General features: G+C 46.0%; 77 protein-coding genes (1 of these 77 cut by a window edge). 43 read left to right on the top strand and 34 right to left on the bottom strand.

Going from position 1 to position 86627, the window contains the following annotated elements:
- Window positions 1-457 precede the first annotated feature (457 nt).
- Entirely contained in the window at window positions 458-3244 is a 2787-nt protein-coding gene (gene polA, locus R7P67_RS14845) for a DNA polymerase I (protein WP_053303417.1), read from the top strand.
- 747 nt (window positions 3245-3991) lie between these two features.
- Here the strand turns inward: polA and yihA are convergent.
- Window positions 3992-4651, bottom strand: a complete 660-nt coding sequence (yihA, locus tag R7P67_RS14840; RefSeq protein ID WP_017635019.1) for a ribosome biogenesis GTP-binding protein YihA/YsxC — start codon at window positions 4649-4651, stop codon at window positions 3992-3994.
- Between the two features lie 159 nt (window positions 4652-4810).
- Here yihA and R7P67_RS14835 point away from each other — a divergent pair, with 159 nt between their 5' ends.
- The 5 genes from R7P67_RS14835 (at window position 4811) to hemN (ending at window position 9519) form a co-directional block, all read left to right on the top strand.
- Window positions 4811-5428: a c-type cytochrome gene (locus R7P67_RS14835; RefSeq protein WP_005379248.1), complete on the top strand. Its 618-nt coding sequence runs from the start codon at window positions 4811-4813 to the stop codon at window positions 5426-5428.
- Between the two features lie 838 nt (window positions 5429-6266).
- Window positions 6267-6905 carry a class I SAM-dependent methyltransferase gene (locus tag R7P67_RS14830; protein ID WP_005379250.1) on the top strand — a complete coding sequence of 213 codons (639 nt, stop codon included), beginning with the start codon at window positions 6267-6269 and terminating at the stop codon, window positions 6903-6905.
- A complete protein-coding gene (gene yihI / locus R7P67_RS14825) occupies window positions 6905-7447 on the top strand; it encodes a Der GTPase-activating protein YihI (protein WP_005379252.1) in 543 nt (180 codons plus the stop codon). Before R7P67_RS14830 ends, yihI begins: the two co-directional genes overlap by 1 nt.
- Before the next feature lie 7 nt (window positions 7448-7454).
- The gene (locus tag R7P67_RS14820) at window positions 7455-7943 is read left to right on the top strand and encodes a DUF2489 domain-containing protein (RefSeq protein ID WP_171345950.1); all 489 of its coding nucleotides are present in this window, start codon (window positions 7455-7457) and stop codon (window positions 7941-7943) included.
- A 184-nt stretch (window positions 7944-8127) separates the two neighbouring features.
- Complete coding sequence (gene hemN / locus R7P67_RS14815) at window positions 8128-9519, top strand: oxygen-independent coproporphyrinogen III oxidase (RefSeq protein ID WP_171345951.1); 1392 nt, start codon at window positions 8128-8130, stop codon at window positions 9517-9519.
- Between the two features lie 69 nt (window positions 9520-9588).
- Here the strand turns inward: hemN and add are convergent, their stop codons facing one another.
- From add to glnA, 6 genes are all read right to left on the bottom strand, one after another.
- Window positions 9589-10593, bottom strand: a complete 1005-nt coding sequence (gene add / locus R7P67_RS14810) for an adenosine deaminase (protein WP_005382965.1) — start codon at window positions 10591-10593, stop codon at window positions 9589-9591.
- 147 nt (window positions 10594-10740) lie between these two features.
- The gene (locus R7P67_RS14805) at window positions 10741-13287 is read right to left on the bottom strand and encodes an EAL domain-containing protein (protein ID WP_262652854.1); all 2547 of its coding nucleotides are present in this window, start codon (window positions 13285-13287) and stop codon (window positions 10741-10743) included.
- 102 nt (window positions 13288-13389) lie between these two features.
- Entirely contained in the window at window positions 13390-14793 is a 1404-nt protein-coding gene (gene glnG, locus R7P67_RS14800) for a nitrogen regulation protein NR(I) (RefSeq protein WP_171343032.1), read from the bottom strand.
- 57 nt (window positions 14794-14850) lie between these two features.
- Window positions 14851-15897: a nitrogen regulation protein NR(II) gene (gene glnL, locus R7P67_RS14795; RefSeq protein ID WP_017821940.1), complete on the bottom strand. Its 1047-nt coding sequence runs from the start codon at window positions 15895-15897 to the stop codon at window positions 14851-14853.
- 132 nt (window positions 15898-16029) lie between these two features.
- Window positions 16030-16611 (bottom strand): DUF4124 domain-containing protein, encoded by a 582-nt coding sequence (locus R7P67_RS14790; protein WP_053307274.1) that lies wholly within the window; start codon window positions 16609-16611, stop codon window positions 16030-16032.
- A gap of 195 nt (window positions 16612-16806) precedes the next feature.
- Window positions 16807-18216: a glutamate--ammonia ligase gene (gene glnA / locus R7P67_RS14785; RefSeq protein WP_005379275.1), complete on the bottom strand. Its 1410-nt coding sequence runs from the start codon at window positions 18214-18216 to the stop codon at window positions 16807-16809.
- Window positions 18217-18746: 530 nt separating this feature from the next.
- On the opposite strand from glnA, the gene typA reads away from it, so the two are divergent.
- Window positions 18747-20576, top strand: a complete 1830-nt coding sequence (gene typA / locus R7P67_RS14780; protein WP_262652853.1) for a translational GTPase TypA — start codon at window positions 18747-18749, stop codon at window positions 20574-20576.
- A 72-nt stretch (window positions 20577-20648) separates the two neighbouring features.
- Window positions 20649-21191: an AAA family ATPase gene (locus R7P67_RS14775; protein ID WP_042522598.1), complete on the top strand. Its 543-nt coding sequence runs from the start codon at window positions 20649-20651 to the stop codon at window positions 21189-21191.
- Between the two features lie 31 nt (window positions 21192-21222).
- Here R7P67_RS14775 and R7P67_RS14770 read toward each other — a convergent pair whose 3' ends face one another.
- Window positions 21223-21864: a DUF2959 domain-containing protein gene (locus R7P67_RS14770; protein ID WP_005382972.1), complete on the bottom strand. Its 642-nt coding sequence runs from the start codon at window positions 21862-21864 to the stop codon at window positions 21223-21225.
- 34 nt (window positions 21865-21898) lie between these two features.
- On the opposite strand from R7P67_RS14770, the gene R7P67_RS14765 reads away from it, so the two are divergent.
- The 3 genes from R7P67_RS14765 to R7P67_RS14755 all read left to right on the top strand — a co-directional run bounded on the left by R7P67_RS14765 (window position 21899) and on the right by R7P67_RS14755 (window position 24273).
- A complete protein-coding gene (locus R7P67_RS14765) occupies window positions 21899-22843 on the top strand; it encodes a virulence factor BrkB family protein (RefSeq protein WP_005379281.1) in 945 nt (314 codons plus the stop codon).
- Window positions 22815-23249 carry a D-aminoacyl-tRNA deacylase gene (gene dtd / locus R7P67_RS14760; protein WP_005379282.1) on the top strand — a complete coding sequence of 145 codons (435 nt, stop codon included), beginning with the start codon at window positions 22815-22817 and terminating at the stop codon, window positions 23247-23249. Before R7P67_RS14765 ends, dtd begins: the two co-directional genes overlap by 29 nt.
- A 106-nt stretch (window positions 23250-23355) precedes the next feature.
- Window positions 23356-24273 carry a bifunctional GNAT family N-acetyltransferase/hotdog fold thioesterase gene (locus R7P67_RS14755; RefSeq protein WP_005379283.1) on the top strand — a complete coding sequence of 306 codons (918 nt, stop codon included), beginning with the start codon at window positions 23356-23358 and terminating at the stop codon, window positions 24271-24273.
- On the opposite strand, the gene R7P67_RS14750 is transcribed toward R7P67_RS14755, so the two are convergent.
- From R7P67_RS14750 to hslR, 4 genes are all read right to left on the bottom strand, one after another.
- Window positions 24259-26376: an AsmA family protein gene (locus R7P67_RS14750; RefSeq protein ID WP_262652852.1), complete on the bottom strand. Its 2118-nt coding sequence runs from the start codon at window positions 26374-26376 to the stop codon at window positions 24259-24261. The two genes, R7P67_RS14755 and R7P67_RS14750, sit on opposite strands and share 15 nt — an antisense overlap.
- A gap of 190 nt (window positions 26377-26566) precedes the next feature.
- Window positions 26567-28195 (bottom strand): phosphoenolpyruvate carboxykinase (ATP), encoded by a 1629-nt coding sequence (gene pckA / locus R7P67_RS14745; RefSeq protein WP_005379288.1) that lies wholly within the window; start codon window positions 28193-28195, stop codon window positions 26567-26569.
- Between the two features lie 336 nt (window positions 28196-28531).
- On the bottom strand, window positions 28532-29407 hold the full coding sequence (hslO, locus tag R7P67_RS14740) for an Hsp33 family molecular chaperone HslO (RefSeq protein ID WP_031780788.1): 876 nt from the start codon (window positions 29405-29407) through the stop codon (window positions 28532-28534).
- Window positions 29408-29438: 31 nt separating this feature from the next.
- Window positions 29439-29825 carry a ribosome-associated heat shock protein Hsp15 gene (gene hslR / locus R7P67_RS14735; protein ID WP_005379292.1) on the bottom strand — a complete coding sequence of 129 codons (387 nt, stop codon included), beginning with the start codon at window positions 29823-29825 and terminating at the stop codon, window positions 29439-29441.
- 253 nt (window positions 29826-30078) lie between these two features.
- Between hslR and gspC the strand changes: the two genes are divergently transcribed.
- From gspC to R7P67_RS14675, 12 genes are read left to right on the top strand one after another with little or no spacing between them, the layout of a single operon-like run.
- Complete coding sequence (gene gspC / locus R7P67_RS14730; protein ID WP_005382986.1) at window positions 30079-31005, top strand: type II secretion system protein GspC; 927 nt, start codon at window positions 30079-30081, stop codon at window positions 31003-31005.
- Window positions 31006-31041: 36 nt separating this feature from the next.
- Window positions 31042-33060: a type II secretion system secretin GspD gene (gspD, locus tag R7P67_RS14725; protein ID WP_005379295.1), complete on the top strand. Its 2019-nt coding sequence runs from the start codon at window positions 31042-31044 to the stop codon at window positions 33058-33060.
- The gene (gene gspE, locus R7P67_RS14720; protein WP_005379296.1) at window positions 33060-34562 is read left to right on the top strand and encodes a type II secretion system ATPase GspE; all 1503 of its coding nucleotides are present in this window, start codon (window positions 33060-33062) and stop codon (window positions 34560-34562) included. The genes gspD and gspE overlap by 1 nt, the downstream gene beginning before the upstream one ends.
- Window positions 34562-35779, top strand: a complete 1218-nt coding sequence (gene gspF / locus R7P67_RS14715) for a type II secretion system inner membrane protein GspF (protein ID WP_005382993.1) — start codon at window positions 34562-34564, stop codon at window positions 35777-35779. Before gspE ends, gspF begins: the two co-directional genes overlap by 1 nt.
- Window positions 35780-35838: 59 nt before the next feature.
- Window positions 35839-36282, top strand: coding sequence for a type II secretion system major pseudopilin GspG (gene gspG / locus R7P67_RS14710; RefSeq protein WP_005379298.1), 444 nt, complete (start codon window positions 35839-35841; stop codon window positions 36280-36282).
- A 29-nt stretch (window positions 36283-36311) separates the two neighbouring features.
- Window positions 36312-36911, top strand: a complete 600-nt coding sequence (locus R7P67_RS14705) for a prepilin-type N-terminal cleavage/methylation domain-containing protein (protein ID WP_151514505.1) — start codon at window positions 36312-36314, stop codon at window positions 36909-36911.
- Window positions 36898-37287 (top strand): type II secretion system minor pseudopilin GspI, encoded by a 390-nt coding sequence (gspI, locus tag R7P67_RS14700; RefSeq protein ID WP_017635009.1) that lies wholly within the window; start codon window positions 36898-36900, stop codon window positions 37285-37287. Before R7P67_RS14705 ends, gspI begins: the two co-directional genes overlap by 14 nt.
- On the top strand, window positions 37274-37951 hold the full coding sequence (gene gspJ, locus R7P67_RS14695; protein WP_053349752.1) for a type II secretion system minor pseudopilin GspJ: 678 nt from the start codon (window positions 37274-37276) through the stop codon (window positions 37949-37951). The genes gspI and gspJ overlap by 14 nt, the downstream gene beginning before the upstream one ends.
- Complete coding sequence (gene gspK / locus R7P67_RS14690; protein ID WP_005379302.1) at window positions 37944-38954, top strand: type II secretion system minor pseudopilin GspK; 1011 nt, start codon at window positions 37944-37946, stop codon at window positions 38952-38954. Before gspJ ends, gspK begins: the two co-directional genes overlap by 8 nt.
- On the top strand, window positions 38923-40125 hold the full coding sequence (gspL, locus tag R7P67_RS14685; RefSeq protein ID WP_161444171.1) for a type II secretion system protein GspL: 1203 nt from the start codon (window positions 38923-38925) through the stop codon (window positions 40123-40125). Before gspK ends, gspL begins: the two co-directional genes overlap by 32 nt.
- A 7-nt stretch (window positions 40126-40132) precedes the next feature.
- A complete protein-coding gene (locus tag R7P67_RS14680; protein WP_262652867.1) occupies window positions 40133-40624 on the top strand; it encodes a type II secretion system protein M in 492 nt (163 codons plus the stop codon).
- 1 nt (window position 40625) lies between these two features.
- Entirely contained in the window at window positions 40626-41387 is a 762-nt protein-coding gene (locus tag R7P67_RS14675; protein WP_151514503.1) for a type II secretion system protein N, read from the top strand.
- A gap of 303 nt (window positions 41388-41690) precedes the next feature.
- On the opposite strand, the gene cysQ is transcribed toward R7P67_RS14675, so the two are convergent.
- The 4 genes from cysQ to R7P67_RS14655 form a co-directional block, all read right to left on the bottom strand.
- Complete coding sequence (gene cysQ, locus R7P67_RS14670; protein ID WP_005379308.1) at window positions 41691-42518, bottom strand: 3'(2'),5'-bisphosphate nucleotidase CysQ; 828 nt, start codon at window positions 42516-42518, stop codon at window positions 41691-41693.
- Window positions 42519-42562: 44 nt separating this feature from the next.
- Window positions 42563-43132, bottom strand: a complete 570-nt coding sequence (gene nudE / locus R7P67_RS14665) for an ADP compounds hydrolase NudE (protein WP_005379309.1) — start codon at window positions 43130-43132, stop codon at window positions 42563-42565.
- Between the two features lie 176 nt (window positions 43133-43308).
- The gene (gene nfuA / locus R7P67_RS14660) at window positions 43309-43893 is read right to left on the bottom strand and encodes a Fe-S biogenesis protein NfuA (RefSeq protein ID WP_005379313.1); all 585 of its coding nucleotides are present in this window, start codon (window positions 43891-43893) and stop codon (window positions 43309-43311) included.
- Between the two features lie 97 nt (window positions 43894-43990).
- On the bottom strand, window positions 43991-44716 hold the full coding sequence (locus R7P67_RS14655) for an amidophosphoribosyltransferase (RefSeq protein WP_025998648.1): 726 nt from the start codon (window positions 44714-44716) through the stop codon (window positions 43991-43993).
- A gap of 84 nt (window positions 44717-44800) precedes the next feature.
- On the opposite strand from R7P67_RS14655, the gene bioH reads away from it, so the two are divergent.
- Both bioH and R7P67_RS14645 read left to right on the top strand, forming a co-directional pair.
- A complete protein-coding gene (gene bioH / locus R7P67_RS14650; protein WP_005384724.1) occupies window positions 44801-45568 on the top strand; it encodes a pimeloyl-ACP methyl ester esterase BioH in 768 nt (255 codons plus the stop codon).
- A gap of 124 nt (window positions 45569-45692) precedes the next feature.
- A complete protein-coding gene (locus tag R7P67_RS14645; protein WP_005379316.1) occupies window positions 45693-46157 on the top strand; it encodes a hypothetical protein in 465 nt (154 codons plus the stop codon).
- 104 nt (window positions 46158-46261) lie between these two features.
- Here R7P67_RS14645 and R7P67_RS14640 read toward each other — a convergent pair whose 3' ends face one another.
- The gene (locus tag R7P67_RS14640; RefSeq protein WP_318086016.1) at window positions 46262-48583 is read right to left on the bottom strand and encodes a Tex family protein; all 2322 of its coding nucleotides are present in this window, start codon (window positions 48581-48583) and stop codon (window positions 46262-46264) included.
- Between the two features lie 229 nt (window positions 48584-48812).
- Between R7P67_RS14640 and R7P67_RS14635 the strand changes: the two genes are divergently transcribed.
- The 5 genes from R7P67_RS14635 (at window position 48813) to envZ (ending at window position 54047) form a co-directional block, all read left to right on the top strand.
- Complete coding sequence (locus R7P67_RS14635; protein WP_086013892.1) at window positions 48813-50693, top strand: ATP-dependent zinc protease; 1881 nt, start codon at window positions 48813-48815, stop codon at window positions 50691-50693.
- Between the two features lie 117 nt (window positions 50694-50810).
- Window positions 50811-51302 carry a transcription elongation factor GreB gene (greB, locus tag R7P67_RS14630; protein ID WP_005379321.1) on the top strand — a complete coding sequence of 164 codons (492 nt, stop codon included), beginning with the start codon at window positions 50811-50813 and terminating at the stop codon, window positions 51300-51302.
- 105 nt (window positions 51303-51407) lie between these two features.
- Window positions 51408-51803 carry a DUF1090 domain-containing protein gene (locus R7P67_RS14625; RefSeq protein WP_151514502.1) on the top strand — a complete coding sequence of 132 codons (396 nt, stop codon included), beginning with the start codon at window positions 51408-51410 and terminating at the stop codon, window positions 51801-51803.
- A gap of 129 nt (window positions 51804-51932) precedes the next feature.
- The gene (gene ompR, locus R7P67_RS14620; RefSeq protein WP_005379333.1) at window positions 51933-52652 is read left to right on the top strand and encodes a two-component system response regulator OmpR; all 720 of its coding nucleotides are present in this window, start codon (window positions 51933-51935) and stop codon (window positions 52650-52652) included.
- 102 nt (window positions 52653-52754) lie between these two features.
- The gene (envZ, locus tag R7P67_RS14615; RefSeq protein WP_017820700.1) at window positions 52755-54047 is read left to right on the top strand and encodes a two-component system sensor histidine kinase EnvZ; all 1293 of its coding nucleotides are present in this window, start codon (window positions 52755-52757) and stop codon (window positions 54045-54047) included.
- A gap of 71 nt (window positions 54048-54118) precedes the next feature.
- Here the strand turns inward: envZ and R7P67_RS14610 are convergent, their stop codons facing one another.
- From R7P67_RS14610 to R7P67_RS14550, 13 genes are all read right to left on the bottom strand, one after another.
- Entirely contained in the window at window positions 54119-55507 is a 1389-nt protein-coding gene (locus R7P67_RS14610; protein ID WP_005379335.1) for a uracil-xanthine permease family protein, read from the bottom strand.
- Between the two features lie 232 nt (window positions 55508-55739).
- Entirely contained in the window at window positions 55740-57821 is a 2082-nt protein-coding gene (gene recG / locus R7P67_RS14605; RefSeq protein ID WP_171343038.1) for an ATP-dependent DNA helicase RecG, read from the bottom strand.
- Window positions 57822-58074: 253 nt separating this feature from the next.
- Window positions 58075-58758, bottom strand: a complete 684-nt coding sequence (trmH, locus tag R7P67_RS14600) for a tRNA (guanosine(18)-2'-O)-methyltransferase TrmH (protein ID WP_012841211.1) — start codon at window positions 58756-58758, stop codon at window positions 58075-58077.
- 52 nt (window positions 58759-58810) lie between these two features.
- The gene (spoT, locus tag R7P67_RS14595; protein ID WP_005379340.1) at window positions 58811-60931 is read right to left on the bottom strand and encodes a bifunctional GTP diphosphokinase/guanosine-3',5'-bis pyrophosphate 3'-pyrophosphohydrolase; all 2121 of its coding nucleotides are present in this window, start codon (window positions 60929-60931) and stop codon (window positions 58811-58813) included.
- Between the two features lie 39 nt (window positions 60932-60970).
- Window positions 60971-61243: a DNA-directed RNA polymerase subunit omega gene (rpoZ, locus tag R7P67_RS14590; RefSeq protein WP_005379346.1), complete on the bottom strand. Its 273-nt coding sequence runs from the start codon at window positions 61241-61243 to the stop codon at window positions 60971-60973.
- Between the two features lie 181 nt (window positions 61244-61424).
- Window positions 61425-62048: a guanylate kinase gene (gmk, locus tag R7P67_RS14585; protein WP_005379347.1), complete on the bottom strand. Its 624-nt coding sequence runs from the start codon at window positions 62046-62048 to the stop codon at window positions 61425-61427.
- Window positions 62049-62496: 448 nt separating this feature from the next.
- Window positions 62497-63720, bottom strand: a complete 1224-nt coding sequence (locus tag R7P67_RS14580; protein WP_047103757.1) for a tetratricopeptide repeat protein — start codon at window positions 63718-63720, stop codon at window positions 62497-62499.
- A 9-nt stretch (window positions 63721-63729) separates the two neighbouring features.
- Complete coding sequence (locus R7P67_RS14575) at window positions 63730-64362, bottom strand: energy transducer TonB (RefSeq protein WP_005379353.1); 633 nt, start codon at window positions 64360-64362, stop codon at window positions 63730-63732.
- A 4-nt stretch (window positions 64363-64366) separates the two neighbouring features.
- Entirely contained in the window at window positions 64367-64774 is a 408-nt protein-coding gene (locus R7P67_RS14570; RefSeq protein ID WP_005379359.1) for an ExbD/TolR family protein, read from the bottom strand.
- A gap of 25 nt (window positions 64775-64799) precedes the next feature.
- On the bottom strand, window positions 64800-65327 hold the full coding sequence (locus R7P67_RS14565; RefSeq protein WP_005379363.1) for a MotA/TolQ/ExbB proton channel family protein: 528 nt from the start codon (window positions 65325-65327) through the stop codon (window positions 64800-64802).
- Between the two features lie 9 nt (window positions 65328-65336).
- Window positions 65337-66698, bottom strand: coding sequence for a MotA/TolQ/ExbB proton channel family protein (locus tag R7P67_RS14560; protein ID WP_065275018.1), 1362 nt, complete (start codon window positions 66696-66698; stop codon window positions 65337-65339).
- A 3-nt stretch (window positions 66699-66701) separates the two neighbouring features.
- A complete protein-coding gene (locus tag R7P67_RS14555) occupies window positions 66702-67466 on the bottom strand; it encodes a DUF3450 domain-containing protein (protein WP_005379365.1) in 765 nt (254 codons plus the stop codon).
- Window positions 67467-67531: 65 nt separating this feature from the next.
- Window positions 67532-70132 (bottom strand): TonB-dependent receptor plug domain-containing protein, encoded by a 2601-nt coding sequence (locus tag R7P67_RS14550; RefSeq protein ID WP_151514500.1) that lies wholly within the window; start codon window positions 70130-70132, stop codon window positions 67532-67534.
- A gap of 820 nt (window positions 70133-70952) precedes the next feature.
- On the opposite strand from R7P67_RS14550, the gene R7P67_RS14545 reads away from it, so the two are divergent.
- The 6 genes from R7P67_RS14545 to R7P67_RS14520 all read left to right on the top strand — a co-directional run bounded on the left by R7P67_RS14545 (window position 70953) and on the right by R7P67_RS14520 (window position 77224).
- Window positions 70953-71978 (top strand): ABC transporter permease subunit, encoded by a 1026-nt coding sequence (locus R7P67_RS14545; RefSeq protein WP_137281642.1) that lies wholly within the window; start codon window positions 70953-70955, stop codon window positions 71976-71978.
- 1 nt (window position 71979) lies between these two features.
- Complete coding sequence (locus tag R7P67_RS14540) at window positions 71980-73023, top strand: ABC transporter permease (RefSeq protein WP_005379369.1); 1044 nt, start codon at window positions 71980-71982, stop codon at window positions 73021-73023.
- Between the two features lie 38 nt (window positions 73024-73061).
- Window positions 73062-74888 (top strand): extracellular solute-binding protein, encoded by a 1827-nt coding sequence (locus R7P67_RS14535; RefSeq protein ID WP_262652850.1) that lies wholly within the window; start codon window positions 73062-73064, stop codon window positions 74886-74888.
- A 9-nt stretch (window positions 74889-74897) separates the two neighbouring features.
- The gene (locus R7P67_RS14530; protein WP_080960121.1) at window positions 74898-75755 is read left to right on the top strand and encodes an ABC transporter ATP-binding protein; all 858 of its coding nucleotides are present in this window, start codon (window positions 74898-74900) and stop codon (window positions 75753-75755) included.
- Window positions 75756-75790: 35 nt separating this feature from the next.
- Entirely contained in the window at window positions 75791-76630 is an 840-nt protein-coding gene (locus R7P67_RS14525) for an ABC transporter ATP-binding protein (RefSeq protein WP_005379372.1), read from the top strand.
- Between the two features lie 168 nt (window positions 76631-76798).
- Window positions 76799-77224 carry a phosphate-starvation-inducible protein PsiE gene (locus tag R7P67_RS14520; protein WP_136976541.1) on the top strand — a complete coding sequence of 142 codons (426 nt, stop codon included), beginning with the start codon at window positions 76799-76801 and terminating at the stop codon, window positions 77222-77224.
- Between the two features lie 55 nt (window positions 77225-77279).
- Here the strand turns inward: R7P67_RS14520 and R7P67_RS14515 are convergent, their stop codons facing one another.
- Window positions 77280-78146, bottom strand: a complete 867-nt coding sequence (locus R7P67_RS14515) for a YicC/YloC family endoribonuclease (protein ID WP_005384776.1) — start codon at window positions 78144-78146, stop codon at window positions 77280-77282.
- A gap of 184 nt (window positions 78147-78330) precedes the next feature.
- Here R7P67_RS14515 and rph point away from each other — a divergent pair, with 184 nt between their 5' ends.
- Window positions 78331-79047, top strand: a complete 717-nt coding sequence (gene rph, locus R7P67_RS14510; protein ID WP_031780917.1) for a ribonuclease PH — start codon at window positions 78331-78333, stop codon at window positions 79045-79047.
- Between the two features lie 104 nt (window positions 79048-79151).
- Window positions 79152-79793, top strand: a complete 642-nt coding sequence (gene pyrE / locus R7P67_RS14505) for an orotate phosphoribosyltransferase (protein ID WP_005379384.1) — start codon at window positions 79152-79154, stop codon at window positions 79791-79793.
- Window positions 79794-79877: 84 nt separating this feature from the next.
- Here the strand turns inward: pyrE and R7P67_RS14500 are convergent, their stop codons facing one another.
- The 3 genes from R7P67_RS14500 to coaBC form a co-directional block, all read right to left on the bottom strand.
- Window positions 79878-80828 (bottom strand): Kdo(2)-lipid IV(A) acyltransferase, encoded by a 951-nt coding sequence (locus R7P67_RS14500; RefSeq protein WP_033905948.1) that lies wholly within the window; start codon window positions 80826-80828, stop codon window positions 79878-79880.
- 6 nt (window positions 80829-80834) lie between these two features.
- Window positions 80835-81425, bottom strand: coding sequence for a nucleoid occlusion factor SlmA (gene slmA, locus R7P67_RS14495; RefSeq protein WP_005379386.1), 591 nt, complete (start codon window positions 81423-81425; stop codon window positions 80835-80837).
- Between the two features lie 171 nt (window positions 81426-81596).
- Window positions 81597-82796, bottom strand: a complete 1200-nt coding sequence (gene coaBC / locus R7P67_RS14490) for a bifunctional phosphopantothenoylcysteine decarboxylase/phosphopantothenate--cysteine ligase CoaBC (protein ID WP_262637890.1) — start codon at window positions 82794-82796, stop codon at window positions 81597-81599.
- A 193-nt stretch (window positions 82797-82989) separates the two neighbouring features.
- Between coaBC and R7P67_RS14485 the strand changes: the two genes are divergently transcribed.
- From R7P67_RS14485 to R7P67_RS14465, 5 genes are all read left to right on the top strand, one after another.
- Complete coding sequence (locus R7P67_RS14485; protein WP_017820706.1) at window positions 82990-84663, top strand: methyl-accepting chemotaxis protein; 1674 nt, start codon at window positions 82990-82992, stop codon at window positions 84661-84663.
- 114 nt (window positions 84664-84777) lie between these two features.
- Complete coding sequence (gene radC, locus R7P67_RS14480) at window positions 84778-85452, top strand: RadC family protein (RefSeq protein ID WP_025768320.1); 675 nt, start codon at window positions 84778-84780, stop codon at window positions 85450-85452.
- Between the two features lie 302 nt (window positions 85453-85754).
- Window positions 85755-85991 carry a 50S ribosomal protein L28 gene (gene rpmB / locus R7P67_RS14475; protein ID WP_005384783.1) on the top strand — a complete coding sequence of 79 codons (237 nt, stop codon included), beginning with the start codon at window positions 85755-85757 and terminating at the stop codon, window positions 85989-85991.
- A 13-nt stretch (window positions 85992-86004) separates the two neighbouring features.
- The gene (gene rpmG / locus R7P67_RS14470; protein ID WP_004410866.1) at window positions 86005-86175 is read left to right on the top strand and encodes a 50S ribosomal protein L33; all 171 of its coding nucleotides are present in this window, start codon (window positions 86005-86007) and stop codon (window positions 86173-86175) included.
- Window positions 86176-86451: 276 nt separating this feature from the next.
- Window positions 86452-86627, top strand: the 5' portion of a protein-coding gene (locus R7P67_RS14465; RefSeq protein ID WP_262652849.1) for a hypothetical protein. The gene runs 301 nt beyond the window's last position; 176 of the gene's 477 nt are visible here — the first part of the coding sequence; it begins with the start codon at window positions 86452-86454; its stop codon lies off the right edge, out of view.

Genomic DNA, 86627 nt, shown 5'->3' with positions numbered 1-86627 from the left:
AACTTGCACGAATTCTTTTTGACACGACATTGCTCACATTGCTTCCAGTGTAATTTATAGCTTCTTGGTTAAGCTGCTCTATTTACAGAATTTGCTTTACCACTTCTGCTAGGCGACCCCATTCGGGTCGCTTTTTTCTTTTCTACGATTTCTATTTGACGTCACTATTAATATCTTTTCCACATGCGATGATCATTTTAGGATCGTTGATCTTCTCGCCGTTATGCGAATTTGTTGTTATTAATCAATGGTTTGGGTTGGTGTTTTCTTGTGTTTTTTGTTATTGGATAACCAGTGGATAATTTCTATAAACAGAGTTATCCACAGGAGGTGGTGTTTTCGTGAATAAAGTCGGAAAAATTTACGCGACCTAGATCGAGCGAACAAGATAGATTCAGATCAGCAGTCATGGCATCCTAGGCAGATCTCTCAAGTACTGAATTGGATACAGACAATTATGGCAAGTATTCCTGAAAATCCGTTGATCCTTATCGACGGCTCTTCTTACCTATATCGCGCTTTTCACGCCTACCCGGGCACCATGAGCAATGGTGAAATTCCAACTAATGCTGTTTACGGCGTCGTGAACATGTTACGCAGCATGATGCGTCAGTTTGCGTCTGAGCGCATCGCGGTGGTTTTCGATGCAAAGGGAAAAACCTTTCGTGATGATATGTATGCAGAATACAAAGCGAATCGTCCGCCAATGCCGGATGACCTGCGTTGTCAAATTGAACCATTACACAATGTTATTCGTGCAATGGGTTTGCCGCTGATCTGTGTTCCTGGCGTCGAGGCGGATGACGTCATCGGTACGTTAGCATACCAAGCATCACAAAAGGGCATGCCTGTATTGATCAGTACTGGTGATAAAGACATGGCGCAGCTAGTGGATGATAACATTACCTTGATCAACACCATGACGAACGTCGTAATGGATCGTGAAGGTGTGGTTGAAAAGTTTGGCATTCCACCTGAGTTGATCATCGACTACTTAGCACTGATGGGCGATAAAGTAGATAACATTCCTGGTGTACCGGGTGTCGGTGATAAAACAGCGACCGCACTACTGCAAGGTATTGGTGGTCTGACGAAGTTGTATGAAAACCTCGATGATATTGCAGGGCTTGGTTTCCGTGGTTCTAAAACCATGGCGAAAAAGCTCATCGACAACAAAGAAAATGCCATGCTTTCGTATGAGCTCGCGACCATCAAATTGGATGTTGAGCTTGAGGAAACGCCAGAATCATTGCTGAAAGCGGAACCAAATAAAGACGAATTAGTGAAGCTGTATGGCCAACTGACGTTTAAATCTTGGTTGAATGAACTACTTGAAGGCGGTTCTGGATCTGTGGAGGCCGTAGAGCTTGCAGGATCTTCACAAGCTTCTTCTTCTCAAGCCGAGATGGAAACTTCTGCGGTAACAATCGATCGCAGCCAATATGAAACAATTCTGGATAAAGAAACCTTCAATGCTTGGCTAGATAAACTTCAAACGGCTGAGCTGTTTGCATTTGATACGGAGACCGATAACCTAGATTACATGCTAGCGAATCTAGTTGGTTTGTCATTCGCTGTCGATGAAGGTATTGCGGCTTATGTGCCAGTTGCACATGACTATTTAGATGCGCCTGAACAGCTTGATCGTGATTGGGTACTAGAACAGCTGAAGCCAATTCTTGAAGATGCAGCGAAAGCAAAAGTCGGTCAAAACTTAAAGTATGATGCGTCTGTACTCGCTCGTTACGACATTGAGCTAAAAGGTATTAAGCACGACACGATGTTGGAATCGTATATCTACAACAGTGTCGGCGGTAAACACGATATGGACAGCTTGGCGCTTCGCTTCCTACAGCACAGCTGCATTTCTTTTGAGCAAATTGCAGGTAAAGGCAAAAATCAGCTTACGTTTAACCAAATCGAACTGGAACAAGCATCGCCATACGCGGCAGAAGATGCGGATGTGACCCTTCGTCTGCACAATCGCTTGTTTGCTAATATCGAGCAGGATGAAAGCCTGAAGACAGTTTACGAAGAGATTGAAATGCCGTTGGTGCCAGTTCTTTCGCGCATTGAACGCACTGGGGTCTTTATCGATGAAATGAAGCTGAGTGCGCAGTCGGTCGAGATTACCGCTCGCCTTGATGAGCTTGAAAAGAAAGCGTACGAAATTGCAGAGCAAGAGTTTAACATGAACTCGCCAAAGCAATTACAAGCCATCCTATTTGAAAAAATGGGTTTACCGGTTGTGAAGAAAACGCCATCAGGCACACCATCGACGAATGAAGAAGTTCTGCAAGAACTCGCGCTAGACTACCCACTACCAAAACTGATTTTGGAATACCGTGGTTTGGCGAAGCTAAAATCAACTTACACCGACAAACTGCCGAAGATGATCAACCCATCAACGGGGCGCGTGCATACTTCTTACCACCAAGCAGTGACTGCAACGGGTCGTCTATCTTCTACTGATCCGAACTTACAGAACATTCCAATTCGTAACGAAGCTGGCCGTCGTATTCGTCAAGCGTTTGTCGCGCCATCAGGGCATAAAATCTTAGCGGTCGACTACTCGCAAATCGAACTGCGCATCATGGCGCACCTTTCTGGCGACCAAGCTTTATTGAATGCATTCCGTGATGGCAAAGATATCCACGCGGCAACCGCAGCAGAAATCATGGGTGTTTCTATTGAGGACGTTTCAAGTGAGCAACGTCGTCGTGCGAAAGCGGTTAATTTCGGTCTTATTTACGGCATGAGTGCGTTTGGTTTGGCGAAGCAATTAGGCATTCCTCGTGGTGAGGCTCAAGCGTACATGGATACATACTTTGAACGTTACCCAGGCGTGATGCAGTACATGGAAGACACACGCAGCACAGCAGCAGATAAAGGGTATGTTGAAACGATTTTTGGTCGACGTTTGCATTTGCCAGAAATCAAATCGCGCAACGGGATGCGTCGTAAAGCTGCTGAACGTGCGGCAATCAACGCACCAATGCAAGGTACGGCAGCGGACATCATTAAGAAAGCGATGCTGTTGGTTGATCAGTGGATTCAGGAAGAAGGCAATGGTCGTGTGAAGTTATTAATGCAAGTACACGATGAATTGGTCTTTGAAGTTGAAGAGTCATCATTGTCCGAAATTGAAAGTAAAGTACAGAAATTGATGGAATCTGCAGCAGAGCTAAAAGTACCGTTGGTTGCAGAAGCAGGTCACGGTGATAACTGGGATCAAGCTCATTAGTCACTTTTAGACCAAAATAACCAATTAATTATGAGCCAGCGCACAAACGCTGGCTTTTTTTTGAGATTAAAAAAGCTAGCGCAAAGTTAACTTTGATGTTGCTTAATAAAAATTTCATGAAAAAAAACTACAAAAATTCTTTGCAATTCTGACCAATTGTTGTACATTAATACTCGTAGGGTACAGAGGTAAGATGTTCTATCTTTCAGACCTTTTGTTTCACGTTATTGGATTAGGCTGATTCAGCCGCCCCAGTCAGTTTTTGACTGGGGCGTTTTTTATTGGGCGAAAGAAAATTATTCTTTTGGATCAGCAGCTTAAAGTTAGCCTTCAAAAACCTTCTTTTTTGACCTTTCTAAGTCACTGCAAAATCTCGATTTTTCCTTCAAATTTATTGCGTTATTCATCCTGTAAATTTACGCCAGTCACACTATTATTTTTTCTTGAAAGAAACTAAGTTACATCTTTTTGAAGATTTGCTTGGCTTAACTGTCTGAATTGTAACACTATTGGGTGTTTTTGGAGTGAATGTTTGGTGATACACAGGAAACAAGAGCGCTTTTTAACCTATTGAAATCGAATCTCAGTTCAGCAATGCTTCGTCACATAACAATAATTACCAATTTTTCTCTCCCGTTATCCCTGCCAGGAAGGCGGGGATTTTTATTGCCTGTTATTTAGTTCAGATAAACAAAAGCCCCACCAAATGGCAGGGCCGTGTCGAAGAAATTTAACAAATATTGTTAATTATTCTTCATCGCTCGCTGGTATCTCTTGTTCGTCTTCTTCTATCAGGTGTGCTAGTGCTGGTGCAAACCAGGTATCCAGTTTTGCACGTAGCTGATCGACACCTAATCCTTTCAGTGAAGAGAACACATCAACAGAAACGTCACCACCGAAAGTTTCTACTTGCTTACGAACTTTCAGTAGAGTTTGTTTGCGTGCACCACTTTTTAGTTTATCTGCTTTGGTTAGCAAAACTTGCACAGGAATGTGGCTATCGATGGCCCAGAAAATCATTTGTTGGTCGAGATCTTTCATTGGATGACGAATGTCCATTAGAACCACTAAGCCTTTTAGGCACTCGCGTTTCTGTAGGTATTCACCCAAAGATTTCTGCCATTTGTTTTTCATCTCTACCGGTACTTGAGCAAAACCGTATCCAGGTAGATCGACAATGTGACAACCTTCTTCTACTTTGAAAAGGTTGATTAATTGCGTACGACCAGGTGTCTTTGATGTCTTGGCTAAGCTTTTTTGATTAGTTAGACGGTTAAGTGCACTCGATTTACCAGCGTTTGAGCGTCCTGCAAACGCAATTTCGACACCTTCGTCTTCCGGCAGGTGACGAATATCGGGTGCGCTGGTGATGAAATGCGTATTTTGGTAATGAATTTTTACGCTCACTGTTAACTCCATCTCGACTTTGTGTAGTCGATTGATTACTTTTTTGTGAAAATGTGTAAAATAACCGTGCTCGGCATAAGGTCGCCTATTGTACCATGAGTGTACGCGGTATGTTCACATTCCGTGGTACTGGAAGCTTGATAATTATAATGGAATGTCATGAAGAAATTAGCGCTAATTTTGAGTCTTTTAGCCAGTTGCTCAGTATGGGCCCAAGGTAATATTGAGGCTGGTAAAGCAAAATCACAAACCTGTGTCGCCTGTCACGGAGCAGATGGCAACAGTGCAATAACAACGTACCCGAAACTCGCAGGCCAACACGCTAAGTATCTTGAGAAGCAGTTAAAAGAACTTAAGCTAGGCATGACAAGTGGTGGTAAACAAGGTCGTTACGATCCTGTAATGAGTGGTATGGCAATGCCACTGAGCGATGAAGATATCGCAGACCTATCTGCTTACTACGCTTCGCTACCAGTTTCAGAAAACTCAACACCTGAAGATGTAGTAGCAAAAGGCAAAACGCTTTATACCGCTGGTGATGCCGAGCGTGGCCTAACCGCATGTATTGCATGTCATGGTCCTCGTGGCAATGGTACTGAGCTTTCAGGTTTCCCGAAAATTTCTGGTCAGCATGCTGACTACATCAAAGCTCAGCTAGAAAAATTCCGTGATGGCGACCGTGGTAATGATATGAATGCCATGATGCGCGACATCGCGAAGAAAATGACAGACGAAGATATCGAAGTGCTGTCTAAATACGTTGGCGGTCTGCACTAATATACCTAAATCGCTCAAGATCCTGCATCTTGAGCTGGTTGGGTAGATGTCCCTACGTCGTTCGAGCAACTTGTACAAAAATGCCCTAGTGAATCCACTAGGGCATTTTTGTTCGTGACAGATATCACAGTCGAGTTTGGATGCGAAAGCGATAGTTGGCTCGGCAGTTTGTGAGACATTTGCCATACTTGATGTTGGCTTTTTCTTGTTAGTGTTTTTAAGTTTTTGATTAAATGATAATTTTGATTTTTTAGAAAAATAGGCGGATTATTTTTTCAACCCATTACTTGTGAGCATAACGGGATGGCGTAAAGTAGAAGTCGTTCACAGGGAGTGAATGTAAGGATTTAAGACCACGGTTTAGGTCTCCAAGGATGTAGCTCGGATGCTTGGTGATTTAGAAAGGGATTTAGATAGGTAGGGAGCCTATCAGATAAGGATGGTCATCTCGTCTGACGGTTAAGACAGTGAAACGGATCAGGCACAGGAAGTTGCTCAGTAGACAGGAAGTAAACGGATAGCCAAAACTCATCAGGAAGATGAAAAACAACTCTTTTTGGCAGGGAAAGCTCTAAAAACAAAGGGATCATTGGTGCACCAAATGTGTGCAACACAGTTTCGCCAATTGATGGCACTTAGAAAGCGACAGTCTGACTGTCGCTTTTTTTATATCCGTTGACTTGCTCAGTCGTAACTTGAATTGAGATTACTGCACTTATTTAGCTTTATAGGTTGTAAACAAAGTTTTTTAATAAAAATTGCTGAAAAAATACTCAACAACACTCCAATCCGAGTTCACTTTCTGGTATGTTTCGCATCCCTGTTTGAGGAAGTCAGCATGCATACCTGTCCTTTATGCCAAAATCAGCGCACTCACCATTATTTTGAAGATAAGCGTCGTGAATATCTTCAATGTGAGCAGTGCAGCTTGGTATTCGTAAACCCAGACCAACGTTTGGATGCGGAAAGCGAAAAAGCTCACTATGATTTGCATGAGAACAACCCTGATGATTTGGGTTACCGACGCTTTTTGTCGCGTATTGCTGACCCGATCACAGAGCGAATTTCTCCACAATCAAATGGTATCGACTTTGGTTGTGGTCCTGGCCCAACGCTCTCCTTGATGCTGGAAGAGGCGGGGCACAACATGGCGTTGTACGATCTCTATTACCACCCTGATACGTCGGTTTTAGAAAAAACGTACGACTTCATGACAGCAACAGAGGTGATAGAGCACCTCTACCACCCAGATTTGGTGTGGAAGCAATGGTTGAATTTAGTTAAGCCAGGGGGCTGGATAGGCCTGATGACGAAAATGGTCATCGACGTGGAGGCTTTCAAATCATGGCATTATAAGAACGATCTCACTCACGTAGTGTTCTTTAGTCGTGACACGTTCCAGTTCCTAGCAGAGCGGGATAAGCTCGAACTCGAATTTATTGGTAATGATGTAATTTTACTGAGGAAACCCCAGTAATGAGCCGTAGTAAAAAATCTAGAAAACCGGGTGCCGCTGGTGCACCTGAGTTTGTTGTAACTCGTAACCGTACAGAATCTGATGTGGAAGGCCGCTTACGCAAGCGTGCTAAAAAGCGTAAAGGTCTGAAAACGGGTAACCGTAACTCAGAAGTTAATGAGCAGAAAAAGCAAGCTGCTGCACAAAATCGCGACCCGCGCTTAGGCAGCAAAAAGAAAATACCTCTGATTGTTGAACCTGCGAAGAAAATGACGAAGCAAGAGCGTCGTTTGTCGGCAGAGCAAGAACTAGAGATGCTAGAAAATGACGCGCAATTGAACGTGTTGCTAGACCGTATTGAAGCGGGTGAAAACCTGGGCACAGGTCTACAGAAATTCGTCGATGAGAAACTCGATCGCATTGAGAAGCTAATGGACCAACTAGGTTTGTTGGAACCTGAAGAAGAGGAAGACTTCACTGCACCTGCTGAGAAAAGCACGCGCAACGATGATGACTTGCTGGCAGATTTCGACGACATTAATTTCGACGACTATAAAGGATAATTAAGCTATGAATGTAACCTTATTAGCTATTGCTGGTGTTGTGATTATCATCGCACTCGCTTCTTATGCAGGTTACCTTCTGCTTCAATTGAAAAAGCAAAAGGAATTGCAGCTGAAGCATCAAAAATTGGCGATAGACAAACGTAACGCCAACATTTTTGAGAATGTGCATACCTTGTGTCAGGCGGGCATTCAAGGCCAGTGCGATTTATCTGAAATCAGTATCCGTGTGTATAACATCATGGATTATGTACAAGGTGAAGACCGCGTTGATTTCGATAAAACGTACCCTGCGATTTCTGAGCTTTACCACATCGTGAAAGATATGGCGCGTGGCGAAGAACGCCAACAACTTGCCAAGAAAGAGCGTATGCAACAGAACTTGACGCGTCATAAAGCGGAAAGCCGCCTCACTGATGCGATTATTGAGGAGCTCAAAATGTTGCAGAAAAACGTCCAGCCACTGAATAATCAAATCAATATTCAGATGATTTAAGCGCGACCCCCAATAGTCTCCTTATGGCTAATGGGGGTATCGTGATCACGCTAGCACTTCTTTAGTTTTATACTTAAAAAGCCAGTCGGCGTTGCCACGCTTGTCATCGTCGTATGGCAAAATAGTGGCTCTGAATATCGGGTGACGGCTTTCGTTGCCCTAGCATTTAACGGAAAGTACCACCATGTCGAATCAACACACTGAATCGAAACAGCAAATCGTCTGGGATCAAGCGGTATTGGATAAGTACAACTATTCCGGGCCTCGTTATACGTCGTACCCAACGGCGCTGGAGTTTCATGAAGCGTTCACCATTTCTGATTATGATATGGCATGCACTCAATACCCAGAACGCCCATTATCGCTGTACGTACACATTCCGTTCTGTCACAAGCTTTGTTACTACTGTGGATGTAATAAAGTCATTACGCGCCACTCGCACAAAGCGGATGAATACCTCGACGTGCTTGAACACGAAATTCGTCAACGTGCTGCATTACTTGTGGGTCGCACCGTGACGCAATTGCATTTTGGTGGTGGTACACCGACGTTTCTCTCTGAAAAGCAAATCACGCGTGTAATGAGCCTGCTACGCCAAGAGTTTACTTTTAGCTGCGATGCTGAAATCAGTATCGAGGTTGACCCGCGTGAAATCGAGCTGACCATGCTGGATCATCTGCGTAGTGAAGGCTTCAATCGCTTGAGCATCGGTGTTCAGGACTTCAACAAAGAAGTGCAAAAGCTGGTGAATCGTGAGCAAGATGAAGAGTTCATCGTTGCGATGGTTGCGCGCGCAAAAGAGTTAGGCTTTCGTTCGACGAACCTAGATTTAATTTACGGTTTACCGAAGCAGACCAAAGAATCTTTTGCCAAGACTCTAGAACAAGTGCTAGAGATGCAGCCGGGCCGTCTATCCGTGTTTAACTACGCGCACATGCCACAGCTATTTGCAGCGCAGCGTAAGATTAAAGACGAAGATCTGCCAAAGGCAGAAGAGAAGATGGCGATTCTGCAAGACACCATCGCGACACTGACCGGTGCTGGCTACCAATTTATCGGTATGGACCACTTTGCTTTGCCGGACGATGAACTTGCTGCTGCCCAGCGCGAAGGTATTTTGCATCGCAATTTCCAAGGCTACACCACACAAGGTGAATGTGACTTGGTTGGCTTTGGTGTTTCTGCAATCTCGATGATCGGCGATGCGTACGCGCAAAACCAGAAAGAGCTGAAGAAATACTACGCTCAAGTCAACGAACTTCGTCACGCTCTATGGAAAGGGGTCTCTCTGGACTCCGATGATTTGCTCCGTCGTGAAGTGATTAAGCAGCTGATTTGTAACTTCAAGTTAGACAAGAAAGCCATTGAGTCTGAGTTTAAAGTGAAGTTTGAACAGTACTTTAAAGAAGACTTACAGCTACTTCAGACCTTCATCAACGATGAGCTGGTGGAAGTGGATGACAATGAAATTCGTGTGACGCTGCGAGGTCGTTTGCTGATCCGTAATATTTGTATGAGCTTCGATAAGTACCTGCGAGCAAAGGCACGTCAGCAACAATTCTCTCGTGTTATTTAATCAGAGATACAGATTCAAGATATAAAAAATGCCAGCAGATGCTGGCATTTTTTTATGTTTTCGCTGGATTTAAGCGCGATCTTTTACTTTTTCTCTCAGTTCCGATTTTTCTGCTTCTGAAAGGAACGCAATCTCAAGGCCATTGATTTGCGCTTGGCGAATCTGGTCTTGGCTCAGGCCAGCGGCTGGTGCCGCTACTTCGTATTCGTATGGCAGTTCGATGCCTTCAACCGCTGGATCGTCAGTGTTCAAACACGCAAGAACGCCATGCTCTAGGAACTGCTTGAGAGGGTGGTTTTCTAGCGTTTCTACCGTACTTGTTTGGTAGTTTGACGTCAGGCAAGATTCAATACCAATGCGGTTTTCTGCTAGGTAATCCATCAGTTTTGGATCGTGAATCGCTTTTACGCCGTGACCGATACGAGTTGCGCCCAGCTCATTGATTGCTTGCCACATGCTCTCTGCACCTGCTGCTTCACCAGCATGGACCGTTACCCCAAGGCCAGCATCGCGTACTTGCTTGAAGTGAGACACAAAGCGATCACCCGGTTGGCCTAGCTCGTCACCCGCAAGGTCGACGGCAACGATGTGATCTTTCTGGCTCAGAATGCCGTCCAGTTCTTGTTGACATGCGTCAGTGCCAAATGTACGACTCATGATACCGATCAGGTTGGCTTTCACGCCAAAATCGCGCATACCCGCTTGCACACCGTCCACGACGGCTTCAACAACCCCCGCTACTGGTAGTTTGTGTTTCATCGCCATGTAGTAAGGAGAGAAACGCAGCTCTGCGTAATCGATTTGTGCGTTTAGCGCGTCTTCTACGTTTTCGTACGCGACACGACGACACGCATCTAGATCGCCCAGTACAGCAACACCCCAGTCGAGCTTAGAAAGGAAAGCAACAAGAGAGGGTTCCGCTTCGACAATTTGAACGTGAGGAGTGAGAGACTCAATATCGTACGCTGGTAGGGCAATGCCAAACTTTTGGCCTAGCTCAAGAATCGTTTTAGTACGAATGTTACCGTCGAGGTGACGGTGCAAATCAGTAAGAGGAAGGTTCTTCGTTATCATTTTGTCGATCCGGATAGTTATGAACTGGAACAGGGCCCAAACATCATCTGTGACAATACATGGGTAAGATTTGCAGTTAAGTATAAATAACAGTTGGGTAGATTGTCAGTAGAGGATGACTAGGAAATCAACGATTCTCGCTCTTTTCTACTTCATGTTCACCAAATGTGTTGGCCATTCTTCTAGTGGCATAGGGCGGCTGTAGTAGAAGCCTTGCACCTGATTACAGCCTAAAGAGCGCAGTAATTGTGCTTGATTGCTATCCTCGACACCTTCCGCGACGACATTAGTTTTGAGACCTGCTGTGATATTGATGACGGCAGCGACGACTGAACTGTTTAAGTTTTCTTGTGTGAGTTGATTGATGAAGGTGCGATCAATCTTCAAGCAAGTAAACGGTAGAGAGTGGAGGTAACCCAGTGATGAGTAACCGGTGCCAAAGTCATCTATCGCGATACCAATACCCATTTCACGCAGTTTAGTCATGTTTTCTAGTGTGGTCGGTGCGCTATCAATGATGCGTGATTCTGTGATCTCTAGTGTGAGGTTACTTGCTGGTAATTTCGTGATATCCAATACGCTTGTCACCGTATCAACAAAACTTGGGCAGGATAGTTGATTAACAGAGATATTCACATGCAGTTGGAAGTCCGACGGCCACTGTTTGCTTTCGATCGCTTGGTAAGTGTCGCGACAAGCTTGTAACAGAATCTGTTGGCCGATGGCTTTGATCATGCCGCTTTCTTCCGCGATTGGGATAAAATCTAATGGTGACACCATACCTGAGTCGCTATGCCAACGCGCAAGTGCTTCGGCGCCACACACTGTGCCACTGACGAGATCCACAATCGGTTGGTAATGAGGAATAAACTCTCGGTTTTCAATGCCAGTTTGGATCTTGGTCAGCATTTGTGTACGAAACTTTGAAGCGCTCGCTAGTTCTGGGCTGTAGTGACAAACACCAGTCAGTGAGTCTTGTTTGGCGTAACTTAATGCGATGCTGGCGTTGCGTAACCATAAAGGCATGGTTTCGTTTGGCTGGGTTTGTACAATACCAAGTGAAATCTTCATCACTACATTCTCGCCTTCCACCATAAATGGGGTGGAAAAGAGTTGCTGTAATCGACGCTCGGTTTGTTTAATTTTGGTTTCCGTGTCGACATTTGAGAGAAACACCGCGAATTCGTCACCACCAATCCGAGCCAATAATGCGTTGTCACGAAACTGCTGTTTTAACCTTTTAGCGATGCTGACCAACAACTGGTCGCCGTTGTGATGACCCACACTGTCGTTGATATCTCTAAATTTGTTGATGCCAAGTAAAAATAAACTGCCGTGACAAAGATGAGACTGATTTTCACAGATTTCGACCAAACCCTGACGACTATATAAGCGTGTCAGAGAGTCATAAACCAACTGTTCACGCAATGCTTTGAATGAAGCTCTTAGATTGTTCGCCATTTCATTAAAAGCATGAACCAGTACGGTTGTCTCATACACATAACCAGGCTTTGGCATGCCGCTATCCCAATCCCCATTTGCCAGGTGCTGAGCGGCGGCGGCCGTCGCGTTAATTGGTCTAGTAACTCGGTTGAAAATGATCCAACTGATGGCGATCCCAAATAGGCTTACAATAATGCCAACGAGCCAACTCTCTTGCTGGCTTTTCGGTAACAGGCCGAGAAGCTCGGACTCCGAAATGGAGGTGCCAATAAACCATGTTAAGCCATCTTGGTCTCGATACGGGGTTAGCCGACTGAAAATACGTTGGCCATCATGTTCAAATGAAAAAGTATAAGGTTGCTTGGTGTTGTTGAGATCGAAAGACCGGACGCGGCTCGCACTGATTTTGATGATCGGGTCTGCGTTTTCAGCGGCAAGCAAACGCTGCCCTTTATCCGAAAATTTTGTGCCCCATGAGATGACGCTTCCCGGGCCTGAGTGAGCGATTAAACGATGATCTGGGTCCATGATGTAGACCGACGCTTTAGTGTTGTATTTTAACTCGCGCAGGAACTCGTTGAATGTATTGATACGAATGTCTGTCACCAAAACACCAGCAAATTGGTCGTGTTTGTACACCGGCGTCATGGCTGATAGCGTAATATCCTGGCGTTCATCAGCGTTGGTATAAATTTCAGACCAAGTGGCGTCTTGGCTATCTGCAACGGGCTTATACCATGGGCGAGTGCGAGGATCGTATTGGGAGATAACCGTTCGAATGTTGTTACTCACATGGTTGGTTCCATAAATAACCAGATCACCATCGGTGTGGCGATCTTGCACCATTAAGGTGTAATCGTCGGAAAGCTCGCGGCGAAAGCCTGCAAAGTCGCCGTTTTCTGAACCAAATGCGATTACATCCAACTGCGGTATCGATTGGTAAAGATTTTTGAATGCACTCAGCAGGTAGTTTTGAATGTCTGAGGTATCGTGAGGGCGATAAAGGTTGTGATAGCTGACGTTGTGCGCGAGAGCCATAACCGCAGTAAAAGGCTTACGTAGATAGCTATTGAGGTGGTCGTGGACGCTTTCGGTTAACACGGAAAGTTGCTTGTCACTGATATCCGTGACCACTTCTTCGTAACTTTGTTTTTGGACGTAGACAATGACACCGATCGCCAGTAAGAAGATCATGACAAATGGAATCAGAACAGCAGTACGCAGTGTAATTTGAGTCGTAGCAGTAGACATCGCCTAATCACATAGATGGTGGTGCGCCACAATTGTACTGATGTTTTTATTAATATCGAGTGACAAACGACGCTCGTTGTTAACGCACCACGTAAGTGATTGTCAGTACAATTCTTTTAATTTTCTGGTGAGTGTATTTCGCCCCCAGCCTAATACTTTAGCGGCATCTTGCTTATGACCTTTAGTGTGCTCTAAGGCTGCTTCTAATAAAATGCGTTCAAATTCTGGTAAAGCGTAAGAAAGTAGTTCTTTATCTCCTGCTGCGAGTGAATGCCGCGCCCAATCCGCCAATTGTTCTTGCCAACTACCATGTGCAGCGTCTGAAATGGATTTTTTCTCTTCGAGTAGTTCGCTTGGCAAGTCATTTGGTAACACTTCGCTACCACTGGCCATAACGGTTAGCCAACGGCAAATATTCTCTAATTGACGAACGTTGCCAGGCCAATCAAGGCGGTTAAGAATCTCCACGGTCGATGGGTGGAGAGTTTTTGTTTCCACACCAAGCTCATCAGCCGCACGGATAAGAAAATGCTGTGTAAGCTTTTCAATGTCTTGCTTACGCTCACGCAGTGCCGGGATCTGCACGCGAATCACGTTTAAGCGATGAAAGAGGTCCTCACGGAAGTCACCTTCGTGCACCAGCTTTTCTAAGTTCTGGTGTGTTGCCGCGACAATTCGTACATCGACACTGATCGGAGAGTGACCGCCCACTCGATAAAACTGCCCGTCAGCTAGAACGCGTAGTAAACGAGTTTGAATGTCCAATGGCATGTCGCCGATTTCGTCTAAAAATAGAGTGCCGCCATTGGCTTGTTCGAATCGTCCTTGACGAACATTGTTTGCTCCCGTAAACGCGCCTTTTTCGTGGCCAAACAGTTCTGATTCAATCAAGTCTTTGGGAATCGCCGCCATATTGAGCGCAATGAAAGGTTTGTTAGCACGTGGACTGTGACGGTGCAGTGCATGAGCAACGAGTTCTTTACCCGTGCCCGATTCACCGTTAATCAAGACTGAAATAGAGGAGCGAGAAAGACGACCAATGGCGCGAAACACCTCTTGCATCGCTGGTGCTTCACCGATAATTTCAGGCGTTTCTGCTGGAATGTCTTCTGGAGAGAGCTGCTCGCGTTTGTTTTCGTGGCTGTGTGCAATGGCTCGTTCAACCAGAGTTAAAGTTTCATCAATATCAAAAGGTTTTGGTAAATATTCAAAAGCACCTTTTTGGTACGCATTCACTGCCGCATCTAAATCTGAATGCGCGGTCATGATAATCACGGGAAGGTCTGGGTAATCGCGCTGTACTTGCTTTAGTAGCTCCAACCCATCAATACCTGGCATGCGAATGTCTGATACTAGAACATCCGGCACTTCGCGTTCGAGCGCCATTAACACGCTTTCTCCATCGGCATAGGTTTCACATTTGATGTTGGCAGAGGAGAGCGTTTTCTCCATTACCCAGCGAATTGAACTGTCGTCATCAACGACCCAAACATATCCTTTACTCATGTAGTAATCCTTGCAGCAAACCGAAAAACTGACGCGACTTGAAGTCCATTAGCGCAATCAGATCGGCAGATAAATAGTAAATGTTGTGTGACCAGGCCAGCTTTCTACGTCTATTTTTCCATTGTGCTGGTCGATCAAATTTTGCGAAATAGATAGCCCTAATCCAGTTCCTCCCTCGCGGCCACTGACCATGGGATAGAACAGCGTGTCTTGTAGTTCCGGTGGAATACCTGGGCCGTTGTCTGTGATTTCGACACGAGCAGCGAGTTTACAGCGTTTGCCGTGAATATTGGCTTGATGCACCGTTCTGGTGCGAATGGTTATTTTCCCGTGTTCTTGATGGCTAAGAATTTGTGCGGCGTTGCTGACGATATTAAGCATTGCCTGTTCGATTTGGTCTGTATCCATCAAAATCTCTGGCAAGCTTGGGTCATAATCTCGTTCAATGATGATTGAGCGTTGTGACTCTAATTCAACCAGTTGGCGAACCTTTTCAAGAATTTGGTGCAGATTCTCTTGTGTCTTCTTACCTGGCTTCTGCGGTCCTAGTAATCGATCCACGAGCGCCCTTAAACGGTCTGCTTGCTCAATGATGATGTGTGTATATTCGGTGAGAGAGGGCTCTGGCAGCATTTTTTCTAGCAATTGCGCCGCACCGCGTAAGCCGCCAAGCGGATTTTTAATCTCATGTGCAAGCCCTCGGACTAACAGCTTCGCCGCTTGTTGTTGGGCGTGTTGATTCAGTTCTTGAGAGAGTCGGCGCTGCTGATCAATTTTGCGCATCTCGACCAGAAGCATCAACTGCTTTTGCCAAGTGATAGGGCTAACCGTCACCTCTAGCATTAAAGGGCGGCCATCAACAACGAAAGTGACGTCACTGTCGGTGATGCTTTGGCCACTTTGCAACGGTTGAGTGAGCAGCGCGAGATCCAGCGACGCATGCTGAATCAATTGAGAAAGTGATTGTTCAATAATTCGTTTGGCGCTTTGAGAAAATAGCAACTCGGCAGCCGGATTGGCATAACGGATGGCCAATCCATCATCAAGAATCAGCGTTGCTGTCACCATATTGTTGAGAATGGCACTAGGAAGACTGGTATCCACATTACGTCCTTGTTTTGCTTTAAGATTGTGCGATGCACAATAATGGTGCAATTGAACGTTAAGTATGGCGAATAAATCTTAGAAGAAAAAGTGAAAAGCACCGCTGTGATGTGATTTTTTTCACCAGATATTCTATTTTGCCCCTTTTACGGTCGGCTTAACACTTGCTCTATGTAAATGCACCGTTATAGGGCTAGTAGATGCAATAAGCTTGCCGCTTCTTTTCGCGTGCACAGCAAGTGTGTGAGTGCCTCGGTCAATATTGTTTAACTGCCACACTATATGGCTTTGTGGTGCACCATAAGGTTTTCCATCGAGTAACAATTGCAATTGCTCACCGATACCAAGCTTGCGATTGGTTTCTAATTGAATATTGATGATGCCTCGATTGCTGCGGATGGTCTCGTTGTGCTTGGGAGTCAGCATCGAGAGTTGTAATGGAAGAGGCTTCTCGGTTGTTTTCTCTGGCTTGTTTTGTGATGCAGTAGATGGCGTAGTCTGAGGTGCGAGCGATTCAGTACTTTCTACCTCAGGAGCTGGTGCGCTGGCTTCAAGGTTTGGCAGTGCGATCGCTTTTGCTCCTTTGTTTGGCGTATCACTAAAGTGAACCACGCCATTTTCATCTACCCACGTATACGCGACCTGCGCGAAGGCGATAGAGGCGATTAACAATCCGCTGAGTGCACACAGTGATGGAATAAGCTGAACTTTCATTGCTCACCTTCTCTTGTTCGATGATTTCACGTTTCAATGGCTTAGCTCTTTGACCTGTAAGGAAAAATTCTAAGCGTATTTTTATTATCCCCTCATGTTAAACGTCGAAGCTTGAGTGGCGAATACAAAAAAGGCCCGCCTGCGAGGCGAGCCTAATATTTTATTGCTGTGTTTACATTTTACACAGTGTCGACCTTACACAGAGTAGTAAAGTTCGAACTCAACAGGGTGAGTTGTCATGTTCACACGCTCTACGTCCTGAGACTTAAGGTCGATGTATGAATCGATGAAGTCGTCAGAGAATACGCCGCCCGCTGTTAAGAACTCCCGATCAGCATCTAGCTCTGCTAGCGCGTCTTTTAGTGAGTATGCAACAGTTGGGATTTCTGCTGCTTCTTCAGCTGGAAGATCGTAAAGGTCTTTATCCATCGCTTCGCCTGGGTGGATCTTATTCTTGATACCGTCAAGACCAGCCATAAGCATTGCTGCGAAACATAGGTATGGGTTCGCCGCTGGGTCACCGAAACGAACTTCGATACGACGTGCTTTCGGGCTTGGTACCACTGGGATACGGATTGAAGCAGAGCGGTTACGCGCTGAGTAAGCTAGCATTACTGGTGCTTCGAAGCCTGGTACAAGACGTTTGTACGAGTTTGTTGATGGGTTAGCGAATGCGTTGATTGCACGAGCGTGTTTGATGATACCACCAATGTAGTAAAGCGCCATTTCAGATAGACCGCCGTACTTGTCACCAGCAAATAGGTTTACGCCATCTTTTGCTAGAGACTGGTGAACGTGCATACCGCTGCCGTTGTCGCCAACAAGTGGTTTAGGCATAAACGTCGCTGTTTTACCAAACGCGTGAGCAACGTTGTGTACAACGTACTTGTAGATTTGGATTTCGTCAGCTTTGGTTGTTAGCGTGTTGAAACGAGTTGCGATTTCGTTTTGACCCGCCGTTGCCACTTCGTGGTGGTGCGCTTCAACAACAAGACCCATTTCTTCCATTACTAGACACATAGCAGAACGGATGTCTTGAGATGAATCTACTGGAGCTACTGGGAAGTAACCACCTTTAACGCCTGGACGGTGACCTTTGTTACCTTCTTCGTAGTCAGAACCTGTGTTCCATGCCGCTTCTACGTCGTCGATCTTGAAGAAAGAGCCTGACATGTCCGTCGAGAACTTCACGTCATCAAATAGGAAGAATTCTGGCTCAGGACCGATAAGTACAGTATCTGCAACACCTGTAGAACGCATGAAGTCTTCAGCGCGTTTTGCGATAGAGCGTGGGTCACGGTCATAGCCTTGCATTGTTGCAGGCTCTAAGATGTCACAACGGATATTTAGTGTTGCGTCTTCCGTGAATGGGTCAAGCACAGCAGAAGATGCGTCAGGCATCATTACCATGTCTGATTCGTTGATACCTTTCCAGCCAGCAACTGATGAACCATCGAACATTTTACCTTCTTCGAAGAAGTCTGCGTCGATTTGGTGAGCAGGGATCGAAATGTGCTGCTCTTTACCTTTTGTATCAGTGAAGCGTAGGTCAACAAACTTAACTTCGTTTTCTTGGATCAGCGATAGAACGTTTTCTACTGACATCTTGGATAACCTCCAGTGTTAATAAGCGGTAAAAGCTCGATTTATGAATTATTCATGAAACCTGGCATTGATTAATCAATTTGACTTTTCATTAATCGATGCTGTTTTAACTAAAGCCAAAACCGTGCCAAAAAAAATATTCCATTAATTTCAAGCAATTGTGTTTTTGAATGCTAGTTTGGTGCACTTGCTTGCACCAAAATGATCTTTGCTTGCACCATTATGGTGCCAAAAATCATTGTTGCACCATAATGTGACAGGTACATTGCGTATTCAGCCCAGTTTTTGAGCAAGAGTCAATTTGAATTATGCATCGATTAGAATAAAGTTGCGTTTAATCAATTCGTTCTGAGGAAGAAAATGGGCATTAAGCGTAAAAATTGCAGAAATGCTCGGGAGTAGATCACATATTTCTAGGCTTTTTGCTAAAATCTGGTACATTATGGCCGTTTTTTTAATCAGCAAATGTCGCCAGAGAGCACCCGTTCTCAGCGTGGGGGCATTTCATCTATCTAAGTGAATCAATATCCATGGCTACTCCACAGATTGATAAATTAAGAAATATCGCGATCATCGCGCACGTTGACCACGGTAAAACCACGTTGGTTGACAAGCTGCTACAACAATCAGGCACGCTAGAGTCTCGCGGTGAAGCTGAAGAGCGAGTCATGGACTCGAACGACATCGAGAAAGAGCGCGGTATTACAATCCTTGCTAAAAACACAGCAATTAACTGGAACGATTACCGCATCAACATCGTAGATACTCCGGGACACGCGGACTTCGGTGGTGAAGTAGAACGTATCATGTCGATGGTAGACTCTGTACTACTTATCGTTGACGCGGTTGACGGCCCAATGCCACAAACGCGCTTCGTAACGCAAAAAGCATTTGCGCACGGTCTTAAGCCAATCGTTGTAATCAACAAGATTGACCGCCCAGGCGCTCGTCCTGATTGGGTTATGGACCAAGTGTTCGACCTATTCGACAACCTAGGTGCAACTGATGACCAGCTAGACTTTAAAGTGGTTTACGCATCAGCACTTAACGGTTGGGCTTCTCTAGAAGAAGGCGAAACTGGCGAGAATATGGAACCACTATTCCAAACTATCGTTGATGTTGTTGACGCGCCAAATGTTGACCTTGATGGTCCACTACAGATGCAAGTTTCTCAGCTAGACTACAGCTCTTACGTTGGTGTTATCGGCGTGGCTCGCGTAACTCGTGGTAGCGTTAAACCAAACCAGCAGGTAACCATTATTGGTGCTGACGGTAAAACTCGCAACGGTAAAGTGGGTACAGTAATGGGCTACCTTGGCCTAGAGCGTCACGAAGTGGAACAAGCTAACGCGGGTGATATCATCGCAATCACTGGCCTTGGCGAGCTGAAAATTTCTGACACTATCTGTGCACAAAACGCAGTAGAAGCATTACCACCATTGTCTGTTGATGAACCAACAGTAACAATGACGTTCCAAGTAAACACGTCTCCATTCGCGGGTAAAGAAGGTAAGTTCGTAACGTCACGTAACATCCTTGAGCGTCTTGAGAAGGAACTGGTACACAACGTTGCACTACGCGTTGAGCAAACAGACGATCCAGATAAATTCCGCGTATCAGGTCGTGGTGAACTTCACCTTTCTATCCTGATCGAAAACATGCGTCGTGAAGGCTTTGAGCTTGCGGTATCTCGTCCAGAAGTAATCATCAAAGAAGAAGATGGTCAGTTGATGGAACCGTTCGAAACGGTAACTATCGACGTAATGGAAGAGCACCAAGGCGGCATCATGGAGAACATCGGCCTACGTAAAGGTGAGCTGAAAGACATGTCTCCAGACGGTAAAGGTCGTGTGCGTATGGACTTCGTTATGCCATCACGTGGTCTGATCGGTTTCCAAACGGAATTCATGACACTGACTTCAGGTTCAGGTCTTCTTTACCATACGTTTGATCACTACGGCCCTCACAAAGGCGGTAACATCGGTCAACGTGTAAACGGTGTACTAATCGCGAACGCGATGGGTAAAGCGCTAACTAACGCACTGTTCAACCTTCAAGAGCGTGGTCGTCTATTTATCGGTCACGGTGTTGAAGTTTACGAAGGTATGGTTATCGGTATTCACAGCCGTGACAACGACCTAACGGTAAACGCACTGAAAGGTAAGCAGCTAACCAACGTTCGTGCATCAGGTACAGATGACGCACAGGTTCTTACTCCGCCAATCAAGATGACTCTTGAGCAAGCACTAGAATTCATCGATGACGACGAGCTAGTAGAAGTAACGCCTGAAAGCATCCGTATCCGTAAGAAGTTCCTAACGGAAAGCGACCGTAAGCGTGCTTCTCGTGGCGCGAAATAATTTTCGTTAAGCGATTCAATTAAGAAGAAGCCTCGAGTTATGCTCGGGGCTTTTTGTTTTCTGGAGTTGAATATGAACCCGATTATTATCACCGGTGGGCCAGGTGCGGGAAAAACAACACTGCTGAATGCGCTAGACGCGTGTGGTTACGCCACGTTTCCTGAAGGGTCTCGCGACTTGATTGAGCAGCAAAGCCAGTTAGAAAATGGTATTTTGCCGTGGACGAATTTACCTGAGTTTGCCAAGTTATGCCTTGGGTTGATGGACAAGCAAAAGAGTGATGCGCGTTGTCATGATGTTGCGTTTGTTGATCGCGCCATCCCCGACATCATTGCATACCTGCAAGTGGGCGGCTGTAAGGTTGATCAAGCTTTCTTAACCGAAAGCGCTGGGTATCATAGTCAGGTGTTTACTTGTCGACCTGAAGCATCCATTTACGTACAAGATGAAGTGCGTCCGCACAGCTTTGAAGAAGCATTGGAGATTCATCAGTCGTTATTGAGTGTCTACACTGAGTTGGGTTATGAAGTGGTAGAAGTACCATGGGGAACTGTGCCAGAGAGAGTAGGCTTTGTTCGAAGAGTCATCGGTTTACTCGGTGAGGTCGCCGACTAAAACCTCCTCACTAGGAGGAGGTCTAAATCATTTACTTTTGATTGAGCTTTTGTAGGAATTTATCGGACTCTGCAATCGCTTCGTTCATTTGTTTGATCGCAAACTGAATGTCTTTCTCTAAGCTGGAGAACTCACCTTGCAAAGAACCAATCGCACTGGCGTTAAGGTTGTGTTTTAAGTACAACGTGTTGTCACGCAGCGTGTCCAGTACCGGTGTCATCTTTTTCTCTGCACGCTTCATAGCGCTAAGCATGGTTTTGTACGAGGCTTTGGTTTCACGTAGCTTTTGCTCGCTTGAACGACGCAGTTTCGCACTCGAGTACAGCTCTAGCTCATCTTGCCACTCATCAAACAGTGCGCCGGATACGTCTTCAATCGCAGCAATACGGTCACGTACGTCTTGAGCCGCTTTTTCGCTATCTTCGTATTTGTCATTGATGTTGTTGTAGACATTTTCTAGCTCACCACCATCAAAGTTGGTGATCGCAGATAAGGCTTCAAGTGCACTGGTGAATTCTTCTTGTGCATCTTGTTGAGATTCTTTGGCATCTTCGACGCGGTCGACCATAATATCTCGTTTATGATACCCAACCTGCTCCATTGCTGAGTAATAAGCAGATTGACACCCTGTTAAAGTGAAAATTGATAGTACAATTGCTAATAAATAAGGCATTCTTATGTCCTCGGCGCTAATTATGGGATGAACTATGAACCAGTTATCAGAGAGTTACAAGGCGAGATTAATCAATCTACTGCCAAGTTGCGTCGCGTTTTTTAAGTATCTTCTTAAGCGATTAACGCATGACCGTGTGAATGTGAACGCGGGCTATCTTGCCTACATTACCTTGTTATCCATCGTGCCAATGCTGACGGTATTGTTATCAATATTGTCGAAATTTCCCGTTTTTGCGAACGTTGGTGAGGTGCTGCAAGGCTACATTATTGAGAATTTTGTGCCGGCTTCTGGAGAAGCTGTACATACGGCATTACAGGAATTTGTGGCGAATACGGGCAAAATGAGCGCGGTTGGCGGTGGGTTTTTATTCATCGCAGCGGTCATGCTGATTTCCAACATTGATAAGAACTTAAACTACATTTGGCGAGTTAAAGACAAGCGCCGTTTAGTCTTTTCATTCTCTATGTATTGGATGGTACTCACGTTAGGGCCTATCATGGTCGGTGCGAGTATTGCGGCGACGTCGTACGTGACTTCGCTGCAAATTTTAGAGAACGAGACATTATCTGGTGCGTTTAATTTATTTCTGCGTTGGCTACCGTTGTTGCTGTCCTTTTTTGCTTTTCTTGGTTTGTATATTCTAGTGCCGAATAAAAAAGTACACCTCGCTCATGGTGCCATGGGGGCAGCAGTCGCCGCGATACTGTTCGAGTTAAGTAAAAAAGGCTTTGCACTCTACATCACTCAGTTTCCGTCTTATCAGCTCATCTACGGCGCGTTAGCGGCGATTCCTATCTTATTTGTTTGGGTGTATTTATGCTGGATGATCGTGTTATTGGGGGCGGAAGTTACGGCTGCGCTTGGTGAGCGAGAGCACTGGAGTGAAGATTTAGACATGATACACTCGACCGCTGAATCTCAGTTAACAGATGAAGGAAGCGAGAGTAGTGATAGCGCTAATTCAACGAGTCAGTGAAGCAGCCGTCCGTGTGGATGGTGAAGTCGTAGGAGAAATTGATCGTGGTCTGCTGGTCTTATTGGGCGTAGAGAAGGACGACGATGAAGCTAAAGCAAAGCGTTTAATGGAGCGTGTTACAACCTACCGTGTGTTCGAAGATGACGAAGGCAAGATGAACCTAAACGTTAAACAGGTGGAAGGTAAAGTGCTGGTGGTTTCTCAATTTACGCTGCCTGCGGATACAAAAAAAGGCACGCGAGCTGGCTTTTCTCGCGGTGCGCATCCTGTTGATGCAGAGCGCTTGTATGATTACTTTTCTGACTTGTGTGAAGAAGTCTTACCCACACAGCGTGGCCGCTTCGCTGCCGATATGAAAGTGTCTTTGGTGAATGACGGTCCAGTGACGTTTTGGTTGCAGGTCTAATCTGGTAACACAGGCGCCATAGTCTAAGCTTTAACTCCAAGATCATGGAATTGGCTTGGAGTAATTTTTCCGACACTGATTAGTGTTGTGCTTTCAAAGGATTGATATGTTCAAACTCATTACTCCCAAAACCGATAATCAGATAAACAAGTATTATCAGTTTCGCTGGCAACTGCTTCGTGAGCCATGGCGTATGCCGATCGGCTCTGAGCGCGATGAATACGACGAAATGAGCCATCACCGCATGATTGTTGATGGTCGAGGTCGTCCTATGGCGATTGGCCGTTTATACATTACGCCGGATAATGATGGCCAGATCCGCTACATGGCGGTTAAAAATAATCGCCGTAGCAAAGGAATGGGGTCGCTGGTTTTGGTTGCACTAGAGTCGTTAGCGCGCCAAGAAGGAGCGAAACGCTTGGTGTGTAATGCCCGTGAAGATGCCATCGCCTTTTATGAAAAAAATGGCTTTGAGCGTCGAGGCGAGCTAACCGATGAGCGTGGCCCTGTGCGCCATCAGCAAATGGTGAAGCAACTGGATCCGATGGCCAATGTGTTACGTCGCCCTGAATGGTGTACTGAGCTTCAACAGCGCTGGGAGCAACAAATCCCAATTAGCGACAAAATGGGGATCAAAATTAACCAGTACACGGGTTACCAGTTTGAATGCTGTGCGCAGCTTAATCCTAACCTTAATCCCCATAACACCATGTTCGCCGGGTCAGCTTTTACCTTAGCAACCCTGACAGGGTGGGGGATGACGTGGCTGCTGCTTAAAGAGCGTGGGTTGCACGGGGATATTGTGTTGGCCGACAGCTCGATTCGTTATCGTCAACCAGTCGAACAAAACCCCGTAGCGAGTACTTCGTTGGATGGGATCAGTGGTGACCTAGACCGATTGGAGTCGGGACGCAAAGCACGCATCGTTATTCACGTAGTAATTTATAGTGGTGACACGCCAGCTGTGGATTTTGTCGGTACCTATATGTTGATACCGAACTACTCGCAGTTACTCAGTTGCTGATGGGGTAAGCGCCGACTGATCTGCTGGGCGCTTATCTGTTTCACCTTCTTGCTCTGTCGGTGAGAGGGTTTGTTCTGCTGCGGAATTCGTGTCGGGTACTTCATCTTCTTCGATAACTTCTTCGTAAAGCTCTTCCTCTTGAGTCTCCAAATTGATGTTATCAATCACGATAGGTTGCTCGATGGAAGGCTCATTTTTCTGTGGAGTCTCAATATCAGTAGGCTCGGCCAGTTTTGATGCGTTCACGCACTCATTACGGTGGGTTTCACCACTTAGTAGATCGCCTTCAATGTTTCCGCACGACTCTTCCAATTGATAAGTAATGCCACTTAGCGGGTTGTTGGCCATATCAAATGTTCCCCAAACCTTACCACTTATGGCTTTTCCTGAGATGGTGACCGGCTTTATGGCAACTTCCCCTCGTTGCGCGCTTAAACGCAGTGGACTTAAGGTAATGGCTTTGAGCAAATGATCCGCTTGGGACTTCAAGCGGGTATCTCGGAGGTTGGCTTCCACTTCACCCGACAAGCTGTAGGCCAGCATGTTGCGATCACCTGACAACCCTTGTAGATCGAGGCTGAGATCGGAAAAACCATCAATAGCCAGTGTGTCGGGTAAAAAATAATCGTGGAAGAGCGATAAGGGAATACCATCAGCATTGACGTTGAGCGCCCAAGGTTGGCTCGGGGTACTCAAATCTATCTGTCCGATGCCTTCTACGTAGCCTTGCTCGAGTGGCGCAAAAAGGCGAGTCAATTGCCAAAAGCCATCTTTGCTTTGCATGGCAAGTGCTGCGTGAGACGTGAGTATTTGGTCATAGCTGGCGTTGACAACGCTGACTTCCAATTCGCCTTGCCAAAGGCCCCAACGTTGAGCCGACTGTTTAATATCAAGCTGTTGTCCTTCGATATTTAAACCGGAAAGTTGCCAATAAGGTTCGTGAGATAGCTGGATAATTTGGCTGCGCTCAATGTCGAGTCGTTCGATTGCAACATGCTCTAACTCGCTGGTGGCGGCGTGCCACCAATTTAGGTTGTCTTCTGGCTGTGTTGCCCACTTGAGGCCTTGAATAGAGGCTTCTTTGAGCTTCCATTGTGTTGGCGTGAACAATCCAGAAACTTGCACTCGACCTTGCTGCCAATCTAAACTGAGCTCGTTGAGCTGGATTACTCCTGGCTCGATAGCGGCACTCAAACGTGGCTCTATTGCGGTTTGCTGCTGGAATCGAACGCTATCCGCCTGCAATGACACTTGAGCTTTTGTCTTCCAGAGAGACAGTGGCAGTGTGGCGTTTTCCACAGAAAGATCCAAGTTCTGCCAGTGCCAGTCGCCCCATTCAATATCGGCGTTAAGCAAATCTAAGCTATTAATATGATTAATGTTAAATGGTAGATCGTGCCAAGGTTTTGCAAGCAGTGATTGGCGCTGCGTATTACTCAGTTTCAGCTTGTTGATGGTCACATTTACTAAAGACCAGCCTTGAGGATACTGCTCCCCTTGCCCAGATATTTGACTGTTACGCCAGTTAAAAGAGGTGCCATAAAGCGTACTGTCTTGCGGTTTGTAGTCTATATCGACTAAGACTTGATTAAAGGCTTCGCCATTCCAATAGAGTTGGTCAGCTGCAAGTTGAACTTCGCCATATGGTATTAATTGACCATTCCATTGTGGTGATTGAATTTGAAGGTCAATGCCATTGGCAGAGAACTGCTCGTCGGCGTAATCAATATTTTTGAGCGCGATTTGATGGAATAAAACGTTGTCTAAAGGTGGGAGCTTTGGTGCGCCATACTGCAAGCTCATACCATCAATCAATAAACTATCAACGATCCATTTACCATCGCGATAAACATCGGGATTCATCCATAAATCGACTTGCTCGATGTAAGACGCATCGTCTCCGCTGGTGTTCACGCGTTGTAAAGTTAGGTGATAGGGAAAGCCATAACGCACGCTTCCGGCCCGGAAGGGAAGAGAAAAGGTGTTTGACAGCAAGCGCCAGGTTGCGTCCGCGTAAGATGTTGTTAGCAGCGCAATCGTAGCGGCTGGAATGGCAACTAAGATAACCAGTAACAGAAGTAAAACTCGACGCGCTGTTTTCATCTTTGCTAGAACCTACGTGTGTTATGAAATAAAACTAGATAGGCTTTAGCTTGTATCAATATTCTGTGGTATTCAATAAAAAGCCCCTCAAAAGAGGGGCTTGAAGCAATTTTTGTAACTTGGCCTACGTAAAGGTGATAAGTTAATGCCAACTTTTCACTGCGTTTACGCGACGTCGCTGTTACTCGATTTAATCAATCTGAGGACCAGCCGCAACCAGAGATTTACCTTCAGCGTTGTCTGTGTACTTATCAAAGTTATTGATAAAGCGCGCTGCTAAATCTTTCGCTTTGCTTTCCCACTGAAGTGGGTCAACGTACGTGTCGCGAGGGTCTAGAATGCTAGGATCCACACCTGGTAGTGACGTTGGTACTTCAAGGTTGAAGATTGGAATGTGCTTAGTTGGTGCTTCTTCAATCGAACCATCAAGAATGGCATCAATAATTCCGCGTGTATCTTGAATAGAGATACGTTTGCCAGTGCCGTTCCAACCAGTATTCACTAGGTAAGCCTCAGCGCCTGCTGCTTCCATGCGTTTAACCAGTACTTCTGCGTATTTAGTTGGGTGAAGCGTTAGGAACGCCGCGCCGAAACAAGCAGAGAAAGTTGGTGTTGGCTCAGTAATACCGCGCTCTGTTCCCGCTAGTTTGGCGGTAAAGCCAGACAGGAAGTGGTACTTAGTTTGCTCGGGTGTCAATTTAGATACTGGAGGCAGTACGCCAAATGCATCGGCTGATAGGAAGATCACTTTATTCGCGTGACCGCCTTTTGATACTGGCTTAACGATATTATCGATATGGTAGATAGGGTAAGAAACACGTGTGTTTTCTGTTTTCGAACCATCATCAAAGTCGATAGAACCATCGCCACGTACTGTTACGTTTTCTAGCAGTGCATCACGACGAATTGCGTTGTAGATGTCCGGCTCCGCTTCTTTCGAAAGTTTGATGGTTTTTGCGTAACAACCACCTTCGAAGTTGAAGACACCGTCATCATCCCAGCCGTGCTCATCATCACCAATTAGCGCACGTTTAGGATCAGTCGACAGGGTCGTTTTACCCGTACCAGATAGACCGAAGAATACCGCTACATCGCCATCTTTGCCCATGTTAGCGCTACAGTGCATTGATGCGATGTCTTTTAGTGGAAGGAAGTAGTTCATCATCGCGAACATACCTTTCTTCATTTCACCGCCGTACCAAGTACCACCGATAAGTTGCATGCGCTCAGTTAGGTTAAATACGGTGAAGTTTTCTGAGTTCAGGCCTTGCTCTTCCCATTTTGGATTAGTGCATTTTGCGCCATTCATTACTACGAAGTCTGGTTCAAATGTCGCTAACTCTTCTTCTGTCGGGCGAATAAACATGTTTTTAACGAAGTGCGCTTGCCATGCGACTTCTGTGATAACACGAATGCTCAAACGTGTATCTGGGTTTGCACCACAGTAACCGTCAACAACAAACAAGCGTTTGTTAGAAAGCTGGTTTGTGACCAGTTCTTTTAGCTCGTCCCACACTTCAGGAGTGATTGGCTTGTTATCATTTTTCACTTGATCAGACGTCCACCACATATGTTCTTCTGTCGTAGCGTCTTTGACGATGTATTTATCTTTTGGTGAGCGACCAGTAAAGATGCCAGTGTCAACGGCAACCGCACCTAGTTCAGTAACCACGCCGCGCTCATAACCGGTTAGGTCTTCACGCGTTTCTTCCTCAAACAACATTTCGTAGCTTGGGTTGCGAATAACCTCTTTTACGTTATGCAGTCCGTGCTTGGTTAGATCAAGTGTTGCAGCCTTAGTATGTTCCATAACGGTCATAGGTGCTCCTTATAAGGATTTTGTAGGGATTTTGTAAGAATGTTTTAATTTTAATCTGCTCACCATGCTAGCAACGGGGCGGGGAGAAAACAGGGAGATAGCTCAAAATTTACCCATGATTTCAATAAGGTTTTAGGTAACCCGTCACATATTGGTGGGAATAGTCTATCGTGCACGCAATCCTTTGCGCTAGGGCAAAATCATTATTAATTGTTTAAAATTAAGCAGTTGTTTTATTACGCTTGAGGTTAGTTATTACGAGGGGTTGATCACAAAAAGGCCAGCATTAAGCTGGCCTTTTGTAGGGTAAATTACGTGCTTGATAAGCTATGTAAATTAATGCAGGGTTTTCTTGTCCGTAGAAGCTTGTGCATACAGTTCAGTGACTTCAGATTCGTCGAACGTATAAGTTGTGCCACAGTAATCACAATGTAAAGAAACTGATCCAACTTCTGCCAAAATGTCATAAATTTCAGCTTTCTCAACGGTGATGATTGCGGCACCGCTACGCTCACGAGAACAGCCACAATGGAACTCGACAGGTTGCGGCTCGTACAAACGTACTTTGTCTTGGTTATATAGTCGATACAATAACTCGTTCGCTTCTAAACCAAACAATTCTTCATCTTTTACTGTATCAGTGAGCTGCTCTAGATGTTCGAAATCATCTGGAGAGCCAGTGCCGTCAGGGATCACTTGAATCAACATACCTGCTGCGTGTGCTTTGCCTTCATGCTCACCAGTGCGGATCCATAGGCGCGTTTTTAACTGCTCTGAGTTTGCAAAGTAGCCTTCTAGCACTTCTGCTAAAGTGTCACCTTCTAATCCAACGACACCTTGGTAACGCTCGCCGTTTTTCGGTTCGATAGTGATCACAAGGTAGCCCTTACCCATTAGATCGTGAATGTTTGCGTCATCGGCAATATCGCCTTCCCAGCGAGCTACACCACGAACACGTTGGTTATGGTCACCGTTGATAACGGCAAGAGACACAGGACCGTCGCCTTGTAGCTGGATGGTGATCGAACCTTCGAACTTAAGAGTGGCAGTTAAAAGAGTAGTTGAAACGAGTAGCTCACCCAGCAGTTTCTCTATTGCTGCCGGATATTCCTTGCTGGAGATAACACGTTGGTACGCTTCATCCAATTGTACCAACTCGCCACGTACTGAAAGATCTTCGAATAGGTAGCGGTTTAAAACATTATTTGCCATGGAGTGCTTTCCTCGTTGGTAATTCCGGCTTTTATTGGTGTTTGAACTTAATGATGTCTCGGCGCTGCTTTTTATCTGGGCGGCGTTCCGGACTTGGGTTGTGGGCATTAAGCTTACGTTGAGTCGCGTGTTCCTCACGTTTCGCTATACTTTCATTAGTTTCGCGATATAAGGTTTGTGCGATGGGAGCGCCTCGGCGTTGATCTGAGATTTGTTCGATGATCACGATTTTTTCTTCGTTGCCTTGACGAAGTCTTACTTCAGCGCCCACTTCAACGATTTTACTCGGCTTGCTTCGTTGGCCATTATAGTGGACTTTACCGCCATCGACCATGTTACGCGCGATGGAGCGGGTTTTGTAAAATCTTGCGGCCCATAGCCATTTATCTAGCCTAACGGCTTCATTTAGGGAACTCATAGAACACTACGCTATCTAATCACTGCCCGAATACGGCAATGAGTGATGGATTATTCACCTACAGATGGAGTCAAGGCGTATTTTTTTCAAGGGAGTTGGCAAAAACTGCATAAGAAAAAGGTATGAAAGACAACTTGTGATATAGTTCACTGCTCTTTGTTGAGTAATAATTTTATTGCAAATTTAGCAATTTAAAGTCGATAGCTATCGTTATAGCTTAAATGACGGACGTTAGAATAAAGGAATCCATTCAGTGAAACGTTTAGAGCTAAGTGCAGGATTATCAAGCAGACCGCTACTGGCTCAGATCAAGTCCAATCATTATACCATTCAAGCCAAACTTAGCTTGTTGCTTACCTGTCTGTTTATTGCGATAACCGGATGGATACTTGGCAAAATTGTGTGGTTAGCCATACCTCAATCGTCGGAAGTGCCGCAATGGCGTCCATCGGCGAGTGGCGTTGTCGCGAGCAATAAAGGCGACGCGATAGATTTTAATGCCCTTCAGAATGCCAACCTATTCGGTAAATTCACTGAGCAAAAAGCGGCAGTTGTAGAACAGCCTATTGTTAAAGACGCCCCTAAGACGCGCCTTAACCTCACCCTAGTCGGTGCGGTTGCCAGCAGTGATGCCAATACCAGCCTTGCTGTTATTGCTAACCGAGGTAAGCAAGCTACGTACGGTTTGGGTGAAGAAATCGAAGGGACACGTGCGACGCTAAAAGCGGTATTGGTGGATCGCGTCATCATTGATAACCAAGGTCGAGACGAGACCTTAATGATGCAAGGTATAGAATATAAGAAGCTATCTGAATCGCCGCAGGTAGCTAGGGCGCAAGCTCAGCGAGCAGAAGCAGCGACGTCTGACGTTGGAGAGAAATTAGAGCAAATCCGCGAGGAAATTGCGAAAGATCCACAAAGCGTTTTTAAATACATCACCATTTCACCCGTCAAAAAAGACGGAGACATTGTTGGTTATCGAGTATCACCTGGTCGTGATGCCGCATTATTTAATGATGTAGGGCTACAACCTGGTGATATTGCGGTTCAACTGAACGGGATCGATTTAAGTGATCCGTCTTCTTCAGTACAACTGATGCAAGTGATGAGCGATCCGCAAGAATTAAATTTAACTGTTGAGCGAGATGGCCAACAGTACGATATCTATATCCAATTGTAAGACTTAGGCAACCGGCGTAAGTTCAGGGAGACATACGTGAAACATTGGTTCAGCAAAAGTGCTTGGCTACTAGCAGGAAGTTTACTCTGCGTACCAGGTGCAATGGCAAACGAATTTAGTGCGAGCTTTAAAGGCACTGATATTCAAGAATTCATCAACATAGTGGGTCGTAACCTCGAAAAGACCATCATTGTTGATCCTTCAGTACGCGGTAAGATCGATGTCCGCAGCTATGACGTACTTAACGAAGAGCAATATTACAGCTTTTTCCTTAATGTCCTTGAAGTATACGGTTACGCAGTCGTAGAGATGGACAATGGGGTACTTAAGGTTATCAAAGCAAAAGACTCAAAAACCTCAGCAATCCCTGTGTTAGGTGATGGCAGCGCGCAAGGCGATAGTGTTATCACTCGAGTTGTCGCGGTGCGTAATGTGTCGGTCCGTGAGTTGTCTCCTCTACTTCGTCAGCTGATTGATAACGCCGGTGCCGGTAACGTGGTTCATTATGATCCAGCGAATATTATCTTGATTACTGGTCGTGCGGCAGTAGTGAATCGCTTAGCAGAGATCATCAAGCGTGTTGACCAAGCCGGTGATAAAGAAATTGAATTGGTGGAGCTGCGTAATGCATCTGCTGCTGAAATGGTACGCATTGTCGAAGCACTGAATAAAAGTGCGAATCAGAAAAGCACGCCAGAGTTCCTTGAACCTAAAATTGTGGCCGATGAACGTACTAACGCGATTTTAATTTCTGGTGATCCAAAAGTAAGAGCCCGCTTGAAACGTTTGATTCGTCAACTTGATGTTGAAATGGCGACAAAAGGTAACAACCGAGTTGTGTACCTGAAAAATGCGAAAGCTGAAGACTTGGTGGATGTATTGAAAGGTGTTTCCGATAACCTGCAAGCTGAAAAGCAAGCCGGTCAGAAAACATCAGGTGCATCGCGTGGTGAGGTCGTCATTGCTGCTCACGCTGCAACTAACTCGTTAGTTTTAACAGCGCCACCAGATATTATGATGGCATTACAAGACGTCATTTCTCAACTCGATATTCGTCGTGCTCAGGTTCTTATTGAAGCGTTAATTGTCGAAATGTCTGAAGGTGATGGTATTAACCTAGGTGTTCAGTGGGGGTCGTTAGAAACGGGTGCTGTAATTCAGTACGGTAACTCAGGAGCCCCGATTGGTCAGGTGATGGTTGGTCTAGAAGAAGCAAAAGATCAAACCCGCACTGAATACTATACCAACTCTAATGGCGAACGAACGCCATATGATGTTACTGAATCAGGTGACTACTCTACGCTAGCGTCAGCGCTTAGCGGAGTAAATGGTGCGGCAATGAGTATTGTCATGGGTGACTGGACAGCGCTAATTAGTGCTGTTGCTTCTGACTCCAACTCAAACATTCTATCTTCTCCGAGTATTACCGTAATGGATAATGGCGAAGCATCATTTATTGTGGGTGAAGAGGTTCCGGTTATTACGGGCTCTACGGCTGGCTCAAACAACGACAACCCATTCCAAACGGTTGACCGTAAAGAAGTCGGTATCAAACTCAAAGTAGTGCCACAAATTAACGAAGGTGACTCTGTACAGTTAAACATTGAACAAGAAGTTTCCAACGTATTAGGCGCAAACGGTGCGGTTGACGTTCGCTTTGCTAAACGACAGTTAAACACCTCTGTCATGATCCAAGATGGTCAGATGTTGGTTCTTGGTGGTTTGGTCGATGAACGCGCACTTGAAAGTGAGTCTAAAGTGCCGCTATTGGGTGACATTCCGGTACTGGGTCACCTGTTCAAGTCAACTAGCACGCAAACAGAAAAACGTAACTTGATGGTGTTCATCAAGCCGACGATTATTCGCGATGGTGTGACGGCTGACGGTATTACGCAGCGTAAATACAACTTTATTCGCGCAGAACAGCTTTATAAAGCGGATCAAGGGTTGAAGTTGATGGCAGACGAGAAGATCCCGGTTATGCCAGCCTTTGGCCAGGAGCGTCAGCACCCAACAGAGATTCAAGCGTTTATTGATCAAATGGAAAACAACTAATGGTTGATATGTTAGACACAGCGCCAAGTATGCGTCGTCTGCCATTCAGTTTTGCCAACCGCTTTAAACTGGTGCTGGAGACAGAGCATCCTGAGCGTCCACCTATTCTTTACTATGTCGAGCCGCTTAACCCTGCGGCTCTGGTTGAAGTCCGTCGTGTATTAAAGAAAAGCTTCGTACCGCAACCTATCGATAAAGAAGCCTTTGATAAAAAGCTGACCGAAGCATATCAACGCGACTCGTCTGAAGCGCGTCAGTTGATGGAAGATATTGGTGCTGATAGCGATGATTTCTTCTCTTTGGCTGAAGAACTGCCGCACGATGAAGACTTATTAGAATCGGAAGACGATGCGCCAATCATCAAATTGATCAACGCCATGTTGGGCGAAGCGATCAAAGAAGGGGCGTCGGATATTCATATTGAGACGTTCGAGAAAACCCTTTCGATTCGTTTCCGTGTCGATGGCGTATTGCGTGAAGTCCTGACTCCAAGCCGTAAGCTAGCGCCTTTGCTAGTTTCTCGTGTGAAGGTTATGGCTAAACTAGATATCGCAGAAAAGCGTGTGCCTCAAGATGGCCGTATTTCGTTGCGTATTGGTGGTCGTGCGGTGGACGTGCGTGTATCTACGATGCCGTCCTCACATGGTGAGCGCGTGGTAATGCGTTTGTTGGATAAAAACGCGACTCGTCTTGATTTACATAGTTTGGGCATGACACCTTCAGTGCATGACAACTTCCGTCACTTGATTGGCCGCCCTCACGGTATCATCTTGGTGACGGGCCCGACAGGTTCTGGTAAATCAACCACCTTGTATGCTGGCTTGCAAGAGATCAATAGCAACGAGCGCAACATTCTAACGGTTGAAGACCCGATCGAATTTGATATTGATGGCATCGGTCAAACTCAGGTGAACCCAAAGGTCGATATGACGTTTGCGCGCGGCTTGCGTGCCATTCTGCGTCAGGACCCGGATGTGGTGATGGTCGGTGAGATCCGTGACTTAGAAACCGCACAAATTGCAGTGCAAGCGTCCTTAACGGGTCACTTGGTAATGTCTACTCTCCACACCAACACCGCAGTGGGTGCGATTACGCGTCTACGTGATATGGGTATTGAGCCATTCCTTATTTCTTCTTCGTTATTAGGGGTGCTAGCGCAGCGCTTAGTTCGAACGCTTTGTCCAAGCTGTAAAGAGCCGTATGAAGCCGATGCGGAACAGAAAAAACTGTTTGGTATGGAAGCGCATGAACCGTTAGAACTGCACCGAGCAAAAGGCTGTGAAGCGTGTAACCAAAAAGGCTACCGAGGTCGAACAGGTATCCACGAGCTCATTATGGTTGATGAGCAAGTGCAAGAGTTGATTCATCGAGAGTCTGGTGAACAAGAAATTGAGAGAGCCGTTCGCGCCCATACGCCAAGTATTCGCAGTGATGGTTTAAGCAAAGTACGTCGTGGTATTACGTCACTTGAAGAAGTGATGCGAGTGACGAAGGAAACCTGATGGCGGCATTTGAGTACAAAGCGCTAGATGCAAAAGGCAAGCATAAAAAAGGCACGATAGAAGGGGACAACGCCCGACAAGTGCGCCAGCGACTCAAAGAGCAAGGGATGATCCCGATTGAAGTGGTCGAGACGAAAGCTAAATCGGCTAAGTCTTCAGGTTCAGTCAGCTTTAAGCGCGGCATCTCAACATCTGAGTTAGCACTCATCACACGTCAATTGTCTACGCTAGTCCAATCAGGAATGCCTTTGGAAGAGTGTTTGCGTGCGGTCTCTGAGCAGGCTGAAAAGCCGAGGATTCGTTCTATGTTGGCTGCGGTTCGCTCGAAAGTAACTGAGGGTTATCCGCTCGCCGACAGTTTTGCCGATTACCCACACGTGTTTGATGAACTGTACCGCTCCATGGTTGCGGCGGGCGAAAAATCAGGTCACCTCGATACCGTATTAGAGCGTTTGGCAGACTACGTCGAAAACCGCCAAAAGATGCGATCTAAATTGCTTCAAGCCATGATTTATCCTGTAGTTTTGGTGGTATTCGCGGTTGTCATCGTTTCGTTCTTATTGGCGACAGTGGTTCCTAAAATCATTGAACCCATCATTCAGATGGGCCAAGAGTTACCTCAATCGACGCAATTTTTACTGGCAGCCAGTGAGTTTGTGCAAGATTGGGGGCTGATTATTTTCGTTGTGCTGGTGGCGCTTTTCTATGGCCTCAAACTGGCGTTGCAAAAGCCAGACTTTCGCTTAGCTTGGGACAGAAAAATCTTGAGCTTACCGCTAATAGGTAAGATCTCTCGAGGTTTGAATACCGCACGATTCGCACGAACACTTTCGATCTGTACTTCCAGTGCGATTCCAATTCTCGAGGGTATGCGCGTTGCGGTAGATGTTATGTCTAACCGTTATGTGAAGCAGCAAGTCTTGCTTGCAGCGGATAACGTCCGAGAGGGCGCTAGTTTGCGTAAGGCGTTGGACCAAACTCGCTTGTTTCCACCAATGATGCTACACATGATCGCCAGTGGTGAGCAAAGTGGTGAATTAGAGAGCATGTTGACGCGGGCAGCCGATAACCAAGATCAAAACTTTGAATCAACAGTCAATATTGCTCTGGGTGTGTTTACTCCTGCGCTGATTGCATTAATGGCTGGATTAGTGTTGTTCATTGTGATGGCGACCTTGATGCCAATGCTAGAAATGAATAACTTGATGAGCGGATAATTTCGAATTAAGACGTGTCTACTAACGGCATGGCTTTAATCTAACTTTCGGAGAAAAAAATGAAGTTTAAGCGTAGTAAACAACAGGGTTTTACACTTTTAGAAGTGATGGTTGTTGTAGTTATCCTGGGTATTTTGGCAAGTTTTGTTGTTCCAAACCTATTGGGTAACAAAGAGAAGGCAGACCAACAAAAAGCGATTACGGACATTGTCGCGTTGGAAAATGCCTTAGATATGTACAAGTTGGACAACAGCGTTTACCCAACAACGGACCAAGGTCTAGAAGCATTGGTTAGCAAGCCATCTAACCCAGAGCCACGCAACTACCGTGATGGTGGTTACATCAAACGTCTTCCTAATGACCCTTGGGGCAACCAGTACCAATACTTAAGCCCAGGTGATAACGGTACAATCGATATCTTCACTCTAGGCGCAGATGGCCAAGAGGGTGGAGAAGGTCCAGCTGCAGATATTGGCAACTGGAACATGCAAGACTTCCAATAATTGAGCCTAAGCCAGCACTAATGAAACAAATGCGAAAACATAACGGTTTTACATTGATAGAAATTCTATTAGTGCTGGTTTTGCTATCTCTTACGGCTGTGGCCGTGATCTCGACGTTACCGACTAGCCAAAAAGATCTTTCCAAACAGTATGCTCAAAGCTTTTTTCAGCGTTTACAGCTGCTCAATGAAGAAGCGGTGCTGAGCGGTAAAGATTTTGGCGTTCGAGTGGATGATGCCAAATCGACCTACGCTCTACTGAGTTTAACCTCAGAAGGTTGGCAGCCTCTGAAATTAAAGCAGATTCCGAGCAAAACCAAGCTAGAAGAAGATATTGCGCTACAACTCGAGCTCGGAGGTGGTGCTTGGGATAATGATGAGCGCTTATTCAAACCAGGTTCTCTTTTTGATGAAGACATGTTCGCAGAAGAAGAGGACGAAAAGAAAATTGAGCCACCGCAAGTGTTTATCTTTTCCAGCGCTGAAGTCACGCCATTCACCCTGTCATTTTTTCCGCAAAATGGTGATGCCTTTAATGACGGTTGGCGAGTCATTGGCAAAGAAAGTGGACAAATTTTGTTATTAGCTCCGGGCGAAGAAGTGAAAGAGGATGAGAATGCGCAATTTTAAGCAAGCTCGCCCCAATTTGAGTCATCGCCGGACGAGAGGCATGACCTTACTGGAAGTATTGGTCGCACTGGCAATTTTCGCCACCGCTGCCATCAGTGTCATTCGCTCCGTGAGCCAGCATATTAATACAATCAGTTATTTAGAAGAAAAAATGTTTGCAGCCATGGTTGTGGATAATCAGATGGCAAATGTGATGTTGAATACCGGAGAACTCAAAGCGAAAAACGGCACAGAAGAGCTGGCAGGACGCACTTGGTTCTGGAAAGTCACGCCAGTCGCCACGACGCAGCCATTGCTGAAAGCATTTGATGTGAGCGTCTCGGTAGAGAAAAGCGCGAGCCCTGTAGTAACGGTACGAAGCTATGTGGCGCAATAATCATCCCCGCGCAAACACGCGCCAAAGGGTAAAAGGTTTTACACTTATTGAAGTGTTGGTATCGATTGCCATCTTTGCCAGTTTAAGTGTCGCTGCGTACCAAGTGGTATCGCAAGTACAGCGTAGCAATGCGCTATCACAAGAACGAACCCAACGCTTAAACGAAATTCAGCGTGCCATGGTGATGATGGATAACGATTTTCGTCAAATGGCGATGCGTCAAACACGTACTAATGGTGAAGAGCCTGCTAGCCGGCTAATTTTTTGGTCCGATTACCTGTTGGACTCCGATACTAAAGGGCTGATGTTTGCCCGTTTAGGTTGGCACAACCCTCAGCAGCAGTTCCCTCGTGGAGAAGTAACCAAGGTTGGCTATCGCTTAAAAGAAGAAACACTGCAGCGAGTATGGTGGCGCTATCCTGATACGCCGGTTGGGCAACAAGGTACTGTTACTCCATTGCTAACGCAGGTCGAGTCATTTGATATGCGTTTCTATGATGGTAAGCAATGGAAAAACGAGTGGGCTGAAGAAAAAGCGCTGCCGAAAGCGGTTTCTGTTGTTCTCACTCTCAAAGACTATGGAGAAATTGCCCGCACTTATCTCACTCCTGATGGCACATTGAGTCAGAAAGAGGAAAGTTCAGGAGACAGCAATAATGGTTAACCGTCAGCGCGGTGTTGCTTTGATTATAGTGTTGATGTTGCTGGCGATTATGGCAACGGTTGCTGCCAGTATGTCGGAACGTTTGTTCTTGCAGTTTCAGCGAGGCGCTAATCAAATCAATTACCAGCAAGCGTATTGGTACAGCCTTGGCGTCGAGGCGCTAGCAAAAGTGGGTATCGAGCAAAGTTATAAAGACACCGACACGATTAATATGAGTCAACCGTGGGCGATAAAAGAGCAAGTCTATCCGTTAGATTATGGTCAAGCGGCGGGACGAATTAGAGACAAGCAAGCGTGCTTTAATCTAAATGTATTGAGTCGTGTGCAACCAACGGGTCAGCAAATTACAAGACCATATTTAGTGAATGTATTGCAGCGCCTATTAGAAGAGCTGGATGTCGAGCCATATCAAGCAGAAATCATTGCAGACTCTACTTGGGAATACATTGATGCTGACGACTCTGTCCGTTCGACTACTGGGGTTGAAGACAGCACATATGAAGCGATGAAGCCTTCCTATTTAGCATCAAATGGTTGGATGGCAGATGCTTCCGAGTTACGGGCTGTCTATCAGGTGAGTGGTGAAATTTTCCAAAAATTGGAGCCGCTGGTCTGTGCATTACCAAGTGATGACTGGCGTTTAAACGTGAATACGATTGATGTTGAGCAAGCTCCGATTTTGGTGGCAATGTTCTCACCAAACTTAAGCAGTAGTGATGCGATTCAGCTAATTGAAAAACGCCCATTTGATGGGTGGGATAGCATTGATGAATTTTTAGCAGAGTCAGAAATGGCTGGCTTAAGTGAAGATGTAAAGAAAAACGCCAAAGGCTATTTGGGTGTGGATAGCGCCTTTTTTGAATTGGATGCACAAGTGTTGGTGGATGAATCACGTGTACGTATCCGAAGCCTTTTGCAAAGTACAAATAGAGAAACGGTGACCGTAGTTCGCCGTCGTTTTGGAGGGATCAGTGAGCGAGTTTCTGACCGTTCGGCTGAGTAGCGAACAACAAAGTACCATTCCTTGGGTGGTGTGGTCGACAGATCAACAGGAAGTGATTGCTAGCGGTGAAATCGCCGGGTGGGAACACTTAGATGAATTGGTCTCATATGCTGGTCAGCGCCAAGTTGTGGCGCTGTTGGCGAGTAATGATGTGGTCCTGACGCAAGTGGATATACCGCCTGGTGCAACACGCCAATTCGAGGCGATGTTACCGTACTTAGTGGAAGACGAAGTTGCTCAGGACGTTGATGGCCTGCACTTTAGCGTGTTGGGTAAACAAGCGGATAAAGCGCAGATTTGCGCAGTTGAACGTGCTTGGATTCAGACTGTACTGCAACGTTTCTCAAGCCAAGGTATCGCTATTAAACGCATTTTACCCGATGTGCTTGCGTTACCGGTTCGTGGAGATCACAGCTGTGCTGCAATGATTGGCGAGCAATGGCTAATTCGTCACTCTGCGACAGAGGGCGCGGTTGTCGACGCTTCTTGGTTAGACCTTTACCTCTCTTCTTATCTACAAAATCATGAAGGTTGGAAGCTCGATTGCTATAGCTCGGTCCCGGAATCTGCGTTACCTGAAATATGGGAGCCGCAACCAGAAGAAATGACGATGGCTTTACTGGCGAAGGGGGTGACAGAAAGCAAAGTCAATTTGCTGACCGGGATCTTCAAGCCGAAATCTTCTTGGGGTAAATACTGGAAGCTCTGGCAAAAAGCCACCATTGCTGCGGGGGGGCTTATCGTCGTCATGGTTGCGCAGCAGTTGCTCGTGGTCCACAAGTACGAAGCACAAGCTCAAGCGTATCGTGAGGAGAGTGAGCGTATTTTCCGCCAGGTGTTCCCAAATAAACGACGCATTCCTACCGTTAGTTACCTCAAACGACAAATGAATGATGAAGAGCGCCGCTTATCTGGTGGAAGTGGTCAGCAGGCAATGTTGTCATGGTTGGCGGCATTACCCGCGACGCTTGGTCAGGTCAGTGACTTGGAGATCACTAGCTTTAAATACGACGGACAACGTGGCGAAGTACGTATTCAGGCTCGTAGTTCAGACTTCCAACCTTTTGAGCAGGCTCGTGTGAAATTGGCAGAGAAGTTTAATGTTGAGCAAGGTCAGTTGAACCGTAGCGATAACGTTGTGGTTGGCAGCTTTGTTTTGAAGCGTTTGTGAGGTGATGATGAAAAATTTAATTTCTCAAGCTCAGGTTTGGTGGAGCAGCATCTCGCAGCGTGAGCAGCGTTTGGTCATGGGATGTGGCGCTATTGCCATTATCGGTGTTATTTATTGGGGTTTATTACAGCCAATGAGTCAACGTGCGGAGCTAGCTCAGTCACGTATTCAAAGTGAAAAGCAGTTGCTAGCTTGGGTACAAGATAAAGCGGATGGCATCACTGCACTGCGAAAAAGCAGCGGTGTGAGCTACTCTAGTCAACCGTTGAATCAGTTGGTTTCTTCTTCAGCTCGTCGTTATAAAGTTGAGTTGATTCGAGTACAACCTCGTAATGAGAGCGTTCAAGTGTGGATCAAACCACTCGCGTTTAATCAACTAGTGGATTGGTTACGTTACTTGAAAGAGCAACAGGGTATTGAAGTCGAATTTTTAGATATCGACCGAACAGAGCAAGCGGGCATGATCGATGTAAACCGCCTTCAGTTTAAGCGAGGTTAAGGTGAAGCGAGCAGTACTTTACGTTGTTATCTTTATCGTCTTTTTTTCAGTCAGTCTTTTAATGGGATTACCAGTCTCTTGGGTGTTACAACAAGCACCAACAGTGAGAGGCCTGGACATTCAAGGAGCCAACGGTTCGGTATGGCAAGGTCAAGCTTCTAGTATTCGTTGGCAGCGCCAGAACCTTGGAGAAGTTAATTGGGATTTCCAATGGTCGAGTCTACTGACAGGTAAAGCTGAGTTTGCTGTGCGCTTTGGTCGTGGTAGTGAAATAGACGTCCGTGGGCGCGGTTTTGTCGGCTATAGCTTAAGTGATGGCCCTTATGCCAAAAACTTAGTTGCCTCGATTCCGGCGGTAAAAGTTGTTGAGCAAGCGCGCCTCCCTGTGCCTGTTGGTGTTGATGGGCAGCTTGAGCTGAATATTCGTCATGCGACTTATGCTGCGCCTTGGTGTAAGAACGGTGAAGGCACTTTAGTATGGAATGCCAGTGGTATTCAAAGCCCCGTTGGCAGCTTAGATCTCGGTCCTGTGATTGCCGATATAAACTGTCAGGATAGTGTATTGACGGCAACTGGTGAGCAGAGCAGCAAACAAGTCTCTGCGGCGTTTTCCGCTGAACTGATGCCTAATCAACGGTACTCAACCAAAGCGTGGTTCAAACCTGGTGCAGAGTTCCCATCCAGCATGGGGGAGCAACTGAAATGGTTGGGTAAGCCGAATGCTCAAGGTCAATATGAGTTTAACTACCAAGGGCGCTTCTAACCTATCGTGACAAAATCCAATATCTTAAAAGAGCTGCTATTGTGCAGCTCTTTTTGCTTTTGGATCATCGTAAGCTAAAACCTCTATTCGCTGTACATTCGATCTTGATTGGGAGTGAATGAAAGTTTAAAACCATGATTTTTAATTGATTTGTTTTCTTTCGTTCAGCTTTGCAGGCAATTGGAACATGGTAGGCCAAATACTCCAAGTGCTGTACAGAAGGTCAAAAAGAAAAGGCCACGAAGATATTCGTGGCCTTTCTATTGCTAGAATTTTGTGCTCTAAATTTTACCGATAGGGCGCTTAATCTTTGCGTTGTAAAATCTCATTCCAAGGTAAATCCGCATCACCAAGAACAATAAAATTCGGGTTTTCTAGTGTTTCCCGCTCGTTATATGACAGCGGTTCTAATTGCGTGCTGAGAATACGTCCGCCAGCTTCTTCAACAATGCATTGTGTCGCAGCGGTGTCCCACTCACCTGTTGGACCTAGTCGGAGATAGCAATCTACCGCCCCTTCCGCGACGAGGCATGCTTTCAATGCCGCAGAACCGAGCGGTATTAAGTCGTAATTCCAGGCGCTGCTCATACGGTTAGTAATACGATTGATGTCTTGGCGACGACTAATAGCAATTGCGATGCTTTGCTCTGGCTGTTCGTGTTTGTGTGTATGGATTTTGACGCTGTCCGACATGTCGGGAATTTTCCAGGCGCCTTTGCCATTATAAGCGTAGTAAGTCACGCCAGATACAGGACCGTAAACGACGCCCATGGTTGGTCGATTGTTGTCGACCAACGCAATAATAGTGGCAAAGTCACCACTGCGAGCGATGAATTCTTGAGTACCATCAAGAGGGTCGACTAACCAATAACGTTCCCACTGAGCGCGCTGCTCTAAGCTTATGTCTGCGTCTTCTTCTGACAACACGGGAATGTCAGGCGTCAGATCACTCAAGCGTTCAGTGATGAACTTGTGAGCTGCAATATCCGCACTTGTTACGGGAGTTTCGTCACTTTTGGTGTAGGCCTCGTATTGCTTCTTTTCATATATTTCGAGGATCATTTGCCCAGCACTGCGGGCAATCTCGATGACTTGAGGAAGTAGGTGAGATAGATCTTTTGTCATTGGCATAAGTGATAGTCCTTACTCACAGTGTTATTCGGTTCTAATGACCGTTATTGGTTATGCTTGTGAGTGGTGTTTGGTAAGTGTTTCAGTGCCAACATTAGCGCTGTGATGCTTCGTGCTTCACAGAAATCCATGTGAGTTAATAACTCTTCGGCTTGCGCAAGTGGCCAACGCACAATTTCCAGTGGTTCAGGCTCATCGCCTTCTTGCTTCTCTGGATAAAGCGCCTGTCCTAAAAACAGAGTCATTTTGCTCGAAAAGTAAGATGGCGCGAGGATAACTTGTTTCAACGGGGTTAACTGATTACAGCCAAAGCCGATTTCTTCTTTTAACTCACGATCCGCAGCTTGGTGTGGTGTTTCTCCTGGGTCAATCAGCCCTTTTGGGAAACCTAGCTCGTAACGTTCAGTTCCAGCGGCGTATTCACGCACCAGTAATAAATCGCCTTGTTCTGTTACAGGAACCACCATTACAGCATCTCGTCCACTTGGCTTCATACGCTCATAAGTACGATGCTCACCATTGGAAAAACGAAGGTCGAGCGCTTCCACAGCAAACAGTTTGGATTTTGCAACCGTCTGGCATGAGAGTATCTCTGGTGGGGTTCGTTTCGGCATGACGCTGGCTCCTTGGTGTCGTTGGCGTTTACGAGATGCGTAAGATTCTTAATATATGAGAACTCCGCCTGAGTTTCTAGCGGATTTTACGAGTCGAGCTAAGCATCTCAGCATCACCTCAGTATCGATACAAAAATGGGAGACCGAAGCCTCCCATTTTCTGACAGTGTTTACTCTTAGTAGTAAGAGTGATCACCACGGTCATGTTCTGTAGCATCACGAACTGCGGTTAGTTCACCAATGAACTGGTTTAGCAGCTCTTTCTCGATGCCTTCTTTTAGTGTTACGTCAACCATAGAACAGCCATTACAACCGCCACCAAATGCAACAATCGCAACACCGTCTTCAGTGATCTCAACCAAGTTTACGTGACCACCGTGGCCAGCAAGCTGTGGGTTGACTTGAGTTTGGATAACGTACTCAACGCGCTCAACCAGTGGTGCGTCGTCCGCAACTTTACGCATTTTAGCGTTAGGTGCTTTTAGCGTTAGCTGAGAGCCCATTTTATCGGTAACAAAATCGATTTCAGCGTCTTCAAGGAATGGCAGGCTCAGCTCATCCACGTAAGCTGAAAAACCGCTGTAAGAGAGTTCAGTGTCGGTCGATTCTACTGCTTCTGGTGGGCAGTAAGACACGCCACACTCAGCGTTTTGTGTACCTGGGTTCACAACGAAAATACGAATGTTAGTGCCTTCAGGTTGTTGACCTAAAAGGTTAGCGAAATGCGTTTGCGCAGTTTCTGTAATAGTAATATTTGACACGACGAATACCCGAGTAAATTTGTAGGTTACTGCTGCTATTCTACTCTTGTTGACGTATGGGTCTAGTCTTTTTGATGCTAAGGCATGGCGAAGCGATCTAGAGAGAACGAGGAGCAGGTGTTCTGCAGATGCAGTAAATATCGATGCTTTCTACGCCAACTTCAAGTAGTAAATGACATAATTGTCGGACGGTACTGCCTGTGGTGACTACATCATCGACGATGGCAACATGGGAAGAGTGAGGTTGCTTATTGAGAATAAACGCGCCTTTTAAGTTTTGTTCACGGCTTGTTTTGGTATTACCACGCTGTGATTGGGCGAGCTTTACTCGACGAAAGACCTTCGCATCAAAATTAGTCTGCAATTGCTTGGCGAGGTGTCGTGCTAAAACATCACTTTGATTAAAACCCCGGCGCAGGTAACGCTGCCAGTGCAATGGCACACTGGTAATGATTGGAGCTGGCGTGGTGATGCGCTGTGCCAGTTGCTCGGTTAATGCTTTTACATGCCAAGACTCTCCGTGATCTTTAAAGCGTTGTACTTCCCGTGAAAGGGGAAAGTCGTAATCGCCTAACGTGTATAGCCTTTGCCATGGCGGTGGCTCTGAAAGACATTCACCACAAATACTATCCGTACTCATTTCTTCTTTCTGTAATGATAAACCGCAGCGTTGACATCGTTTTACCGGAGTTAGGTATTTTAAACAGTGCTCGCACCAGCGTAGAGTATTTGTGTGGCTTGGTGTTTGAATAGGGAACCGACACAGGCCGCATTGACTGCTCAATACGCGATGCATGATGTTTTGCCAGTGATGAGATAACATAGCGTTTATTCATGGTGATATTTTACTCAGCCTAACGCTTGGCTGAAGCCGTAGGGAATAAAATAAGTGGGAGAGATTGAGAGCATGAGCACGAAATTACACTGGCAGTCATTTGGTCAGGGACCAGATTTGGTGTTACTTCATGGGTGGGGCATGAATGGTGCGGTATGGCAGCAGACAGTCGAGTCTCTTCAACCTTATTTCCGAGTTCATGTGGTTGACCTTCCGGGGTACGGACATAGCGCCGAATCTCATGCTGAAGATTTAGACCATATTGCTAACTTGGTGGTGCAAGGTGCGCCAGAGAAAGCGATTTGGCTTGGTTGGTCCCTCGGAGGTTTAGTGGCGACGCATGTGGCATTAAATATGCCCGAGCGCGTGGCTAAGTTGATTACGGTTGCCAGCTCACCTAAATTTGCCGCAGAAAAACCGTGGCGTGGCATTCAACCGAATGTACTGAGTGCGTTCACCTCTCAGTTGCTAGAAGATTTCTCACTGACCATTGAGCGCTTTATGGCGTTGCAAGCGATGGGCAGCCCATCAGCGCGTAAAGACGTTAAACAGCTCAAGCAAGCGGTACTATCGCGCCCTCAGCCAAACCCTGAATCGCTGTTGGTTGGGCTAAACATCCTTGCTGATGTGGATCTGCGCGATGCGTTGACGTCTCTTTCTGTTCCAATGTTGCGTCTTTATGGCCGTTTAGATGGGTTGGTGCCAATTAAAGTAGCTAATGATTTAAGTGAACAGTTGCCTCATACCCAACAGTTTGTTTTTAATCAGTCCTCTCATGCGCCTTTTATCACCGAACATGACGAATTTTGTGTTCAAATCCGAGAGTTTGCTCACGATTGAGCAAGTACGAGCGGAAATACCTCAAGTTGTTTAAAAAGTGGTCGATATAAAGTCTGGTGAGGTTTTATTAGCCAATAAAGCTAAGCCATATTGACGAGTTGGGCGACTCTGAGGAGGGTTCGCAATGATTGTGTCACCGACCAACGTAAGTGTGCCACTGATCGCCCCATCCGTGAATGTGCAGACGGAACAAGCAGCTCGCGACAATAAAGTCCGAGAGCCTGTAACGCCAACGGTCGCATTGGCCAAAACCAATGCAGAGCGAAAAGTAAAAGGTGACGACAAGCGCCGACGTCAGTCTTCTTGGGATCCTTCAGAGCATCCTGATTATGATATGGAAACGGAAGTCGACACGCGTTATCAAGAAGAGCCGGAAGATACACTAGAACGGCTTTTTAGTTTGCTTGCGCTCAAATCGTATAGTGAAGACCAGGGGAAAGGCTACGCGATCCGCTTTCGCTTACCAAAGCGCATTTTGGATGCTGCGATCAATGAAGGATTAATGGAAAAGCGCAGGAAGGTGATCAAGTTTCATTATGGTCATGCAGTCGCTCCCCATACCCCGTCAGAAGTGATAGCAGTATTATGACGACTCAATATCCTACTCAAACAAAAACGCTCCAAGCAGGTTGACTGATTGGAGCGTTTTCTTTTTAGTTATGAAAGCTCGTTAGCGGTGAAGCCTAGGTAAGGTTACTTTTTCGCTTTAGCAAACGCTGCAGCAAACGCACCGCCCATCGCGCTGTTCGATGACGAATCATCACGGCGAGGCTGACGACGCTGCGGTTGGTCATTACGACGTGGCGCTGCTGATGAGCGTTGGCTGCGGTTGTCTTGACCCGGTTCGTCGTTCATACGCATCGATAGACCAATACGCTTACGCTGCACGTCAACTTCCATCACTTTCACTTTGACGATGTCGCCCGCTTTCACCACTTCACGTGGGTCAGACACGTAACGATCTGTCAGTGCAGAGATGTGTACGAGACCATCTTGGTGAACGCCAATATCAACGAAGGCACCGAAGTTGGCTACGTTTGATACCACACCTTCTAGAATCATGCCCGGTTCCAAGTCAGATACCGAGTTTACACCTTCTGCAAAGGTCGCCGTTTTGAATTCTGGACGTGGGTCACGACCCGGCTTGTCTAACTCTTTGATGATGTCTGTAATGGTTGGAACGCCGAAGTTATCGTCGGTGTAATCGACCGCATGCAGACCTTTAAGGAAGCTTGAATCACCAATCAGTGCTTTGATGTCTTTGTTGTTCTTCTCAGAAATTGCTTTGACCACCGGGTACGCTTCTGGGTGAACCGCAGACGCATCAAGTGGGTTCTTACCATCCATGATTCGTAGGAAGCCCGCACACTGCTCGAACGCCTTAGGACCTAAACGAGGTACTTTCTTCAAGGTTGTACGTGCTTCAAAGCGACCGTTTTCATCGCGGAAGTCGACAATGTTCTGCGCGATGGTGCTTGATAAGCCTGCTACGCGTGTTAATAGTGCGGCAGAAGCGGTGTTCACATCAACACCAACCGCATTTACACAGTCTTCCACAATCGCATCTAGGCGTTTTGCCAACATAGATTGGCTTACATCGTGCTGGTATTGACCCACACCAATAGATTTCGGATCAATTTTCACGAGTTCAGCCAATGGATCTTGCAAACGACGTGCAATCGACACTGCACCACGCAGTGATACGTCCATATTCGGGAACTCTTTTGCTGCAAGCTCAGACGCTGAGTAAACCGAAGCCCCCGCTTCACTTACTATGATCTTCTGAACTTTCAGGTTGCCACGTTTGATGACGTCTGCGACAAAGCTGTCGGTTTCACGTGAAGCCGTACCGTTACCAATCGCAATCAAATCCACGTTGTACTTACGCACCAACTGCTCAACGATTTGTGCTGACTTGTCGTATTGTTTTTGTGGTGGGTGAGGGTAGATGGTTTCGGTTGCAAGCACTTTACCTGTTGAGTCGACAACCGCGATTTTTGAACCTGTACGCAGACCCGGATCGAGACCAAGTGTTGCACGAGGGCCAGCCGGTGCTGCCATCAACAAGTCTTTTAGGTTAGTGGCGAATACTTCAATCGCTTCGATTTCAGCGCGCTCTTTCATTGCGCCCATTAGCTCGGTTTCCATGTGCATCGATACTTTGATGCGCCATGCCCAGCTGATCACTTGCTTACGCCAGGTATCCGCAGGTGCGCTGCTTAGCGTTACGCCATAATGGTCGGCGATAATCGTTTCGCAGTAAGACTGACGAGCGCCTTCTTCCTGTTCTGGATCAGCGTTCATCGCCAATGTCAGGAAGCCTTCGTTACGGCCACGCAACATCGCCAGTGCTCGGTGCGATGGCACTTTGCTTAGGGGCTCGTTGTGGTTGAAGTAATCTTTAAACTTCTCGCCTTCTTGCTCTTTGCTTTCAACGACTCGTGAGACCAGTTCCGCATTGCGATTTAAGTGGTTGCGAATTTTTTCCAGTAAGTTTGCGTCTTCTGCGATGCGCTCCATGATGATCGCGCGAGCGCCATCCAATGCAGCTTTGGTGTCTGCGATGCCTTTGTCTGCATCAAGGTATTTGCTTGCTTCGCTTTCTGGCTCGGTTTGTGGGTGATTCCAAAGCTGATCTGCGAGCGGCTCAAGACCAGCCTCAATCGCGATCTGACCTTTCGTACGACGCTTGGGTTTGTAAGGTAGGTATAAGTCTTCAAGACGAGTTTTGCTGTCTGCCTGCGCGATCTCTTGTTCTAGCTCTGGCGTCAGTTTGCCTTGCTCTTGGATTGATTTGAGGATGGTTTGACGGCGATCATCCATTTCACGAAGGTAAGACAGACGGCTGTCCAAAGTACGAAGCTGGGTATCATCAAGGCCCCCCGTCACCTCTTTGCGGTAACGTGCAATAAAAGGGACAGTGTTGCCATCATCAATTAGGGTGACAGCGGCGTTGACTTGCTCTGGGCGAACATTCAGTTCTTGAGCAATCATGCGACAGATAGCTTGGCTCATCCGTGTTTTCTCTTTTAATTCGGTTTTGGTTGTATAGAACATTGGGGTCGTTCGAAGAATTTGCAATGTTTTAAATTAACGAGGCAAAAATTTACCGGGCGCTGGTGGACATCAGTCAGATTTATGTCAAAACTGTAATTAAATTGAGAACTTATATCCGCAGTTATCGACTAACCTAATTCCACGGTTGTTGATATCACTAAATGTACCTCGGCTTATACGGATAATCATGATGAAAAAAATGTCTTTGGCGTTAGCGCTTACGAGTGCCTTACTTGTCGCCCCGCTTAGTTGGGCGCAGTCTATCTCAGGAACCACACAAGCTCCCGTTTATCAGCTCGATAACAAATTGGTACTAGGGCGTGTGGAGAGCGTCTACTACAGTGACATTCCGGAACTAAAAGCGGTGCCATTTATTGGCAAGATTGATACTGGTGCAGATACGACATCGATGCATGCGGAGAATATCCATGTCAGTAGCTCACACCCAGATTACCAAGATTTGAAAGATAACGAGTTACTTTGGGCGATTGTCGATGACTTAGGTGGTACGAAGGCAAAGTGGGACGCCGACAGCTTTAAGCCATATCAAGTAAAGGTTAGCTTTACGGTTCCTCACCCTTATACAGGGAAGGAAATACAGATTACCGATGATCTGGAAAGAGTGAGCGCGATTCGCAGTCGAACAAGCAAAAAGCCCATCCTACGCCCGACAATAAAAATGCCGATGACAATCGCTGGTCACACCGTTGATACGGAAGTGAACCTGACCAAGCGTACGCAATTCTCTTCTCCTATCTTGATTGGTAAAACCTATCTCGATGATAACGCATGGGTCTTCGCTGGTTACGATTACCTTCAAGAACAGCCACGCGCAAAAATGATTGGCAAAAAAGAGACGGTTGAAGTCGAAGGTGTGCCATATAAGATCAGCATCTCAACTTCTAGCCGTTATACCAACGTCCATGCACTGGACATCAAGGTAGACAAAAAGCATAACGAAGTCTCTTTTATGTTAGAGGGCGAGAATGGCAAGCGTCATCCAATGACATTACCCTTGGTACGAATGCTGAAAACGACCAAAAGCGAGCGCCCTTTAGTCTATTTACCCGTCAAAGTCGGCGAAAATGAAACTCAACGTTGGTTGGTGTATCTGCGTGATCGCAGTAAGTTCAGTTCGCAAATTCGCTTAGGTCGGGACGTCGCGAGTCAGCACTTTGTTATTGATACGGACAGAGAAAATCTACTGGGTGGCGTAGAAAAAACGTTCAAAAGCGCACTCAAATCAAAACCTCTTGTCGTTTCACCAGAAGAACAGGTCACCATTGATGGTTATACCGTCCCTGCTTACCCCACTTTTACTGTGAAAACGCCATTACTGCGTGTAAATGGGTTTGAAGTAACAGAAAAAGGTAAGGATGAATCCGTCACGTTTTATTTAATGAACGATGAGGGGAAAGAAGAAAAAATCACCAAACCAGTGTTGAAAAAGCTCAAGGTTGGCAGCGCGGTTCGCCCTGTTGTCGAAGGAGACTTTCTTCTCGGTAGAAAAGACACATCAATGAAGTTTGCGCTCGATGTGCTTGATGAGGGTGACACTCAACCCTTTTTCGTCTTTGGTCATGACATAGCCAAGGGTGGTGTGTTGCTGAACACTCGCGCAGACCATCTACTAGATGCAAGGCCACTTTTCAAAGCTGGCCATATCGAAGTGGCTGAAGTTGAGGGGATGTCTTTCCCTGTGAAGTTAGACACGGGTGCAGATGTAAGCTCAATCAATGCTAAGAACATCAAGCAGTTTAAGAAAGACGGCAAAGACATGGTGAGCTTTACCTATGAGAACGATCTTGGCATGAAACAGGCGTTTACCAAGCCTGTTGTTGATGTCATGCGTATTAAAGCTAAGAAAGGCGAGAAAGCGAACGTACGCCCTGTGGTTGAAATGCATGTTAAGCTTGGCGAATTAGAGAAGAAGATCCGAGTCAACTTACAGGACCGAGGTCGCTTCCATTACAGCATGATTTTAGGTAAAAACTTCCTAAAACATGGCGCGGTTGTTTCGAGTGATACGAATTACATCGTGACGCAAAAACCGGATTACGAAAAGTAACACTCTGGCCGCCTTATCACCTTGATACCCAAAGCCTGAAAAACATTGGATCTTTGGGTATATCATCTCCTTAATGCTGCCAAAGAGCAGCATTTTTTAGTTGAGATAGGAGTTAATTTGAAAACTAAGCTGATTACACGAGAAGGTTACAACAAACTCAAACAAGAGCATGATTACCTTTGGAATGAAAAGCGCCCGGAAATCACCAAGATCGTCACTTGGGCGGCGAGCCTGGGCGATCGCTCAGAAAATGCGGATTACACCTTCAATAAACGTTTACTCCGTCAGATCGACCGTCGTGTCCGCTTCCTTCGTAAATTCCTGCCAGAAGTCACGATCGTTGACTATTCTCCGCAACAAGAAGGCAAAGTCTTTTTTGGTGCATGGGTGGAAATAGAAAATGAGGCAGGAGAAGTGAAAAAGTTTCGTATTGTCGGGCCTGAAGAGATTTATGGCGATGCGAAAGACTACATCTCTATCGATTCACCTATGGCGCGAGCGATGTTGAAAAAACAAGTGGATGAAGAGTTCACGGTACGCACCCCAGAAGGTGAAAAAGAGTGGTTCATCAACTCAATTGAATATACTCAACCGGCCTCGGAAGACTGAGGCTTTATCACCGATTCAAGTCTCATGAAGTTCACTAGGAGTGACTTGGGTCTCAATGTCAGAATATTTGGTATAAAGGCATGGTGCCTTTCTCGGAGAAGTAAAATGAACAAAGCAGTCATGTGTAGTGCTGCACTAACAATAGGTTTCTCACTTTCAGTTTTTGCTCAAGATGAAGTGAAAGGCTGTGACGCTAAAGAGTTAGCGGTAGAGCAGCAGCTTGAGTATGCAAAAGCGCAAGGTAATGAGCATCGCATTAAAGGCTTGGAGCAAGCACTTTCCGCTATCCAGAATGAATGCTCGGAAGGTGAGCTGCGGCAAGAGCTGCAAGCAGAAGTGGAAGAAAAGACTAAAGAAGTTGATGAGCGAGAGGAAGAATTAGTTGAAGCTCAGCATTCAGGGAAAGCAGACAAAATTGAGAAAAAACGTCACAAGCTGGCTGAGGCACAGCAAGAGCTGCTTGAGGCCAAACGTGAACTGGAATGGAATTATGGTCAATAGTAGGTGCTGAAAATACCTGCTAGAGAGAGAATAAAGCGCTTAAGATAAAAAGAGTAACAATTTGCTTGAGCACGTTAGGAAAAACAGTGATACATTTTCGACAATAGACGCTTCTGAAAGGATGTTTCAATGCAAGAAAATCATAAAATTTTAGTGGTTGATGACGATGCTCGTTTACGTGCTCTATTGGAGCGTTACCTTTCTGAGCAAGGTTTTCAGGTACGAAGTGTCGCCAATGGCGAACAGATGGATCGCCTACTAACGCGCGAAAACTTTCACTTAATGGTGCTGGACCTAATGTTGCCAGGTGAAGACGGTTTGTCAATTTGTCGTCGTCTACGCCACGCGAACAATATGTTGCCAATCTTAATGCTCACCGCGAAAGGTGATGAAGTGGACCGCATCGTAGGTCTTGAGGTAGGGGCGGATGATTATTTGCCAAAACCGTTTAACCCACGCGAATTATTGGCTCGCATCAAGGCCGTATTACGACGCCAAACCGTAGAGTTGCCGGGTGCACCAAGCACGGAAGAAAAAGTGGTGGAGTTCGGGGAATTCCGACTCAATCTAGGCACTCGCGAGATGTTCCGCGGTGATGAGGCAATGCCACTCACCTCTGGAGAGTTTGCTGTTCTAAAGGCGCTCGTGATGAATGCACGTGAGCCAATGTCACGAGACAAATTGATGAACATGGCGCGTGGCCGTGAATATTCTGCAATGGAACGTTCTATTGACGTACAAATCTCACGTTTACGTCGCATGTTAGAAGACGATCCGAGCAAGCCGCGCTACATTCAAACCGTATGGGGCCTAGGTTATGTTTTCGTCCCAGACGGCAAAGAGGTGTAACCTCTTCACTCCATAGCCAGCACTTGGCTATAGCAACTTCAGCCTTCATTACCTTCCCTTTGAAGGCTGAAATTTCGCGATTAGGACCACTAGGAACGTTCCATGCGCATCCGAAGTTCACTGACACAATCTATTCTGCTGTTCATCTCTTTGCTTCTCGCGAGCCAAGTTTTCTCTTACTACGCCGTTTTTAACTACGCGTTGATGCCGAGTTTGCAGCAGTTCAATAAAATTCTCGCGCATGAGCTCAATTTGGTGCTTGATGATGAAGGACCTTTAAAGTCTGATGCACCGTTAAGGCGTCAATTATTAGAAAGATTAGGGGTGACGGTTCACAGCCTTGACAGCGATAAGGCGATTGAATTTCATCACGCAATGTCGATTGATTTGATGTCTGAAGAAATGAGCCAAGAGCTGGGTTCGCCTACAGAAGTACGCTTATTGCTTGGCGATGAAAGTTACATTTTGTGGATGCACATCGAAAAGTTGCCGAACTCCATCATTCGTATTCCGTTATCTGAGCTGCAAGAAGAAGATTTTGCACCGCTGTTTCGTAACAGTTTGATTATGGCGCTGCTGATCATTGCTGGTGGTTGGTTGTTTATTCGTTTGCAAAACCGTCCACTTTTGGCTTTAGAGAGAGCCGCGAAAGACGTCGGTCGAGGTGAGATCCCGCCCCCCTTAGCAGAGAAAGGCGCATCGGAGATTCGCTCTGTAACTCGAGCCTTTAATCAAATGTCGAAAGGTATTCAAGAGCTAGAAGAAGACCGAGCCTTATTAATGGCGGGGATTAGCCATGACTTACGAACGCCTCTGACGCGTATTCGCCTAGCGACAGAAATGATGTCTCCTGAGGACAGCTATCTTGCGGAGGGGATCATTAGCGATACGGAAGAATGTAATGAGATCATCAGTCAGTTTATGGATTACCTCAAACCGGTGAACCAAGAATCGTTTGAAGCGGTTGATATCAGTACGATTGCCAGTGACGTCGCCAGTTCTGAAGGTGGTTATGAGGTTGAAATTGAAACAGATCTTAATCTTAACTTGCCGCCAGCCAAAGGAAGCGCGATTGCGATTAAGCGGGCGATCAGTAACTTAGTTGTGAATGCGCTACGTTATGGCAATGGCTGGGTCAAAATCAGCACTGGTGTGACAGCAGATAAGCAGCTAGTGTGGATTTCAGTAGAGGACAACGGACCGGGTATCGAGCATTCCCAAATCGCGAGGTTATTTGAACCCTTTACGCGTGGTGACACCGCTCGCGGTAGTGAAGGCACTGGGCTAGGGTTGGCGATTGTGAAGCGTATAATCAGCCAACATTCAGGCTCTGTGGTGATGCGTAATCGCAGTGAAGGCGGTTTAATCGCTCAAATCAGCTTTCCTACCAAGTAAGTCGATGGCCTGCACCCTTTAAACAAAAAGCCCAACCTAAATAGGTTGGGCTTTTCTTATTCTCAATAATCTTAAGACTCTTTCACTTCCTGAGGAAGTTCATCTTCGTCTTCCAGTTTCTCTGGCAGAAGTAAATTTAAAATGATCGCAGTGATGCCACCTGCTGCAACACCAGTTGAGAAAATACTCTTAATAAATTCTGGCATAAATTGCAGGATCTCTGGTTTTTGTGCGATACCAAGTCCCATTGAGAAGGATAAGGCCATGATCAGAATTGCGCGGCGATCGAGCTCAACACGAGAGATAATACGCACACCAGCGGCAGCAATCGTACCAAACATGACAATCGTTGCGCCGCCAAGTACTGGCTCAGGAATCAGCTGAACAAAGCTAGCGACGCCAGGAAACAAGCCAAGAATCACTAACATGCCTGAAATAAAGTAACCCACGTAGCGGCTCGCGACTCCTGTTAGCATGATGATGCCGTTATTCTGGCTAAACGTTGAGTTCGGGAAGCTGTTGAAAACGGCTGCGATTGCAGAGTTTAAGCCGTCTGCTAACACACCGCCCTTAATGCGTTTCATGTACACTGGGCCTTTTACTGGCTCACCAGACACTTCAGATGTTGCGGTAATATCACCGATGGCCTCTAGTGCGGTAATAAAGAAAATCAGTACCAGCGGAATGAACAGAGACCAGTCAAACGATAAGCCATATTGCATTGGTACGGGCAGTGCTACGATCTCGGTTGCGCCTAGCTGAGAAGTATCTACCATCCCCATAAAATACGCCATGATGTAACCCACTAGCATCGCAATCACGATTGAAGCCACACGGATGTATGGGTTTTTCGAGCGGTTTAAAATCACAATTAATCCAAGTACCGTCCCAGCCAGAGCAAGTTTGTCTAAGCTGCCGAAGGTTCCTTCATTTAATGCTGCGTAGCCACCGCCCATTGATACTAAGCCGACTTGAATCAGTGTGAGACCGATAAGAGTGACGACGATGCCTGAAACGAGCGGAGTGATGATTCGGCGGGCATGCTCCAATACGCGAGATAGGAAAATTTCTGCAAATGATGCGACTAAAATCGTACCAAAAATGGCAGCCATCATGGTGCTGATGTCTGCTCCACCGGCTTTCAGCGATAGGCCTGCTCCAATAATAGGACCTAAAAAGTTAAAGCTGGTGCCTTGAACAGAGAGCAAACCAGAGCCAATTGGGCCAACGGTGCGAATTTGAATAAACGAAGACACGCCTGACGCAAATAAAGACATGCTGATGATGGTGTTCGTTTGGTCTGCAGGTACACCCAAAGACTGACAGATGATCAGTGACGGAGTGATAACCGCGACGAACATCGCCAATAAGTGCTGAAGTGCGGCAAAAATGGTTTGAGGCAAAGGTGGTCGATCGTTGAGTTGATAGACCAGTTCCGAAGATCGGTTTGAAGTTGTCATTGTTTGTCTCGCTAGTCGCAATATTTCCCTAGTTCTCGCTGAATGGGAGAGCAGGGTGGAGTTGACGTCGTTACCTGTGATTGCTGTTAATCAGAGTCAACTCAGGTTGGTGGAGTGTGATCTAACACACTTAAAAATTTGTGCGCGATTATAGAGAGATTTACTCAAAAAGCAAACGTTTGCTTTGTTTTTGGCGTATTAAAAAACGAGCCATTTGGCTCGCTTTCAATCATTACGCTTTGGAGTAAATATCCCGCTCACCCAACCAGCGATCGATAATTGCTGTTGCGTTAGTCGGGTAATTGTCATGAATATGACGCGCAATACGCTGAACTTCGGGAATCAGGCGTTGATCTCGAACTAAGTCTGCGATTTTGAAATCAGCAAGACCTGTCTGCTTTGTACCCAATAGTTCTCCAGGGCCACGAATTTCTAGGTCTTTCTGCGCAATGACGAAGCCATCGTTACTTTCACGTAGTACTCCGAGACGTTTTTGCGCGGTTTTTGACAGCGGAGAGTGGTACAGCAGCACACAATGGCTAGCAACGGAACCTCGGCCCACGCGACCTCTTAACTGGTGTAATTGTGCCAAACCAAGACGTTCAGGGTTTTCTATGATCATCAAGCTAGAGTTTGGTACATCCACACCAACTTCAATCACTGTCGTTGCGACCAGCAAATGCAGTTTATTGTCTTTGAAATCTTGCATCACCGCTTGTTTCTCTGCCGGCTTCATTCGTCCGTGTACTAGACCAATTTTTACGTCCGGCAGTTTACGTTGAAGCTCTTCTGCGGTATCTGCCGCGGCTTGCGCTTCTAGTACTTCCGATTCATCAATCAGGGTACACACCCAATATGCCTGCTTGCCTTCGTTTAAGCAGGCATTTCGGACACGCTCGACGATGTCGTCACGTTTTGTATCAGGAATGGCAACGGTTTGAATCGGCGTTCGACCCGGTGGTAGCTCGTCAATCACGGAAGTTTCCAGATCGGCGTAAGCGGTCATCGCTAAGGTTCGAGGAATAGGCGTCGCCGTCATGATCAACTGATGAGGATAAGCGCCTTGTTTTGCGCCTTTTTCACGCAATTCTAATCGCTGATGGACACCGAAGCGGTGCTGTTCATCAATGATGACCAAAGCAAGGTGATGAAATTCAACGTGCTCTTGGAATAGCGCGTGAGTACCCACTACCATTTGCGCTTCACCACTGGCAATACGAGCCAGCTCGGCTTCCTTTGCCTTACCTTTGAGTTTGCCCGCTAACCAACCGACTTGAATGCCCATTCTCTCAAACCAGTTTGCGAAGTTGATAGCGTGTTGCTCGGCCAATAGTTCGGTTGGCGCCATGAGTGCCACCTGATGGCCATGCTCAATGGCTCTAACTGCGGCCAAAGCGGCAACCAACGTTTTCCCCGAACCAACATCGCCTTGCACTAATCGCATCATTGGGTGCGGTTTTTCTAGATCGGCTTCAATCTCTTGTACGACTCGGGTTTGAGCGTTTGTAGGAGAGAAAGGCAGTTGGGCTAAAAGCTGCGTTTTTAGTTTATTACAAGGACCGAGAGGTAACGCTGAATCCTTCTGGCCTTTGCTACGCACCGCCAGCATCGATAAGTTTTGTGCGAGCAACTCTTCCATGATCAAGCGGATTTGAGCAGGATGTTTGCCTTCGTCAAACTCATCTAAATTAATGGTTGGTGGTGGGCGATGAATGGTGTGCAGCGCTTGCGACATCGTGATTTGATGGTTATACAGCCCGGCTGGAAGTAATTCCTGCACTGCGGTTTTATCAAGCAGCGCTAAAGCTTGTTCGGTAAGGTTGCGCAATGTGATTTGGCGTAAACCATCTGTAGTGGGATAAACAGGGGTTAAGCTCTGTTCTACATCGGGCTTTTGATCGCTGACGTAAAACTTGTAGTCAGGATGAACAATTTCCAAGCCCATGCCACCGCGCTTAATTTCACCGTAAGCATGTACTAACTTACCTTGTGTGAAATTGTTCTTCATGGCCGCGGTAAAGTTGAAAAAGCGCAGCGTGATAGTGCCATTACCGTCGCTGATTTTTACCGTTAACATTTTGCGCTTACCGAAGATGGTATCGACTGCCATGACCTTACCTTGCACGGCCGCCCAAAGGCCAGCATGCAGTTTGGCAATAGGGTAAATACGAGTACGATCTTCGTAGCGTAACGGAAGGTGAAACAGCAAATCTTGAACGCTATGTAAGCCAACTTTGGCGAGTTTTTCTGCGACTTTCGCGCCAACTCCAGAAAGGGAGGTTAATGGGACGGCAGATAACATTTGGGCGGACATAGAGGGCTCAAGAAAATGGTTAACATAGCAGTATGTTAACCATGGAGCTGTGTTTTTGTACAGGAAAAAATAGTCATGCTTTAGTTAGTGTCATGATTTGACTGATAACCTATCATTCCGAGGAGCTTTAGCGACATCAGGATTCTATTTCCAACAAGTATGTCGCTGAAGTTAACACTACCAGCATCTGTATACTCGAGAATTAGATCTTGAATCACGCCCCTTCGCCGCCGTTCAGGATGACGAAAGTCTTTTACTTGCTTTGCATCTCTTGCCACCACGCGTCATCGGCGATGATTTGACCTTCTTCATCGAGTGGTGGGTAAACGAGCCCTTTTCGTTTCGCGACCTTTGCCAGCACTGGGTGACCACGTTCAAAGAGAATACGGTTGATTGTCTCTTTAGGCAGAGCGCTTTCTTCTCGGTCGTACATGCCTGCGGCTTCACGTTGACGTTGCGCTTCATACAAAATTACAGCACTGGCAACCGATACGTTTAGTGACTGCACCATGCCTATCATCGGGATAATTATGTCTTGATCGGCAAGTTGTTTGGCTTGATCTGAAGCGCCAACTTTTTCACTGCCTAAAATGATGGCAGTTGGTTTGGTGTAGTCGATTTCGCGAAAATCGACGGCGGTGTCTGAAAGATTGGTCACCAAAACCTGCATACCTTGCGCTTTGAGCTCGGTAATCGCAGTTTCAATTGAATCGTGAGTATCAACTTCAACCCAGTTACGCGCGCCAGCTGAGGTATGGCTCAGCGTACGCATTTTGTCTGGCCAAATTGCGTGAACTTTGTGTAAGCCTGTCGCGTCAGCGGTGCGGATCACGGCAGAGACGTTGTTTGGCTTATGTACTTCTTCGAGACAAAGTGTCAGATCAGTTTGGCGAGTTTTTAGGACTTGGTGAATACGGTTGTAACGTTCTAGGTTCATATTTATTGAGGTATAAAAAATCGCCACCTAACAGAGTAGGTGGCGATAGAGGTTAGTTCTTTCTGCGTCTGACTCGGGTTGCTTGAGGCATTGCCTTAATCTTACGCATGATACCAGCAAGGTGGACGCGATCTTTCGTCGTCAACAGCACAGTCACAGTGTATAGACGACCATCACGTTCTTCCGTTGAAAGGCCATGAATGTTTGATCCTGTTTTCGAGATCACGTTGGTCAGTTCTGCAAGAGCACCTTGGTTGTTCAGCATGTCGACTTTAAGTTCAGCAATGAACTCTTTGTCGTAGTCTTCAGACCAAGCGACAGCCATATAACGGTCTGGCTCTTTCTGATAACCACGAACGTTCGGACATGTTTCTCGGTGAACAACCAAACCACGACCAGGCGATACGTGAGCAATAATGTGATCATCTGGGATAGGATGACAACAATTTGCAAACGTCAGCAATAAGCCTTCTGCGCCACGAATCGGAAGCTTCTTCTTCGAGTCCGTTGGGATTGAACTTGTTGTTGTGAGCTCTTCGGTGTCACCAAGGAGACGACGTGCGATCACAATGCTCATCAACTCACCCAATCCAATAGCAGCCAATAAATCATCGATGCTTTCTAGGCGAAGATCATTCAAGACTTCTTGGATATTTTCTGGATAAATTGAATCAATCGAGTGACGGCCAAGTGCGTGATTAAGTAGGCGACGACCTAAAGTAATCGACTCTTCACGACGCATCGTTTTCAGTACTTGTCGAATCTTAGTGCGGGCACGAGAAGTCACGACATAGTTTAGCCATGCCGCATTCGGACGCGCACCAGGGGCACTGATAATTTCCACCGTCTGACCGTTTTTCAATGCCTTACTCAATGGGTAAGGGTTACGGTCAACACGAGCACCAACACAAGAGTTGCCTACATCGGTATGTACGGCATAGGCAAAGTCGACAGCCGTTGCGCCTAAAGGCAATTCAACGATACGACCTTTTGGTGTGAAGACGTAAATCTCATCTGGGAAAAGATCGGATTTTACGTTTTCAATGAATTCGAATGAGTTACCCGCGCTTTGTTGTAGCTCTAACAGGCTTTGCATCCAACGCTGAGCTTTCACTTGCGCAGTGGTACCAGACTTGTCGCCTTTGTCTTTGTAAGACCAGTGTGCCGCGACACCTTTGTCCGCCATTTGATCCATATCTTCAGTACGGATCTGAACTTCAACAGGTACGCCGTGTGGGCCAACCATGGAAGTGTGTAGCGATTGATAGCCGTTCGCCTTTGGTACCGCGATGTAATCTTTCATGCGACCAGGACGTGGCTTATACAAGCTGTGTACTTGGCCTAAAACGCGATAACAAGTATCAGCGGTATCAACAACGACTCGGAACGCATAGATATCCATGATGGTGTGAAAGCGCTGTTCTTTGGTTTTCATCTTGTTGTAGATAGAGAACAGGTTTTTCTCACGACCAACGACGCGAGCATTCAAGCCAAAATCTTGCAGACGGCCTTCTATTTCGCTGTGAATGCGTTGGATCATCTCTTTACGATTACCACGTGCGGCTTTAACCACTTCTTTCAGTACGCGGTAGCGGTTGGGATATAGCGCCTCAAAGCCCAACTCTTCGAGTTCGGTTTTGATATTGTGAATACCAAGACGATGAGCGAGGGGCGCGTAAATTTCTAACGTTTCACGAGCAATACGACGCTTTTTATCTGGTCGAAGCGCGCCAAGCGTACGCATGTTATGCGTGCGGTCAGCCAGTTTGATCAGAATGACGCGGATATCTTGCACCATGGCCAGAACCATCTTACGAAAGTTTTCAGCCTGAGCCTCTTTCCTATCGCGGAATTTGAGTTTGTCCAGTTTAGATACACCATCAACCAATTCTGCGACAGTGTTGCCGAATTTCTCTTCGAGATCTTCTTTAGTTACATCACAGTCTTCAATGACGTCATGCAGCAAAGCAGCTTGGAGGGTTTCGATATCAAGGCGCATTTCGGCCAAGATACGAGCCACAGCGACAGGGTGGATGATGTATGGTTCACCGCTAGAGCGGGTTTGCCCTTCATGGGCATCTCTCGCTACCACATAAGATTGACGCAGAGCCTCAATCTGAGGCTCTGTTAGGTATTCTTGGGCAACGTCTTTGAGGCTATCGAATAGATACAAATTATAGGCCCGGGAGGTTGTTGAATTCTAAAGTCAGAATTAACGGTTGTGAGCGATGCTGCTTACTGCCGCTAGCTCTGCCGCTTCTTGCTCTTGCTGTTCTTGACGTTCACGAGCGTCTAGAACTTCTTTAGTAATTAAACCTTCTTCGATTTCGCGTAGAGCGATAACCGTTGGCTTATCGTTCTCTTCTGGCACTAGTGCATCTTTACCGCCAGTTTGCATTTGACGAGCGCGGCGAGCCGCAATCAGTACTAGGTCGAAACGGTTGCCAACTTTTTCAACAGCGTCTTGAACAGTTACGCGTGCCATGAGGACTCCAAATAGTTAACTAAAATTTTAGAATGACGAGAAAGTATACAACCTAACTACTTTATTTACTAGCAATTAGACAAGCCACCGTTTGTGGACTTTCTCAGGTAGTTTATTGTGTCTTTCGCACTGGGCAAAAAACGGGAAATTCTTTATGTTTTACAGCGTGACTTTTTTGAAGTTACTCTGCTAACAACGCGTCAAGCATACCTTTATATTTAGCAGCTTGCTTTTCTTCCTTCAATCTTTCAGCACGCAAGATAGCTTTAAAATCCATCAAAGCGGTATCAAAATCGTCGTTTACGATCACGTAGTCGTACTCGTTGTAATGAGAGATTTCCGACTTGGCTTCAGCCATACGCTTTGCGATCACTTCATCGCTATCTTGACCACGAGTGTTCAAGCGACGCTCTAACTCACCGTTTGATGGTGGCAGGATGAAGATGCTTTTGGCTTCTGGCATTTGTTCACGGATTTGGCGTGCGCCTTGCCAGTCGATATCTAGAAAAACGTCGATACCTTTATTTAGTGTTTCTTCAATCCATACACGAGATGTGCCGTAATAATTACCAAACACTTCTGCGTATTCTAGGAAGTCACCTTTAGCGATCAGGGCTTCAAACTCATCTTTCGCTACAAAATGGTAGTGGACACCATTTTCTTCACCAGGTCGCATGTTGCGCGTGGTGTGAGACACAGACACTTTCATTGCGTAGGTTGGGTTGCGTTCCAACATCGCTGAGATCAAGCTAGATTTACCTGCGCCGCTAGGTGCAGATACGATATAGAGAGTACCTTTGCCCATTGTACTGTTCCACTTTTGATTGGATTGATTGAGTGCCGAAGGAAAGTTCGACATTCTTATAACGATAGCACTGGCATTGAGAAATCAACCACCAAAGGGGTGGATATTGGTGATAATCCCGCCAGAAAAATGGAGGCGAAGAGTATCATGATCTCTATTTTGTTACCAGTTGATCTTTCTGTCTGTGATCGTCCCAGATGAAATAGTTACTTACGGCAGAGTGTTCCTAAACAGCGAAGAAGGAGCGTGGTACAGGACTTACCATCCGCGCACTCTGTTATTAAAACCATTTCTACAACCGTTTAGTGTGCTGATTTTAGGTTTAGAGTCCCGATTTGGCTTGCGTGAGTGACTCTGGTTAAAAATAGGGGTTAATAAAGATAAAACGGAAAAAAGGGGAAGCTTTCACTTCCCCAGGCGTGCGACTGACTCACACTTAATCTTCGAATTATCCTTGAGACTCTAGGAAATTTATCCAAGGGCTAACGGTTGACCTGAATTTTGGCGATTGAGCAGCGCCTTTCATCGCCTGCAAGGCCTTTTGTGGTTGCTTAAGCTCGAAATAGGCCATCCCGCGAATGTATTCAAGTTCTGCCTTTTGCTCTTTAGAGGCACTGGATGCCGCGCTTTCTACAAAACGAGTTGCTTCAGAATACTGCTTGTCTTGTATCATTAAGCGAGCAATCTGAATTTGCGTTTTAGCAGAAGGAGCGAGGTTATATGACTTTTTATAAGCGAGAATTGATTTATCTAGCTCTTTAGCTTGCTGCCAGAAACTGGCTAGGCGGTCATAGTTTTCCTTCGTCTTTTCAATGTTTCCAGCTGCCATTTCCTTTTCAAGAGTTTTGGCTGCTTTATATGGAATACCTTGATAAGCCAAGAAGTTTACAAAGCGTAAATATTCCTTCTCTCCTTCTAGTTTCCCCATTTTGTAAACCATTTCTAGGGTGGCTAGAGAGTTGCGCTCTTGACCTAGCTCCATGTAGACACCAGAAAGTTGCATCCAGTAACGCTTTTTCTGAGGGTACTTTGAAGTCAGAGTTTTGAGTACACTGGCAACGCTTTTCAGCTGGCCTAACTCGTAGTGAGATGCAACGAGAATTAAGTACCAAGACTCACTTGGGCTCTTGCTCATCGCGATGGCTTTTTTGGTTGGCGGGATTGCATTTCTGTAATCTTCCAACTGAACATAAGCGCTCGCTAACGTGATATAAGCATGAGCTTGAGGCTTCTCTTTGGTTGTTTCTGCAACCTTGAACCATTCCTTCATCGTTTTTACAGACAACGTATACTTTTCTTCAGCTAGGTAAAGCTGAGCCAAGCTGTAGCGAACTTGTTGAGCAACAGGAACGGGAAGTGCGTCGAGCTGTAATGCTTCGGCAAAGTATTTTGCTGCTTGCACATAATTGTCTTGTAGCGAATACAAAAAGCCAGTCTGCTGAAGTAAAACTGCTCGGTCGTATTTTTTCGAACTTGTGCTTTCTAAAGCGCTTGCTAGTTTTTCTTTTGCTGCTGAATATTTTTCAGTTGCGATCAACTCTTGCACTTTGTTAACGGTTCGAAATGTCCGATCTGATAACTGAGGAGCTTCTTTTGCCATCGTAGGAGCGGCCATTGCCACTCCTGCGAAGAGAATTAAAGAAGCCACTTTGCTTTTCCATAAACTTTTCATCGTGACTCCTTAATTGGTTGAGAACTCTATTTCTTGCGATAGGCGCGAGCTAACAGGTTTCCCGTCAACCAATTTTGGTTTAAATGTCCATTTAGAGACTGTTTTTCTTGCCGCTCGACCGAGGCCTAAGCGTCGTGGTTGCTCTTTAAGAACTTTGATGTCCTCTACGGCACCACGTGCGTTTACAGTAAACTCTAATAAGACGACCCCTTTTTCTATTCCTGCTTTCGCAGCCTTCCTAGGCATTTGAGGTTGGAATGTCGCTAGAGGTGTTGGACCTCCGCTACCCGCGAGTTGCGCACCTCCACCCTGGCTATAATGTCCAAGCACCGAACCACCTGTAACATTTACGGGTAGGTCAAGCTTTGGCATATCCATTGGGGTCTGCTCCATCACCGGTTTTACTGTCGCTGTCACTTTCATTTCTGGCGGCGGCGGCGGACGCTTAGGCGGTGGTGGCTTTGGAAGTTCGCGTTTTTTCTCCTGTATTTTTTCGTCTGGTTTAATGCGAATAAACTCGACCATACGCAGGTCATCATTCGACACTAACTCGTGGCGCTCTTTGTTTACTAGCTTGTCCATCCCCCAGAACAACCCGAGGGAGACAATGAGCGCCAGTGCAATTGAGGCCAGATACCGCATAAGCTTAATCCTTATTGGTTGCGGCAATGGAGATGCTTTCTACACCTGCCATTTTGATCTGGTCCATAACCTTCACTACTACGCCAGCATTTGCTTCTGTGTCGGCTTGGATAACAACTGCGCCATCAGGGCTTTCTGCACGAAGACGTTCAATATTCGCGCGAACCGCGTCCACTTCGATGCGGCGTTTATCAACCCAAACATCACCCGCCGCACCAACTGCGACCATGATGTTACCTTTTTTCACGGTTTGCGCAGAGCTTGCCGTCGGGCGGTTTACTTCTAGACCAGCTTCTTTTACGAACGATGTTGTTACGATAAAGAAGATCAACATGATGAATACGATGTCGAGCATCGGTGTCATATCGATAGCGGTTTCATCACTGCTATCACTGCTATAGCGTCTTTTCATGACCTATACCTCTAATTCCATTTACTCAGGCAATATGCTTTAGCTTATCTTCCAGCTTTTGCGTTGTGACTTTGGCTAAATGATCAAGACGTGAACTAAAGAACAGTCCTGATAGAGAAGCCACCATCCCGGCTAAAGTTGGGATTGTTGCCTTTGAGATCCCCGAGGCCATTGCTCGAGGGCTTCCTGTTCCTGTTACCGCTAAGATGTCGAATACTTGGATCATGCCAACAACGGTGCCGAGCAAACCCAGTAAGGGACAAAGCGCAATCAACACTTTCACGATTGGCAGGCCCTTTTTATTCTCAATGTCCTGACGAGAAACAATTTCTTGTCGGATCATCTTAGCGTTCCAGCTCTGGTGCTCTGATCGCCCCTGCCATGAGCCAACGGCTTTTTTCATGGCTTTTGGAGCGACGGCAGCAAAATAGAACCAACGTTCTAACAATACTGCCCAAAGCATAAAGCTGAGGATGAAGATGGCGACGAGTACATCGCCACCCATTCCCAAGAAGCGCCTAATTGATTCAAGTTCTCCAACTAACCACCACATAACGCCTCCTTAGCTTTCGGCTTTATGTAGTTTTTCCTGATAGCGAGCGATGAAGCCTGCACTCTGTTCTTCAAGAGTTTGAACCAAACGACGACCTTTACTGTGTACGATGGTGTAAAGGAACAGCAATGGAATTGCGACAACCAGACCTAGCATGGTTGTAACAAGAGCTTCAGAAATACCGCCAGCCATCAGTTTAGGATCGCCAGTACCGAACAGAGTAATGGCTTGGAATGTGCCGATCATACCCATTACCGTACCCAGTAGACCAAGTAGAGGTGCTACAGAAGCAAATAGCTTGATTGAACTGATGAAGCGTTCAATGCTTGGAGCGTTACGTAGAATGATTTCGTCCAGCTTCGCTTCCAGATCTTCAAGGTTGTCACCTTTGTGCTCTTGGTAAGCCTGGATAACTTCACCCAATGGGTTACCAGGAATCACAGTTTCTGATTTCGCTTGCTTACGCATTTTACCGCCAATCACTTGAAGGCGTAGGAAGCAAACTAGAGCAATGATAGCGCCAACTGCACCCATACCAAGGATGACGTAACCTACAATGCCACCTTGATCAATACGTTCTTGAACGGTAGGGCTTTGTACAAGTAGAGACAGAATTACACCACGGGATGGGTCAATAAACAGTGGCTCATAGCTGTTTGACGCTGACTCAAAGCCTGCAACATGACGTGTAATATTGGTGCGAGGCTGTCGAGAGAGTTCTTCGAACTTACCTGTTTGAGGTACATAAGTAACGTACTTACCATCGGCAATCGCGTTAAATTCACCGACAAGAGTAACATCGCGAACCGCTTCTTTACCTTCGCCATAAACAACCGTTGCTTGGGTTGTTGCAGTTTCGCCAGAAGCAACCACTTGTTGGAGAATGGTATGCCAGAAAGCTTCTAGCTCTTGTGTTGACGGCAGTTCTTTACTTTCAGCCAGTTTCGTTAGTAGAGCGTCACGCTCTGGGAACTGAACAGCGTTTTGAGAGGCTGCAAATAAGCCCTTAAACTCTCCCGCATACTGGCGGACCACACCAAACATTTCGCCCAAAGTACCAGAGCGAACACGTAGGGTTTCTGTTAGTTCAGTTAGCTGCTTATCGTTTTCATCAAATGTTGCTTTAAGTTGATCGCCCAGTGCTTGCTGCGCAGCTAACTCTTCGCGAGCTTGTTGCAATAATGCCGCTTGCTTATCGCGATTGTTCTTGAACTCAGCTTCACGGGCTTTGTTCTCTTTTGACTCAACGATGCTTTCTGATTTTACGTTTTTAAGTAGTTCAGATAAGTTTTTAGGCGCTTCTGCTTGTACGCCAGAAACCATAAATAAGCTCGCTAGTAGGCCAGCGGCTAGAGTTTTGAATCCTTTCATCTCTTATTCCTCCCCAGCATATACAGGCAATTTGATTAGCGCTGGTGGCGCTTGCTTCTTCGCGATACGAAGGCCTTGCTGTACCGCTATGCGGTAGCTTTCCGGTAATGTTTCCCATTGACGTGTTTGTTGGTTCCACATACCTGTCTCACCACCGTCTGGAGATTGGAATAAAAGCGCCGTGCGACCAATACGTAGGAAGTCGTAAGTCACGGTTTCCCCATTTCTATCTAGGCTAGCTTTGTAAGATTCAATTGAGCGAGAGAAGCCTTCTTCAATTTGGTAGGCTTCCATCACTTTACGGAATTTCTCAGAAGTTGTTACGTCGGCGCGATCCATGAGACGACGCAGTTCTTGGACACGTTTATTACGTTCTTTTTTCTGGAAAGGCAGATCGAGAGTCACAAACTCATCGAGTGCATCGATCATTTTAAGTGTTAGTGGCACTACTTCTGTTGCCGTTTGATCGATCTGAGCAATTTGGTTATTTAATGAGTCCAATTCACCTTGCTGTGATTGAACCATACGATTAATTTGCTCGTTGTAGACTTTCATGCTGTCGATTTGACGTAGTAAGCCTTTGTATTCTGCCAACATGCCTTCAGTACTTTCGGCATAATTGTCGATTTTTTGTTGCGAAGCTTCTGAAGATTGATTTGCTTTTGCTTGTGTGGAAACGACAGCACCAGAGTTGGCCGCTATAGAGCTACTACTGATAGTAAGCAATGCTGCAGCTATGGCACTGAGACCAAATTCCTTGAATTTCATGGTTGCATCCTTGTCAGTGTTTTAGTCAGTCGAAAAGGGCGCGGAAAACCCGCGCCAAATATTTTTTAGAAGTCGTATGATGCCTCGACGTATAGCTGACGTCCGATTGGATCGTCATACCCAGTTGCATAGAATGGAGAGGTATCGCTTAGAGGATCTGCAGGCGGTACTTTGTCAAACATGTTGATAGCACCAAGAGTTACACGACCACTCTCGTTGAATTGGTAAGAAGCCGTTAGGTTCCACGTTGTCATACTAGCGATTTCTGCTTTGTAACCCGCTTTTTTAGCAGAATCACAGTCATCAAAGTAGTAACGGTTTGCGTAGCTTGAACACATACGGTCGCGGTATTTACCAAATAGGTTGATAGCGACATCTTCATATGCCCAGCCAAGATTTAACGTTGCGGTGTATTCAGGCATGAAATCTCTTTCATCCGTTACAGGCTCGCTGTCGTTTTCTTGATATTCAGCAATCAAGATCTTCGTTACAGCAACACGCGTGTTAAATGAGCCGAACTCATTAGTGTCGTATGCGTATTTGATCGCTAGGTCAATACCAGAACGCTCTTCATACGACTGGTTCACTGGACCATAGGATACCGACTTGATGGTGCCATCTGGGTTACGAATGACTTCAGTACCTGGGTATTTACCTGGATCGTTAATTACGTCTTGGTAAGTTGGTGCTGTTACGACGTCTTCCATCTTGATGTGGTACCAGTCAACAGTTACACCAAGATCATCCACAGGCTCCCACGCTAGGCCCAAGTTAATGTTTGTACTTGTTTCTTCTTTCAGCTCTGAGTTAGGTCCATTAAGCGTATCGAAGTACTGAGTATCACACTCTGGGTACTTGTCTTTATCTTGTGGGCCGCTACCACCAGCGTTGGCACAAAGCACAGGGTCAAAACCAGAACCAAAGCCTCGAGTTTGATCACCAAATAGTCGCTTCAAGTCTGGAGCTCGGAAGCCTAGACCGTAGCTACCACGTAGCAATAGGGTGTCAGTAGGACGGTATGCTAGGGCTACTTTAGGAGTGAATGCGCCACCAGTTGCCGAGTCGTCGAAGTAGTGGTCGTAACGACCAGCGACAGTCATTTCTAAATCTTCAATGATAGGAATAAGAGCTTCAACACCAAGACCAATCTGATCACGGTCACCGCCGCCTGATGTTCCACCTAGGCCAGAGAAACCACCAGCTGCTGTTGTAGCATCAATCGTCTCATTGTAGTCAGTACGGTTCCATTCACCATAAACAGCAAAGCCAGACATACCTGCAGGAAGTTCAACCAAATCACCAGCCAGTGAGCCGTTAACAGAGTAAAGCTTTGAGTAGGCTTCTTTGCTTGAAGTGCCGCTGTATTTGTCTACAACGTCTTGAGAGATAGGCCCTAGAAGATCGACATCACCATTTTGTACAGCTTGGTCGAGAGTTAGGAAGATTGCTGGGTTGCTTGTTTCAACGCTTTGCTCAGAGTAACCAGCGGATAGGTCCCAATCATACGTATCAGCAAGCAGGCCGTTCAAGCCTAAGGTTAAGCCAAAAGAATCGGCTTCAGTGTTACTTTCGCGTGGTCCAAATTCGACCATACGGCGAGTGTATTCGCCTTCGCCGCGGAAGTGAGTGGCATCAACTTCAACGCTATAAGGGTTAGGTTCGAATTCAGATTCTGTAGACTTGTAGCCAAAACGGGCTTCTGCCATGGCAGTGACATTGTCGTTAATGTCCATTTCACCACGTAAAAGTAGGTCTACTTGTTTATTTTCTGGTTTTAATGTTCGGTACGCAGAGCGGTTAACACCACACTTTCCATCCGCTCGTTCAATCGCGGCATCACCAACGACTTCTTTACATGAAGAACCAGCATCAGCTGGTGTTAGAAGTGTTCCGTTGGCGCCTTCAAAGTTTGCACCGTAGCTAGAGTAGCCACTTAGCTGAGAACGGCTAGAACCGTCATCGCCAGCCCAATCATCTCGGTCAGATTGCTTTAGCATTTCGTTGCCCGCAAATTGGCCAACGAAGAGAATACGTTTGTCGTCAAAGTTTTTGCCAGCTACAACGTCTAAACGACCATTTTGGTAACCACCATCCGTCGCGTCACCCGCGCGTACTTTTACAGAAACGCCATCAAAGTCTTTCTTTAAAATGAAGTTTACGACACCACCGATTGCGTCGGAGCCGTAGATAGCAGAACCTGAGTCGGTCATTACTTCAACACGCTCAATAGCGGCGACAGGGATTTGGCCGATATCTTGGAAGTTAGATGTACCATTTTGTGCTAGCGGGTATTGAGGAAGACGACGGCCATCAATAAGAATCAATGTGCGTGACGCGCCAAGGCCACGTAAGTTGACTGACTGCGCTGCTGGTGTAAACGAGAAAGAGTCTGTTTGAGCCATTACACCACCTGTGTTTTGGGTCAAACTGTTCAATACGTCTTGCGCGCTGTTAAAGCCTTTAGACTCAATGTCTTTACTATTAATAACAGTAACTGGTGAAGGACCTTCCATATCCGTCGTGGAGATACGCGAACCAGTAACTTTCATCTTTTGAAGTTTTTCAACTTGCTGCTCTTCTGCCAGTGCTGTTGCTGGGGCTGCAACTGCTGCTGTCCCCAAAGCAAGGCTTATCGCAACAGATAAAGCGGTTGTGTTTTTATACATCCTTGTTGCTCCGATTATTATTATTTCCTATGTCTGGCCGCATAGCGGCCAAATGTGACGTTAATATTTCGTTAACGTTCGGCCAATGTATAACCGAGATGAAAAAAGGAAGTCAAACCAGTGGTAAACGGGGATGCTTAAATGTAAAAAAGATGTAAATAACCAGGCTTCATTTAAAAGGCGGAATAAAAAACCGAATAATGTTTATGAATCGACATTAAATTTCAATAAAACACCGTATTTTGTGTTTCTTATAAACTTTAATGACTTATCTTGCCTATGGTTTTTTAGTGGGTAATTGAATCTGGAAAAAGATATTTTTCCAGTGAATTGTTCTGAGATGAGTTTTATATCGAATCCATACTTTGTTAGCTCGAACTTATTAGGTGGTATCAAAATATGATACCCATTGCGGTTAAAGGGCTCACTCGTATTTTTAGGTCAAATATAACCTTGGATTATGTGTCTATTTATGTGTGTAGGGTGCATTTTTATGTAGGGTTTTGGCTCTAAACAGCCTAGATTGATATTCTGTATGAATTATTTTTGTGGTTTTTTATAATTTTTTACAAAAACATTTCTGTTTTTCGACATCGAAGGAAGTTTGTCATGTTTTGGTTTCAAACACTTGAAGCTGATGTGGATTCAAGATAAATATGACGCTGAAATTATTGCAGTAGTAGAAAAGTCTAGCTCTTGAGGCGCAGGGAGTGTGCTTCAACAGTTTTAGTTACTACGAGATAAATATGCACCATTTTGGGCGGAAAATATCCTCTTTCACTCCGTTTGAACTGGACAGTAGACAAGGAGCAAGTTGTATATGCTGTCGTACTTTTTACGCCGTTTGGCGTTGGTTATCCCAACGTTTCTCGGGATAACTATTCTCATCTTTGCTATCACTCGTTTCGTGCCTGGCGGACCTGTTGAACGCATGTTGTCACAAATGCAGTCTCAGGGAGATGGCGCCGCATCAATGACGTCTGCGGGTGGTAATACGGCCCTTTCTGACGATCAAATCGCGGAGCTGAATGCGTTTTATGGCCTGGATAAACCTGTAACGGAAGCGTACGTCGAGTGGTTAAGTCGTTTGGTAATGCTAGATCTTGGCGAGTCGACGCGTTACTACGAGCCTGTCTCGGACATGATCGCAGAGCGTTTGCCAGTGTCGTTGTTTTATGGCGGCATGACCTTCTTTATTAGTTATTTTATCTCGATTCCTCTTGGTTACTATAAGGCGCTCAAGCACGGTTCTGTGTTTGATTCCGCTTCTTCAGTACTCATTTTCGTAGGCTACGCGCTACCAGGTTATGTGGTGGGTGTATTGCTGATCACGTTATTTAGTTATCACTTGGAATGGTTTCCGATGGGAGGCTTTGTCGGCGATGACTTCGACGATTACGAAACCTTCTTAGAACGCGCTAAAGACATTATGTGGCATGCGGTGTTGCCTTTGATCTGTTACCTCATTGGTGATTTTGCCACGCTGACGATGACAATGAAAAATAACCTGATGGAAAACCTTTCCTCAGATTACATCCGCACCGCAATTGCGAAAGGATTACCTTTCAAAAAAGCAGTTCGTAAGCACGCGTTGCGTAACAGCTTAATTCCAATCGCGAGTCACTTTGGTAACTCTTTGTTGTTCTTCATGACCGGTGCCTTCCTGATTGAAGTTATCTTCAATATTGATGGCATTGGCTTATTGGGTTACGAATCAATCATGGAGCGTGATTACCCTGTTGTTATGGGTATTGTCGCCATTAATGCGTTGTTACTGCTCATTGGTAACATCATTTCAGATATTTGTGTTGCTTTAGTCGACCCACGTGTGAAGTTTGGAGCGTAACATGATTAAAGTTAGTCCATTAACTCAAAAGAAAATTCGTCACTTTAAAGAGATCAAACGAGGCTATTGGTCGTTTGTTGCTCTTTCTATCATGTTGATCCTTTCTCTATTCGCCGAACTTTTGATCAACAGTAAAGCGCTAGTCGTCAAGTACGATGGTAGCTACTATTTTCCTGTTGTCAGTGACGTACGTTTAGGTAGCGAATTCGGCCAAGAGTCATCCAGTGAAGCCGATTATCGCGTACTGCAAAAAGCGTTTGAGGCCGAAGGGGGCGACAACTTTGTTATTTTGCCGCTTGTGCCATGGAACCCATATGAACAAGATTTTAGTGGTGATTTCCCGCCAACAGCACCTAGCGCCGAAAATAAGCATTATTTAGGTACAGATGTGATAGGTCGCGATATTTTGGCGCGACTTGTCTACGGATTCAGAACGGCGATGGGATTTGCGTTGCTTACGATGGCCATTTCCTACGCGATCGGTACTGCAGTCGGTTGTGCTATGGGCTTTTGGGGCGGTAAATTTGACTTGTTTGTACAGCGACTTATCGAAATCTGGTCAATGGTCCCGTTTTTGTACGTCATTATGATTCTTGTCTCAATCGTTCAACCGACGTTCGCTCTCTTTGTCGCTATTAACGTGCTTTTCACTTGGATGGGGATGACTTGGTACATGCGGACCATGACCTATAAAGAAGCGGCACGAGAATATGTAATGGCGGCTCGTGCTTTAGGGGCATCGACCGGACGTATCTTGTTTAATCACATCTTGCCAAATACGATGGTGATGATTGTAACCCTAGCGCCTTTCACTATTGCAGCTAACATCACAGCACTGACTGCTCTCGATTACCTAGGCTTAGGCTTGATGCCACCAACGCCAAGTTGGGGTGAACTACTGCAACAAGGTAAGTCAAACTTAGATTCGCCATGGATTGTTGCGTCAGTAGTGACTTCTATTGTTCTGGTTCTGGTAATGGTGACCTTTATTGGTGAAGCCATTCGAGCGGCTTTCGACCCGAAAAAATTCACACGCTATGTTTAAGCGAGCATTGTGAGCAAAACATAAAAAAGGGAAGTTTTATGAAGAAATTATTTTTAGCGTCCACGCTGAGCGCCCTGAGTTTTGGTGCAATGTCAGCAACGCTTCCGACCGACTTAGACTGGCAAACAAACTGGGATGAGCCTCAATATGGTTCGCCAGAAGCGAAACGTGGAGGGACTTATCGCACCTTTATGTCAAGTTTCCCGCAGACGTTACGTAGTGTTGGCCCAGATGCTAATGCAGGGCTACGTTCTTTTATCTTAGATGAAACACCAGGCTTGGTGGTCCGCCACCCAGATACTTTAGAGTTCATCCCTGAGCTTGCTAACGAGTGGGCGTTAGCAGGTGACAACAAAACGGTCTATTTCAAACTCAACCCTGAAGCCAAATGGTCGGACGGCAAACCTGTGACTGCCGACGATTTCGTGTTCATGCTGAAGTTTTATCGTTCCAAAGATATCTTGGAACCTTGGTACAACGATTACTACAACAAAACGATTGCGGATGTTATCAAGTACGACACTCACACGTTTGCTGTTAAGGCGGCGAAAGAGTTCAATCCGGAAGAATTGCTGTTACGAATGGGGGCTCTGCGCCCACGTCCCGCACATTTTTATGCTAACCCTTCAAAAGATGAAAATGGTGACGGTATACATGACAACTTTGTCCGCTACTACAATTTTAAAAGTGAACCAACGACCAGTGCATACTACCTAGATGACATTAAAAAAGGTAAAAGTGTGACCTTCAAACATGTCGGTGAAGACTGGTGGGGTTACAGCAATAAGTATTATCAACATCGCTATAATGTCGACAAAATCCGCATCACAGTGATTCGCGACAGTGATATCGCGATGAAGCACTTTGAGAAAGGGAAGCTGGATGCATTTGGTCTTGTTTTACCAAGCTTATGGCATGATAAATCGAATACGGAACCTTACCAAAAGGGATACATTCAAAAGTTCTGGGGTTACAACCAATTTCCAGTTGGGGCTGGTGGTGTATGGATGAACACCGCGATGCCTTTGCTGGATGATTTAAACATTCGCAAGGGCATTACTTACGCGATTGACTTTGATGGCATGATAGAGAATGTCATGCGTGGCGACTACTCCCGTAAACCGAACCCGACCGGTTATGGTCATGGTAAATACACCCTACCAGATGCTAAGGCACCGAAGTTTGATCCCGCAAAAGCGGCCGAGGCATTCGAAGCCGCAGGTTTTAACAAAATTGGTTCTGATGGTATTCGTGTTAATGATAAAGGTGAGCGCTTAAGCTTCGAGCTGACCTACGGAACACCTGTTCATACTCCTCGTATTGCATTTTTGCGTGAGCAAGCCAAGCTAGCAGGGCTGGATGTTGAGCTCAAGTTAGTTGATGGCTCATCTATGTTCAAATACGTACGTGAGAAAAAGCACGATTTGGCTTTCTTAGATATGGGTACGTCTGAGATCCCAACGTATTGGGAGTACTTCCATTCAGTCAATGCGAACAAGCCGCAAACTAACTCTTTCACAAACTACAGCACGCCTGAACTGGATGAAAAGATCATCGAGTATCGTTTTGGCATGGATATGGATAAAAAGATCCAGCTAGGTCATGAGATTCAGCGTGACATCATTGATGCTCACGTTATCGTCCCAGGCTACATGGTTCCTTATGTCCGCTATGGTCACTGGCGCTGGTTAAAGTTTCCAGATAAGCCAATGAATCGCATGACAGAGGCGCTGTTCAGTGGTGCAATCATAGGCGATGGCACTTACTGGATTGATAGTGATATCAAAAAAGAAACGAAACAAGCGATGAAGTCAGACAAAGCTTTTGAACCTGTCGTTGTCGTAGATGACACTTATAAGCTGTAAGGATTGGTTATGGAAAACGATGTAATCCTAAGTGTTAAAGATCTCGAAGTTGAATTTACCACCGATGATGGGCCAGTGAAGGTTCTGCATGGTGTGAACTTTGATGTGCGAGCTGGACGTACACTCGGCCTGGTGGGAGAGTCAGGTAGTGGTAAGAGCGTAACCTCAATGTCGATCATGGGGCTATTACCTAAGCCATATGGCAACATCATTAAAGGTGAAGTGAATTATCGCGGCACCAACCTAGTTGATTTGCCTGCGGAAGAGATGTACGCCATGCGTGGCGATCGCATTTCGATCATCTTCCAAGACCCGATGACTGCGCTCAACCCAGTGCACACCATTGGTCGTCAAATATGTGAAGTGCTTGAGCTCCATCGACCTGAGCTCGACAAAAAGGAGCGGGAGGCGTACGCGATTGAGATGCTGGCAAAAGTAAAAATTCCAATGCCAGAGAAGCGATTGAATGAGTATCCCCATAACCTATCTGGTGGTATGCGCCAGCGTGTCATGATCGCGATGGCATTGGCCTGTAAGCCGGATATTCTGATTTGTGATGAACCGACTACAGCGTTGGATGTTACGGTTCAGGCGTCTATCCTTGAACTGATGAACGAGCTTCAGGAAGAAACGGGCATGGCGATGATCTTCATCACTCACGATCTCGGGGTTGTGGCAGAAGTGTGTGATGATGTTGCCGTGATGTATGGCGGACGTATTGTCGAAAAAGCAGAAATTTTTGAGTTGTTTGATAACCCGCAGCACCCATACACAGAGCGTTTGATGGGGTTGATGCCGAGCTTAGATAATGAGCCGAAGCAGATGATCGATATCAAGCCTATTGATGCCAGTATGTTTGCCAGTTAACTGGGCAAAGTGAACCAGTCATAAAAGAGGATGTTATGGCAAAAGAAGTATTAAGAATTGAAAATCTTAAGCAGCACTTTGTTTCTGGTAAAGGGCTGTTCAAGAAAGGCTACACCATCAAAGCGGTAGACGGGGTTTCACTGTCTGTTTCTGAAGGTGAAACACTGGGGCTAGTTGGTGAGTCAGGTTGTGGTAAAAGCACCCTTGGTCGCACGATCTTAAAGTTATACGAGCCAACGGAAGGTAAGATTTTCTTTGAAGGTAAAGACATCACAAAATTGTCTGTGAAAGAGATGCGCTCGCTGCGTAAAGACATGCAAATCGTCTTTCAAGACCCAATGGAGTCACTCAATCAGCGTCATACCATCGGTATGATTCTGGAAGAACCGTTTGTTATTCATAAAATTGGCACGCCAACAGAGCGTAAACAATGGGTAAAAGAGCTTTTAATCAAAGTGGGATTACCAGAAACGGCAGTAAACCGTTATCCACATGAATTTTCAGGCGGACAACGGCAGCGTATCGGTATTGCTCGCGCGATTGCATTGAAGCCTAAACTACTGATTTGTGATGAATCGGTATCTGCGTTAGATGTGTCGGTACAGGCGCAAATCTTGAACCTATTGCTACAACTGCAACAAGAAATGAATTTGGCGATCATATTTATCTCTCATGATCTCTCTGTGGTGAAACATGTCTCTGACAAAGTTGCCGTGATGTATTTTGGTAAAGTGGTAGAAGCAGGCAGCGCTAAAGAAATTTATGCAAACCCGCAAAACGAATACACCAAAAAACTCCTATCTGCTATTCCGATCACTCACCCTAAATATCGGAAGAAAAAGCGCGTAGCTGAAAAAAAGCAGCAAGTGGCGTAAGTGATGCCACAGGTCCTATAACACAAAAACGCTCCGCCAAATAAGCGGAGCGTTTTTATAAGCAAATGCCAGGACTTGGAGTCGATTTACACTGATGTTTATTCTGATTGATTGAAGATCGTTGCATGCTAAACTCAAGGCCTATTTTCTTTGTTTGGATAATGGACCATGCCGTCGAATTTACCGAAATCCTTTAGTCGACCTTTCCTGAGAATCTTCCATATTTTGGAGGCGGTATTATTAGTCTCTATTACCTTGGCGACGTTGTACGCCATGATGCAAGAGTTTGTGCACGTATTTGTAGAGAAGCGTGTCTTACTCACAGATATTCTGTTGATGTTTATCTATCTGGAAGTGCTCGCCATGGTGCAGCAGTTCGTGATGAACGGTAAAATTCCGGTACGCTATCCTATCTACATCGCGATGATGGCGATCGCCCGCTATATCACTCTCGGAATGAAAGAGCTGGATGCAGTTTTGGTTGTGTGGTTATCTCTGGCTGCGTTTATTTTGGCTGCGGCTACTTTGCTGATCAGAATTGGGCACCATTATTGGCCCTACGTTGATAACAGTACCTTGGAAAAAGACGAATAAAAGAAAGCCCCGTATTAGCGGGGCTTTTTTGTTTCAATACTCGATGACTTTTAGATCATTCAATGTTTTGGATCTGCTCACGCATCTGTTCAATTAGAACTTTCAGTTCAACGCCCGATGCGGTGATGTCGGTGCTGATGGATTTCGACGCTAGCGTGTTCGATTCACGGTTGAACTCTTGCATCATGAAATCTAGACGACGACCCACTGCGCCACCTTTTTTCAGAATGTTTGTGGTTTCTTTTACGTGAGAATCAAGACGGTCTAGCTCTTCTGCTACGTCTGATTTCTGTGCCAGAAGGATAAGCTCTTGCTCAACGCGAGATGGGTCTAGCTCTACTTTCGCATCTTCAAATTTAGAGAACAGACGCTCACGTTGCCACTCTAGTATTTCTGGCATGCGTGCGCGCACTTTCACAACTTCTGATGTGATCGCTTCTAGGCGTTGCTCAATCAGCGCCTTCATGTTCTCGCCTTCACGAGCGCGCGCTTCAATAAATTCATCCATTGCGCCATCAAACGCTTCTAGTAGCACTTTATTTACCGCATCCATGTCTTGCTCTGGCGTTTCCATTACCCCCGGCCATTGCATGACTTGAAATGGATTGATTCGGCTCAGTTCACCAGTCATGTGCATGACTTGTTCAGCGGCTTTAATTACCTGGCTAGCAAGCGCTTCATTGATGCTAAGCTCACCTTTTGCGGCAGGGTTTGCTTCAAAACGCAGATTACATTCTACTTTGCCTCGCGCTAAGCGCTTACGAAAGCGCTCACGTAAAACGGGCTCTAACCCGCGAAATTGTTCTGGCATGCGGAAGTATGTTTCTAAATAACGCTGGTTCACGCTGCGGATTTCCCATACCGCAGAGCCCCAATCGCCTTTTACTTCTTTGCGTGCATACGCTGTCATACTGTAAATCATCGAATTTTCCTGTCTTCATTTTTTGAAAATTACTTCAAGAGTGTATCACGCTGCGTCGATAGGTGCGCGGGATGTATGGATTGTTTATGTTGTGCCAGATGCGTAACCTATGAATCCGGAATCTATTCCGTTATAATCTTCGCCCAACCAAATCGTCTTCTCCTCATATTTAAGGTAGATGCCCATGCGTCCAAACGATCGCAAGGCGGATCAAGTTCGCCCTATCAAAATTACTCGTAACTACACAGCTTACGCTGAAGGGTCAGTGCTAGTTGAGTTCGGTAACACCAAAGTGTTGTGTAATGCGACCGTCGAAGAATCTGTGCCACGTTGGCTAAAAGGTCAAGGTAAAGGCTGGGTTACAGCTGAATACGGCATGCTACCTCGAGCAACACATTCTCGTACTCGTCGTGAAGCGGCAAGTGGCAAACAAGGCGGCCGTACGATGGAAATTCAGCGTCTTATCGCGCGAAGCCTACGCGCTGTGGTCGATCTAAAAGCCATGGGTGAGTTCATGATCACCGTTGACTGTGACGTTATCCAAGCAGACGGCGGCACTCGCACTGCATCTATCAGCGGCGCAAGTGTTGCAATGGCCGATGCATTCCAACACCTAGTGGATAGCGGCAAGCTAAAAGCGAATCCAATGAAAGGCCACGTAGCGGCAGTTTCTGTCGGCTTACTAGGCGACGAAGTATTGTGTGATCTTGAATACGTTGAAGATTCAGCGGCAGACACAGACATGAATGTGGTAATGACCGAAGAAGGCAAGATGATTGAAATTCAGGGCACCGCAGAAGGTGAACCGTTCAGTCACGAACAGCTGATGGCATTGCTCGAGTCGGCGAAAGTCGGCATTACGGAAATTGTCGCAGCGCAGAAGGCGGCGTTAGCCAATTGATTTAGATAGCTCCCATTATGGGGGCTATTTTTTTATCTCGACAATAGAGAAATGAATGATTGTCGAGAAGAGACACAAGAAACCAAGGACATAGAGAGAAAATAATGAAAGCATACCAGCGTGAATTTATTGAGTTTGCACTTGAGAAAGAAGTTCTTAAGTTTGGTGAGTTTACTTTGAAATCTGGCCGTAAAAGCCCTTACTTCTTTAACGCTGGTCTTTTCAATACTGGTCGTGACCTAGCGCGTCTTGGTCGTTTTTACGCAGCTGCGCTCGCTGATTCAGGCATTGAGTTTGATGTGCTGTTTGGCCCGGCGTACAAAGGTATCCCAATCGCGACGACAACAGCGGTCGCGCTGGCGGATCACCACGATATCGACACGCCTTACTGCTTCAACCGTAAAGAAGCGAAAGATCACGGCGAAGGCGGTAACCTTGTAGGCTCTGCGCTTGAAGGTCGCATCATGCTAGTGGATGACGTAATCACAGCAGGTACTGCGATTCGTGAATCGATGGAAATCATTCAAGCAAATGGCGCAGACCTTGCTGGTGTGTTGGTTGCGATTGACCGCCAAGAAAAAGGCAAAGGTGAGTTGTCTGCGATCCAAGAAGTGGAGCGTGATTTTGGTTGTGCAATCATCTCAATCGTTAGCCTGACTGACCTTGTGACTTTCCTTGAAGAGAAAGGCACAGACAAAGAGCATCTAGAAGCAGTCAAAGCGTACCGCGCAGAATACGGCATTTAATTGGTTACTTTTTCTGAAAAAGTAAAAAGGGCAGATGGATATTCATCTGCCCTTTTTTGTTTTTGGATTTATCGCCGTGACCACTTACTTATAGCGAATGCCTTTCTCGACATGCTCATCTTGCATCGTTTTATAGCGTTTATGGAGCCACATCCATTGCTCTGGAGCGCGTAGAATGACTTCTTCCACATACTTGTTCATATAAGCGGCAGCGGCGACTTCGTCTTTTTGTGGATAATCGGCTTCAATGCACTTATCGGCGATGATGTCGTATTTTCCTTCGTCATTGCGAAACCCTGAGCCTGGGATGATCGCACATTTTGAGGTATACGCCAGAATGCTCGTGCCTGTTGTCGTACACGCATCGTCTACGGCAAAGAAGGGCACAAATACTGATTTTTTGCGACCGTAATCGTGATCCGGCAAATAGAACAGACGCTCACCGCTGCGTAAAACACGAATCATCTTTTTTACATCTTTACGATCAATCAGTTTATTGCCGTTATGTGTCCGTCCCCAATACTGGATAAAGTTATAAGCAGGATTATTATGCGGACGAAACGCGCCGTACCCGGCCACGCCTAACACGGCGAAAGCACGCGCAGTGATCTCTAGATTTAGAGCATGGACACAACAAAGTAGGACGCCTTTACCTTCTTTGGCTTTTTCACGCAGTGCGCCGAGATCTTTCTCGACGATCAGGTTTTTAAAGCGCCAAGTCGGCCAGAACCAAGTGATTCCGGTTTCTATCAGTGCCATACCGGTATTTTTGAAGTTCTCTTCAACAATATGTTGAATCTCTTCAGGTGTTTTGTCTGGAAAGGCCAATTCTAAGTTACGCTGAGCAACGTGGACACGCTTTTTACCGTAGCGCATGCCAAGTTTACCGAGTGAACGACCTAATGAAAGCAGCAGCCGATAAGGAAGAATATTGACGAGGATGGCCAACAGACCAAAACCAAGCCATACGCCCCAGTTACGAGGGTGAAGAAGTGAAAGAGAAAACTCGGGCTGCGTGTATTTGTCTTTACTCATAGTCTTTTACTTTATTTGTGCACTCAAAAGCGCCCAGTACTCGTCAAAGTTTGCAGTCGGCTGGTATTTAAAGTCGCTACGCACAAAGCGGTTTAGGCTCCCCTCAACTTGTCCCAGAATTTGCGCGGCTAGGATGCGCTCTTCGACAGGGAAGGACTTCCCTTCACGAATCTTACGTTCACGCAGGATTTGGCGCAATTGTGTTTCTATACGCTCAAAGAGTTGATTGATGCGTTCACGTAGGCGTTCATTTTCAAACATTAGAGCATGACCCGACAAAATGCGTGTCAGACCTGGGTTACGTTCAGAGAACGCCAAAATAAGGTGCATCACCATACGAATACGCTCTAGTGTATCTTTTTCGTCGTCTAGAATACGGTTGATACGTGTCATCAAGGCTTCTTCAATGAATTCAATCAACCCTTCGAACATGCGCGCTTTACTTGGGAAATGACGATACAGCGCGGCTTCTGAAACGCCGACTTGCTTGGCCAGTTTTGCCGTAGTAATGCGTGAAGCGCCATCTGTTGATTCAAGCATTTCTGCCAATGCTTGTAAGATCTCTTCACGACGGTTGGATTTTTTACTGCCGGCCATTAGTTACTTCCTTTCAAAATACAAAGTTGAGCGGAGGGGATTATAAGACGCTATTTCGCCTCAAACTAGACCACTAAGGGTGGAATGGGAGATTTAACACCCTTAGTTGTCATTTTTGTACCAAATTTATGCCAGCTTTTGTAAAAAATTGGCAGGGTTTTCAAACGTTAGTTACATCAATTGATGCATTTTTTCGAGAATTTTAAAGCTCAATGCTTCTTTTGATTCTAAAGCGAGCGTAAGTTCACCTTCAGGCCAGTAAAGGGTAATTGCGTTGTCGTTGCTATTAAATCCTTGCCCTGCAACCGAAACGTCGTTTGCACAGATCATATCGAGGTTTTTCTTTGTTAACTTGCCTCGAGCATAGGTCTCTACATCATTGGTTTCAGCCGCAAAACCGACGGTAAACGGACGCTTCTCCGTCATTGCTGCCACAGATGCAACAATATCAGGATTTTTAACCATATTAATGACCATTTCGTCGTTGTCTTCTGTCTTTTTCAACTTTTGAGACGCGATCGTTTGTGGGCGGTAGTCGGCAACGGCAGCGCAGCTAATAAAGGCATCATGCTGGTTTGCATGTGTCATAACGGCTTCGTGCATCTCTTGGGCACTGGAAACATTTATGCGCTCAACACCTGCGGGCGTATTTAAACTGACAGGACCGCTCACGAGGGTGACTTTTGCTCCCATCTGCGCTGCGGCGCTCGCCAATGCATAGCCCATTTTCCCGGAGCTATGGTTAGTAATGTAACGCACTGGATCAATCGCTTCGCGAGTTGGTCCGGCGGTAATGAGTATCGACTTACCTTCTAACAATTTTGGTTGAAAGAACTGTTCACATAGATGTACTAGCTGCATTGGTTCCAGCATTCGACCTAGTCCCACATCACCACAGGCTTGCTCTCCTGCCGCAGGGCCCCAGATGTGCATACCACGACGCGCTAACGTAGCGATGTTCTCTTGGGTTGCGATATTGCGATACATCTGTTGATTCATCGCAGGAGAAACAGCAACAGGGGAATCCGTCGCGAGCACGAGCGTAGTAAGTAAATCGTTCCCCATGCCTGCGGACATGCGCGCGATTAAGTCCGCGGTCGCTGGCGCTAATAGCACTAAATCTGCCCATTTGGCCAATTCAATATGGCCCATAGAGGCTTCCGCTGCTGGGTCTAGTAAACTGTCCGAGACAGGACGGCCCGAAACGGCTTGCATGGTTAAAGGGGTAATGAACTCTTTTGCGGCTTTCGTCATTACAACTTGAACTTGCGCTCCTCTCTCTATGAGGCGACGGGTTAGCTCCGCACATTTATACGCGGCAATACCGCCACTGATGCCGAGTAGAATTTTCTTTCCTGCTAGTGTTTGCATGTGAGATCTCCAATTTGATGACCGGATTTTAACACAATTCAAAGTCTGACCGCCCGAGCATATATAACGAGAAGATAATTCACATCAAACTCCAGAGTATTAATCTGACCGAGGAAGGGAAAATTCTCGCCTACCTCACAGACAAGTTGCGCGGAGTTTGCAAGTCTGAAAAGAAAAAGAGGTAGTGGAAACCATGGTGTTGAAAAGTCGAAACAAATTGCTGCTGATAACCCTAATTCCGCTGTTGTTGATCACTACGTTGATCTCAGTGGTGTATTACATCAACAGCAGTAAAAGTTTGGAAGCGGAGCTGGCAAGAGACAGGCAAGAGCTCATCGAAACGAAAAAGAAAGAGTTACAAGCCTACATGATGATGGGCGTGACGGCGATAAAACCGTTATACGACGCGGATGTAAATGGAAGTAATAAAGAGGCAGCAAAAGAAATTTTGAAAGCCATGCGCTTTGAAAGCGATGGCTACTTTTTTGCCTACGACTCTCAAGGTGTGAATACGTTGCACGCCATCAAACCTGCATTAGAGGGTAAAAACCTTTACGACTTAAAAGATGAAAATGGGGTCGCAGTTATTGCGGGCTTGATTGACGCTTCTCAAAAAGGGGATGGGTTCCTCTATTTCTCGTGGCACAAACCGACCATTGACGCACAAGCGCCTAAGTTGGGCTATGCAGAATATCTATCGAAATGGGACTGGGTTTTAGGTACTGGCGTTTATATTGATGACATCGACCAGCAAGTTGCGATGCACCGAGAGTTAAAGACTCAAGAGCTAAAAGAGCATACATTATCTGCCGTGTTGATTTCCGTTATTGGATTGATCATTACCAGTGTTCTCACCAGTATCGTGGTGTCTAAAGGCATTCAGCCATTACAACATGTCGCGGCTTCATTAAAAGATGTTGCCGCAGGCGGCGGTGACTTAACGGCTCGTTTAAAAGTCGAAAGTCAGGATGAAGTCGGTGAAGTGGCAGCGGCGTTTAATGAGTTTATGGATAAGCTGCACCCACTGATGCAGGATATCCACCGCTCTGCGACGACAGTACAAACCGTTTCCCAAAGCCTGAACACTCAGACCAGCCAAGCGAGCGGCCAAATGCAGGACCACTGTTTAGAGACGGACAAAGTCGTGACTGCGGTGACACAAATGAGCATGACTGCCAAAGAAGTAGCCAGCAATACTAATGCGACCGCGCAGGCAATTGACGATGCCAACAGTCAAGTCACCGCCGCTCAGCATGAGGTCGAGCAAGCAATAGAAGGCATTACCGAACTCGTGACGGAGATAGACAGCACGTCAGATGCAATTTCTGAGTTGAGTTTACAGACCGAAAAAATAACCAAAGTGCTGGATGTGATTGGCGAGATAGCCGAGCAAACGAATTTGTTGGCCCTAAATGCGGCGATTGAAGCGGCTAGAGCCGGTGAGCAAGGTCGAGGGTTTGCCGTCGTTGCGGATGAAGTGCGCTCGTTAGCCAGTCGTACGCAAAATAGTACTCATGAAATTGGCGACATGCTCAAGCAGCTACAAAATGGTGTATCAAGAGCGGTCAGTACGATGTCGGTGAGCCAAAAACGAGGTGTCAAAACGGCGGAAGAATCTGCGCTCATTCAGCAATCTCTTTCTGGTGTTCATCATTCTATCGGAACAATTCGAGATATGGGTATTCAAACCGCGTCTGCCGCAGAAGAACAAAGCGCGGTTGCAGAAGACATCAACCAAAACTTAGTGGCTATTCAACAGATCGTGAACAACATTAATGAGACGTTGCAGCATGCCGAGTCAATCAGCACGCAGCTATCACAGTCTGGAACAGAAATTCACGGCTTGGTTGGCAACTTTAAACTCTGATGAACTGTTAAGTTGCATGGAAAACACTGATAGTACGAAGAAAGCGAAAGTCATACTCGACTTTCGCTTTTTGTTTTGTGGAATAGGGACACTTTCCATATAAAGAGACATCAGATGATACTGAAAGCTTTGCCAAATGAGTCCATGCCCAGAGAGAAGCTACTGCAACGAGGGCCGCAAGCTTTGACCGATGCTGAGCTACTGGCCATCTTCTTGCGCACAGGCACCCGCGGAATGAACGTGATTGAGCTCGCAGACTTCCTTATTCAAGACTTTGGTTCGCTCAGACAACTATTTTCAGCATCAGAAGAAGAGTTTTGTCGTCACAAAGGATTAGGGCAAGCCAAGTATGTTCAGTTGCAAGCGGTACTAGAAATGACACAACGTTACTTGGCGGAGACGCTAAAGCGTGGTGATGCCTTAACCAGCCCCGACCAAACTAAATTATATCTGTCTTCTATTTTAAGGGATCGGCAAAGAGAGGCTTTTTATATTCTTTTTCTCGATAACCAGCACCGAGTGATAAAAGATGAAATTTTATTTGAAGGAACGTTGGATGCAGCGTCGGTGTATCCGAGAGAAGTTGTTAAGCGTGCTCTGCATCATAACGCGGCGGCTTTGATTTTGGCGCACAATCATCCTTCAGGCGTCGCTGAGCCGAGCCAAGCTGACAGAAGGATTACAAGGCGTCTCACCGACGCATTAGCATTGGTGGATATTCGTATTTTGGACCATTTCGTCATCGGAGATGGGGAAAGTGTCTCTTTTGCTGAAAGAGGCTGGATATAACTGTGCGTTTTTTAGGTTGTTAGTTGCTAAAAATCTGCTATCATCCACGCCACTAAATTTTTAACTGAATTCAGCTTGGACTGCTAAAAAAATCTGCTGTCTAAAAAAAGATCACGAAAACCTGTAAAAAGGATCTGTTCGGGTCTTGAGCAATGCATATCAAGTTAGTATAATGCGCGACCTTTGATAGCCTTGTATGGATTTTCCATAGCGGTTCTTAACCTCTAACTTCTTTTCGAGAGATAGAGAGGTTCGGCCACCAAGGTTGATATCGAGCTGAAACGATTTTGGAGAAGACATTCATGTCACGAGTATGCCAAGTAACTGGTAAGCGTCCAGTAACGGGTAACAACCGTTCACACGCACGAAATGCTACTAAGCGTCGTTTTCTGCCGAACCTACAAACTCATCGTTTCTGGGTAGAGAGCGAAAAACGTTTTGTTAAACTACGTCTATCTGCTAAAGGTATGCGCATCATCGACAAGAAAGGTATTGATACTGTTCTTGCAGACATGCGTGCACGTGGCGAAAACGTTTAAGAGGAAATAAGCAATGGCAAAGAAAGGCGTTCGTGAGAAAATCCGTCTAGTATCTTCTGCAGGTACAGGCCACTTCTACACAACTGATAAGAACAAGCGTAACATGCCAGGCAAATTTGAGATCAAAAAGTTTGATCCAGTAGTTCGCCAGCACGTTATGTACAAAGAAGCAAAAATCAAATAATTGGTTTCAGTCTCTTTGATGAATTGAAAAACCCAACTTTCGAGTTGGGTTTTTTATTACCTGAATAAAAGTGCTGAAGATAAAGTGTTCAGTACGTCATCGGATTATAAAGTACTGCTGAAGTTATTTTACTGGTCCGACTCTATACTCGAATTTTTAATTTATCGTCCTATACCGCTTGGTCACCGCTTCTCTACATACTTGCACACCATTGTTCTAGTCAACCCCAATACTCTTTGGTAGTTTACTCATAACTATAAGAGAGTAGAGATGGTTATGCGTGTGAGTCCGGCTCGTCGCCGCCGATGGAACAATATTCTTATTCTGGGCATTATCGCGTTTATAGTGATCTTAAATGCGCCGATGTGGATCAAAACTTACCTATTAACAGACCAAGCAGACCCTTACCCAAATGTACTTCGCTCCGACTATACGGTGGAGTCTTTGTACTA

Source organism: Vibrio sp. Vb0937, from assembly GCF_033338855.1.
Note: the sequence above shows the minus strand (reverse complement) of the source record. Positions and strands in the feature narration are given on the sequence as shown.

Coding starts and splice junctions, on each gene's coding strand:
- R7P67_RS14625 (WP_151514502.1), top strand. CDS start 51,408: ATGAACAAAGCAGTCATGTGTAGTGCTGCACTAACAATAGGTTTCTCA.
- R7P67_RS14835 (WP_005379248.1), top strand. CDS start 4,811: ATGAAGAAATTAGCGCTAATTTTGAGTCTTTTAGCCAGTTGCTCAGTA.
- R7P67_RS14705 (WP_151514505.1), top strand. CDS start 36,312: ATGCGAAAACATAACGGTTTTACATTGATAGAAATTCTATTAGTGCTG.
- R7P67_RS14515 (WP_005384776.1), bottom strand. CDS start 78,146: ATGATTTACAGTATGACAGCGTATGCACGCAAAGAAGTAAAAGGCGAT.
- R7P67_RS14555 (WP_005379365.1), bottom strand. CDS start 67,466: ATGAAATTCAAGGAATTTGGTCTCAGTGCCATAGCTGCAGCATTGCTT.
- typA (WP_262652853.1), top strand. CDS start 18,747: ATGGCTACTCCACAGATTGATAAATTAAGAAATATCGCGATCATCGCG.
- R7P67_RS14765 (WP_005379281.1), top strand. CDS start 21,899: ATGAACCAGTTATCAGAGAGTTACAAGGCGAGATTAATCAATCTACTG.
- R7P67_RS14805 (WP_262652854.1), bottom strand. CDS start 13,287: ATGTCTACTGCTACGACTCAAATTACACTGCGTACTGCTGTTCTGATT.
- slmA (WP_005379386.1), bottom strand. CDS start 81,425: ATGGCCGGCAGTAAAAAATCCAACCGTCGTGAAGAGATCTTACAAGCA.
- R7P67_RS14635 (WP_086013892.1), top strand. CDS start 48,813: ATGATGAAAAAAATGTCTTTGGCGTTAGCGCTTACGAGTGCCTTACTT.
- pyrE (WP_005379384.1), top strand. CDS start 79,152: ATGAAAGCATACCAGCGTGAATTTATTGAGTTTGCACTTGAGAAAGAA.
- R7P67_RS14645 (WP_005379316.1), top strand. CDS start 45,693: ATGATTGTGTCACCGACCAACGTAAGTGTGCCACTGATCGCCCCATCC.
- hemN (WP_171345951.1), top strand. CDS start 8,128: ATGTCGAATCAACACACTGAATCGAAACAGCAAATCGTCTGGGATCAA.
- R7P67_RS14545 (WP_137281642.1), top strand. CDS start 70,953: ATGCTGTCGTACTTTTTACGCCGTTTGGCGTTGGTTATCCCAACGTTT.
- R7P67_RS14525 (WP_005379372.1), top strand. CDS start 75,791: ATGGCAAAAGAAGTATTAAGAATTGAAAATCTTAAGCAGCACTTTGTT.
- R7P67_RS14530 (WP_080960121.1), top strand. CDS start 74,898: ATGGAAAACGATGTAATCCTAAGTGTTAAAGATCTCGAAGTTGAATTT.
- gspI (WP_017635009.1), top strand. CDS start 36,898: ATGCGCAATTTTAAGCAAGCTCGCCCCAATTTGAGTCATCGCCGGACG.
- glnG (WP_171343032.1), bottom strand. CDS start 14,793: ATGAGTAAAGGATATGTTTGGGTCGTTGATGACGACAGTTCAATTCGC.
- R7P67_RS14500 (WP_033905948.1), bottom strand. CDS start 80,828: ATGAGTAAAGACAAATACACGCAGCCCGAGTTTTCTCTTTCACTTCTT.
- gspJ (WP_053349752.1), top strand. CDS start 37,274: ATGTGGCGCAATAATCATCCCCGCGCAAACACGCGCCAAAGGGTAAAA.
- R7P67_RS14520 (WP_136976541.1), top strand. CDS start 76,799: ATGCCGTCGAATTTACCGAAATCCTTTAGTCGACCTTTCCTGAGAATC.
- bioH (WP_005384724.1), top strand. CDS start 44,801: ATGAGCACGAAATTACACTGGCAGTCATTTGGTCAGGGACCAGATTTG.
- R7P67_RS14680 (WP_262652867.1), top strand. CDS start 40,133: ATGAAAAATTTAATTTCTCAAGCTCAGGTTTGGTGGAGCAGCATCTCG.
- gspG (WP_005379298.1), top strand. CDS start 35,839: ATGAAGTTTAAGCGTAGTAAACAACAGGGTTTTACACTTTTAGAAGTG.
- radC (WP_025768320.1), top strand. CDS start 84,778: ATGATACTGAAAGCTTTGCCAAATGAGTCCATGCCCAGAGAGAAGCTA.
- hslO (WP_031780788.1), bottom strand. CDS start 29,407: ATGGCAAATAATGTTTTAAACCGCTACCTATTCGAAGATCTTTCAGTA.
- gspK (WP_005379302.1), top strand. CDS start 37,944: ATGGTTAACCGTCAGCGCGGTGTTGCTTTGATTATAGTGTTGATGTTG.
- coaBC (WP_262637890.1), bottom strand. CDS start 82,796: ATGCAAACACTAGCAGGAAAGAAAATTCTACTCGGCATCAGTGGCGGT.
- recG (WP_171343038.1), bottom strand. CDS start 57,821: ATGTCCGCCCAAATGTTATCTGCCGTCCCATTAACCTCCCTTTCTGGA.
- R7P67_RS14540 (WP_005379369.1), top strand. CDS start 71,980: ATGATTAAAGTTAGTCCATTAACTCAAAAGAAAATTCGTCACTTTAAA.
- rpoZ (WP_005379346.1), bottom strand. CDS start 61,243: ATGGCACGCGTAACTGTTCAAGACGCTGTTGAAAAAGTTGGCAACCGT.
- polA (WP_053303417.1), top strand. CDS start 458: ATGGCAAGTATTCCTGAAAATCCGTTGATCCTTATCGACGGCTCTTCT.
- R7P67_RS14550 (WP_151514500.1), bottom strand. CDS start 70,132: ATGTATAAAAACACAACCGCTTTATCTGTTGCGATAAGCCTTGCTTTG.
- R7P67_RS14790 (WP_053307274.1), bottom strand. CDS start 16,611: ATGAAAGTTCAGCTTATTCCATCACTGTGTGCACTCAGCGGATTGTTA.
- R7P67_RS14775 (WP_042522598.1), top strand. CDS start 20,649: ATGAACCCGATTATTATCACCGGTGGGCCAGGTGCGGGAAAAACAACA.
- cysQ (WP_005379308.1), bottom strand. CDS start 42,518: ATGCCAATGACAAAAGATCTATCTCACCTACTTCCTCAAGTCATCGAG.
- R7P67_RS14610 (WP_005379335.1), bottom strand. CDS start 55,507: ATGACAACTTCAAACCGATCTTCGGAACTGGTCTATCAACTCAACGAT.
- R7P67_RS14640 (WP_318086016.1), bottom strand. CDS start 48,583: ATGAGCCAAGCTATCTGTCGCATGATTGCTCAAGAACTGAATGTTCGC.
- gspF (WP_005382993.1), top strand. CDS start 34,562: ATGGCGGCATTTGAGTACAAAGCGCTAGATGCAAAAGGCAAGCATAAA.
- R7P67_RS14575 (WP_005379353.1), bottom strand. CDS start 64,362: ATGCGGTATCTGGCCTCAATTGCACTGGCGCTCATTGTCTCCCTCGGG.
- gmk (WP_005379347.1), bottom strand. CDS start 62,048: ATGGGCAAAGGTACTCTCTATATCGTATCTGCACCTAGCGGCGCAGGT.
- pckA (WP_005379288.1), bottom strand. CDS start 28,195: ATGACCGTTATGGAACATACTAAGGCTGCAACACTTGATCTAACCAAG.
- R7P67_RS14755 (WP_005379283.1), top strand. CDS start 23,356: ATGTTCAAACTCATTACTCCCAAAACCGATAATCAGATAAACAAGTAT.
- R7P67_RS14655 (WP_025998648.1), bottom strand. CDS start 44,716: ATGTTATCTCATCACTGGCAAAACATCATGCATCGCGTATTGAGCAGT.
- ompR (WP_005379333.1), top strand. CDS start 51,933: ATGCAAGAAAATCATAAAATTTTAGTGGTTGATGACGATGCTCGTTTA.
- R7P67_RS14560 (WP_065275018.1), bottom strand. CDS start 66,698: ATGAAAGGATTCAAAACTCTAGCCGCTGGCCTACTAGCGAGCTTATTT.
- R7P67_RS14570 (WP_005379359.1), bottom strand. CDS start 64,774: ATGAAAAGACGCTATAGCAGTGATAGCAGTGATGAAACCGCTATCGAT.
- R7P67_RS14580 (WP_047103757.1), bottom strand. CDS start 63,720: ATGAAAAGTTTATGGAAAAGCAAAGTGGCTTCTTTAATTCTCTTCGCA.
- gspE (WP_005379296.1), top strand. CDS start 33,060: ATGGTTGATATGTTAGACACAGCGCCAAGTATGCGTCGTCTGCCATTC.
- add (WP_005382965.1), bottom strand. CDS start 10,593: ATGATAACGAAGAACCTTCCTCTTACTGATTTGCACCGTCACCTCGAC.
- yihI (WP_005379252.1), top strand. CDS start 6,905: ATGAGCCGTAGTAAAAAATCTAGAAAACCGGGTGCCGCTGGTGCACCT.
- R7P67_RS14770 (WP_005382972.1), bottom strand. CDS start 21,864: ATGCCTTATTTATTAGCAATTGTACTATCAATTTTCACTTTAACAGGG.
- rpmB (WP_005384783.1), top strand. CDS start 85,755: ATGTCACGAGTATGCCAAGTAACTGGTAAGCGTCCAGTAACGGGTAAC.
- envZ (WP_017820700.1), top strand. CDS start 52,755: ATGCGCATCCGAAGTTCACTGACACAATCTATTCTGCTGTTCATCTCT.
- R7P67_RS14565 (WP_005379363.1), bottom strand. CDS start 65,327: ATGTGGTGGTTAGTTGGAGAACTTGAATCAATTAGGCGCTTCTTGGGA.
- nudE (WP_005379309.1), bottom strand. CDS start 43,132: ATGCCGAAACGAACCCCACCAGAGATACTCTCATGCCAGACGGTTGCA.
- R7P67_RS14830 (WP_005379250.1), top strand. CDS start 6,267: ATGCATACCTGTCCTTTATGCCAAAATCAGCGCACTCACCATTATTTT.
- glnA (WP_005379275.1), bottom strand. CDS start 18,216: ATGTCAGTAGAAAACGTTCTATCGCTGATCCAAGAAAACGAAGTTAAG.
- rph (WP_031780917.1), top strand. CDS start 78,331: ATGCGTCCAAACGATCGCAAGGCGGATCAAGTTCGCCCTATCAAAATT.
- rpmG (WP_004410866.1), top strand. CDS start 86,005: ATGGCAAAGAAAGGCGTTCGTGAGAAAATCCGTCTAGTATCTTCTGCA.
- trmH (WP_012841211.1), bottom strand. CDS start 58,758: ATGAACCTAGAACGTTACAACCGTATTCACCAAGTCCTAAAAACTCGC.
- R7P67_RS14485 (WP_017820706.1), top strand. CDS start 82,990: ATGGTGTTGAAAAGTCGAAACAAATTGCTGCTGATAACCCTAATTCCG.
- R7P67_RS14750 (WP_262652852.1), bottom strand. CDS start 26,376: ATGAAAACAGCGCGTCGAGTTTTACTTCTGTTACTGGTTATCTTAGTT.
- R7P67_RS14820 (WP_171345950.1), top strand. CDS start 7,455: ATGAATGTAACCTTATTAGCTATTGCTGGTGTTGTGATTATCATCGCA.
- R7P67_RS14535 (WP_262652850.1), top strand. CDS start 73,062: ATGAAGAAATTATTTTTAGCGTCCACGCTGAGCGCCCTGAGTTTTGGT.
- hslR (WP_005379292.1), bottom strand. CDS start 29,825: ATGAGTTCCCTAAATGAAGCCGTTAGGCTAGATAAATGGCTATGGGCC.